We start from the raw sequence: 115,343 nt of genomic DNA, 5'->3' as shown, positions 1-115,343 counted from the left end.
AAAATTGGTCAAAAATTAATGAAATTTACTATTGAATATGCTAAACGTCAAGCTTGGGAAACGCTTATAATTTATAGTAGTAGAAAATTAGAAAATGCTCTTCACATTTATAAAAAGTTTGGTTTTACTGAAATCCCTATAGAAGAAAATAATCCCTATGCACGAGGAGATATAAAAATGAAGCTTCAGTTATCTTAAATCTTTGTAAAACAGCCTGTATTTGATATTGTCTTGCGTAATTTTATATTCAATAAAAACCATTCAGAATGAAAAAAATAATTTTTACCGCTGCTACTGTGCTTTCATTATTTGCCTGCAAAAATGAAAAAACAGAGGCGAAACCAGGAACAATGATTCCGGCTGAAGACGGAGTTGTAAACATGAACGAGGATAAAACAGATTCAAAAGATAAAGAAACTATTCATATCGAACCTATTTCTCATGCAACTGCAGTAGTCAATTGGGATAAGGCTGTATTTTATACTGATCCTGTTGGAGGAGCAGAAGCTTTTGAAAATGTAGATAATCCAGATTTTATTTTGGTGACTGATATTCATGGCGATCACATGAATGCGGCTACTTTAGAAGGATTAGAATTAGGCGACAAAAAGATCATAGTTCCGCAAGCAGTAAAAGATGAATTACCAACTTCTTTACAACAAAATCTGATGGTAATGAATAACGGAGATTCGATGGAAATCGATGGTTTTACAATCGAGGCCATTCCCATGTATAATTTACCAGAGGCTGATGATGCCATGCATGTTAAAGGTCGTGGTAATGGATATATCATTGAAAAAAATGGAAAGCGTTTATATATTTCTGGAGATACTGAAGATATTCCGGAAATGAGAAATCTCAAGAATATTGATGCTGCGTTAGTTTGCATGAACCTTCCTTACACTATGCCGGTAGATCAGGCTGCAGATGGTGTTTTAGCATTTGCTCCTAAAAAGGTTTATCCTTATCACTACCGCGGAAAAGATGGGTTGGCAGATGTAGAAAAATTTAAATCTCTAGTGGAAGAAAAGAATAATGATATTGAGGTAATTCTTTTGGACTGGTATCCTGAAATGTAAACTTGTTCTTATTCAAAAAATAAAGGCTGTGAGTTGATGTGCTCACAGCCTTTGTTATTTTCTACGTTTATTGATTGATATTTAGAAACTACGGGAATTAAGATTTAGCTTTAAGGGTAACTGGTAATTTAAATTCTTCTACATCTGGATCTACGGCACAATTAATCTTTTTGTAATTCAATTTTTGTTTAATAAAACGCTTTACTTCGTCATTATCTGCTTCAACAGAAAGCACAACAATTTCATTGTCTTTATTGATAGCCAAAAGTACATTTGCTCTAACATCTTTCTTTAAGTCCAGCTCATGATTCTTCAGTAAAGAAGATATTTCTAGGCTCATCATTCTGGGATCTGGCTCAAAAGCCGTTTCTAAATTGTTTGCACTTGTAGTGAACGTGCTGCAAATTGCGATTGCTACTACGAGCAATAAGGATTGTAATCTTTTCATGATTAAAATTTTTAAAAGGTTAATACACTCTAAAGACGACAGTTAGCAATCGAATGTTACACAACTAATAATTTTTTAAGTTCTTTTTAACTATTACAGAAGTGAAAAACTTTGACAAACAAATATTTTAAGGTCTAGCCAACAGAACATTTTTTATAATACATATAAATTTTAGGCAAGGTTTATTATTAATAAACCCCCAAGATTAATCTTTCTAAAGTAAATTTCTCCGGGGCAAGCCCACGGAGCATTTTAGCTGAACGCGTTTTCAAACTTTAAAAATTTACTAACGAGACAAGTCTCGGGGTATTTACCCTCCTAGAATAAAAAAGCCCGCAAAATGCGAGCTTTATTTATATAAATATGACTGATATTTAAGCAAGAACTTCCTGTACTTTATCAGCTGCTTCTTTAAATTGTACTGCACTAGAAACCGCTAATCCACTTTCGTCGATTAATTTCTTAGCAACATCTGCATTTGTACCTTGTAATCTAACAATAATTGGTACTTTAATGGCATCTCCCATATTTTTATAGGCATCCACGATACCTTGCGCCACACGATCACAACGTACAATACCTCCAAAAATATTTACAAGAATAGCTTCTACTTTATCATCTTTCAGGATTAATCTAAAAGCTTCTTCAACACGCTTAGCATCTGCAGTTCCTCCTACATCTAAGAAGTTTGCAGGTTCACCACCGGCTTGCTTAATAAGATCCATAGTTGCCATTGCAAGACCGGCTCCATTTACCATACAGCCAACATTACCATCTAAATCTACGTAGTTAAGACCTACTTCTTTAGCTTCAACCTCTGTTGGATTCTCCTCACGTTTATCACGCATCTCTGCATAATCTTTATGACGGAAAAGTGCATTATCATCTAAAGTAACTTTAGCATCTACTGCCAAAATTTTATCATCACTTGTCTTTAAAACAGGATTGATTTCAAATAAGGAAGAATCAGATTTATCAAAAGCAGTATAAAGCGACATTACGAATTTTGTCATTTCTTTAAACCCGGTTCCACTAAGTCCAAGATTAAAAGCTATTCTTCTGGCCTGAAACGGCATTAATCCAGTTGCAGGATCGATTTCTTCAGTAAAAATTAAATGCGGAGTTTCTTCAGCAACGGTTTCGATATCTACTCCACCTTCAGTAGAATACATAATCATATTACGACCTGTAGAACGATTAAGCAATACAGACATATAATATTCTTCTGGCTCGTTATCTCCTGGATAGTAAACGTCTTCTGCGATATATACCTGATGAACTTTTTTACCTTCAGAAGAAGTTTGCGGAGTTACAAGATTCATCCCGATAATTTCTCCTGCAATTTGCTCAACTTCCTTAAGGTTTTTAGCTAGTTTAACACCGCCACCTTTACCACGGCCACCTGCATGAACCTGTGCTTTAATCACATGCCATCCGGTACCGGTTTGTTCAGTTAATTCTTTTGCGGCTTTTACAGCTTCTTCTGCACTGTGAGCTACAATACCTCTTTGGGTACGTACGCCGAAACTGCTTAGTATTTCTTTTCCTTGATATTCGTGTATGTTCATAATCAGGTATTTCTTCAGTTTTAATTATGGTAAACAAAAGTAACAAATGTAAAAGTATTAGACCAATAAATTTGCCTTAAACATTTTGTATTAATCTACTAATTCTGCTTAAATATAAGGCGATTTCAACATATTACAGCTCAGACTATAAGGTTATCGTAATTAATCCAAGTGTTTTTCTATTTTCTGAGTATTCTCAACTATTTTTGCGCTTTTAAGAAAAGCTAAAATTAATCATTTGAGTTAAACCGTACTCAAATTATACAAAAGGATTTATGAATAAAGCGCTAATCGCATTAGCAATAGGAGGATTTGGCATCGGTATGACCGAATTTGTTATAATGGGTATTTTACCCGATGTAGCTTCAGCATTAGATATTACCATTCCGCAGGCAGGGCATTTTATTTCAGCTTACGCGTTAGGAGTTGTTGTAGGTGCACCGCTACTAACAGGGATTGGCGGTAAATGGCCCGCTCATAAAACTTTATTATTCCTAATGCTATGGTTTACCGTTTTTAATACATTATCTGCGTTTGCGAATAGTTATACGCTCTTGCTAATTTCAAGATTTCTATCTGGCTTACCACATGGTGCTTTTTTTGGTATTGGAGCGGTGGTTGCAAGCAAACTTGCCAAACCCGGTAAAGAAGCGCGAGCTATTGCTACAATGTTTACAGGGCTAACTTTAGCTAATGTAATAGGTGTGCCTCTTGGAACTTATTTTGGACATAATTTTAATTGGAATATTGCTTTCTTTCTAGTTGGAATAGTGGGGATCTGCGCAATTTTAGGCATAAAATTTTGGATGCCAGAATTACCTAAAAGCTCTCCCGAAGGAATAGTAAAAGATTTTAAAGTGCTAAAAAGACTTGAGCTCTGGATGGTTATTTTGCTAACAACTATTGGTACTGGCGGATTCTTTGCATGGTACAGTTATATCGCTCCATTAATTACAGATGTTGCAGGCCATCACGAAAGTGTGGTGAGTTACGCGATGATTTTAGCAGGTTTAGGAATGGTTACAGGAAATTTTATAGGAGCAAAATTGGCTGAAAGCTTCTCTCCTATTTATGCGGTATTAATTGCACTCATATTAATGGTTATTGCACTCGTATCTAATACCTATCTAGCCTATGATAAAATTGGAGTATTAGTGATGACCTTTTTAATTGGGACCATTGCATTTTGCCTTTCTACACCTGTACAAATGGCGGTGATCAATTCCGCAAAAGGATCTGAAATGCTGGGATCTTCATTAAATCAAAGTGCATTTAATATGGGGAATGCCTCTGGTGCCTATCTAGCCGGGTTGCCAATTGCTGCTGGATATGCTTATACCTCGGCAGATTTTGTGGGCGCAGGAATGGCTAGTGCTGGTATTATTCTCACTTTTGTTGTTATTTATCTGCGGAAGAAAAATAAAAATAAAGCACCTAACCCTATTGAAGCTTAAATTTACAGAAATAACAGATTGTTCAAATTCGTTATTTTTTTGATATTCTTTTGGGTGGAAATGAAATAGGCCAGTATTTTGGTCTCATTAAATTTAGAAAATAAAAATGACAAATCAAGATCTTCTTGCAATTGCAGATGAATATGGAAGTCCCGTTTATGTTTATGATGCTGAAAAAATTGAAGCACAATACAAGCGACTAACCAATGCATTTAGCAGTGTTAAAAACCTTAGAATCCATTATGCTGTAAAAGCGCTTTCAAATATATCTATTCTTAAGTTTTTAAATAAATTAGGAAGTGGTTTAGACACCGTAAGCATTCAGGAAGTTCGTCTTGGCTTAAAAGCCGGTGTAGATCCTTCTAAAATTATCTATACTCCAAATGGCGTATCATTAGAAGAAATTGAAGAAGTTGCAAAACTTGGTGTACAGATAAATATCGATAATCTGTCGATTTTAGAACAATTTGGCACCCGACATCCTAAAACTCCCGTTTGTATAAGGATTAACCCACATGTTATGGCTGGGGGAAATTCGAAAATATCTGTAGGTCATATCGATTCGAAATTTGGTATTTCAATTCATCAAATGCCTTTATTAAAAAGAATTGTAGAAAACACAGGAATGACCATTAACGGAATTCACATGCATACCGGTAGTGATATTCTGGATATTCAGGTATTTATTCAGGCTTCAGAAATATTATTTGATGCCGCCAGAAATTTTGATAATCTTGAGTTTATTGATTTTGGCAGTGGTTTTAAAGTACCTTATAAATCTGGCGACATAGAAACTGATATTGAAGAATTAGGTGCAGAATTATCTAAAAGGTTTAAGTCTTTTTGTAAAGAATACGGCAAAGATCTAACACTAGCTTTTGAGCCGGGAAAATATCTTGTTAGCGAATCTGGAAAATTCTTGGCCAAAGTAAATGTTATAAAACAAACCACATCTACAGTTTTTGCAGGAATCGACACTGGTTTTAATCACTTAATAAGACCTATGTTCTACGGCTCGCATCACGAAATTTCTAATATATCTAATCCTGATGGAAAACAACGATTTTATTCGGTTGTAGGATATATTTGTGAAACCGACACCTTTGCTTCTAACCGCAGAATTTCTGAAATTACAGAAGGCGACTTATTGGCGTTTAGCAATTCTGGAGCTTACTGCTACTCTATGTCCAGTAATTTTAACTCTAGATTTCGTCCCGCTGAAGTATTATGGTACAATAAAGAAGCACATCTTATTAGGGAAAGAGAAACTTTTGATGATCTTCTAAAACATCAAATTGAACTTGACTTTTCTAAAGAAGTCAAAGCATAAAAAATTACCGTAGCTCATTTTTCATATTAAAAGGAGTAAGAATTATCCTAAATCTGTTTAACCTGATTTAAGATAATTCTTACTCCTTTTTTTATTTTCTTAAAAAATTTTGAAATAGAAAAATCATAAAATAAGGCAATCAATTCAATAGCATAAAACCAGCTATAATAGCGCATTTCGCTAAAATTAAAGAGTAACTATCTAGCCATCAGAAGAATGATTAATTAACAATGAAATAGAAATAAATTAACATAAAGTTAATTTTAATGTTTTTTTTTATTATATTCGTAAGACCAAACATTTTAACACCCTATTATGAATTTTATTGATCAAGAACTTCAATTTTTTATACTGCAATCATTAGGATTGTTAGCTATAATGTTCCCTGCATTTTGTATTCTTAGTATTGTAAGAAATTCTAACGCTTTTAAGAAGAAAGGCAAATTGATGTGGACTTTAGTGGTAATTTTAATTCCTATTATTGGATCATTCCTGTATTTATCTATCGGAAGAGAAAAGGTTTTAAATACTGAAATTCAGTCTAACATTCAATAGCACCCTATAACGTTTGAAATTAGAAAAGCCCTCATTATATTTGAGAGCTTTTTTTATTTATAAATTTATTTATAAACAGTATTTTCCTGTTCTGCAACCCTTATAAATGTTGTTCTTTTAGTAAGTTCTTTTAACCTACTCGCACCAACGTAAGTACAGGTACTTCTAAGTCCTCCAAGAATATCTTGCAGTGTATTTTCAACTGCTCCTCTATAAGGCACTTCTACTGTTTTGCCCTCACTCGCACGATACTCTGCTACGCCTCCCGCATGTTTTTCCATCGCAGTGTTAGAACTCATTCCGTAGAAACGTTTATATTTTTCACCTTGTAATTCGATAATATCACCACCACTTTCATCATGGCCAGCTAGCATACCTCCCAGCATCACAAAATCGGCACCTGCACCAAACGCTTTTGCAATATCTCCAGGAATAGCGCAACCACCATCACTTATTATTTGCCCGCCTAATCCATGAGCTGCATCGGCACATTCAATAATTGCGGACAATTGTGGGTAGCCAACTCCGGTTTTCACTCTTGTGGTACAAACCGATCCTGGTCCTATCCCTACTTTTACAATATCTGCTCCGGCTATCAGCAACTCTTCTACCATTTCACCTGTCACAACATTTCCGGCGATAATTACTTTTTCAGGAAAATTCTCTCTGGTTTTTTCCAAAAATTCTACAAAATGTTCAGAATAACCATTTGCAACATCTATGCAGATAAATTTTAGATCTTTAGAGAGTGATAAAATTTCCTTTAATTTCTTAGAATCTTCTTTCCCTGTTCCTGTACTTACCGCTATATAATTCTTAAGTTCTGGTGAGGTTTCTTCAAGAAAAGTTTTCCATTCTTCAATAGTATAATGCTTATGGATTGCCGTAAACAATTTCTTCTCAGCTAACTTTTTTGCCATTTCAAATGTTCCTACGGTATCCATATTAGCTGCCATAATTGGTGTACCGGTCCAGGTAATTTTTGCATGTAAAAAAGTATACGTTCGCTCTAGGCTTACCTGTGATCTACTTTTTAGGGTAGAACGTTTTGGACGTATCATCACATCCTTAAACCCAAGTTTTAAATCCTGCTCAATTCTCATTCAACTTTCAATTTAGTTACCCTCAAAAATATAAGTTAGTTTGATATAAATTCAGTATGATTAATTAAATTTCACCAAAATCTTAAAAATGTTTTAGGCCCAACAACTAACGAAAATTATTCGAATTTAATCTACACCAGATAAACAGGCACAAAGCAAAACCAAAAATTCTAATTCTTTTTCCTGAAAACTAAAAGACTAACTTTATTATAAAATTATTGAACCTTGAAGAAAATAGAGATTATTGAAAAGAAAGTACTATCGAATGAATGGGCCATTTTAAACGAATATGTTTATAGCTTTGAGCGTAAAGACGGAACTCGCCAGATTCATAACCGCGAAGTTTATGACAAAGGAGACGGCTCTGCAATTATTCTTTATAATCTAGAAACCAAAAAAATAATCCTTACACGCCAATTTAGAATACCTACTTATGTTAATGGGAATGAAGATGGTTACCTAATTGAAGCCTGTGCAGGACTTTTAGACGGACTTACACCAGAGGAATGTATTGTAAAAGAAACTGAAGAAGAAACCGGTTATAGAATAAAAACACCAAAACGATTATTTCACTCTTATATGGTTGCGGGTGCAGTAACCGAAATAATATACTTTTTCGTCGCTCCTTATGATGAATCTATGAAAATAGGAAAAGGAGGCGGATTAGCTTCTGAAGGAGAAGAAATAGAAATTATAGAAATTGATTTTGAAGAAGCCTACGAAATGATCGCTACGGGTAAAATCGTTGATGCTAAAACCATCATTCTTTTACAACACATGAAGATAAATAAGATCATGTAAAACAAAAAAACACTAGAACGAGCATAGCATTATTTTTGAAAAAAGTTTGTACTATATTAACATAATCTATTAGAATACAAGCAAATAATACTTTTATATTGCAATAAATTCGAAAATCGCCCCAACCGAAATTTGCTATTGACACTCGTTGGCCATGGCTTAACCATCTAAAAAAGGTTCTATGCCAAATATGAAAAAACAGCGAATATTAGGAACATTTTGCCTAATATTTGCTTTATTAATTTTTGAAATTGATAGAAAAGATGACCTCGTGTTGTTATCCGGAATCTTGCTAGGCCTTGGCGTGGGCCTCTTCTTTATACCTCTTCTTAAAAAAACAGAATAAATTCTTATTTAGATACAAGTTTTATTATTTTTCCTGTTACATTCTTAGTTCCATTTAAACTGAATTAAATAAGATGAACAATAGAGTATATTGTGATGAAGAAGAATTTATCAATGTAGATTTTCAAAACAAAAGCTTTCAAAAAGGGGAATATGAGTTTTGTGTTTTTAAAAATTGCAATTTTAATGCTGTAAATTTAGCTGCAGTTAGCTTTTCTGAATGTGAATTTTTAGACTGTGATTTTAGTAATGCGAATATAAAAAACACACAGTTCAATCAGGTGCAATTTGAGTCTTGCAAATTAATAGGACTAAACTTCGATAGCTGCAATCCTTTTTTGCTATCCTTTTCCTTTTCACATTCAATAATAGACTTCTCTTCTTTTTACAATCTTAAACTTAAAAATACAAATTTTGAAAGTTGCTCCTTAAAGGAGGTAGATTTTAGCAATGCCGATTTCACTGCTTCCTATTTTAACAACTGCGATTTACAGGGGGCTATTTTTGAAGATACTAACCTGCAGCGATGCGATTTCAAGTCGGCTAAAAATTTCAAAATACATCCTACTCAAAACCAAATTGCAAAAGCAATATTTGCTTCAGATAATTTAATAGGATTATTACAAAGCTTCAATATTAAAATTGAATAATATGATTCACGGTACACATAACGCAATCGAAGATCCCAGGAATGCGCACATAAAAATTATGATTAACGATGAGTTGTATAATCGTAAAGACGCCAAAATATCTGTCTTTGACAGTGGTTACCTGGTTGGTGACGGCATATGGGAAGCTTTTAGGTTATACAAAGGACATTTGGCGTTTTCTAATATGCACTTAAATAGACTGTGGAGCGCGGCCGCTAGTGTAGGTATGAATTTTCCTTTCAGCAAAAAAGAATTGCTAGAGAAAGTTTGGAAAGTTCTAGAAGCAAATAATATGAGTAATAACGTCCATGTACGCGTTATGATAACTCGCGGAATAAAAAAAACACCTTCGCAAGACCCAAGATTAACTATTAGCGGTCCTAATGTTGTTATTATTGCTGAACATAAAAAAGCAAGTAAAGAAAGTAAAGAAAAAGGTATTACGCTATTTACAAGCACTATTAGAAGAGGAAGCCCAGATTATCTGGATCCTCGCTTAAATTGTCACTCTAAATTACATGAAGTGCAAGCCTTAGTACAAGCTATAGAAGCTGGGGCAGATGAAGCGCTAATGTTAGATATAAACGGTTTTGTAAGTACCTGTAATGCCACCAACTTTTTTATAGTAAGGAATAACGAAGTTTGGACATCTACTGGAGAATATTGTATGAATGGTATTACCAGGCAAAATGTTATACGAGTATGCGAAAAACACCAAATAATATGTAAGCAAAAAAACTTTTCTTTATTTGATGTTTACAGTGCAGATGAAGCTTTTGTTACAGGCACCTTTGGCGGTTTAACTCCTGTAACTAAAATCGATGGAAGAATAATAGGAAAGGGCAACTATGGCGATTTTACTAAAAAGCTTAGTGGTTTCTACGAGCAATTAATCGAAGAAGAATGTTCCTAATTAGATAAAGATGAGCGATCAAAAAATTAAAAGAATTTGCTTGTGGTCTTGTCCCCGTAATATTTCTACGGCCACCATGTATTCTTTCGCACAACGTAAAGACACCAAAGTTTTTGATGAACCACTTTATGGGTATTATTTAAAACAAACTAATGCTGCAAGTTATCATCCAGGGGCTAAGGAAATAATAAATAGTATGGAATCTAACGGAAATGCGGTAATAGATATGATGCTTAAAAATAGAGAGAAACCTGTACTATTTTTCAAGAATATGACGCACCATTTATTAGATCTAGATACTTCATTTTTAAAAGAAGTGACTAATGTCTTACTTACACGAGACCCCAAGGATATGATTCCGTCCTTCAATCAGGTAATCAAAAATCCTACGATGCAAGATGTTGGCTATGCAGCGCATACCAAAATCTTAAAAAAATTGGATAATTTAAATGCTAAAACAATTGTACTAGATTCTACACAAACTCTAAAAAATCCAGAAATTAAGCTCAAAAAATTATGTGATTTTATTGGCATTCCTTTCGATAAAAATATGCTGAGCTGGAAGGCAGGAGCAATTCCAGAAGATGGAATTTGGGCAAAGTATTGGTATTCTAATGTGCACAAATCTACCGGTTTCCAAAAATATGTACCAAAAAAGAAAAATATTCCTGAACAATTACTGCCATTATTAGAGGAATGTATTCCGCATTACGAAATATTAAAAAAGCGATCTATTTAAAAAATCCAGAATTCGCTATATTTGAAGCACTCTCAAACTCAAAACAATGCAGGAACGCTTAGCTATTATCAATATTTTTAGATTTAATAAAAAAGAGATTTACGACTATGATAAAAAAATTAAAACGCTAAATAGGTGGTCTTACTTTATCATTTTTTACTGCGTTCTCGCCTGGTCTTTAATCTTATCGACCATCGTATTGGATCTTAGTGGAAATAACTCTTTTTTAGCGTGGAACGAAGCTGGAGTTTTGGTAATGATGGCTATCGTGGCGCTAATATTTTGTTCTAAAATTCTTAGCCAAATTAAATTAATAAAACACGAGAAATTTATACAAAATACTTCAACAATTAATGCTGCTTATAACGATGAATTTGAAAATTTGGTAAAAAAAGCAAATCTTAGATTTTATCCAGAACTTCCGCTGGCTATTTTAAGTTTGATAATACTTATTTCCGCAGTAATAATTACCGTTTTTGATGATAAGCAATACAGTATATTAATTTGGAACTACGCTAAAATTGCTATCATATTATTCTTCGCCATCGAAGTATTTTCTATTCTGAAGCTACAAAAAGAACTGAAAATAAATATTCAGAAAACTGAAAATAAGTAATTTAACCTACATCTCTAATAATTAAATATTTTGAAAATATGACAACGATGTTAGTCGTATTTTAAGGATTGGCATCAAAATTGAAATATTTCCATTTGTATGCGATTAATAAATCGTAACAGAGAAAAAGTGATCCTATTATATATAAAATAGACCTTAACATTAACTAATCATAGTTGTTAAGATATTCTAAAAGTGTAGATTCTTAATCAAAATTATTTTGAATGCCAATCTAATAATAATAGGTTTACAAGATATTAATTTAAGAAAAAGAGAAAATTTTATGTTGAAGTCAAAAAAGATTGCAGGTTTACTTTTTGCATTTGCCCTTATGGCTGGTACCGCTGCCGTAGCACAAACACCTGCTATGCAGCAACAACAAGAGGTAGATGTAGATGTAAGTGATGCTGAACTTTCTAAGTTTGCCAAAGCATATCAAGGTTTGAGAATGATGAACCAACAGGTAAATCAAAAAATGATGAAAACTGTTCAGGATGGTGGTATGGAAGTACAACGATTCAATGAAATTCATCAAGCAAGTCAGGATCCAAACAAGGAAGTTGAAGCTAGTGAGGAAGAACTAGAACAACATGCAGCTATCTTATCTGAAATAGAAGGCATGCAAGGCGAATTTCAGAAGAAAATGGAAACCACGATAAAAGATCAGGGATTAACTGTAGAACGTTACCAGAAATTGGCAATGGCACTACAATCAGATCAAGAATTACAATCTCGTTTGCAAAAAATGATGCAACAAGGTTAATTAAAGCTTTAGATTTTAAAATATTAGAGCAGCAATTTTTTATTGCTGCTTTTTTTATGTGTTAATCGGGCTAATTAAAGTATTTTTAAATCCATTTTAACAGCAGGCACTTTAAACAAAACCTGACATTGCTTAAATTGAACAAAAAAAATTTGAAATCACGAATCAAGATCACCACGCTACTATTATTGCTAAGCTGTATCTTCTCTAACATTTGTGAAGCCCAACACATGAAACAAAAAGATAGTTTAAAATTTACCAATAAAATTGTACCCGACACTATTTGGAGAGAAGCTTACGTAGCCTTGTCCCATTATCCAGAACTAAAAGATACCCCTATAACGCTTAAGTTCAAAAAAAACATTAAAAAATCATTTATGCAGGCGCAACCCAGCTTTTGGGGCATCTTTAAAAATCGCAAAAAAAGATCATACTACATTTTTATAAATGAAAAAATAGAGATTGAAGACGAAGTGTTTACAGTAACCTCTGCACCATCTGAAGTTATTGTAGGCTGGATTGGGCATGAACTAGGCCATATAATGGACTATAGAAATCGTAGTGGTATAAATTTACTATGGTTTGGAATAAGATATCTCACTTCTAAAAATTATATCCGGGAAGCTGAAAGAGCTGCAGATACCTACGCTGTAAACCATGGATTAGGAGAAAATATTATCGCTACAAAAGATTTTATTTTGAATCAATCCAATCTTTCAGAAAAATATAAAAGCAGAATAAAAAAGCTCTACCTTTCTCAAGAAGAAATAGTAGAGCTTGTTGAAGAGCTTGATGAAATCAAAGAGGAAAAACTAAATGAAAAAGACTAAGTTTAGCTTTTTTCCTTTAGCTGTTTTTGAACAAATTTTTCAAATTCTGCAAATTTCTCTTCGTTCATTACTTTTTCCATTTTCACCTGGCCACCTTTCTTTTTGTTCGCCCCACTCCACTCTGGGAAAATCTCTGGCGGCACTTTAGTTACTTTTACACCTTTTAAAGCTTTGCTTCTAGCTACGCCATAGTTTTTGTTGGCATTTTTAAGACTTTCATCCAAGGCTTCTGCTAATTGTTCGTTAGAATTATCAGCGGTGGTTCCTAAATACCATGAGTGATAAAATTCACCATCTTCAAATCTTTTTGCAGCAATAGTGAATTCAGGAATCTTAATATCAAATTTTTCTTCTAGCTCCTGCACGGCATCATTCATCTTATTTACAGATAATTGCGAGCCTACAACATTTAGGAAAAACTTAGTTCTACCTGTTATTCTTATTTCAAAGTTTTCTTTATCGGTAAATTTAATAGTATCTCCAATGATATATCGCCACGCCCCTGCAACAGTACTTATTAAAAGTACATATTCTTTTTCTTCTTCAACATCTGCTAAAGGTATTGTTGGAGCATCTTCAGTTAAAGAACCATCCTGGTTTATGTATTCTGGCTCAAATGGAACAAATTCAAAGTATATTCCATTATCCAAAATAAGCTTCATACTTTTAGAATCTGGATTACTCTGTAATGCCAAAAATCCTTCCGAAGCTAAATAAGTGTCTATTACTTTTATAGGTTTCCCCATTAACGCCATAAAACTCTTTTGGTAAGGCTCAAAAGCTACACCACCACTAGCGTAAACCTGTAAGTTTGGCCAAATTTCATGGATATTGTCTACGTTATGATATTCTATAACTTTTTTCAACATCAATTCCATCCAGGAAGGTATGCCGCTTAAAGCTCCAATATCCCAATTCTTAGCATTTTCAGCAATACGCTCTACACGCTCGTCCCAGTCTTCAATCTTAGAAATCTCTTCTCCCGGTTTATAATAACTACGGAACCAAAACGGAATGTTACTCGCACTTATCCCACTTATTTCTCCTTCTTCATGATCGCCCTCATGTTGAAGATCTGTAGAACTTCCCAGCATCATAATACCTTTCTCAAAAAATTCGGGCTCAAGGTCAAAATTGGCTAAAGCTCCTACTTGCTTGATCCCAGCATTTCTAATACTTTCTACCATCTCATCTGTAACCGGAATTCTTTTACTTGATTTTCCGGTAGTTCCAGAACTTAGTGCAAAATAATGTGGTTTACCTGGCCAGGTAATATCTTCAGCACCCTCGTGTATTTGCGACCACCAACGATCGTTAAGTGTTTTATAATCAAAATAAGGCACCTTTTCTGCAAATGCCTTTTCTATATCTTCTGCTTCTAGGATTTGAGAAAAGCCGTAAAATTTTCCGAAAGAAGTATTCTTGGCTTTTTCAAGTAAATTTGTAAGTACTTCTTTTTGTGCCTTAAAAGCATCTGGTTCAGAAACTATAGTTCCTCTTAAGTCAATTAAACTTTTAATTATTGATCCTCTTATAGCCATTTTATGGTCGATTTAATTTTATTTTGAAGATAATTAAATCTAAACAGCTCTTATATTTATTGGCTTTGATTTATAAAATTTTTAACGAGTACAGTGTTTTACAAAAACAGCCTTTTGAAGAAAGTATAATAAAGGCAGATAAAATTATAGTATTTATATTATGTTAAAAGCTTTTTTTACTTATTTTGCAATTAATATATGATATATAGCCCTGAAAATTAAATATTAATATATTTTATTTTAACTACACATGGATTCTAAAATTCAACAAAATTCTTCCAGATACCCTATAATATCTTACGATGAAGCTTCAGACAAAGTGAAAGCCATCTATGATGATACTAAGAAAACACTACAGTTACCTTTTGTTCTAAACTGGTTTAAATGCCAGGGAGCAAACGCTATCCTTCTTGAAGGAAACTGGAACAAATTGAAAAACACTTTAATGAAGGGAGATGTTCCTAACGTCTTAAAGCAACTTATTATCTATAATGTTTCAAAATCCAGAGGTTGTAACTATTGTTCGCATGCTCACGGTATTTTTGCTGATAGTATGAGTTCAATGATCTCTGAGGAAGAAGGTTTTAAAGCTACAGAAAATATTAATTCTCCTTCTATGCCCGCCAGCTATAGAAAAGCAGTGACCATTGTCACCAAAGCAGCACTTAAGCATAGTGAAATTTCAGACGACGATTTTGCTGAACTAGAAGGTGTAGGATTTTCAAATGCTGAAATACAGGAGTTAATGGCACAAGCAGATCTTGTAAACATGTTAAATACCATTGCCGATGTTTCTGGAATTAAAATAGATAATGAATTATTAGAAACTCCAGAATAAAGTTCTCACCTAATTTTTAATGGCCTCCATTCAAAACAATGCATCGCAATTATATAGAATTACCTACGAGGCCTATTCTAAATTTGCAAATGCAATTAATAGATGCAGTACTTTAGAGGAAGTAGGAAAAATAGCAGAAAAGCATTTAAAATATATACTAAATTTTCATCTTTTTAGGATAACTATTGAACAGCAAAATGAGCTTCTAGAATATTCCTTATGTAAAAATGAAATTTTGGTTAATAATAAAAGCTTAGCCGATCTTCATTCTCTAGATAAAGAATTACTAAGAACAGGTATACCTGTTAGAACAACAAATATTCCAGAGGATTTTATCGATCAAAGATTAGACGTGGCTACTTTAAAAAATCCGTTACTGTGGTCGTGGTTATTCGATAAAGGAGATCATAGAATTCTAATATCTTTAATTGGTGATGATAACAGACCATTCGCTACTAGAGATATCGAAATCTTAAAATTAGCTGCAGACAGTTTTGATGCTAAATTTAAGGAGATTACCCTGAAAAAAGAATTGGCAAAAAAAAATAGTATTCTTGAAGAAGCTTTACATACTATTAAAGTCCAAAACAATGAAATAAACGAAATTAACAAGAATCAAAAAGAAATAATTAAAAAAAGGACAAATGAAATTACCCTAAAAAATAAAAAATTACTGAAAATTTCTGTCCTTAATGCACACAACGTAAAAGAGCCACTATCAAGAATCCAGGGAATCATTGAATTATTTGATATCATGGACGACGAAAGCTGTAGAAAAGAATTATTGCCCATGCTGAAGATTTCTGCAGAGGAAATGGATAAGGTTGTAAAAAAGGTAATAGAAATGGCCTCGAAAGAATTAATACAATTAAATGCTAATAAAAAATGACCCCAATCATTTTAGTTGATGATCAACCTATTGCAAATTTCATCACAAAAAAATTACTCGAGAACGCTGGATATATCGATAATATCAAAGATTTTACCGATGGCACCATCGCATTAGAAGAGGTGAAACGCCATAACAATTCTATTATTCTTCTAGACCTTAATATGCCGAAGATGTCTGGATGGGAATTTATGGATGCTATGCAAAACTTAGGCTTAAATAATAAAATTATAATTCTATCTTCCAGCACAAGTGAAATCGACATAGCCAAAGCTAAAGAATATTCATTTGTAATGGATTATGTTGTTAAACCGCTTAGCAAATCAAAATTTCTTAAAATCGCTCCATTTTTGAAGATGGATTAAAAATTTCTAATATTAATATTTACCGCAAAGTTAATGTCTTAGCTTTGCGGTTTTTTTATATGAATAATAATCAAGAAGAATTACTAAAACTGGCGTATACAAAAATGCCTTTCGGAAAATATAAGGATTGGTACTTATCAGATATTCCAGAGCCTTACTACGTCTGGTTTAACAAAAAAGGGTTTCCCGCCGGGAAATTTGGAAATCAATTAAAACAAGTTCACGAACTTAAAGTGAACGGTATGGAGATATTACTGAAAGAAATACGTAAAAGATATCCCAAACCTCAATAAATTAATTTTTAAAATTCGCTCAATTCCCATAAAACATCAAATTTAAAAAGCCTTAAAGAATCCTTAAATATTAGGCTTTAATTTTAGCCGCTTTTTCTATTCTTCTTCGTAATTTAGCGCCCTGAATAATTGGAACGCTTCAAACACTCTCAAAAAAATGACCGAAACCAAGTATATATTTGTTACCGGTGGCGTTTCCTCTTCTTTAGGAAAAGGGATAATCGCAGCATCTTTAGCAAAATTATTACAAGCTCGTGGCTTTAGAACCACTATTCAGAAACTAGATCCATATATTAATGTGGATCCTGGTACTCTTAATCCTTACGAACATGGCGAATGCTATGTAACCGAAGACGGGGCAGAAACAGATCTTGACCTTGGTCACTATGAGCGCTTTTTAAACGTAAATACCTCACAGGCAAATAATGTAACTACCGGTAGAATTTACCAAAGCGTTATTGAAAAAGAACGCCGCGGGGAATTCTTGGGAAAAACTGTACAGGTAGTACCCCACATCACCAACGAAATTAAAGATCGTATTCAGATTCTAGGAAAGAAAAAAGAATATGATATCGTAATTACTGAAATTGGTGGGACTGTAGGTGATATTGAGTCTTTACCTTACATTGAAGCTGTTCGCCAATTAAAATGGGAATTAGGAGACGAGAATGCCCTAATAATTCATTTAACTTTGGTTCCGTTTTTATCTGCAGCGGGAGAGCTTAAAACAAAGCCTACCCAACATAGTGTAAAAACTTTAATGGAAAGCGGACTAAAAGCTGATATTCTTGTTTGTAGAACAGAGCACGAACTTTCAGACGATATTCGTAGAAAATTAGCTATTTTCTGTAATGTTAGGCAAGAAGCTGTAATACAGTCTATCGATGCTCCTACCATTTACGATGTACCAAATTTAATGCTGAAGGAAGGTTTAGATACTGTTACACTGAAGAAATTAGATCTACCAGACGAAACTACACCCAATCTAGAACAATGGAATAAATTCTTGGATCGTCATAAAAATCCAAGAGCTGAAGTTCGAATTGGTCTTATTGGAAAATATGTAGAACTTCAGGATTCATATAAATCAATTTTAGAAGCTTTTATTCATGCCGGAGCCGAGAATGAAGTGAAAGTAAATATTGAAAGTATTCATTCTGAATTTATTAATGAGAATACAATAAAAAATAAAATTTCTCACTTAGATGGAATTTTAGTTGCTCCTGGATTTGGTGAACGTGGTATCGAAGGAAAGATTGATGCGGTGCAGTTTGCACGAGAAAATGGATTACCATTTTTAGGGATTTGTTTAGGAATGCAAATGGCAGTAATTGAATTTGCTCGTAATGTCTTAAAGCTTAAGGGAGCGAATTCTACCGAGATGGACGATACAACAAAACATCCGGTTATAGACATTATGGAAGAACAAAAGAATATTACCCATATGGGTGGGACTATGCGACTTGGTGCATGGGATTGCCATTTGAGTGATAAATCTATTATTCACGATGTTTACGGAACTGCAGATATAAAAGAAAGACATAGACATCGTTACGAATACAATAACAAATACAAAGAACAATTAGATAAAGCAGGTTTGCGTAGTACGGGGATTAATCCAGACACAGGACTTGTTGAAGTAGTTGAACTTCAGGATCATCCATGGTTTGTTGGCGTACAGTATCACCCAGAATATAAAAGTACTGTAGCAAGCCCGCATCCTTTATTTGTGGCTTTTGTAAAAGCAGCGCACGAATATTCAAAAAATAAAGCATAATGCCACTTTGACACCTGTATAATTATTGGTCGCTTTTTTGACTAATATCAACTTTACCGTGATTAAAATAATTAGGTAGAAAATACAAAATAAGTTATTTCAGAAAAGTCCGCAACGAAGCAAAGCTTCATTTAAGGACTTAAAGATTTTTAGGAAAATTTTAGAATGGAAGAAAAGAAGATTGATATCCAATCGATTATTGGATTTATTTTAATTGGAGGAATTTTAATCTGGATGCTATATACTAATAGTATGGAGCAGCCACAGGAAGAAACAACTGCTCCCGCTACTACAGAGCAGGTTACAAACTCTCCAAACAGCAATCAGCAACTAGCAAACGAAAACAATAACAATGCAGCTGTCAGCGATTCTGCTGCATTGGCGCAAGCACAAAACAGGCTTGGTGCTTTTGGATATTCTGCTACTTTAGCTTCAGCAAAAGAAAACACTACCGTTATAGAAAACGATGTTTTAAGACTGGAAGTTTCTAACAAAGGTGGATATATTAAAGAGGCTGTTTTAAAAAATTATAAAACTTACGACTCTATACCAGTTTATCTGGTAAAAGATGGTAATGCTAATTTCAATCTTAATTTCAATACCACAGATGGGCGTACTTTAGATACAGAAAATCTGTATTTTGAGCCTAGCATATCCAAGAACGGCGATAGCGAAATTCTGTCCATGAAATTAAAAGTTTCAGAAGATAAATTTCTGGAATACAGATATGCGCTAAAACCCGGCGATTACATGATGGATTTCAGCATTCGTTCTCAAGGTTTAGCAAGCGTTTTAAATGGATCGCAACCCATCAATCTTGATTGGGATTTACAAGCGTATCGCCACTCTAAAAGTATTTCTTACGAAAATAAATACACCGTATTGGCGTACGAATACGAGGATGACAAATACGATGATCTAGGTCATGGCGATGATGAAGAGACAGATGAGAATATTTCTTACATCGCTTACAAACAACACTTTTTTAGTTCTATTTTACTAACCGACACTCCTTTTAAAAACGCTAAATTCCATTCTAGAAATTTAGTTGAGGATGAAGAAGTAGATACATTGTACACAAAGGCTTTTGCAGCCAGTGCACCTTTGGAACTTCAAGGCGGTGAGTTGAACTATAATATGAACTGGTATTATGGTCCAACAGATTATAAAATTCTAAAAGAATACAACCGTAACCTAGATGAAATTGTTCCTTTAGGATGGGGAATTTTTGGATGGATTAACAAGTATATTTTTATTCCATTCTTCGCTTTCTTAAGTAGTTTCTTACCTAGTTATGGTATTGCTATTATTGTGATGACCATTGTGGTTAGAATTGTACTTTCTCCGGTAACTTATAAATCTTACTTATCTCAGGCCAAAATGAAGGTTTTACGACCAGAGATTAACGAGATTAACGAAAAGTATAAGGATAATGCGATGAAGAAGCAGCAGGAAACCATGAAGCTGTATAGCAAAGCAGGCGCCAGCCCTATGAGTGGTTGTTTACCGGCTTTAATGCAAATTCCTGTTTTCTATGCATTATTTCAGTTTTTTCCAAGTGCATTCCAATTAAGACAAAAGAGTTTCCTTTGGGCAGACGATTTATCAAGCTACGATGTTATTGCAGAACTACCTTTCCATATTCCATTTTATGGAGAACACGTTAGTTTATTCCCAATCTTAGCTTCTGTAGCCATTTTTATCTATATGCAAATGACTACAGGACAAAGCATGCAGGCCAATCAACAGCCGGGAATGCCAAACATGAAGTTCTTAATGTATCTATCGCCATTAATGATGTTATTTTTCTTTAATAACTACGCCAGTGGTCTATCTTTATACTACTTCACCTCTAACCTAATTACTATTGGGATTATGTTAGTGATCAAAAATGTGATTGTAGACGAAGATAAAATACATGCTAAAATTCAGGCAAATAAAGCAAAACCTAAAAAGCAAAATAGGTTTACCAGAAAAATGCAGGAAATGATGGAACAGGCTGAAGAACAGCAAAAGAAAAACAAGAAGTAATATTTTCTGATATAAAATAAAAAAGCCATTCTTTTAAGAATGGCTTTTTTATTTCCTGAAATTGAACTTTCTTATTCAATTATTATTTGATCAACTACCTGAACTACCCCATTTACAGCCTGAATATTTGGCGTAGTTATATTAACAACTACTTCATTATCTAATATAATTTTCGGGCCGTTATCTTCGTAAAATTTCAATTGTCTACCACTATTTGCGGTCACATTCAAGGTGTCAACAATTGCTTCGGTTCGTATGTTTTCTGCTGAAATAATATGATTTTCAATTATCCTCTCTAAAGTATTCTGCGGAATATCACTAATACTCGAATAATCATTAGCTTCTAAAAAGTTTTGAATAGCTTCCTCTGAAGCCTGCAAAATTGTATAAACTTCTTCTTCAGATCTCAAATCTTCTAAATAATTTCCCGAAGAATTAGCTGAAAGCAAACTATAAAAACTAAGCGCTGATTCCTGCTGACTTACCAACAAAAAATCACCAATATTAGGTAAAGATAAAAATGTTCTTATAGGATTTAAATATCCATTATCAAGTTTAATATTAGCTTGGGCGATTACAACTTCTGCCTCATTATTTATATAAAAACTATCATCTGCTGTAGAAGTATACATACTTAGTAAGCGATCTGATGCATTCCCTATGGCCAAACTTCTAATATAGCCGTCAGGAAACTCATCCAACGTTATAGCACCTGGTTGAACATGATAACGTAAATAATTTTCTAATTCATCTAGGGGTACATCATTAATATTGGTAAAATCATTATCAGATAAAAAGCTATTAAAAGCTGCGTTAGTAGGCGCAAAAATGGTGAACTGCTGTGTCGTGTTTAAAAGGGAATCTAATCCGGTACGATTTAGACCGGCTGCCAACACCGAATAATTTGAATTATTCAAAAGAAAATTGCTAATTGTGTTTTCAGGTATATTTACATCTCCAGGATCATCTGAAGTACCACATGAAAAAAATGATGAACACAAAACAAAAAATAGTACGATCTTTGATAATTTCAGCATAGATTTCATCGATTTTTATATTTGATGGAGACTAAAATAAGTAGAGAATAATTAATATTTGTGTAATATCTGTTAATTTGAAAACCCCAATTTATGAACGTATCACTTAACTTAAAAAAGATAAATATTTCTAAGCTCGCCATAGTGACGATACTTTTATTTTTTTTCCAAGGTCTAATTGCTCAGGAAGGCCCTAATCAAAAAGATGCCCAAGGCAAAAGAGATGGCTTATGGAAAGTAAATTTTCCAAAAACCAACCAAACAAAGTTTGAAGGAGTCTTTAATCATGGCAAAGAAACAGGAAAATTTAAGTTCTACAAACAAGGTTATGATCAACACCCAAGCGCTATTATGGATTTTGAAACCGGTAGTGATTCGGTTGCTGTAAAATACTACACTCAGAAGGGCGAAGTAATTAGCGAAGGAATGATGTTAAATAAAAAACGCGCCGGGAAATGGACTATTTACCATCATGAAAGCGATCAAATAATGATGACTGAATTCTACAAAGATGGAAAATTGGATGGTCCTCAAACCACTTATTTTAAAAATGGAAAAATTGGTGAAAAAACAAATTATAAAAATGATATTAAGAACGGAAAGAGCCAGATTTACGCAGATAACGGCCAGCTCTTACAAGATTTGAACTATAAAAATGGAGAATTAGACGGCCACCAAACCTATTATAATCCGGCAGGCGAATGGGTTGCCGAAGGTGATTATGATAATGGCAGAAGAATTGAAGATCAAAATTGATTAAAATAAGCTAATTTATATTTGATTTTAGATATTAAAATACGACAAATACAAAGGTGGCTTTCGTCACCTTTTTTTATTTCGTAATTTTGTACACTTTATTTCGACTTTATAATCGATCAATCCAAAAAGGCTTGGTCTATCAAGTTTAATTTCTATGAAAAAAGTTGTAGTAGGACTCTCGGGTGGTGTAGACAGTAGTGTTTCAGCATATCTTTTAAAAGAACAAGGATACGAGGTTATTGGATTATTCATGAAGAACTGGCATGATGATTCGGTTACCATTTCAGACGAATGTCCTTGGTTAGAAGATAGCAATGATGCAATGATCGTTGCTGAAAAATTGGGTATCCCGTTCCAGACGGTAGATCTAAGCGAGCAATACAAAGAGCGCATTGTAGATTACATGTTTAATGAATACGAACGTGGTAGAACACCTAATCCAGATGTACTGTGCAATCGCGAGATTAAGTTTGATGTTTTTATGAAGATCGCTTTGTCTTTAGGCGCAGATTATGTGGCTACTGGTCATTATTGCCGAAAAGCAGCGTTTGAAACTAATGGAGAAACTACCTATCAATTATTATCTGGGAAAGATAATAATAAAGACCAGTCTTATTTTCTTTGTCAATTAACTCAGGAGCAACTTTCTAAAACCTTGTTCCCTATTGGTGAACTTCAAAAATCTGAAGTTCGAAGAATCGCTGCAGAACAAGAATTAGTTACGGCAGATAAAAAAGACTCACAAGGTCTTTGTTTTATAGGAAAAGTTCGTCTTCCAGATTTTCTTCAGCAGAAATTAAAGGCTAAAGAAGGTAATATTATAGAAATTAAATCGGATATCGCAACCTATAAAAATGATATTCCTGAATTTGAATCTAAAATTGAAGAATTAAAATTTCTGGCTCAAAAACACCAATATCAACCCAATGATGGGAAAGTAGTTGGTAAACATCAGGGCGCGCATTATTTCACCAAAGGACAACGTAAAGGTTTGGCCGTTGGCGGAACACCAGAGCCGCTTTTCGTAATAGATACCGATGTTGAAGAAAATGTAATCTATACGGGGCAGGGAAAAAATCATCCAGGAATTTATAGAAAAGCACTTTTTATCAACGCAGATGAAGTGCATTGGGTTCGTGAAGATTTACGACTAAAAACAGATGAAACCAAAAAAATAAAAGCGAGGATTCGATACCGACAGCCTTTACAGGATGCGACGCTACATCAAACTGAGCATGGAATGTATGTAGTTTTCGAAGAGCCGCAAGCTTCTATTACTGAAGGTCAATTTGTCGCCTGGTATAAAGGTGAAGAATTATTAGGATCTGGAGTAATTTCTTAAATTTCAGCAAATAACCTGCAATGTCTACAAATAGGATCACTCAGCTTTTCAAAGTAAAATATCCACTTATCCAGGCCGGAATGGTTTGGGCAAGTGGCTGGAAACTGGCTAGTGCTGTGAGCAACGCTGGCGGATTGGGAATTATTGGTGCAGGTTCTATGTATCCTGAAGTTCTTAAAGAACATATCCTAAAATATAAGAAAGCTACAAATAAACCTTTTGCCGTTAATGTGCCACTTCTCTACCCCAATGCTGAAGAGATTATGCGCATTATAGTTGAAGAAAAAGTTCCTGTAGTTTTTACTTCTGCTGGAAATCCTAAAACCTGGACAAAACATTTACAGGAAAATGGAATTGTTGTAGTGCATGTCGTGAGTAGCGTAAAATTTGCATTGAAATCTCAAGAAGCTGGAGTAGATGCTATTGTTGCTGAAGGTTTTGAAGCTGGTGGCCATAACGGAAGAGATGAAACTACCACTTTCACGCTCATCCCGATGGTAAAAGAAAAAATTGAGATTCCGCTTATCGCAGCAGGTGGAATCGCAACTGGTCGCGGGATGTTGGCAGCAATGGTTTTAGGCGCCGATGCAGTACAGATTGGGAGTAGGTTTGTAGCTTCAGAAGAAGCTTCTTCTCATATCAATTTCAAAGAAATGGTTGTTGAAGCGCAGGAAGGCGATACCAAATTAACCTTAAAAGAGCTTGCACCGGTAAGATTATTAAAAAATAAATTTTTTCAGGATATAGAAACTCTTTATGCTGAACACGCTTCTAAAGAAGATTTAAAACAACTATTGGGTCGTGCCAGAGCAAAGAAAGGAATGTTTGAAGGTGATTTAGAAGAAGGTGAACTTGAAATTGGTCAAATTTCAGGATTAATAAATAACATTAAACCGGCTGCCGAGATTGTAAACGAAATTATTGAAGAATTTGAAATGGTCAAAAACGATATGTCTAAAATCAATTTGAAATAACCTTATCCCTATCTTTTATCGGATATAAAAATTCTTTATATCCAATTTGGCCATTTTCAGTAATAACTTCTATAATTACTAAAACTTCTTTCACATCATCGGGATTGTAAAATGAGATTTCTGCGGAAGTTTCGCCTGTATGTTTTACTTGCGGATTCCAATAAATCACGGTTCTAAGATCTGGTTCCTCACTTTCTAGTCGATCTTTATTTTGGTAATTAGGTTGATAAAACGTTTTTGATGTTGCAAAACCATTAACCGATGTTCTTAAAATACCTTTAGGCTTTTGTGCTCCAAAAATTCCTCTTTTACCATGTGTATATATTGCAATGACATCACCCTGAGGTGGAATTTCTAAGGGATTGGCGTATGGATAAGCTTCGGTATATAATCTTGAAAAGTTATTAGCAAATCGGATAATTTCAACGCTTTTAACTTCACTTGGCGGAATATTGGGAATCAATGGATAATTGAGGTTATTCACCACTATCCCATCGATCATCATAATGGTGACACCAGCGCCACCCATAACTTTTGCTCGCAAAGCTGCGCCAGGTTCCTGGAGATCACGCTGAATTTGTATATCTTCTGGAAAATTAAACAATAGAACACTGTAAAGCCCATAGGACCAATCTTTTTCTTTTTCCTGAATATCACTTCCTTTTATCACAACATCTGGTTTCCCGGCGAGATCTGCCGTTTTCTGTCGTTCTTCAGTCATATCATAAGCTTCCAAAACAACTTCATCCAATTCGGTTACTCCTTCAGCGATCTCATAACTATTTATTTTTTGCATGTTTTGGCGTTCATGCTTTATAATTTCAGCATAGACACTGTCTGGCTTTTCGATTTTTAAATGTTCCTGAAAAGAAATTACGGGGGAGGTATTTGGAATGAGCTCAACATCAAAATTCCTCTTGCTACCGTTCTTTTTACTCTGAATCACAACTTCATTAGAATTATCCTGCAAATTGTCAATATTGAAATAAAAATGACCAAGACTGTCCGTTTTACTAGTTTGAAGGATAGGAGTATCACCAAAAGACATTAGCGACATTTCCACATTTTCTTTCGGCTTCTGGAACAAAGCACTTTTTACTCTACCCTCTATAGTTAAAATAGGTTCAGCATTAAAATCGAATGAAACAGCAGTTGTGTCGTATTTATAATTTCGCCATCCCTGAGTAAGTAATAGAACATCAATATCTCGAAACCTGTAAGCATCGTCCCTATTAAAATAAAATCCAGGATCTTCAATCTCGCCTCGAAGTTCAGAAGTAAGATAAAAATAAGGCAAAATCGAATTCCGTTTCTTATAATTATTTCCTAAATGATCATTGGCTATAGATAAAACCGATAATTCTGCTTCCACGGGATTTCCGTTGTTATCTTTTACTGCGATACTAAGATTGGTCTTCTCTCGTGCCCGATATTCTTTTTGATCGCTCATTACTTCTATTGAAATCGCATCCTTAGATAAATCATTAAAAAATAAGCGTTCTGCCACTGGATTTTGATTTGCATCCAAAAGTGCAAAACAGTTTATCCCTGAAGGAAATTTGTTTGAGGATACAAAGGTTTTAAATTGGCCATTGGTAACCTTACCTTTAATGTAAAACATATTTAAACCTCTAAAACTGCATCTAATTTTTAGGGAATCTGTAGTTTGTGTAGTAGTCACAATAAAACCTATACGATTTCCCGTTTTTCGCACTGAAAGTGTAGCGCCCTTCTCAACTGCCTTAGGAACTTTATAAATTGCCACCTTACCTTCAGTATTAGTAATTTTGGCTATATAATCTTTATTTTTTTGAGGTTGAAAAATAATCATTCCCATTCCCAAATCATTCGTTTTAAAGGATGTTATACTGTCTAAATCTTCATCTAGTATAATTCCTTCAGTATAGCGGCCATCGCCTTTAAAATCTAAAGCCTTTATTCCTAAGACATTTTTGTGATCGGTTAACATTTTTCCACTTTCCGGTAGAAATTGTAAATCTATTTTCTCTTTTTCCAGACTTACCGTTCTGTTGGCTTTAAATCCATTTTCAGTGAATAGCTCGATACTTACAAATGATGGATCATCAAGAAGTTCATAATCTAAAACAAAACGATCATTGTTCTTCTTCAGTTGTATTGAATCTGTCTTCTTGCCGTCAAAATTTAAACCTACAAAAATTTTTCGGCCCTGTAAACTATCTAATTTTTCAGGTTCAATTATAGCTTTTAGAAAATCACCTTCCTTTTTCTTGACAATTTCAACATTAGTAATAATCTCTTCATTTTTCGAAGATTTTGGATGAACATTTATATATTCTGAATACATAAAATCTTGCCCAAAATTGCGATTCCATTGGGTATATGCTCGAATTTGATAGAGTCCTTCTGAAATTTGACGTGGGAGCTCAAAATAATTATGTCCTGAACCATGTACAATTTTCAAAAATTTCTGACTTATAATTTGATGCTCCGGACCTATTAAATCTACATACAAAACCCCAGAACGTTCTGATGGTTTATGATCAATATTATTAAGCACCAAAGCTTTAAACCAAATAGTAGTTTCTTTTAAATAATGATCACGATCGGTTTGTAAATAGACCTTTTCAGCATACACTGCATCCGAAACTATTCTGTCTTGTTGAGCAATTAAGGGTAGGTTGAACAAGGCTAGACAGATACCTAAAATGAAGTACTGTTTTAATTGCATAGCAATGGTAAAGTCTAAATATACAAATTAGAATATAAAGACTAGTATTTCAGCAATTTAAAAACATCAATAAAAAAACTTCGATAATAATTTTGACTTTTTTTGCCAAATTACTATCGAAGTTTTTAGCGTAAATCCCCTAACTGATCAGGGATATGCGAAAATTAATATTGTGAACCGGCACCGGCCAGTATCGCCATTCCGCCAAGAAAAACAAAAAAGATAATGGCTAAAACGATAAATATGGCATATAACAATAGCATTCCTTTAGCCCAGTTGCTGCGGGTATGATTTAAATCACCGCCAAATGCCCAAACTAGCAACATAACAACACCAATAAGGGGAAGACCCGCTACGAAAACATAAAGCGCCCATTTTTTTGGTGAAATATAATTAGCTTGTTCTGGTTGATTGTAGACTTCCATTAACTTTGGTTTTGGTTATAAATTGAGAGAAGCAAGCTATGAAATAGTAGCCCGATTCTAATGCAAATTTTATGGTTTTATTTTAATCTGTGAAACCTAAAAAAGAGCAGCAAAATTATGCGTAAATAAATTGAATATCTTTTTCAATATCAGGATGTAAACTGTAAAACACGGGACAGGTCTTAGCCGCATTCTGTAAAATTTTTCTATCCTTTTGGTCTAAATTTTCAGCTAAAGTGAGTTTAACTTCTATTTTCGAAATACGCCTAGGTTCACTAGCCATAGTCTTGGTAACTTCCGCAGTGGCTCCTTTAATAGAAATTTGCATTGCTTCGGCCTTTATTCCCATAATGGTGAGCATGCAAGTCGCTAATGCAGTAGCTACGGCATCTGTTGGTGAAAAAGATTCGCCCAGGCCATGATTATCTACCGGAGCATCTGTAATTATTTTAGTATGGCTTTGCAGATGTTCTGCTTCAGTCCTTAAATTCCCTAAGTATGTTACTTTTGCTGTCATCGGCTATTTGTAAAGTTAAGTCTGGATTTATCTGAAGAATATAAACGGCTTTATTTCTAAATCCACCACCTGGTTGTGGTTCGTATAAAAATTTATTTTCGTTGTATTCCGTAAACACTTTAAAATCTTTGAAAGACGAATAAATATCATTAGATGCCGCTAATCTTAATAAAACATCCATTGTTAAATCATAACCTCTTACCGCATATTGATTAGGCGTTACCCCAAACTCATCTTTGTATTTCTCTAGAAATTCTATCGATAGCTCTGGATCATATTCTTTATCTAAAGAGGGATAATGAAAATATAACTTGCCTAAATCTGTATTAGAAATACTTTCGTTATCATAGCTATCACTTTTGTTTGTCGTAAATAAGGTGATATTAAGTTCATCTCTTAAAAGTCGGTTTAAAGCTGAAACTGTACTGCTAATAACACCAACGCTACTTGACTCTAAAATCACCCAGTTTTGTGCAGTTTGTGGCAACACTTTTTTAAGTTCAGCTTCAGAAACATAGCCGTTACTGGCGTTTATTATTCTTGCTGAAGGAAATATTTGATTAAGCCTATTTCTAGTTTGATACGCATTGGCATCTGCAACGATGACGATATTTTTATCTTGTCCAAATTTTCGAAGATAATCGATCATCGTATTTTCCATTGTTTCTTTAGTAGGTCGGGCAATAAATAAATTATTCCCTCCCTGCATCTCTTTATCAGAAAGTGGAGTAAATACAGGAATATTTTCTCTTTTTAAGCGCTGAGCTGCAGCCTCGGTAGTTGCTTGTAAAAATGGGCCAATAACAGCATCTACATTGCTAAAATCATTGGTATTTATTGTATTGGCAACCTCAGAAGCACTTCTTTTAGTATCGTACACTTTCACGTTAGTACTTATTCCCAACTCCTTGGCATCTTCGATAGCCATTTTTGCACCACTATAAAAATCTAGGCTTATCCTTAAAACACGATCATCTAAAATCGCATCTTTATAACTATTAGTGGAATCCCGTCGAATTTTATCCAAACTATACGGAAGCATAAACACCAAATTCTTAGGACTGAAGTTAGACAGGGAATCCTTTAAATTTATTTTTTTTCCCTGTAATTCTTCTGCTTCACTGGTTAAAGTTGGCTCTACCCAATTATCTGGATCTTGTTCTTCTGGATTAGGTACTTTTAAAACCATTCCCCACTCTAAACCTTCTTTTTCTATGATTGGATTTAAAGCTAAAATAGAATCTTGAGTGACATGGAAGCGTTGTGCAAGACCAAATAATGTTTCCTGCGGCTTCACTTCATAAAACTCAAATTTTTTATCTAACAATACGACCGGCTCTGGAGAAACATTAGTTCCTACCTTCAACATAATCCCAGGTTGTAAAACATCTACCGTAGGATTTAGAGCTTCTAATTCTTTAACTGTAAGACCGTATTTTCTGGCAATGCCATATTTGGTTTCCTTTGGTAAAACTACATGCTCTCTTATCTCATTTTCGTCAAATTTTTGCCTTATTTCTTCTTTTGAAGAATTACCAGGTTTGGCTACAACGCGATCAATTTTTCTAAAAACTGGAATCCGGATAGTTTCGCCCTTCTGTAATTCTTTTGAATACAGTTGCTTATTATATCGTTTTATAGCTTCAACTTCAACATTGTATTGCTGGGATAGGCTATAAAGCGTTTCTTTCTTTTTTACTTCATGCTGCTTAAATTCAACCGGCTCTAAGCTAGACCTACCAACTTTAGCTGGCATTCCTTTATCTCTTTCTGCGATAGGAATTACCAGCTTAGAAGATACTTCGATACCATTTTTTGCATCAGGATTATATTTGTAAATATCTTCTTCAGAAATATCATAATCCTTGGAAATACTGTAAACAGTTTCTCCTTTTTTTACTGTATGATATTTAAACTCCTGCGAAAAAGCAGAAATACTTATCATACAGAAAAAACAAATAAAAAAAAGGTATCTCATTTTGTTGAATTTTTGGCTTTATAGGTTCAATACAAATTCTATTCCCATTCAATCGTAGCTGGTGGCTTAGAACTGATATCGTACACTACCCTATTAACGCCTTTTACTCTATTTATTATTGTATTAGAAGTCTTTTGTAAAAATTCGTAAGGTAAATTTACCCAATCGGCCGTCATACCATCGGTAGATTCTACCGCTCTTAAAGCAACCACTTGCTCGTAAGTACGCTCATCGCCCATTACACCTACAGATTGTACCGGTAAAAGAATTGCTCCTGCTTGCCAAACTTTATCGTAAAGATCCCAATCTCTAAGTCCCTGGATAAAAACGTGGTCTACTTCCTGCAATATTCTTACTTTCTCTGCAGTAATATCACCTAAAATTCTAATCGCTAAGCCTGGTCCAGGGAATGGATGGCGTCCTAAAAGCGTTTTATCTATACCTAGCTCGGCTCCTACTCTTCGTACTTCATCTTTAAAAAGCATTCTTAATGGCTCTACCACTTTCAACTTCATAAAATCTGGCAACCCACCTACGTTGTGATGCGATTTAATGGTTACTGAAGGACCATTAACCGAGATCGATTCAATTACATCTGGATAAATAGTTCCCTGTGCTAAATAAGTGACATCCTTTATTTCATGAGCCTCATCATCAAAAACTTCAATAAAAGTGTTTCCTATCGCTTTTCTTTTTAATTCAGGATCGCTTATTCCGGCTAAAGCATCAAGAAAACGTGCAGAAGAATCTACTCCTTTTACATTTAATCCCATGTCCTTATACTGGTGAAGCACATCTTCGAATTCATTTTTTCTAAGCAAACCGTTGTTCACAAAAATACAGTAAAGGTTTTTACCTATCGCTTTATGTAAAAGCATTGCTGCTACCGTAGAATCTACACCTCCACTAAGGCCTAAAACAACTTTGTCCTCACCAATCTTTTCTTTTAGCTCTCCTACAGTTAGATCTACAAATGCACCTGGCGTCCAGCTTTGTTCAACACCTGCGATGTGCACCAAAAAGTTTTCTAATAATTGTTTACCATCGGTAGAGTGATAAACTTCAGGATGAAACTGGATTGCAAAAGTTTCTTCACCCTCAATACGATAGGCCGCGTTCAAAACATCGGTTGTACTTGCAAGCCTTATACTATTTTCAGGTAATTCTTTTATAGTATCACTATGGCTCATCCAAACCTGAGAGTTTTCCTTGATGTTATCAAAAAGTGGCTCGGCGTCTTTAATTACAGAAAGATTTGCTCTACCATATTCTCTGGTTTCAGAAGGTTCTACTTTACCGCCGTGAAAATGGGCTAAATACTGAGCACCATAGCAAACAGCAAGCATCGGTAATTTACCTCTAATTTGAGACAAATCGGGATGCGGAGCATCTTCTGCTCTTACTGAAAACGGACTTCCTGAAAGGACAACCGCTTTAAAGCCTGAAAGGTCTTGTGGAACTTTATGAAATGGATGAATCTCGCAGTAAATATTTAATTCTCTTACACGCCTTGCTATCAATTGCGTGTACTGCGAACCGAAGTCTAAGATGAGTACGTTATTTTGCATGCGCAAAATTAAGAATTTGAGCTAAAAATAAAATACAATCTACAATTATTTTACTTTTAGTTTTTGGACGATCCATGAATACCTTATTGGTCTCGATTATTGAGTAAAATAAGCCTAAGTTTAATTAATGTTTATTAGATTAAAAAATTGCTAATTTAGAACAACCGAAGTGCATCCCTTTTGGTTTTTCAGATATTTTCGCTTTTATTTGTTTTAACTAAATTTTAACTTAACCTAAATCTCCCCAAATGACTAATCAAAAAGAAAAAGAGTTGATGGACTCTCTGCACCCTTCCCGATCGATTTTAGAATTGGTGTATTACATTATGACGGTAATATGTGTTGTAGGCATTGCAATTATTATTTGCCAATTATCGTGATAATCCTAAAGATTAAAGCTTAATTTTATCGCATAAAACCTACGTGCTATGAAATATTTAAGTGCTATTATCTTTTCTATTGCTATTGTTATTGCTGCCTGGTTTTTAGGCGATGCTTATGTGAGCAGAGCTAATCCAGATGGCAGCATATCTGTTACCGGTGCTGGTAGTGAGAATTTCACTTCAGATCTTATTGTTTGGGAAGGAGAGTTTAGCCAGATGAGCGAAAATCTTGAAACGGCTTATAATCAACTGAACAGAGATAAAAGTACCGTTCGAAATTATTTAATAGAAAAAGGAATTAAAGAAGAAAATATTGTTTTCAACTCGGTTCAAACTAATGAACAGCGAGAACAACAATACCAAAATGGGAATTATATAGGCAGTATTTTTAAAGGTTATCAACTTACGCAAAGTGTAAAAATCGAGTCTAATAATGTCGAATTAATCGAAGATGTTTCCAGAGAAATTACTGAATTATTGAATAAAGGTGTTCAGTTTAATTCTACTCCACCTAGGTATTACTACACTAAAATAGCCGATTTAAAGATTGAAATGATTTCTAAAGCTACTGAAGATGCTAGATTAAGAGCCGAGCGAATAGCATCAAATTCAGGAGAAACCCTAGGCGATCTAAAAAGTGCAGATATGGGTGTCTTCCAAATTACAGGGCAAAATAGTGGTGAAGATTACAGCTGGAGTGGTGCTTATAATACCGCCGACAAAAAGAAAACTGCCAGTATTACAATGAGGCTGGAATACGAGATTGACTAATTAGCAATAGTTAGAACTAGTATTGAGTAGTTCGATTTATTTCAAATTCTGAATTCAAATTCAGAATATATAAACTTCAATATTAGATTTAAGATTATTGAGTTTGTTTAAAATATTAAGCTTAATTCTTCAATTGAGCTCTCAAATAAAAAAAGCTGAAAGCTCAATCATGAGCTTTCAGCTTTTTACTTTATAAATTTTCAATCTATAAATTACTTCATCGATTCTAATATCTTATCGATATCGTCTTTCGTAGTATCTGGATTGATAAAGCAAAAACGAGCTATCGTTTCTTTTTTCCATTTTGTTGGGGTAACTAAGGCAAAACCAGAATTGTGATTCTTATACGTCCAATCTCGATACTGGTCTGGTGACCAACCTTTTCTTCTAAATAACACCACAGATAAACTAGATGGTCTTACAAGCTCAACATGATCGATAGCTTCTATCTTTTTAGCAGCTATTTGAGCAAGTTCAATTCCTCTTTCTACTGCTTGTCTATATTTATCGGTTCCGTGCATTGCCAAAGAAAACCATAAAGGCATCCCCCGCACACGGCGCGTTAACTGGATTTGATAATCTGCAGGATTAAATCCTTGCGCTCCTTCATCTTTAAAGATCTCTAAATAAGCTCCTTTTTGAGAATGGGCATTTTTAGCATGCTCTAAATTTTTATAGATTACTGCTCCACAATCATAAGGTGAGAATAACCACTTATGGGGATCGATCGTAATACTATCTGCCTTTTCAATTCCGTTAAATAAATGCCTAACCGAATTTGCTGCAAGTGCACCACCACCATAAGCACAATCTACATGAAACCAAACATTTTCCTGCTCGCAAACATTTGCAATAGAGTCCAGTTCATCTATAATTCCGGCGTTGGTCGTTCCGCCTGTAGCTACTACCGCAAATAAGCGTTTTCTATCTTTCTCTTCTAGCTCGTCGATCGCTCTTCGGAGTTCTGCTCCGGTAAGTTTATCATCATGATTATCGATCATTACTACATCGGCATCAATAACTTTTGCCATGGCTTGTACAGAGCTATGGGCACCATCTGAGGTAAGAAGTAAACCACGAACACTTACGTTATCTGACGATCTTCTTCTCCACTCTTCTCTAGCAGCAACCATCGCAGATAAATTTGCTGCGGTTCCTCCACTGGTAAATACACCAAATGCAGTTTCAGGAAGTCCCGTTAAAGAAACCATCCACTTCATGGCTTGATTTTCACAGAATATTCCTCCTGCTCCTTCCATCCAGTACGCTCCGTGGATACTAGAAGCCGATGTTACCAAATCAAACATAATTGCTGCTCTGGTTGGTGCGGCAGGCACAAACGCTAAATGTCTAGGATGATCGATAGGCACGCAGGCCTTTACCAACACATCTTTAAACATTTTAAAAGCATTTTCTCCGCCAATACCTTCTGGCGTGATGGTTTCTCCAACCATCTCAAACAATTCAGATTCTTTCTTTGGAGATCCAAGTTCCGGTGTAATATTCGAGATACGATCTATGGTATATTTCATGACATCCAGCGTCATTTCTACCAAGTTCATATCTATGGTATGCATTTTATTTTGTTCCAAAAGTGATAATTTTAAAATGTTGTTCTAATGGGTTTAGTTCAGCAAAAAGCTTCTCTAGAAGTTCCTGCCCATAGGTGGAATAAACTTCAGAAAAATTGGTTTGCCGTTCCTGTAAATTTCGATTAGGAAATAATTGATTTTGTAAATCTGCAATTCTACTTACCTCATCTTTCAACTTCCGCTTTTGTGCTTTCAATAAGCGTTTTTCAAGATGATCTAAGCCTTTTAATTGTTTTACTTCCTGAGCTTTTACCGCTCCAAGAAAAGATTTATCTGTTTTTTCAGCTAAATCATACATCTCCTGAAACTGATTCACTAAGTGTTCTTTTTGTTTACTAAAATCGATATCAATATTCGATATTTTTCGAACCTTTCGATTAATAAGTTCGTGTTGCTGAAGAAAAAGTTCTTTGTTCGAAATAGCTAGCTTCTCTCGCTTTTCTCTTTGCTTTTCGGTTTGGATTAATGCCGAATTTCGTAATAAAAGCATTGGGAAAGGCACATTTTCGGCTTCAAAATAATCTTTCAACTCCAACCAGTATGCTAATTCTCCGCCACCGCCGATGTAGCATAAATTGGGCAAAATCACTTCCTGAAAAAGCGGGCGCACCATCACATTCGGGCTAAAATGTTGTGGATATTCCTCCAACTCAGCTAAGATTTCATCCTTAGTCCATTCAATCTGCTTTTCATGAACGTAAAATTTATCATCCCGTTTTATAATACGTTCTCGATAGCCATTATTCAGATAAAATAAATTGATCTCGCGTGGATTTACCTGAACATTATAGCCAAGATTCGATAAATCCTCAACTTTATTTTTCGTGTTTTCAAAAGAACGTTGCTCTAACAATTCATTTTTAGCATAAGGAACAAACAACTTTTTTAACTCCCGTTGTTGCGCTCCCATAATTACAAGACCATATTCCTTAAATAACTCGTTGGCAAGATAACGTGTCGCTTCCGTTAAATTTGTATGTTCTAAGTATGCTTTTTTAAATAATGATTTTAGATATTCGGCATCTTGCCCACCTCCTATTTCTGCGGAAAAAAGTTCGAAAACTTCATCGAGACCTTCAGTAGATAAATACCCAACGGCATCAATCCCAGCTCCTTTTTCTTCTGAATTCCACTGAAATTTCTTTCCGTTTAAATTGAAGTAATTAATTTCAGCAAAATCATGATCTTCTGTCGCCATCCAGTAAATCGGCACAAAATCATATTCTGGATGCTCCTTTTTAAGGATTTTCGTAAGATTGATTACAGAAATGATCTTATATAAAAAGTAAAGCGGACCTGTAAAAAGATTTAATTGATGCCCGGTAGTAATTGTAAACGTAGTATCCTTAGAAAGCGCTTCGATATTGGCCAAAGTAGATTCTGAAATTTCGAAACCATCGTATTGCTTTTTCAGGCTTTCTACTAAAACCTTCCTGTTTTCAGCAGAAAAAGCTTGTTGCTTTTCTTTAATCTGAGCTTCAAAATTTCCAATTTCTGGAAAGCGATTATAAAAAGAAGCTAACTCTTCCTTTTGATCCAGATAATCCAAAATAAGCTTGGAGAAATAATTGGTTTCGGAATACGAAATACAATCGGTAGGCATAGACTTTTTTTGAGAATGCAAAGATACCGAATGTATAACTTTTTTGCACTAATTTTTAGTTAATTCGCCCATCTAGGCTATCTTTACTACCCTAACGTTAACCCCTCACTTATTTTATGAAGAATAAATTACTACTTTTTGCCTTTTTAATGTTTAGTTTTCTAAGCCTTACAGCACAGGTAAAATCGCCCTCAGAATTTTTAGAATACGAACTAGGTAGTCAATTTTCCAGACATGCAGATGTTGTAAATTATTTTGAACACATTGCAGAAAACTCTCCTTTGGTAACTTACCATACCTATGGAAAAACGAATGAAAGAAGACCACTTACTTACGCAGTAATTTCTTCGGAAGAAAACTTATCAAACATTGAAGACATCAGGAAAAACCACTTAAAACAAACCGGAATCTTAGACGGTGACCCCACTACCGATAAGGCGATCGTTTGGTTAAGTTATAATGTGCACGGTAACGAAGCTTCCAGTACAGAAGCGGCCATGAAAACACTTTATAATTTAATTACTGAAAAGCAAGATTGGCTAAAAAACACCATCGTTATTATCGATCCTTGTGTAAATCCAGACGGCCGTGACCGTTACGCCAACTGGTACAACCAGGTAAGGCAAACGCCTTTTAGTACTTCGCAAGATGCTGCCGAACATTACGAACCATGGCCAGGCGGAAGACCAAACCATTATTTGTACGATCTTAACCGTGATTGGGTTTGGGCTACACAAGTAGAAACCAGAAGTCGATTAAAAATTTATAATCAGTGGATGCCGCATATTCATGTAGATTTTCATGAACAAGGAATAAATAACCCTTATTATTTTGCTCCCGCAGCCGAGCCTTTTCATGATATTATCACTCCGTTTCAAAGAGATTTCCAAACAAGAATCGGTAAAAACAATGCAAAATATTTTGATGAAGAAGGTTGGCTATTTTTCACCAAAGAAAGTTTCGATTTGCTTTATCCCAGCTATGGTGACACCTATCCTACTTACATGGGTGCAATTGGGATGACTTATGAGCAAGCAGGCCACGGCCGCGGAGGATTAGGTATTGAAACCGATCAAGAACATACGCTAACTTTAAAAGATCGTATCGATCATCATTTTACTACGGGAATTTCAACCATAGAAATGGCTTCTAAAAACGCAGAAGAACTGGCAAGTGAATTCAGCAACTACTTTAAAAACACCGACAGAAAATATGAAACTTTTGCACTCAACGGAAATAAAGATAAAATCGATGCGCTAAAAGAATTGTTAGATCGTCACAAAATCAAATATTCTACAGCAAATTCAGGAGAAAAAATTTCTGGGTATAGTTTTACAAAAAATGAAAATGGAAGTTTAACTACTACCGATCAAACTTTACTGGTAAGCACTCAGCAACCAAAAGGCCATATGGTGGAGGTTCTGTTTGAACCAAAAACCAAACTTAACGACTCGGTTACTTACGATATTACGGCATGGAGTTTACCTTATGCTTACGGACTTGATGCAGTGGCGAGTTCTAAATCTTATTCAGGAAAAGGTGAAGCTGAAAAATCGAAAGTTAAAAATACTATTAATGCTGAAGGTGCTGGCTATATCGCAAACTGGAAAAGTATAAAAGATGCTGAATTTTTAGCGGCTTTATTAAAACAAGAGGTAAAAGTTAGATTTAGTGAACTTCCTTTTTCTTCAGAAGGGAAAAAATTTAATGCCGGGACTTTAGTGATTACCAAAAGTGATAATAAAAACTTAGAAAATTTCAATGACATTGTGGTTGAAACGGCTAATGAATTTGAAAGAGAATTGACTGTTGCGAACACAAGTTTTGTAAGTAGCGGACCCGATTTTGGATCACCAGACATGAAGCTTATCGGAAATCCTAATATCGCGGTTTTACGTGGCGAAGGAACTTCTTCATTAAACTATGGCGAAATCTGGTATTTCTTTGAACAGGAACTACATTTCCCGATTACCGCTTTAGGTACCGATTATTTAAACCGAATCGATCTTAGCTCTTATGATATCCTAATTGTTCCTGAAGGTTACTACGGAAGTACCTTAGGTGAGACAGCGCTTAAGAAAATTAAAGATTTTGTTAGTGCTGGTGGCAAAATGATTACAATAGGTAGAGCTGTAGGTAATTTTGCTGGCAAAGATGGTTTCAGCATTAAAGAAAATCGTGTTGAAGAAAATAAAGAAGATACCAATACTCCGAATCTTACACCTTACAGCATGAGACAGAGAGAAAGCATTAAAAATAATAGCCCGGGAAGTATTGTAAAAACCACAGTTGATAACACACATCCACTGGCTTTTGGATATGATAAAACATATTTCAGTTTAAAGTTAAGCAGCAGTAATTACGGACTTCTAAGCAATGGTTATAATGTTGCTTATATGCAGGAACCTCAAGTTGTTTCTGGATTTGTGGGAAGCGAAGCCTATAAAACACTAGAAAATTCTGTTGTTTTTGCTGAAGAAAATATGGGGCGCGGTAGCGTAATCTATATGGTAGATAATCCATTATTCAGATCATTCTGGCAAAACGGCAAGCTCTTTTTCGCGAATGCCTTGTTTATGGTGAAGTAAAATTTTAGAAGCTAGATTTTAGATATTAGAGCTTAGATTCTGGATAAGAATGCTGAATGCTGAATGCTGAATGCTGAATGCTGAATGCTGAATGCTGAAATTTAAATTGTAAAAAATGACATTAAAAAAAATAGTTTCCTTTTTGTGCTTTTTGGCGGTTTGTACGCTAAATGCGCAGGAAGATCGAAAATTCTATACTTCTACAAATATTCTAGAAATTTATAAAAACACAGAAGAAACTTTGACTCATCAACAAAATCAGCTTAATAAAGGGTGGGGTTTTGAATTGAATTCTCTTCATGGGATTTTTATTTTGAAAAAATTTATTTTGTCTGCAGGAATTGGAATAAATTTTAATGTTGATGAAGAATACAAATCAATTCCAGCTATATTAGAAGTTAGGTTCAACCTTTATGATTATGGACTTGACAGTCCTTTTGTTCTATTGAATACAGGGAAAAATATAAAAATCGGTAGCTTTTTACCGGGTCAGACCGCCAAATTAGGTGTAGGCTATAATTTCGAGAGTGATTATAATTTTCAATACACAATCGAAATTTTTAAAAAATCTAAAACCTATTATACCAGTGAAGTGCAAGATGTTAACTATAATTATCCTGCCGACGGCTATGGACTTTCTGTGGGAATAACGTTTTAATTTGCTAATTCAAAAGAAATATGCACCAAACTGGTAGAAAGCAATTCTTAAATTAGTTTTTAGCTGAATCTCTAAGTTGACATTAATCGATTCATTTAGAACATCTTATGATTCGAAAAGCAAATTAAAATTAAATAAAGAGTTTAAACTTTTTACCGTAAACTGTTAACCGTTCAATGAAAACTCAAACAATGACAATTAAAAAAATAGGTACTTTTTTGTGCTTTTTGGTTGTTTTTACGATAAACGCACAAAAAGATAGTTCTCTAAAAGTAAACTTTGAGAGTTTTACCTTATCAAACGGACTTCAAGTTATACTGCATACCGATCATTCAGATCCTGTGGTGGCGGTTGCGCTTACCGCACATGTAGGTTCAGCTAGAGAAAAACAAAATCGTACCGGTTTTGCACACTTATTCGAACATTTATTATTCCTGGAATCAGAGAATCTTGGAAAAGGCGGACTCGATAAAATGAGTGCAAAAATTGGCGGTTCTGGCGCCAATGGCTCTACCAGCCGCGATCGTACTAATTTCTTCCAGACTGTTCCTAAAGATGCTCTTGAAAAAATGATTTGGGCAGAAGCCGATAAACTCGGATTCTTTATCAACACTGTAACCGAACCTGTTTTAGCCAAAGAAAAACAAGTGGTAAAAAACGAAAAACGCCAGAGCTACGATAATCGCCCTTACGGACATTTAATGTATGTGATTGATAAAAATCTATATCCTAAAGATCATCCGTACAATTGGCAGGTTATCGGGAGTCTGGAAGACTTACAAAATGCGACGCTTCAGGATGTAAAAGATTTCTATAACAAATGGTATGTCCCGAATAATGTAATCTTAACGATTGCCGGAGATTTTGATAAAGACCAAGCCAAACAATGGGTTCATAAATATTTCGATGAAATACCTTCAGGAGAGGAAATCAAAAGACAACAAAAGCAATTAGTAGAGCTTAAAGAAACCAAAAAACTGTATTACGAGGATAATTTTGCACGCCTACCAGAACTTACTATGGCATGGCCTAGCGTTTATTCGTATCACGAAGACTCCTATGCGCTTTCCATTCTTTCAGAATATTTAAGTAGCGGAAAAAATGCGCCTTTGTATAAAAAATTAGTTGAAGAAAAAGAGCTCACCGGTTCAGTAAGAATGTACAATTACACTTCAGAACTTGCAGGCGAAATTTTACTTCAGGTAAGAGCTTATAACGGAAAAGATTTGGATAGTATTGCCACTGCTATACAAGAAACTTTTACTGAATTTGCCCAAAATGGAATTTCAGACAAAGATCTTAAACGAATAAAAGCGGGACAAGAAACCAGCTTCTATAATAGTGTTAGTAGCGTTTTAGGAAAAGGCTTTCAGTTAGCCCAATATCAGATTTTCGCTAACGATCCTAACTTTATCAATAAAGAAATGGATAAGCTTTTAGCGGTAAGTAAAGAGGATGTAATGCGAGTGTTCAACAAATACATTAAAGATCAACATTATATAGCTACTAGTTTTGTTCCTAAAGGTGAAACCACTTTAGCTTTAGAGAATTCTGAACTTGCTGAAATTGAAGAAGAAAAAATTGTTGAAAATGCGGAAGAAGATTTCGATGCTTCGCAGCAAGCGTCTTACGAAAAAACGCCTTCTAGTTTTGACAGGTCAGTTGAACCTCCCTACGGAGCGACACCTGAACTTTCTACTCCCAAAGTTTGGAAAGACTTTATGCCCTCTGGTATGCAAGTTTACGGAATCACTAATAATGAAATTCCTTTAGTGAAATTTGAATTTCAAATGGATGGCGGACTTCTATTAGAAAATCGAAATAAAACCGGAGTTTCCAATTTACTGGCAGAAGTTTTAGGCAAAGGAACTGCAACAAAAACGCCGCAAGAATTAGAAGAAGCTATTGCACTGCTAGGTGCTAATATTCGAATAAATTCAGGAAAAACTCAAATTAGCGTTTCTGGAACAACTTTAGCCAAAAACTTTGAAGAAACGATTGCTCTTGTTGAAGAAATTCTACTAGAACCCAGATGGGACGAAGAAGAGTTTAAACTGGCAAAACAACAGGTGCTTAGCGAACTGGAAGAAGAAAAAGCAAATCCAAATGCTATTGCAGATCTGGAGTTTCAAAAATTGATCTACGGCAAAAGAAATATACTTTCTAAGAATACTTTAGGCACAAAAGCTTCAGTAGAAGAAATTAGTCTTCAGGATTTAAAAGAATACTATAAAGAGAATTTAACGCCACAGAGAACCAAATTTTTAGTGGTTGGAGCACTCGATAAAAATCTCGCAACCGATGCTCTAAAATCGCTTTCTGCGAATTGGCCTGCGAAAAATGTTCAGCTTCCTAAAAATGCAGAACCTCAACTTCCGCAGCAATCAAAGGTCTATTTTTACGATGTTCCGGGTGCAAAACAGTCAGTTTTTAGATTTGGAGCTCCGGCAATGTCTGCTAAAAGTGAGGATTTTTATCCTGCTGAAGTTATGAACTATCGATTGGGTGGTGGCAGTTTTGCTTCACAACTTACACAGCAATTACGAGAAGGCAAAGGCTATACTTACGGAATTAGATCTGGATTTTTTGGTGATGAATATGTAGGTCCTTTTATGATTTCAACCGGAGTTAGAACGAATATTACAGATGATGCAGCAAAGCTTGTTCAACAGATATTAGAGGATTATCCAGAAGACTTTAATCAGCATGACCTTGATGTTACTAAAAGTTATATGATTAAAAGTAACATGCGGAAATTTGAAACTTTGGATGCTAAACTAAATATGCTTAGTGAAATAAGTAATTTTAACCGAGAATACGATTATATTAAACAAAGAGAACAATTAGTAAATAACTTAGGTATTCTTGAAGTGCAAGATTTGGCTAAGAAATACATTAATCCAAAACGGATGTATTATTTAATTGTTGGTGATGCTGAAACTCAACTTGAAAAATTAACAAACTTAGGTTTTGGCGAACCAATCCTTATCAATACTGAAGAAAAATAAAATCAATAAAACTGAAAAAATAAAGCCCGAATTATTCAAATTCGGGCTTTTTTTATCTAAAATCGATAGGAAATAATTCCTTTAAAAAAGAACGGTGTCCCCGGTGTAAAATGAATTTCTTCTACCGGTTGGGTTTCAGAAGCTAAACGCGTAGTTGTTGCAAATTGAGTTTCATTCCAATCGGTATCAAAAATATTCTGTATCGAAAGTCCAAAATCAAAATGATTCCAACGATAGCCTGCATTAAAATCGAAAACTGTATAACCTTCAGCAGTAATAGAATTGTCTTCATTGGCTGGACGGGAATTCATATGTCTTGCATGTAAACCACCGTAAACTCCTGAAGGATGGATAATGTTTATTCCTGAAGTTAAAGTAAAATCTGGCGCTAGCGGAATATAATCTTCCCCGTCTGGTTCGTCTTTGGATCTTGCTAATGTTCCATTAACATCAAGATCATAATTCAACCAATCAAATGGCTGATAGCGCAAACTAAAATCGAATCCTTTACGCACTGTTTTTCCGCTTGGTTCTACAACGGCTTCATCTCCAACGTACACAAATTCCTGCTCTAGATATAAATACCAAAGCGCAGTATTAAGAATTAATTTTGGAACAGGTTTCCATATAAATCCAAGATCACTACCGTAAGCTGCGGGTAAGATTTCGTTTCCTTCACGCTGAACCACAACTCGAGTATCGTTAGAATGGAAACTTTTCCCTGACTTTAAGTAAAGCTGAACATTGTCTTTAAGGTTATATAGAATATTCAGTTTTGGACTTAAAGCGGTTTTATTTTCAGCTGTATTTGTGTATTGCTGAATAAGTCCGTCTTCATAAACAAACTTGAAGTAATCTAATCGTAAACCTGGGTTTAATGTCCAATTTCCGAAGTGAAAATTGGCATTGGCAAAAACCGAATAATTTGTCTCGTTAATATCTCCGAAACTCAAAGAATCCAGGACTTCTGCCCTATTTACAGTATGTGATAATTCGTTATTTCGACTTTGATCGTTTCTAAGGGATATTCCGGCTTCAAAATCTCCATTAAAATTATCGTTATAAAATTTATGATGATAGGTATTCGTTACTCCATAAATCTCCCGCGTTTCTTTTTGTTTAATCTGATCTCCGTTTTCAGGATCATTCAGAAAAAAGGTGAAATTAGAAAATAAAAGAAAGTCATATTTTGAATAAAATAAAGTAGTAGAAAAGCCAGACTGATCGTCAATCTGATATTCGTTATTTAAGATGATATTTGTTCGGCTGGTTTCTCCACCTTCTGTATCATCAATAGCACCAAACCTGGAAATTAAACCCGATTCCACTGCGCGCTGCGGAATTTGCCCGGAAGCATCCCATTCACTCGTAAAATAAGAAACGATCGCTTTAAAACGATTTTTAGCTGAAAGTTGGCCAACATACTTCCCCATTAAATTAATTCGGCTAAATAACTGCGGACTATCAAACGGGCCATCTGTTCCCAAATATTCTGAAGCGATATAGGCCGATTCTTTTTCAGAATCTAAAACTTTAAACATTCCTACTAAACGTTGGGTATTAAATTGCCCAACTTCAGCCTTTATTACATTGTCGTCTAAACGATCTTTAGTTTCAAAAGAGACAAAACCTGCGGTAGAAAAATTTCCTTTATTAGCAGCATATGGGCCTTTGCCAAAGTTAACACCATTTACCGTTTCTGGAATCAAAAAGTGAAGATCTGAATATCCTTGTCCGTGCGCATGAGAAACCAGATTTACAGGCATACCGTCTACACTTACATTAATATCGGTACCGTGATCGATATCAAATCCACGAAGAAAAATCTGTTCTGCTTTTCCCCCACCTGCATGCTGACCAATAAATAATCCCGGTACGTAGCGTAATAGATCCTGAGATGAATTTACTGGATTTACGCGGGTATTTATTTCAGAAAAGACACTTAAAGCATTGATTTTTGGAGCAATAACTATTTCGTCTATAAGATTCATCTTTGTTTGGAGCTTTATCGTATACGCTTCCGATCCATCTGCCTGTAAATATTGAGTAGCAAAACCAATATGATGAATTTTAATACTATCATTTTTTTTAGCTGAAATACTAAAGTTTCCCTGAGCATCGCTATGCGTGTGGTGGCCGCTTTTAAGATTTAGGATATAAGCTTCGGTAACAGCATTATTTTTGTCGTCAATAATTTTTCCTGAAATGGTATTTTGACTAAAAGCCACAAAAGAACATAAAAAAAACGCCACTAGGAGCGTGTAGAGTTTTAACATAAGAAGTAGATTTTCCCGCAAAAATAGGATATTCAGGTAATTCTTAAGCCTCACAGTTATAAAAAATAGCAGAATAATTATAGCGCTATTTTTTCAAATGAATTATTGAATTTCATTCAATATCAAGAAGATTAGAAATATGATTGTTTAAGGATCATAATTACTATGATAAAAAACAAAAGCTCTAAATATCAATTCAGAGCTTTTTTGATTTTGGATGAAAAGTGCCTTAGTTTTCTAATACTTCTAAAATCTTATTGAAAATCTCGTTATTCTCATACACTCCTCTAAAAGTATCAGCGTACGGGCCATAGGCAAATACAGGAACCATTGTTGCCGTATGATCGTGCGTGGTAAAATCTCCTTCAATTTCATGATTTTCGATATTTCCTTGCGGAATGCTAAAACCTGAAGTTTCGTGATCTGCAGTAACAATTATTAAAGTTCCAGGGTTTTTATCTGCAAACTGAATCGCTTTTGAAATTGCTTTATCAAAATCGATCCCCTCTGTTACAATTCCGTTTGTTTCATTGAAATGACCAAATTTATCAATCTGAGCAGCTTCAACCATCATAAAAAATGGCTTTTCAGAATTTAAAAAAGTTAATGCATTTTCTACGGTTTTCGGTAATAGATTTTTTCTACCATCTAGTACAGAAGGTACACCGCCTTCCGCCATAAAATATCCTAATCGATCTGATTTGTTATCTGCAATATCTTCAAGATTAGCTGCTATTTCAAACGTATTTTGGTTAGAAAAATACTTAGCGCTTCCACCGGCAAAAAATGTTAATTTACTTTTCAATAAATCCTGGGCAATTTCAGCATTCATTCCGCGATCTTTCTGATGTGCATAAAACGCAGATGGCGTTGCGCCGGTAATCTCATCTGTAGTTATAACGGCTGTATTAAATCCTTTATCATTTAAAACCTCCGTTAAATTTGGAATTTTATTTCCCGCGGTATTTACTCCAATAGCACGGTTATTGGTTTTTTCTCCGGTTGCCAGTGCTGTTCCGGCAGCGGCAGAATCGGTTGTGAAATCGTCTGCTGAAGAAGTTTTTATAAAACCTATATTTTTTAATTGGGTAAGTGTAAGTTCCCCATTATTCGCTAAAACTGAAGATGAAATCTGAGAAAGTCCGTTTCCATCTCCTATTAATAAAATTACATTTTTTACTGGCTCATGGGCACCGTCATATTTAAAAGTAGGCTTGTACACTTCAGATAATAATTGATTTTTATAAACACGATCTTTCAGTGTAAATAAATACGAAGCACATTTAAATGGCTCATCGGTATTAATATAATTAACACCTAATTTTTCAAAAGCTTTCCAAGCCGATTTCGAATCGGGTGTGCCCCAAAATCGGAAAGGTTTATTAAAACTATGCGCTTTTTCAATAACAGCAGTTACTTTTTGTAAATCTTCATGAGTAAATCTGCCTTTACCATTCCAAACTGCATATTTTTTATAATCTACACTAATCATAGCCACTCGATCCCATTGTGCTGCCGTAAGTGGTTCTAGTTTTTGATAATCAAAAGCAATAAAATCGGGGTAATTTTTATAGTCTGATGGAAGCGGTTCATTCCCAGAAATTACAATCGAAATTTGTTGATTTTCGATGATCTCAGGATATTTTTTTATGGTTTCAACGATCTTTTTTAAAGTTGATGTCGCTTCTGTTTTAACATCAATCATTAACTGAATTGGCTGATCTTTGATAGTAGAAAGATGCAATCCTTCGCTGATAGGTTTTAAATAAAGACTTTCTAAAGTTCTGTTTTTATTTATTTCATTTTCATAATGAGCCACAAGAAGTTTGCCGTTTTTCAGAAAAACATCGGCTTCTATAGATACGGCTCCAGCAGCATATGCTGTCCAAAAAGGTATTTTTTGCTCATAATCGTTGTGAGAATGAATTTTAAAACTTTGCTGTGCCTGTAGTACTGTTACACAACAGAAAAAAAGAACTACTGAATTAAATAATTTTCGCATAAAATAAAGAAAAAGAAAGGTGCTAAGTAGGGATAGCACCTCTCTATTAAACAAACTAAACTCAAACTAACACTTTACCAACCAATATTTTGAGGAATACCTGAACCTTCGATTACCGTTGTAGGCAATGGCCAAACATTCATATAAGAAGGATCGTAATTTCTTGATGACCAAACCTCTTGAATAGTATATTCTGAATCCGGATTAGTTCTGTCACTATGAACCCGACCATGTAACGGATTGCTGTACACTTCTTCTGCATCTCCCCATCGCACTAAATCGAAATGACGGTTTGCAAATTCTCCTGCCAATTCTACGCGGCGTTCGTGTTTTAAATCTTCTAAAGTGGCTCCAGATATAGCATCTAAGCCCGCACGATCTCTAACTTTATTAAGCGGCTCATCACCATCTAAGCCTTGCATAATTAAAGCTTCAGATTTCATTAAAAGTACCTCAGCATATCGCATTAAAGGCACGTTATAAACTGTAGTTGGATCGTCTCCATTACTATTAATATCAGTTCCTATAGGAGATTCATTTTTGAACTCATACATGTATTTATTGAATTGAAAACCAGATAAAGAATTTTCAGAATAATACTTTCGGGTTTCTCCAAAATACTCAAATTCGTCTCCGTATTTTAAAATAGTCACTTCTCTACGGGCATCACCTTCTTCATAAGCTTCATATAATTCTTCTGTTGGCTGGTAATACCCCCAACCATTATACTTACTCCATCCTTTATTCTCTAGCATTACACCGGGTAGAATACTTCCTGCATTTACTCCAGAATTTACTGACCAAATGTATTCGCTTGTCCAGTTATTTAAATGACTATGTAATAATCGATAATCTTCAGAAGGATTATCGGTATCAATTAAGGCTCTTCCTGATCCTGAGTTTATTACTTTATCGGCATAGGTAACAACATCTGCATATTTACTTTCATCGTATTGCGCCCAGTATAAATAGGTTTTTGCGATATAGGCATTTGCAGCATCTTTATGTGGCCGCCCATAATCTGCACCAGACATTTCTGTAAAAAGAGGTAATAATTGTGCAGCAGCATCAAGATCGTTTACAATTTGTTCGTAATTCTCTCTTACACTTGAAGGACGTTCATAGCTTCCTGCTGGAGCTTCCATATTATCTACAGTAATAATTGGTATCCCTCCATTTTCGCCGTCATCTCCATAACTATGTGCTAACCAGAAGTAGAAAAAACCACGCATAAAATATGCTTCTCCCATAGCCTGATTTTTTACATCCTCGCTGACATCCATTTCTGGAATATTTTTTAAAATATCGTTGGCTCTACGGATTACTTTAAAAGCTCTAGGATACATATTAGCCGTGTAGCCTTCGTCCCCGGTACAAACAAAGTTTTTCACATTATCTGCATCTGCTTTAATACGACCGGTAATCATGTCGTCAGAAGCATTAATGTACCAAAAGAATCCTCGCCCAAACATTTCTGAAGTTCTCATTTCTTCATACATCCCGTTTACAGCTAATTGTACATCATCTGCTGTTTTCCAGAAATTACCGTAAGAAACGCTTCCTTTGGAGTTTAGATCGGTAAAATCTTCAGAACACGAAGTAAATACCAATGCCGTTATAGCAGTAATCGCTATCGTTCTAAGTTTTATATATTTTATCATGATTTTCTTTTTTGTTTGTACATTAAAATGATAAGGATAAACCAACTACATACTTGGAAGACAATGGATACCTACCTACATCCAAACCATTGTTTCCTACTTCAGGATCCATCCCTTCATAATCAGTAATGGTAAATACATTATCGGCTGAAGCATAAATACGTAATGAAGAACCTTCAAAAATACTTTCCATCGTGTGTCGAGGTAACGTATAACCTAATGTGATGTTTTTTAAACGTAAATAAGAAGCATTTTCTAAATACCAAGTAGAGTTAGTACCGAAGTTTGAATTATCATCACTTGTAGCTAATCTTGGAATATCTGTTCTTGTATTTTCTGGTGTCCATGCATTTAACACACGATTATCAAGATTGTAACCTTGTAAAGAAGCGTTATACGTAGAATACTTATAAGCATTAAAAGCTTTAGCTCCTGAAACTCCCTGGAATAATGCATTTAAATCCCAGTTTTGGTAATTCAAATTTAATCCAAAACTATAGGTGAAATCTGGCAGATAGCTACCTACAAATTTACGGTCTCCACTATCTATTTTGCCATCACCGTTAGTATCTTCAAATCTAAAATCTCCGGGTTTTGCATTAGGCTGTATTAAGTCGCCATTACTGTTAGTATATGCATTAATTTCATCCTGAGATTGAAATATTCCGGTTTGCGGTACCAAAAAGTAAGAATATAAATTCTCTCCTACGGCAGATCTAAAAGGTCTTAAAACCCCTCGTACATCATCATTATGTTGAATAAAATCGATACCTGCTTCATTATAACCGTTTAAGTTGATTAACTCGTTATCAATTTGACTTATATTACCGAAGATGTTATAACTAAAATCATTAATCTTTTCTTTATAAGAAACCGATAGCTCCCATCCGGTATTTTTCACTTCACCACCATTTACATCGGGGGCTTCAAAACCTTGATGTGCATCAGCTAAACCAGGGATAATCATTCCTTTTGTTTTCTTTGAAAAATAATCTGCGGTAATGCTTAGCTTATTTTTAAATAGACTTGCATCCAAACCTATATCAAAAGATTCTGAAGTTTCCCATTTCAAATTTGAATTTGATTGACGGCCTAAATACAAACCATTTGCATCATAAGCACCTTGCTCGCCCATAACGGCTAAGCTAGTTTGCATGGGAACATCAAAAGAGTAGTAACCTACGGTATTGATATTTCCTATCTGCCCCCAAGAAGCTCTTAATTTTAAGTCGCTAAGATTGTTGATGTCTTCTATTGCCGGTAAATTTGATAAGCGCACTGCTCCTGAAACCGATGGGAAATAATCAGATTTATTATCTGAAGCCAATCTAGAGGTTTCATCCCTACGAATACTCGCAGACAGATAATAAGTACGATCGTAATTATACATGGCTCTACCAATGGCAGAAGTTAATACATCTTCGTAAACATCAGTTTGTGCAGGTTGTAAAGAAGTAGCATTTCCCATATAATGATTAAACTCACCTTCGTTTGCAAAACCTCTTCCTTCCTGATAATAGTATTCATAGTCGGTATGCTGAGAAGAGTATATAGCGGTAAGATCTAAATTATGCTTACCGAACGATTTTTTATAGTTCAATTGATTATCCCAAATCCATCGATTTTCATCAGAATAACTCTGGTATAAATAATTTTGAGCATCAGACCTTCCAATTTCTGGAACTCTAGGCTGAAAGCGCTTACTTTTAGTATCGGTTAAAGCATAAGAGTAATTGGTTTTAAAAGTTAAGCCCTCAAGAATTTCATAGTTTAAATAAACATTCGCATTTAGATAATTTACGGGATTGCTAATCGTAGGACGTTCTAATAATGCTACCGGATTGTAAACATCACCATAAGCTCCTCCAAAATCTGATAGACTTTGCGGCACTACACCTTGGTAAGTTCCATCTTCGTTATATACGGAAGCTGCTGCCGGCATATAAATAGCATTGATGATTGCCCCTGAATATCCGTTAGAAGTATTGGTTCCAACCGCTTCAGATTTTGAGAAATATACATTTTCACCAATAGTGATTTTATCATTAAAATCGTAATCAGATTTCACCCTAAAAGAATAACGATCTTTGCTAGTACCTACTAACACACCATCTACCTTGTTATATCCAAAAGAGGTTAAATAGCTTCCTTTTTCAGAAGCTCCACTAATATTAGCATTCAGATTATATATGGCAGCATCTCTAAAAATTTCGTCCATCCAATCGGTACGAGTTACCGCACCCCATGGATTCTGATCTGGATTATGAGCAGATACTCTGGAAGCTCCTGCATTATCTGCAGCGGTGTTATACACAAAATTGTTTTCCTCTGCATTTAGCGGAGTGGGTAAATTATTTGCTGATTGGAAACCTGCATAAGCATCAAGATTTACACGCATTTTCCCAACTTTACCTTTTTTAGTTTGAATAACTATTACTCCTGAAGCTGCCTGTGCACCATAAATAGCAGCAGAAGCGGCATCTTTCAAAACACTTACAGATTCAATATCATTAGGATTAATTGGAGGGCCGTAATAAGGTACACCATCGACAACAGTTAATGGAGATTGTCCGTTTAATGTTCCTAAACCACGAATGGTGATATTAGAAGAAGAGGAAGGATCCCCTCCATCCTGAGCAACTGTTACACCAGGTAAATTTCCTTGTAAGAAATCTGAGAAATTTGAAACCGGGCGGCTTTCTAAACTTTCCATATTTCCTACTGAAGCAACTGCTGAAGTAAGGTCTCGTTTCTCTGAAGAACCATAACCAATAAGTACAATTTCATCTAAAGCATCAACAGATTCTTCTAAAACAATCTCTAAAGACTCATTTCCGCTGTAATTCGTGGTTTGGGATTTAAAGCCTATATAACTAGAGGTGATAGTTCCATTTTCTTCATTAACTTCCAGGATAAAGTTACCATCAAAATCGGTAACAGTTCCGTTACCACTATTATTATTCGCCACAATTGTAACCCCAGGAAGTGGCATCCCGTCCGATTTTGAGACTACCGTTCCCTTTAGCGTGTACTGCGCCATGGCGCCCGACACGCAAAAAATGCTAAAAAGCACAAACAAATAGTAATTTTTCATGTTCTTTAAAAAGTTTAAGATTTTGGGCGAATGTAGGTTCAGAGAAAAATTCAATACTGCACTTTTGTTCCAAAAAAGTGTAATATTGATGCGAAATTGGTGTTATTTGGGCTTAAAATTCGCAGTTTAGTTACAGTAATACTGGCGTAACATTGGGCTAATCTAGCAGTAATCTTAGATTGTTTTTTGGAACTGTTTTTTATAGCGCTTCGGACTTTCACCGTAATGTTTTTTAAACATTCTACTGAAGTATTTGGGATCGTTAAAGCCGCATTCAAAACCTATTTCGCTAATATTTAGATTTCCGGTAAGTAATAAATGCTCTGCTTTTTGTAATCGCAGGTTTATAATAACATCAGATGGAGATTGATTCAAAATTTCTTTAAAAACCCTATATACTTTAGTTCTGGATATTTCTAAACGTTTAAAAAGTCGATCTACATTAAATTGAGGGTTATCCAGTTCTTCTTCAATAATCTGTAATGCTTTTTTTACCGTTTTTTCATGTGGATTTAAAACCACATCATCACGATCCAGTTTCTCGTTTATTCGATCTATTTTGGTAGAATACGCTTGCTTTTGCGTATTGGTAATCATTGCAATCTTTTTATTCAACAAATCCGCACTTATCGGTAAATTTGCAATAGCGTTTATTCCGTTTTCAATTGCCCGTTCTTCTGTTGCCAGATTAATTGTTTCTGAAATATATAAACTTGGTATACGCTGCAATGAAGCTTGTTGTAATACTTGTTCAAAATCACTCGAAAAAGCGGCATTATAAATAATAACAGCCTCTACATGAAATTGATGTACTGCAGATGTTAACCCGTGTAAATCATGTTCAAAAAGTAAATCGCTCTGGGTTATTTTTAAAAGCTGATTTAAAAATGTACTATCCTCCTGCTCGCAATACACCAGTATATAACTTTTATCTTCATCTTGTGCTTGCTGTAAGTGTTTATACTGAAGAATTCCAGAAGCTTCCGATTGATTTTTAACTGAAGCGACAGGAATTTGAATAGTAATCTCCAAATTTTCATAATACGTAACTTCAATCTTACCACAGAGTTCTTTCAGCAGTAATTGAAATGCTTTGTAATACGGACTAAAATTCGTGATATTTTGCCACTCTTTTTGAAGAAGCCCACTCGAGGCCTTTAATTCAATACATACATTATCTGAATGTAAACTTGTTTTAAAATCACATTTTTCATTATTTCCAGAATATTTAAAAATTTCCAGAATAAGGTATCTTAGTAATAATTTAAAACGCAATACATCTAAGCTGACTAAATTTTCCTCGGAAAATTTAAAAAATTGACAATTTGTTTCCGTATTATATTGATTATCGCCTATTTGCTGATAAATTTTGGTGATAAGAGCTTCAAAATCAATCTGTACAGTAACGCTTTCTCCCAATTCTGATATCTGATCGAGATAATCCCATTCTGAAATTTCCTCGATAAGCTTGGTTACTTCTTTTTCGACATTTTCCGTACCATTTTTTTCAGTATTTAAAAGTGCTGCTATTTTATTCAATTTCGATTTGAAGTCTGATAAAAAGAACGTCTGGAATTTTTCAACCTCAAAATCTTTATTTTTTACATCTCGATGTAAGTTTAGAAGTTTTTCTTTTTGCTTGGCAATTTCAATATTCTTTTGCTCTAAATTTTTATTTGCATCCTGTAGTTCTTTTTTCTGAGCTGCTATAACCGCAGTGCGCTCTTCAATATTTTTCTCTAACTGGTATCTTATTTTTTTTGCGAGTCTATTTCTCCTCACAAAAAAAACAATTCCTATTAAAACAAGTAATGCCAAGCAAAGTGCATAAAACCAAAATGTTTGATAAAAAGGTTTTTTGATATGAAGCTGAAAATATTGTGTTGCCTGATCTTTATTTGTATTACTCGAAATTTTAAAACTGTAATCTCCCGGCGCTAAATCTCTGTAAATAACTTCTGAATTTTTAAAAGATTTCCAATCGCTATCTGAACCTTCTAACTTGTACCAAATTTTTTTAGGCAAACCAGTATAGCTTATTGGGGTAATCGAAATCGAAATTGAATTTTCCTGATATTCTTTTGTAAATTCTGAAGAATAATTTTCCTTACCATCTACCTTCAAAAAGAACTTTGTTGGTTTCTTGGTATAATGATACGCATCTGGCTGAAAAAAACTGAGTCCGTTAATTCCTCCAAAAAACAAGGTTCCTTTCGCATCCTGAAAAGAAGCCCCTTCAGAAAATTCTTGTGCCTGCCAGCCTTGTTCTTTTGGTAACTGCGTAATAGCATAATTTTTTTTATCAATAAACGCTATACCCTTGGTTGTACTTATCCAAACCTCATTTTCATTTGGCAACAAACTATACACCATATGGCTTGGCAATCCGTCGGCTTCGGTTAGGTTTTTAATAATTCCCTGCGATTTCTTATAAATGCTAATTCCGCCTAAACTTGCTATCCACAATTCATCGCTAAAAGAATCCTGGTATAAACTGTATACGCTATTTCCCAGAAGACCATTTTCTGTATCAATAGTTTTTAAAATTCCTTTTGCTGTTGAAAATAATACGACACCATTATGGGCTGTAGCTAAAACCAAGGTATCTTCAATTTTAATTAATTCTCGAACATGAAACGATGCTAATTCCTCTTGATGATCAAATGCTTCAAAACGATCTAATTTTCTATTATATTTTGCAACTCCTCCCCAACACGCAATCCACAAATCATTAGCATCTTCAAAGAAAGAATAGTTTCTGTTGGCGGGAAAGTTTTCAAAATCTTCAGCAGTGATAAGTGAATATTTTTTGTCTTCAATCTTAATAATCCCGGCATAAGTTCCTACCCAGATAATTCCTTCAGAATCTGTAAATAAACTCCGAATTCTATTCCAATCTGGATTCATTAAAGATTCTTCAATCGAAAAAGGGATATAGCAGTTTGTTTTTTTACTGAAATAATACAATCCATGGTTATAATAACCCAACCAAACTGCTCCGGATTGATCTTTTGTAATTCCCCGAATAGTTTCGTTGGGTAAATGCGGAAAGCTTTTTGGATGCGGAGTAACTGTGGTAATTTGCTGAGCTTCCTGATATGTCATACTTACCCCGCCATCTTTATGAGCAAGCCAAATATTACCAAAATCATCTTCATATAGCTTTTCAATTTCGTTACTCGTAAAACTATAAGGCGAATAAGGATCGTATGTGTATTGTATTATCTCTTGGTTGTTGAGATTTTGGGGAGTATTAGCAATAAAAAACAAACCGTTTTTACGTGAAGCATACCAGATATTTCCTTCTCTATCTTTTAATACATCGTTTATTATAACATCAGGAAACTGATCTTTTAAAAGTTTCTGAAGAGGACCGTAGTTTTCTTCTCTTAATATCTCGGCTGCTGAAATTTCCTGAAAATGATCGTTCTTATAAGAGAAGTAACTATTAGAAGTTTTTACGGCTATTTCTCCAGATTTGGTTAACCGAAAAGTTTCTGGTTCCCAACTTAATTTAAAATTTTTAAAAACACCATCTCCTTTATAATACGATATGGTATTATTATCATTTAATATCCAAATACGGCCATTTCTATCTTTTTTAAAGGCACGAATTTCGTTTCCGGCAATACTTGTAGAATCTTGGTGTTGATGTTTAAATACCTGAATCAGATTTCCGTCGTAAACATTTAAACCATCCCAGGTCGCTATCCACAACCTGCCATCTTGATCACTAATAATATCGTTTACTGAATTGTTTGATAAACCTTCATCTGTAGTTAAGGTTTTAAACTTCATTTGCTGCGAAAACACGCTAGTGCAGAAAAACGCAAATATTAAAGCAACTATTGTAGGGAAATTATGCTTCATCATAACGCGCGAAACTAGATATTAATGCAGATTTCCTTATTACCTCTTTATTAAGCATTGATTGCAAACATTAAGAAATAGCTAAAATTATAGATTTTAGCTATTTCTTTTTTTCTTAAAGATTAAAGCTCCGACGCTCACCAAATAAAAAAGAAAGGCGCTAACCTCTAAAGATTAACGCCTTTTCTTAAAAGGAGATGCTGTTTAATCCTCGTATTCCTTCTCTTTCTTTTCGTAATAATCTTTAAGGGTATAAAATGCTTTCTTTTTATTGCCTTTATCATCAATTAAACCTTTACGATTCCATCCTTCCTGAAATTTAAGATTGTTTCTTTTTGGCGATCTAAAATCTACAAGTATCCAGGGTGATAGGCCCATAAAATTATCTGGCATCTGCTCCATCATCTTTAGAGTTTCTTGGTAATACCATTCCTGAAATTCTTCGCTCCATCTGGTTTCCTTATCTGCAGAAAAACCTGCTTTGGCTCCTGCCCCTGTTTCACTAAAGAAAAGCGGTTTATCATAAGCAGTTTTCCATTTTGATTGCACTTTAGCATGAGGTAAATCACCATACCATCCCAGATATTCGTTCACAGAAACTAAATCGGTATATTCCCCTAATGGATCGTCTATAAAATTAGTGCCTCGATTATAATGCACTTCTAGCGCTGCAGAAATTAAGCGAGTTTTATCCATTTCTTTAGCATGCATTACCAGATCTTTCATAAAATCTGTCCTGGTTTCACTTACAGGGGTTTCATTACCCACCGACCAGATTATTATGGACGCTTTATTTTGATCTCTAATAATCATTTCTTCAAGTTGCTTCTTAGCTTTTTCTAAAACTTCATCATTTTTAAAATCAATTGTCCAGTACACCGGTATTTCACTCCACACTAAAATTCCTAAAGAATCTGCAGCTCTCGTCATATATTCGTTATGTGGGTAATGCGCTAATCGAACCATATTCGCATTTAAGTCTTTAACCCAACCAAATAATTTACTGGCATCATCTTTACTGTTTGCTCTGCGAACTTCAGGAGCAAATTCTTCATGCAAACTTATGCCGCGCATAAAAATCTCTTTTCCGTTAAGCAATACATCTTTACCGGAAACTTCTATTTTTCTAAAACCAATTTTATCTATGATCGTGTGTTCTCCCAAAGTCAGTTTCACATTATAGAGTTTAGGATTTTCCGGAGACCATAATTCTATTTTTTTGGCATCAAAATTAAAAGTTGCTTCAGAACCAACAATATCGACTTTTTTCTTTAGGCCGATTTCAGGAATTTCTATGGTGACTTTTTCTTCGGAAGCAGTATTCAGTTTAATATATCCTGAAACATTGAATTTTTTATTTTTAATTGATTTTTCAATATCCTGCGACTGATCTAAATGCAAAGCATATTGCTGAATAAAATTCTGTGGTGTTATAATTAATTTTACATCCCGTGTAATTCCGCCATAATTCCACCAATCGGTATTTAAGGTAGGAACTTCATCGGCATAACGCTTATTATCCACCTTAACAACTAGAAAATTCCCTGATTTTTGAAGCATTTCTTGGGGAATTTCAAAATTGAAAGGCGTAAAGCCGCCTTTGTGCATTCCTAATTTCTTTCCGTTTAAATATACATGAGCTTCGTAGTTAACTGCACCAAAATATAGAAAAACACGTTCCTCTTTATCCAATTCTGGTTTATCAAATTCTCGTTGGTACCAAACCGATCCTTCGTAATATTTAAAAATATCATCCTGAGAATTCCAATCTCCCGGCACTTCTAGCGTATAATCGTCGCTATATTCATGTTCTTTTCTATCTGTTTTTTTATGAGGGTTGGGGTTATTCCAATAGGCTTCGGGATCTTTTTCACCTTTTTCTTTATACCTGTAGTTGTAAAAACCGGTCTCGTAAGGATCAATAAGGTAATGCCATGTTCCGTTTAAGGAAACCTGCTCTCGATTTTGCGTATTTATAATCAGATTCTCTTGTGCAAATCCAGACAGAGAAACGAACAATAATATAACTGCTATAAGAAATCTTCTAAAAATCATCAGCGTAGTATTAAAATGGTAGTTTATAATTATAACCTGAACTCTATGGTTATCTTAATAAATGTAAATAATACGCTTTATAAATAAAAGAAAATCAATAACTTTTATCGTAATAATTATTTATATCATAAAAAAAACCGCTGAAATTTACTTCAGCGGTTTTTGTATTTTCATTGCTTTCTCAATTAGGCAAGAAATTTGTCTAAGGCTTCGCTTATTGTGTGATCGCCTTTACTCATTTCGATAATTTTACCTTTTGATTTTGGATTTTGTAATACGGCCAAAACAGTTTCTGCTACTGCCTGGCGTGGAATTTCAGAATTGACTTCATCGGGATTTTCAGACATTATTATTTTGCCAGCTGCATCTTCGTCGGTTAAAAGAACAGGACGTAAAATTGTATAATCTAATTTGCTTCGTTTCAACTCTAGATCGGCATAATACTTAGCGGTATAGTATGGTTGCATTCCGTCAACTTGATCCCAATACGAACGATCATCTGTATGAGACGCACTAACCATAATAAAGCGTTTTACACCATGCTTTTCAGCCTGATTAATAGACTTAATTGCGCCATCCAAATCAATTGTAATGGTTTTATCGTCTCCTGTATTCCCTCCAGAACCTGCACTAAATACTACAGCATCATAATTTTTAATCACGTCTCCTATAGCTTCAGGTGTATTTTCTAAACTTTCTACTACTGTGGCCACTCCCATTTCTTCAAAAAGTGGCTTTTGCTCTTCTTTCCTAATAAATGCAGTAGGTTCAAAATCTTTAGAAGCACTCATTGCTTTAGAAATTCGTTGACCAACTTTTCCGTGAGCTCCAATAATTAAAACTTTCATATCAATTTTTCTTTTTTGTTTATTTTCAATGTAATTTTTCTTGAAGGATTTTTGACTTAAAATTCTATTAAAACTAAGTTTAGCTAAATTTATAGATTGATTTTAGCATGCAACTAAATTTCTATAGGCAATAAAACAAAAGATGAAGATGTAATCCAGTAAATATTATTTTACACGCTAGCGCTTATGATTATTTTTTATATATTCTACTGATTATGAATAGAATATTTTCAAGAAGCTTAATAACTTGATAAATATTGCATTGGTAGGAGCTTCAGTTATGCTACTACTTATCGTATCCATTTTTGGAGAACGCCTGGGTATTTTTGAAGCGATTTTTAGCAAATCTATTCACCTCTTACAATTATTATTTCTTTCAAGGTTTTTGGTTTATAAAAGATCGGTGAGTTGGAATAAGGCAGGAATGAATATTAGGCTGAATTGGTTCTAAGAAATATGTCTCTCATTTTCAAAAATTTTATCATTAGAGTTCAATAATGACACGCTGGAGATTCTAAAAACAAATGACAAAACCTATCAAATTGATTTAGTAAACATTCAGCCAAAAGACCAGAAAAACTAATAGAAATTTTTAAGCAATACATACCGAACCATAAATTAAAAATTGCTTATATCTAAAACACCTTTTACAATTTAGAAGTTGAAATTGTTTTTAAATTATTATTAGGTCTTGAAAAATAGTTTATTATAAATTCCTAGCTATCTCAAAAAAGTTCTTCTCACTCATCTTCAAACTAAAAAATCTTCATATATTTATATCGTAAACGATTTAATCTTAAAAGATTTAAAAAATGAAAACTTCAATATTTCAAAATATCATGCGGGTGGTTCTTGGTGTGATGATGACATTTGCGGGTATTGGACACCTTACCTTTCAACGAGGGGAATTCCAGGCGCAGGTACCACGATGGTTACCAAGCTCACCAGCATTTATGGATTTTGTAGTCATTGCTTCTGGTGTCGTGGAAATTTCGCTAGGCTTATGTCTTATCTTTTGGGTTAGTAAAAAAGTTAAGATTGGATTATTTTTAGCGATTTTTTATATTCTAATTTTCCCGGGAAACATTTCGCAGTATACCAATGGAATCGATGCTTTTGGTTTAGATACCGATCAAAAACGATTAATTCGATTATTCTTTCAGCCAGTATTAATTTTATGGGCGCTATGGTCTACAGGTGCTCTAAAATATTTGTTGAAAAAGAAAAAATAAGAAGAGACACTTTAAAATGCTAATCAATTTTGTGAGATTCAGCTAAAAAGGTATTTTCACAAAAACACCTTAATTTTGAAAAAGATTTTAGCAATTCTGATTGTGATTTCTTCTATACTTACTTCTTGTAAGGAAGAAAAAAAATATACTGATTATAATGAAAATGATTTTTATGAAGTACAGGGCATAGTCACCCATGCTCCGCTTACAGATGATCCTTTTGACCTTCCTGTTGCCAAAGATTTGCATTTCGAATATTTTATTCATCGCGAGAAACCGCTCAAAGGAATCGAAGAAAATTTTGAAATACTGGAAGATGTAAAAGGATTTCCAGTGGTGATATTAGTTCACAAAAACGATGAAACGATTAATTTTTATGATCGAATAGGTCTTTCAGAAAATTTAAGCATTGATGAAAAGAAAATTCTTGAAGAGCATTTTCAAGAACAAAAGGATATTGAAAAAGAAAAAATTAACAAAAGAAACTAAATGCTTCGAGTCTGAAATAACAAAAAAGCCACCCGATAAGGTGGCTTTTTAATTTTATTTCGATTTGTAATTAAGCTTCACAGCTTGAACAATTCACGATGTTCGATACAAATTCTTTAGATACACTTTGACTTCTTTGATAATATAAAGTTTTTACTCCTAACTTCCAGGCCTCGATCATTAACTGGTTTACATCTCTTACTGGAACTCCTGCGGGAATATTTAGATTTAAACTCTGTGCTTGATCGATAAATTTTTGTCTTACCGATGCCTGCTGGATAATCTCTAACTGACTAATCTCTTTAAAGGTTTTAAAGATATCTTTTTCTTCCTGAGTTAACGTTTCCAGGTGTTGAACACTACCATGATTCAACATAATACTTCTCCAGGTATCTTCGTTATCCAAACCTTTTTCTTCCAACAATTGCTTCAGGTATTTATTTTTACGCATAAAGTTACCTTTTGCAAGTCCAGCCTTATAATAGTTACTGCTAAAAGGTTCAATCCCTGGTGAAGTTTGCCCTAGGATTGCAGAAGACGATGTTGTTGGTGCAATAGCCATCAATGTCGTATTTCTTAAACCATAACCTTTAAGCATTTCTGGTTCCCCATAAATTGTTGCTAATTCTTTACTCGCTTTTGTTGCTTTTGCACTTATATCTTCAAAAATTTGATGCGTTAAGCCTTTTGCGCGCATTCCTTCAAAAGGAATTCTGTTTTTCTGTAAGTACGAATGCCATCCCATCGCTCCTAATCCAAGCGCACGGTGATTTTTCGCGAATCTGTTCGCTGATGCTAAATAATGATTTCCTTCAGTTTTGGCGATAAATTCCTGTAAAACGCCGTCTAAGAAATAAATCGCTAACTTAACCGCTTCAGTATCTTTCCATTCATCATATAATTCAAGATTCATAGAAGACAAACAACAGATAAAAGATTCATCTTCGGTAGAAGGTAAAGCAATTTCAGAACAAAGATTACTAGAATGGATCGTTCTGTTTTTATCTTTATAAACCTGTGGCTTAAATCGGTTAATATTGTCTTTAAATAAAATATACGGTAGACCTTTTTGTTGGCGACTTTCTAAAACTTTAGCCCAGATTTCACGTTTATCGGTGTCACCTTCAATCATTTCCTGCATCCAGTAATCTGGCACACAAACGCCGTAAAATAAATTCTGAATAGGATTTCCTATATTCTTAATTTCAAGAAACTCCTTAATATCTGGGTGATCGATATCCAAGTATGCAGCAAATGCACCGCGACGCACACCTCCCTGAGAAATCGTATCCATAGCGGTATCAAAAAGCTTCATAAAACTTGTTGCCCCACTACTCTTTCCATTATCAGTAACTGCACTTCCACGGCCACGCAATTCGCCAAAATAACCAGAAGTACCTCCTCCAATTTTGGTTTGCATAATCACCTCACCAAGCTTATGGGTAATCCCTTCTATATTATCTGGAACGTAAACATTAAAACATGAAATTGGTAATCCGCGCTCGGTTCCCATATTAGCCCAAATTGGTGAACTTAAACTCATCCAACCACGCTCGATCATTTCAATAAAAGCTTCAGCCAGTTCAGGCTTATATAATCTTTTGGCCGATGCATTGGCGATACGTTCTATAGCGGATTTTACCGTTTCTCCTTTTAATAAATAACCTCGATTTAAAATTTGCTGACTTTCATCATTTAGCCACCAAAGTCTTTTGTTCTTCGGCTCGTCGGCAATTAAAGGCTGAGTTTCTACGTTCGTTGTCATGGGAGTTTCAGGAATTTAATTTGTGATCTTTATTTTAAAACAGGTCTGATGCAGTAATACTTTTATCGTGCTTTGTATAATCTACAGGGCGTCTAGCAAAGAAATCGTCTAAACTATTGGCAAAAACTTCTTCTTCAAACCAAAGCATTGGCTGATATTCAGCAGAAGAGATATTGTATAATTTTGGAAGTCCGATACTTTTTAAGCTATCATCTAAACGGAATTTCATAAAATCCATTAGATTCTTTTTATCGATATTTTCTAATTCTCCGTTTTCGAAAATCCAATCTAAAATCTCGCCCTCAACTTCAATAGAAGTTTTAACGATATTATTTAATTTCTGAATCATTTCTTCGTTGAAGTAATCTGGATATTCTTCACGAATTTGATTAATGATATAAATCCCTGCGTTGGCATGAATTTGCTCGTCTACTGAAGTCCATGCGATAATATTACTCACATTTTTCATAACGCCTTTAAAGCGGTTGAAAGAAAGTACGATGGCAAACTGACTAAACAGAGATACATTTTCGATTAAAATTGAAAATAAAATTAATGAAGACACATATTCTCTAGGATCTTCTGCATTTGTATGTTCTAATGCTTCAGATAAATATTCAATTCGTTTTTTGATAGCAGGAACTTCTACAACTTTTGCAAACTCATTATTGTATCCCAAAACTTCCAAAAGTCTTGAATACGCCTGCGAATGTCTAAATTCACATTCAGCAAAAGTACTTCCTAATCCATTAAATTCTGGTTTTGGTAAATGCTTATATAGATCTCCCCAAAAGGATTTTACAGCAACTTCTATTTGCGCGATCGCCAACAAACTCTTCTTAACTACATCTTTCTCTCCTTCATTAAGATACGTGTGAAAATCCTGAATATCGCCAGTAAAATCGACTTCAGAATGTACCCAAAACGACTGATTAATAGCATCTGTAAAATCTAAAACTCCAGGATACTCGAAAGGCTTATAATTTAGCCGCTTATCAAAAATACTCATACTGCTGTTGTGTTAATAATGAAACAAAAAACAAATGCACAAACATCAATGGCTGGATTTAATTACAAATTCTATGAAATTTGCGAATACTGGTACCCTTAACCACTACTTTTATGCGAAAACAAAGATTATTACAACGAAGAAAGTGTTCTGGCTTATTAGCAATGCTAATTTGCAATACGTAAAGCTCATGGACTTCACATGATTCCCTTTAAAAAATTCAATAAAATTTCGTTCAATAATCTTAGATCAAAATTACAATCTAAGAAGGCATATTTTTGAAAAAATCTATTATACTTATTCACAATTTTGTGAACAATTCTGAAACTACTGATTTATAAAGTTTTACATTTTATTTTATAAAACATTGAAAAAGAACATTTTAATTTACAAGCCCGTCTCAATTGTTTACAAAAAATGTAAACTTTTAAAATTAAAACACTGAAAACTAAAACACTGTAGTAGTTATAAAAAAAGGAGAGAATAATGCAGATATACGCGCAAAGATAACAAAAGGAATGTATTAGTTAATCCCCTTTTTAGAAATAAAATTCAATAATTATAATTCTATTTTAATATGGGCAATTCTTTTGCTTCACTATTTAAATCTAGTTCTAAAATTTTTGCAATAGTTGGTGCAAACTGCGAAGTGAAATATTGCTCTTTACTTTTTAATTCTCCACGTGCTTTAATTTTAGATCCAAAAGCAATAATCCAGGTCTGATTAGCTCCAATAATTTCCTCACCGTGCCCTCGCCAAGTATCATTTTTACCGGTTCCGGTACCGCGACCATGATCTGTTGTGATCAAAATACTTGTTTTGTCTTTATAGTAAGGATCGATATCTACATATTCCCATATTTCTTGGATCATTTTATCTGTCCGGTTAGCAGATTTTAAATAATCGTCATAACGGCCATCATGCGCAAAATCGTCGGTTTCGCCATAAGCGATATACAAGAGTTTGGGTTTGTCGTGACGTAATGCTTCCATCGCATAATTATGGGTAAAAACATCAAATCGTACACCGCCCCAGCGTTTTGGTGTCTCCTGCTGAATTTTATCTAAAAACAAAGCTTTTTCTGAGGGATGCTTGGATAAAGAAGATCGATATCCTGCATTTACAGGAATACCACTGCGTTTTTCATTCAGGATAAACGGGAAAACATCCCAACTTCCAAATGCCATAACTTTTTGCTTAAAACGCCTGCTGTTATTGGCTATTTCTAAAATGGTTTTATTAGGATTATAATTTTTTTTGTTGCTATTGATACGCGCATCATCAGCTTTCCCGGTTAATATTTCATTATAACCAGGATACGAAAAAACCATAGTATTAGTTAAGTTTACTTTGTTATTTTCCCAACGGTTACCAAGAATTACACCTTTTTCTTCAACATGGCTCCAGAAAAAGGGAAATAGTAATTTTCTTCTCTCCTGAGCCGTTTCAGCCCAAAAAAGATTATTCAAACCACCAATATGGTCTACAAATGCTTCATTATTTATAAATAGAGAATCAGCACCACCAAATAGCTCCTGCCAGCGCAAACCATCCAACGTGATAATGATAACCTTATCTTCCTGTTGCCCTCGGCAAAACTGCGTAAATAATATTAAGGCTAAGAATATAATTTTTAAACTTGTTTTCATAATTCATTTTGAGTGTAAAATTAATATGATAAAATGCTTTATATAATATCGTAGTTAAGAAAACTATAATTTTTAAGATTAGATTATTTACTATAATTGCAAGCTTAAGGATATAAGATTATTAAAGAACTAAAAATTTTAATGTCATTTTAATCTCGATCCAAAGTTTTTTTAATAGTTGCATTTTATATTCGCGTTTTATTTTAAAGATCGGTTGCAGTCGAATTTGATTGGACACAACTTTTGATTAATTTTAAAATCTGATACAAGCATAAATCCTTAGATAAAAAACACACCTAAATATATGGCCAAAAGTTCAATTTCTCCCTGGAAGAAATTATTTCATCTTCTTCAATTGGAAAGGCGTGATATTCTAAATGTTTTGTACTACGCCATATTTGCCGGGCTTATAGGACTTACTGTACCCTTGGGAATTCAAGCGATTATCAATTTAATCCAAGGAGCCCAGGTTTCAACCTCATGGATTTTACTTACTGGCTTGGTGACTACCGGTGTTGCTTTTGTAGGGGTTTTGCAGGTTCTTCAATTAGATTTGGTTGAAATTATACAAGAGAAAGTCTTTGCTAGAATTTCTTTCGAGTTTATTTATAGATTTCCTAAAATGCGGGTTAGAGAATTAGAGAACTACTATCCCCCAGAACTTGCCAATCGCTTTTTTGATGTCTTGACCCTGCAAAAAGGACTTCAGAAATTACTATTAGAATTTCCCGCTGCGGTTATTCAAATTATATTCGGTCTTTTACTGCTATCCTTTTACCATCCTTTTTTTATTGGTTTTAGTTTACTGCTACTTGTATTAATTTTTGTGATTTTTAAATTCACTCTCACAAAAGCTTTGAAAAGTAGTATTATGGAATCCAAAAAGAAATATCACGTAGCTTTTTGGATACAACAGGTAGCCGGTAATTTTAGAGTTTTTAAAACTTTTCCAGACGAATACGAGCAAAATAAAAACGATAAACTCGTTACCAAATATTTAGACGAAAGACAAAATCACTTTAATACCGTAAAAAATCAGTTTAAACTAATGGTGGGTTTTAAGGTAATTGTAACCTTGGGATTACTACTAATTGGCGGGTTATTGGTCTTAAATCAACAAATGAATATTGGACAATTTGTAGCCGCAGAAATTATAATTGTGATGGTCATCAATTCAGTTGAAAAAATTGGGTTTAGCTTAGAAACCATCTACGATATGGTAACTGCTGTAGAAAAATTGGACGAAGTAATTTCTAAAAAATTAGATCGTAAAACAGGAATTAACGGAAACGATGTAAAGCTTTTTCCTATTAAGATTGAAGGTCTTCATATAGAAAAAACTGTGGTTCCAGATCTTGTAATCAATAGAGGCGACAAGATTAATCTTGTAGGATCTGAAGTGGTTATAAATGATTTCTTTCATTACCTCTCTGGAATGAAGAAAACCGATGAAGGCCGAATTTATCTTGACAAACAAGAAATAGCAAATATCAATATAGATAAATATCGAGATAAAATTGGATTACTATTTAATACTGATAGTATTTTTGAAGGAACCATCTGGGAAAACCTTACCTTAAGCAATCCTAATATGAGTTCAGATCGTGTTTATGATATGTTAGAAGATTTTAAAATTATCGATCACATTAATAAGCTTCCCGAATCTTTAAACACCTACATTTTTTCAGGAAGTAGTAAAATAGGCGCTAAAACAGCCAAAAAAATATGCTTAATTCGTGAATTACTCAAACAACCAGAAATCTTGATGATCGAGAAAGGATTTATACTTTCCAATAGTGATTTGCAAGCTTTAATGAAGTGCGCAAATAGAGAAAATACGAGTATATTTCTTGCAGACGACAAAGAGCAAATTGAAGATTTCGAACCGCTTTATTTAAAAAGAAAATAAAATTAATATAAATGATCAATCTTTCTAATACAAAATTAGGCGGAAAAGTAAAGTTCGAAGACTTTAATGCTTTTTCGCTGATCGTGAAAAGAAGTCACCATAAGCTTCTTTCCAGGATTTTGTTAGGAACTTTTGTGTTTTTACTCATACTACTATTTTTCCCCTGGACGCAAACCATAAGTAGTAAAGGTTACGTAACTACATTGAAGCCCGATCAAAGACCCCAAACGCTGCAATCACCTATTCCGGGCCAGATACAAAAATGGTATGTTCAGGAAGGTGATTTTGTTAAAAAAGGAGATACAATTCTTCATATTACAGAAGTAAAAAATGAATATTTCGACCCTCTTTTAGTTGAAAGAACCGGTAATCAATTAACCTCCAAAAGTGGATCTTTAGAATCTTATGGTCAAAAAATTGAAGCGCTACAAAGGCAAATGCAGGCTATTCAGCGCGAAAGAGAATTAAAACTAGAACAAACCAGAAATAAGAGAAAGCAGGCAGATCTTAAAATAAATAGTGACAGTATTTCTTTAGAAGCAGCCAAAGTAAACCTAAGCATTGCCGAAAGACAATACAAACGTACGGCTGAATTATACGAAGAGGGCTTAAAGTCTAGGTTAGATCTAGAAACAAAGCAATCCAAATTTCAAGAATCTCAGGCTAAAGTTATCGATCTCGAAAACAAATTGCTAAGTAGCAAAAATCAGCTATTAAATGCTATAATGGAAGTTAATCGTATTGAAGCCAATTATATCGATAAAATTAATAAAATTGAAGGTGAAATTTCTACGGCTAACTCATCCAGATTCGACGCTGAAGCACAAGTCTCAAAATTAGAAAATTCGCTTTCAAATTATCAAATAAGAAAAAATTTATTGTACATACGTGCACCTCAGGATGGCTATATAAACCGGGCACTAAAACAAGGTATTGGAGAGACTTTTAAAGAAGGTGAAAAGCTGGTTACTATTATGCCTTCAAATATAGATATCGCGGTAGAAACTTATGTAGAGCCTATAGATTTGCCATTGCTTAATATCGGCGATCATGTAAGAGTACAATTTGATGGTTGGCCTGCAATCGTTTTTAGCGGTTGGCCAAACGCATCTTTTGGTACTTATGGTGCAAAAGTAGTAGCTATAGAAAATTTTATAAGCGATAATGGTAAATATCGAATTCTGCTAACTCCAGATCTTAAAGAAAGGGATAAACATAAATGGCCAGAAGCTTTACGTGTAGGTTCTGGTGCAAGAACCTTAGCTTTATTAGAAGATGTGCCAATATGGTATGAGCTGTGGCGAAAATTAAATGGATTTCCTCCTAATTATTATACCAGCGCAGAAAAACAAACAGACGGAAAGAAAAGTGATTCCAAAGATTCTAAAAAGTAATATGCGAAAGTTAATTTGTCTATTTTGCTTTGCAGTTTTCGGTATTTTTTCTGCGGAAGCCCAAGAATCGGAAATCTTTACGCTTGAAGAGTTTCTGGCTATGGTAAAGCGCTATCATCCTATTGTGGCTCAAGCTAATCTAGATTTATCTGCCGCAGAGGCAAAATTATTGAAATCTCGCGGTGCTTTTGATCCTAAACTTGAAGGAGGCGTAAAAGAGAAAAATTTTAAAGGAACTGAATATTATTCTTTATGGAAAGGAACTTTTAAAATTCCAACCTGGTATGGTATCGATCTAAAAGCTGGATACGAACAGAATGAAGGTTATTACCTAAATCCAGAAAATACCACGCCAGATGATGGTCTTTGGAGTGCCGGTGTAAATATTAGGCTAGCACAGGGTTTGCTTTACAACGAAAGAATGAATAATCTTAAACTCGCTAAAATCTTTCAGCAACAATCACAGGTAGAAAGGAATATCCAGATAAACCAGGTACTTGCAGATGCGACAAAAGCTTACGCAGATTGGGTTTATTACTACCAAAATACTTCAGTCTATGAGGAATTTTTAGAGAATGCACTTATAAGATTTGAAGGTATTGCAACCTCTAGCAGACTGGGTGAAACTCCTGCGATCGATACGGTAGAAACGATGATAACCGTTAGGAAAAGAAGGTTGGATAAAAAGCAGGCCGAGCTTAAATTGCAAAAAGCAAAATTAGCTTTGAGTAACTATCTTTGGATAGAAGACATACCAATCGAATTAGACGATCGATTGAGACCTCTACCAGAGAGCTTAAATTTTTCGGAAGCCTTGGGCATTGAAAGTTTATTAGGAAATGCTACAGAAGTTGAAGACCATCCAAAAATACAATCGCTCGAGTTCGATTTAGAAGCCTACGATCTTGATATTAGGTTGCGAAGAAATCAACTTTTGCCTAAAATAGATGTGGAATATAATTTTCTTTCCGAAGAAATAGATAATCCAGATTATATCAATGTAAATAATTATAAAGCTGGTGTAAAAGTAAGTTTCCCTTTATTCCTACGGAAAGAACGTGGCAATCTTAAACTAGCTAAAGTAAAGAGAGAGCAGGCAGAATTTAAAATAGCTGAAAGTCAATGGAAACTAAGTAACAAAATAAGAGCTACTGAGCGGGAAATTTTTAGTTTACAGGAACAGGCCGTAATTGCTTCAGAAATTGTGACCGAAAGTCAGATCATGGTAGCAGCAGAAAAACGACTCTTTGAAATGGGCGAAAGTTCAATTTTCTATATCAATACAAGAGAAAATAAATTGATCGATGCTATTTTAAAAAGAAATAAAATAGACAATGAATTAAATCTAGCTATTGCCAAATTATTCGAAACACTTAGGATCGATTATGGGGATTATTAATTTAGATCTATATAATTTTCTTCTGCATCATCTTACTAAAAATCAAATACAAAACTCCGCAGCAAAGCCAAGCCGGGAGAGTAACGAATGATAAGAATATGTCGAATTGGACTGAAATAAAATAGAATACACCAAAGCTAATTACCCAAGCCCAAAATACCGCCTGATTAAATTTAGTGCCTGATTTTTCAGCGTAGAAAGATTGTATACCGAACTTTTTTCCGAAGAAATATTCAAAGACAATAATGGCTCCGATTGGAGCTAGTATGAATCCGTAAAGCGCTACAAAACCTAATAGTTTCATTGCAAAGGCAGGGAATAATCCTGCAATAGTAGCCACGGTTCCGGCTATAATCGTCACCCACGCCGTAGATACTTTAGGGATGATGGCCTGAAATGCCAATCCTGCCCGGTAGATGGTAGGATTTGCTGTGGTCCATCCTGCTAAAACGACTGCAATAATTCCAAAAACTCCAATTGCATTATAGGCTAATGGACCCGGCGCAACAGATGGTGCTTCACCACTTGCCAATATAGCTTGAGCTTCCGGAGATTTTAAATATACCGCATACAATAATGCTGCAGCGATCCAAGCAATATAATGACCAATATATATACCGGCAGCGGTGGTCCATCCTGCACTTGGTTTTTTCGCAAAACGGAAAACCGATAAGTCTGACATCCCAATATGCATTGCTGCGTTGGCAAACCAAGACCACAAGAATACGTGCCAAAAAGTATATTTAATCTGCCCGGGGAAAGGTTCGCTTCCTTCGCCCCAAATATTCCAAAAATCAGAGAAACTATGCACATCTAAATTCACTAAAGAAACAATTCCGCAGATCACAAAAGCAGCTACGATAATCGGACTCATCCAATTGGCAGCTTTTGCTACGGTATTATAACCTTTGGCCGCGATCACAGAAATTACCGCTCCGATTGCCAATACGATAATTACCCAAGTAGCACTGTTGGGCATTGTATCGGTGAGTTTTGGCATCTCCATATCGAATGGAACACCAACTGCCGTAGCAGAAACCGTAATCATCGCTCCAGCCAAGAAGCAGAATAGAATTCCATTAGCCAAATTGTAAACGGTAACAAGTCGTTTTCCGCAGATTTTTTCTAAATGGTGATAAAGCGTATATCGAAACTTTGTACCAATTTCAGCCGTTAGAAAACGCCAGCTCAAAACCGCCATTAAATTTCCTAGCAATAATCCAATAATCAAGTCGAAAGCACTAACGCCGGTAGTCAAAAAAAGTGGCCCGATCACAAACTCGGTTCCTGCCGCGTGCTCTCCGGCATACATTCCTAAAAAACTTTTCCAGCTTTTTAATTTGGATTCTGGTACGCGTTCACGCTCGAATTCTCCCGAAATTTCTTGGGTTAATATTTCTTCTTCTATGTGTGCCTGACTCATTTATTTTTAAGCTTTTAGCCCTCAGCTTATAGCTGTTAGCTTTTATTTATAATATTTTAATTCTATATTTCAATCGATTTAGTAGAAATTTATAAGTTTTAGAAATAATTTATTCTGAATTCTAACCCCTTCTCGATACAATTTTATTTCTGCTACCGCTACAATAAAATCACTCAAAGTGACAAACAATTTCAATAAGATTGCGTGCTTAATAAGAAAACTATTGACTTTCTCAACTGGATGAGATCCTGAAACAAGTTCAGGATGACGCTTTTCCTTTTCCTTATTTCTTTATTCTAATCTCTAACCTCTCAAGTCTAATTTCTATATTCTATTTTCTAAACTCTAAAATCTCACCTCTCACCTCTAATCATTCCTTCACTAAATACTTCGGTAAATCGGTTACTTTTTCGCAACAAACTTGTTCTAAAACTTGTTGCAACTGCATTTTCAGCATAGCGATGGTATGGTCGCCACCTTCTTCACCCAAAGCGCCCACGCCATACATAAACGATCGGCCTAAAAAGCTAAAATCGGCTCCGCTACTCATCACGCGAGCAATATCCGGACCTGAGCGTATACCGCTATCCATCATCACCGTAATTCGATCTTTATACTTTTCAGCAATATGAGATAAGGGTTTGATGGTCGATTCGCCTGCATCTAATTGGCGACCGCCGTGGTTAGAAACAATGATTCCGTCGAAACCTAAACGAATGGCTTCTTCAGCATCTTCATCAGAAACGACACCTTTTAATACCAATTTACCTTTCCACAGATCGCGGAGTGGTTTAATTTTTTCTTCATTCAATCTTCCGGAAAAAGTAGCATTCATCCAAGCGCCAAGCTGTTTAATGCTCATTCCTTTTTCCATATATTTTTTCATTGTTGCGAAATTTGGAGCGCCGTGTTTTAGCGTTTGCATTGCCCAGACGGGTTTTCCCAATACTTGCAATACATTTCTAAAATTCATTTGTGGTGGCATTGCGAGTCCGTTTCGAATCTCTTTTGGACGATACCCAAAAGTGGGCACATCACATAAAATGACCAGAACCGGAACTTCAGCAGCTTCAGCACGTTTTAAAATATCATCACGCAACCAATCTTCGGTAGGATGGTATAACTGAAACCACGCACGACCTTCAGTAAGTTCACTCGCGCGTTCAATGCTGGTAGAAGTTACCGTACTCAAACAAAACGGAATATTATGTTTTAAAGATGCTTTCGCTAAAATTTCAGGCGCATTTGGCCACATTAAACCTTGCAAACCAATGGGAGAAATCCCGAAAGGCGCATCGTATGTTATACCAAACAATTCAGTTTCTAACCTCGATTTACTGTAATTTTTAAGGTATCTGGGTTTTAACTGAATTTCACGAATTTCATCTGTATTTCTTCGAATATTAATATTTTCATTACAGCCTCCGTCTAGATATTCAAACGCAAAACGCGGCATACGCTTTTGGGCACGCTCACGAAGCGATTCGATCGACGGATATTCGGTGTTAAATGGAAAGGCCATAGGGGTATTTTTTATAGCTTTGAGCTGTTGGCATTTGGCCATTAGCGTTTATTATATTTTCTATTTTTCATTATTCTTCTATACTTAGTTGATGAGATCCCGGATCAAGTCCGGGATGACGGCTGTCTTGTTTCATTTTTACAGGATTTTCAAGCTGATTTTTATTTCAAATTTGATCATTCCTCCTTTTTTTCTTTGCCAAAAAAAGTAGCAAAAAAGTCTAGTCTTATTTTTATTTCCTTGAATTGTTAGCAAAATAGCTCATCCTGCGCAAGGGAAACCGTTTCACTAATCCCTTGCTCCAGATCCAACGCTGCGCCATTTTCCTACAATTGCTACAGAATTAAAAAGTAGGACGTTGTTTTCTTTTTTATTTCATATTTTTTTAATCGTCATTCTATGCCTGACACGGAATCTCATCCTATTTTATCATTTCATTTCTTCTTGTTCCCTGCATCTTGTCTCTTTATTTCCTGACTCAAAACTTAAGATTCCCTAGTCTAAAATCTAATTTCTAACCTCTAGACTCTAATCGCTACCTCGTTAACAGCAGCGGAACTAATTTTTTCATTCGGTAGTTTTCTTTTAAAAATTTAGCATCTACTTTTTTGTTGGATATTACCATCGCTGCTCCTAAGGCCGAGCCTAATGGTGAATGCGTAGATAATACTTTAAATTCATTAAAATGATGGGCCATCAATTTCATAAATACATCATTATCGGTAAAACCACCATCGATATAGATTTTATAGATGGCTGAATTTCCGATAGCATTTTTAATGGTATGAATTTGCAATTCCATCAACTCAATCATTAATTGATGATAGGCTTCTTCAAAGGTCGCAAAAGGTTTTAAATCTGTTTGATGCAATTCCTTGCGTTTCAGTGAAATTCCTTCAAATTTGAAATAAATAGAAGGATTTTCAATCAGCCGTAAATACAAATCCGAGTCAAATTCCACATCCCGATGGTATCCATATTCTTTTCCGTAGTATTCGCCTAGTTTTTCTACCTGAATGCGGTATTCATTTCCCATAAAAAAACGAGATGCTTTTACACGTTTTCCGTCGACACGCAGATAATTCAGGCAATTGTTTTTAATCGCTAATTCATCTAAACTTTCTTGATTAAATGGATTTAATGAAATACTCCAAGTTCCGGTAGAAAGTAATAAAAATGGCTTCTTTTTACTTAAAATATACGGCAATAAGGCCGAAGAACTATCGTGAATCCCGACCCCAATTTTTATCTTTTTCCCTTTATAAGAAGTATTAATACTACTCGCGGTTGGAACTATGGGACCAAATAACTGATCGAAACCTTCAGCATAAACCCATTCGTGATAATCCTCTTTATCATAATTCCACAAATTAGTGTGGCAACCTATCGAGGTATATTCGCTTACCGGAATTCCGGTAAATAAAAACGATAAATATTGAGGCAAATGAAGCGAGTATTTAATTTTGCTAAATATCTCAGGATATTTTTTCTTCAACCAAAATAATTGCAATCCGGAGTTGAGCATTCCCGACTGTGGTGAAGCTGTCTCTTTGGCGATTTTTAATTCACCGCCATATTTTGCATAAAATTCATCGGTAATTTCCTTCTCAATCGGTTTCGTGTAGTTATATAAAGGCGTTAAGACATTGCCGTGATGATCTAAATGCACCAAACTTGCCCCATAAGTCGAAAAATTGATCGATTTCACTTCATATTTCTCACTCTCCAAAATCGAATGAAAGGTATCTTTAATCCACTGCTTTAGTATTGTGATATCCTCGGTAGGATAACCATCTTCATCTACCGTAAGTGGCAAACGCGTATAATCTCGAAAAACCTCCTGATAATTTTTATCGAACAAGAAAAATTTCTTGTTGGTTTTTCCAATATCAAAAACAGCCGTTACTTTTTGTTTATTCATCTCGATAATCGAGAATTTCAAACTTCTTTTCATTTCATTGCTGAAACGATTTGAAGTCAAATTGTTAGTATGTAATCCCTAGGACTTTCCCAGAGAAAATTTTTATTTTTTGGCGCGACCTTGCAGGTCGGGCTTTACGCTACAATTCCGTTTGCTTCCTACGGTCGCAATCCGGGATTTTCGCTGCAATCCCTCGCGCAGTTATTTAGATATTAGATTGCTTTGCTTTTAGAATTTAGATGTTAGACTTTTTTTCCTTTCGTCATTCCGTGCTTGACACGGAATCTCATCACGTTCTTAGCTGGATGAGATCCTGAAACAAGTTCAAGATGACGCTTGTCTTGTTTCTTGCTTCCAGAATCTTATTTCTAATTTCTATTTTCTGAAATCTCATTTCTCATTATTTCTCGATACAATTTTATTTCCGCTATCATAAAATCACTCGAAGGGACAATTAGCTTTCATTTTCAAATCAGCACATTTTCAAACTTCAAATCTCTCTAGTCTATTCTCTATATTCTAATTTCTATTCTCTCACATCTCACTTCTCAAATCTAAATTCTACAATCCCGTTGCTACCGTTTTCAGTCCGCGAGCTTCAATAAGCGTATTACGAACATCAAAAGCGCGATACGCTTCAATCGGATTTACAGCTGCGCCGCTTTTAGCTCTTGCCGCTTTTACAATTGGCCGAACATCGGTTCTATAAGCATCTTGCAAAATTTCCTGACATTTAGTGACATCATTATTTTGCTGCGCTTCTTTCAATGCTTTCTGATCGACTAATAAAGCTTGCGCGTAGGCGATTAAAATAGCCTCCAGCGATTGCAATAAATCTTCTAACGGATCTTTAATATTATGGCTGGCGTCAATCATCCAAGCCGGATATGGATTTTGCGGATTGTTTTCCATTCCGTAAACCAATTCATTAAAAATCAAAAATAGGGCATAAGGCTTAATGGAACCTACCGTCAGATCATCGTCACCATATTTACTGTCGTTAAAATGAAAACCGCCTAATTTTCCTTTATACATTAATGTCGCCACAATTTGTTCAATATTGGTATTTGGTAAATGATGCCCTAAATCAACTAACGTGAAAGCGCGATCGCCGCAAGCGTTGGCGAGCATAAATGAAGTTCCCCAATCCTGAATGGTTGTGCTGTAAAAATTTGGCTCGTAAGGTTTGTATTCAATAAAAAGCTTCCAGTCTTCCGGCATAGAAGCGTAGATTTCTTGTAAGCTTTTATCGGTATTTTGTAAGGCATTTTGAAAATTCAGCTGACCCGGAAAACTTGCACCATCAGCCAACCAAACCGTTAAACTTTTAGAGCCTAATTGCTGTCCAATTTTAATCACTTCTTTATTATGTTCTACCGCATATTCACGAGAAGCTTCATTGATGCTGTTTAAGGAACCGAATTTATAACTTTCTTTTGCATCGGGTTGATCTTGAAAGGTATTCGAATTCATCGCATCAAAAATAATATCGTGACTTTTAGCGATATCTTTTATTGCATTCACATCTTCAGGAATATCCCACGGAATATGCAAAGAAACCGCTCCTGCAGTTTTTGTTAAAGCGTGAAGAATACCAATATCGTCTAACTTTTGCTCTAAAGAAGACGGTTCTCCGCCATAAGAAAAACGACCAAATCGCGTTCCACCGGCACCTAAGGCCCAACTTGGAATCGCCACCTGGAAATCGGCTAATTTTTGTATTATTTTAGCTATCGAAATTCCTTTTTTAGTAAACTTATTTTCTAAGAAATCGATTTCGTTTTCAAACGAATCGTGTTGCTTTTTATTGAATTCTGATAGTTGATCAGTGTTTATTTTCATCCTTTTAAAAATTTTTAGCGTCATCCCGGACTTGATCCGGGATCTCATCAAATATTTTTGACTCCCGATGAGACCCTGAATCAAGTTCAGGGTGACGCATTTGTTTTATTTTAAGATTTTAGAGCGCTTCGCTTCTAGAACTTAGAGTTTAGAATTATCCAATTTAATTCTCCCTACTTTTTTTCATTGCCAAAAAAAGTAGCAAAAAAGTCTAGCCTTATTTTTATTTCCTTGAATTGTTATAAAAATAACTTATCCTGCGCAAGGGAAACCGTTTCACTAATCCCTTGCTCCACATCCAACGCTACGCTATTTTTATACAATTACTACGGAATTAAAAAGTAGGACAATATTCTCCATTTAAGTCTAAACTTTTTTCTATCGTCATTCCGTGCTTGACACGGAATCTCATCACCTTTTTAGCTAGATGGGATCCTGAAATAAATTCAGGATGACACAAAAATCTTGTTTATTACTTCTCTTGTCTATTCTCTAAGTTCTAAAATCTAAACTCTAACATCTAATTACTCACTTCTAAAGTTATCTCACAAACGCATTCGCCATACCACCATCAACATTAATGGTGTTTCCTGTACTTTTTTCTAAAATGCCTACACAGGCAAATACGCCGTTGGCGATATCTTCTGGCAATATAATTTCATTTAGTAAATTTCTTTTGGCATAATGTGCAGGCAGGTCTTCCACTTTAATTCCGTAAGCTTTTGCTCGACCTTCAGCCCAATCGCCTTCCCAAATTTTACTTCCTACAATTACTCCGTCCGGATTTACAGTATTCACACGAATATGATCGCCACCTAATTCCGCAGCTAATAAACGTGTCATATGTTGTTGTGCTGCTTTTGCCGTTCCGTAACCCACATTGTTGGGGCCAGAAACGAGTCCGTTTTTACTGGCAATATTTACAATATCACCGCCCAGACCTTGTTTCCGCATAATTTCAACGCCTTTTTGCGCCATTAAAAATTGCCCTTTCACTAATACATTCTGTAAAAGTTCCCAATCTTGCAAGGACGTATCTGGCAATGATTTGGAGATCGCTAATCCCGCTGAATGTACCACAATATCGATACCTCCAAAAGCCAAATTCGCTTCTTTGTAAGCTTTTTCTATGGAATCTTCTTTGGTGACATCACAAAGGGCAATGGCTACTTCATCACGTTTATAGGTTGCCAGAGCTTCCTCTAAATTCTCCTGACTAATATCGGTGAGCACGACATTGGCGCCTTCAGCTACTAATTTATCGGCAATCGCTTTACCAATTCCGCCGGCAGCTCCGGTGACGATGGCAACTTTACGCGAAAGTGGTTTTTCCGCAGGCATTCGTTGTAATTTCGCTTCTTCTAACAACCAATATTCGATATCAAAAGCCTCTTGTCTTGGTAACGACGTATATTCAGTAATTGCTTCCGCACCACGCATTACGTTGATCGCATTCACGTAGAATTCACTAGCAACACGCGTGGTTTGCTTATTCTTCGCAAAGCTGAACATCCCCACCCCCGGATAAATAATAATCACCGGATTAGGATCGCGCATCGCCGGACTATTGGCGTGTTTATGATTTTCGTAATATTGGTGATATTCTTCTCGATATTTTTCAAAAGAAGGCTCTAATTTTTTCAGTGTCGCTTCCGTATCACTTACATCATCTGATGGATCTAAAGTCAATATTAACGGCTGAATTTTAGTCCGCAAAAAATGATCGGGACACGAAGTTCCCATTGGTGCTAATCGGTCTAAATCATTACTATTAATGAATTGCAACACCGTATCACTATCGGTAAAATGACCGATCATTTGATTTTCTGAAGAGGCTAAACCACGTAATAATGGCATTAACTCGGCAGCCTTCTCTTTACGCTCTTCCGCAGGTAACGATTCTATTTTTTGTCCGCCGAAAACTTTTCCGTTTTCTTTGATTTTATTCTCGATATATTCTGAAGCCATTTCAATAACTTCTAAACTATTTACGTAGCACTCGTAAGAAGTATCTCCCCAGGTAAACAAACCGTGGCTACCCAAAACAATACCACGAATTCCCGGATTTTCTTCCAAGCATTTTTCTAACTGAAGTCCTAAATCGAAACCAGGACGTTGCCAAGGCACCCAACCCATGGTATCGCCCCAAATTTCTTTGGTAACCTGTTCGCTATCTTTTGCAGCCGCAACCGCGATGAGTGCATCTGGATGCAAATGGTCGATATGTTTAAAAGGTAATAATCCGTGAAGCGGTGTATCGATGGAAGGCGCTTTGCTATCTAAATCATAAATACAATGATTAAAAAGACCAACCATTCGGTCTTCATCTTCTAAACCGCCGTAAACATTTTTCAGGTTTCTAAGACGTTCGGTATACAAACCTGCAATTCCTTTGCGGGTAAGCGTACCTATATCACCACCGGAACCTTTTACCCACATCACTTCTACATCTTCATTGGTAAGCGGATCTTTTTCGATGGTTTTACAACTGGTGTTTCCGCCACCGTAATTCGTGATTCGAAGATCGGCGCCTAATATATTGGATCGGTATAAAAATAAAGCCACCTGATCGTTACCCAATTCGGCAGCTTTGGCTTCATCCCAGAGATAGTCTACGTACTGAAAAGTTTTTTGCATGATTTAATCATTATGTGTTTATCTCAAATTTATGTTAATAAACATCCAAGCCTATCCTGTAGTTCCCTGCTATCTTAAGCACTAAAGATTTAAATAAATAATCTAAAATTATTTACATTTACATCAACAACCCTAACCAAAATTATATGTCAACGAAAACGATTGATGTTAAAATAAAAGAAAATTCCCGAATACCAAAATATAAGCAGATAGTTGATTCAATTATTAATGATATTTCTAGAGGAAATTTAAAGGTTGATCAAAAAATCCCTTCTATAAATGAGCTAAGTGAAAGTTGTTATCTATCGAGAGATACCGTTGAAAAGGCTTATAGACTGTTAAAAAAACAGCAAGTTATAATATCAGTAAAAGGAAAGGGATACTACATCGCTAAAAATGATTTGATTTCTAAGGTAAACGTATTTTTTTTGATTAATAAACCAAGCTCTTACAAGATGCGTATTTATAATTCTTTTGTAAATGCTTTAGGAGTTAACGGCCATGTTAATCTTTATATTTACCATTGTGAGGAGTCTTTATTTGTAAAAGCAATAGAAAAAAATATAAATGCATTTGATTATTATGTAATAATGCCACATTTTAAAGATAATAACCTAAATCATGCAAGTTACACTCCAGAAGTTATAACTACATTAGAAAATATTCCTAAGGACAAATTGATACTGCTAGATAATGGAAAACCAAACATAAAAGGAATTTATGGTAGTGTTTATCAAGATTTTAGAAGTGATATTTATGAAGCCCTAAAAGAAGGCTTACAAAAACTTAAAAAATATGATAAATTAATATTGGTTTACCCACAAAAATCAGTTTTCCCCTATCCAAAAAGAATAATGCATGGATTTAGACAGTTTTGCATCGAAAATAATTTTGATTTTGAAATTCTCGATGAGATCTATGATGATATGGAACTACAAAAACTAGATGTTTATATTACTATTGAAGAAAGTGATTTAGTGAATCTAGTAAAACAAATTCGAGAAAAAAATTTAAAACTAGGAAACGATATTGGTGTTATATCTTATAATGACACTCCTTTAAAAGAATTACTGGGTATAACTGTAATTAGCACAGACTTTAAAGCCATGGGCGAATCTGCTGCTTATATGGTACTTAAAAATAAAAAAGAAAAAGTCAAAAATGTATTCAAATATATCGAGCGCAATTCGGTCTAGCTAGTTTTAATTACCATTCTACCATAAAAGCATACTACTAAAAAACAAATTAACGGAAGTATAAAAGAGAAATTGACTTCCGGCACACCCAATATTAGGACATCTGAATAACCGGTTCCTCCAATGTCCAAAATTAATCCTTGGAGAGCTGGCATCAAGGCGCCTCCCACTATCGCCATGACCAAAAATGCAGCTCCAAATTTAGCATCTTGATCCAGACCTTCCAATGCTACACCATATATTGTTGGAAACATTATTGACATAAATAATGATATTCCTACTAGAGAATATAAGCCTATAATTCCATTTGAATAAATAGTAATAATAGTACATAATGAAGCGCCTATGGCAAAACACATTAATAATTTGCCAGAATCCACAAACTTCATCATCGCCGTTCCAATCCAGCGACCTAAAAGAAAGAGTACAAGCGCAGCAATACCATAATTGACAGCTAAGGTATTACTTATGCCTATAGATTCTGCGTATTGGTACAAATATGTCCAAACCATTATCTGTGCTCCTACATAGAACATTTGTGCTATTACTCCCCACGTAAATTTTCCATTCCTAAATAACCTTCTAATAGATTGTTGAATATTCGACTTAGCTTCCTGATTTTTATTTTGTGGCATTTTAGTAAAGAGAATTATTAGAAAAAATGCAATGACTATTAGTCCCAACATTACATAAGGATCTCGAATTACTGCCAAATCTTCTGTGCGTATATTGTTTCTTTCTGCCACCCCAAGTGTTTCATAAAGTAAGTCTCCATTTTCTGTAATATCATCACTTTTTAAAGCCGCCAGAATATAATTTTGAGCCACAATCAAACCCGCTAATGCTCCCATTGGATTAAAAGATTGCGCAAGATTCAAACGTCTTGTAGCAGTTTTGGGATCGCCCATTGCTAGGATATATGGATTGGCTGTTGTTTCTAAGAACGCTAATCCAAATGTCAAAATATATAAGGCAGCCAAGAAAAAGTAAAACTCCTCATATGCCGCAGCCGGATAAAATAATAAAGCTCCCACCGCATAGAGCGCCAAACCGAGCAAAACTCCTTTCTTATAAGAGTAGCGATTGACAAAAATCGCTGCAGGTAAAGCCATAGTGAAATAGCCCCCATAAAATGCCAATTGCACTAAAGAGGCTCTAAAATTGTCGAGTTCTAGCACTTTTTTAAATGCGGAAACCATGGGATTAGTTATATCGTTTGCGAAACCCCATAATGCAAACAATGAAGTAACCAATATAAATGGAAGTAATACTTTTTTAGAAACAACAGGTGCCTGATTCATAATAATTATTTTAATAATGCACGATCTAGATGAACATATCCTCCATCTACGTAAATAAACTGACCGGTTGTATGACTGGATTTTTCTGAAATAATGAACATAGCCATATCAGCAATTTCCTGTGGTGTAGTCATTCGGTTTCCAAAAGGTATTTTTTCTTCGATAGATTTTCTTTTCTGAGTTCCATCCTTAAGAGTATCTAACCAGTTCTGATATGCTGGGGTCATGCTTTCTGCTATAATTAATGCATTACACCTAATTTGGTACTGAATTAAATCTACGGCCCATTCTCTGGTAAGAGCTAATACGCCTCCTTTAGAAGCCGCGTACCCAGAAGTCCCTCCCTGCCCAGTTACAGCCACTTTGGAACCTATATTAAGGATGTTACCTTTATTTTTCTTTAATAACGGCAAGGCATATTTTACAGTGGCGTAATAACTTAAAAGATTTAAATGTATTGAATTCATAAACTCCTCTATACTGGATTCCAGAGAAGCACCATCATTCACACCTACATTATTAATAATCACGTCGATTCCTGAAAATTCTTCAGTAACCTTCTCTAATGAAGATTTAATTTCTTCTGGTTTAGACAAGTCAGTTTGAAAAAATCTTGCTTTAGGTATTGATTGCTGCAATTTCTTTTCATATTCCATTCCGCGCATATTCCTGTCCAAAATTATTGGAATAGCTCCCTCTTTTGCTAAGGTAAAAATTAAAGTATGTCCTATACTTCCTTCTATACCAGCTCCACCAGTTACCAATACTATTTTATTTTTTAGTTTTAATTCCATAATTATAGATTATAAAATTTCACAGCATTTTCTCCCCAAAAAGCTGCTTTCCCATTTTCACCTAATCTTGAAACTGCTCTTTCAGCAATATTCATTACCTCAAGATATTCACCTGCTACTAGACAAACTGGCCAATCTGATCCAAACATTAAACGTTTGGCTCCAAAAACGTTTAAAATAACTTCTATATACGGTTCTAACTGTTCATAGGACCAGCCAACATAGTCTGCTTCAGTGATCATTCCGGAAAGTTTGCAATAAACATTCTCGAAATTTGCTATTTCCTTTATCATAGTCATCCACCCATAAATATAACCATCTTCGATATAGGGTTTGCCAATATGATCGATCACAAATTTTTGATTCGGAAATTTTCGAACAAATTCTAAAACAGCTCCTAATTGATGCGGAAATACTAATATTTCATAAATAAATCCATATTTTTCCAGCTTTGCTATCCCGTTGCAGAATTCCTTCCGAAGTAAAAAATTAGGATCCGCCTCAGCTTGTACTACATGGCGAAAACCTTTGATTTTTTGAAAAGCTGCATAATATGCAAGTCTATCCTCGATGTTATTTGCACGGAAATTAACCCAACCTATAATTCCTTTAATAAAATCATTCTCTTCAGAAAGCTGTAATAGAAAATCATTTTCTGTTTCGGTTTGATCTGCTTGCACAGCAATACAGCCTTCCACTCCATTCTCTTTGAGGATTGGTTCTAAATCTTCAGGTAAAAAATCTTTCCGGATGCGTTTCATTTTATCATCAATCCATCCGTGCGTTTGTGCATTATATTTCCAAAAATGCTGATGTGTATCAATTATCATAAATTACTTATATTCATCGAGATCAAAAATTTTATCCATTAACACCCATTTTTCACCATTTTTCGAAAAATCAGGTATTTGCTGGAAAGTTTTCATCAAATCTTCCCACTCCTGGACTTTAATATTTTCTGCATCCATTTGTTCCTTTTTTTTCATACTAAAACAATCTTCGGCATCGATAATCATAAATAAGCGAGTATGAATTAAAAAAATCTGCATATTCAGAATTCCAGGATTTTTAATGCTTTCAATTACATCCGGCCACACATTGTTTTTCTCATGATGAATTTTGTATTTCTTGATCAATTCCTTATTATCTTTTAGATCACATGTGAGACAATATCTTTTCATTTTATACTTATTTAAACTCCACCATCGCTTTAATAACACCGGCTTCAGGATCTAACCAAGAGTTAAAATTCTCGATCATTTCAGTATATTTCACCTGATGGGTCACAAAAGATTTAGTTGGAAACTTGTTTAAATGATTAATTACGAACTGAAAATCTTCCAGCGTTGCATTACGACTGCACAATATTGTAGTTTCCTTAGCATGAATTTTTGGATGCTCGTAGGTTAATTCTCCTTTTGATAGACCAACTAATACAAATCGACCTCCATGAGACATATAATCTACTCCCGATTCTAAAGCTCTTTTGTTTCCTGTTGCGTCGAAAACAGCGCTTGCAAGGTCCCCTTTTGTTATTTCAGCAATTTTTTCTACAGGGTTTTCCATTACATTAAAAGCATGCTGAACACCAATATCTTTTTTCGTATATTCGAGTCGGTCATTATTTACATCTAGCGCAATCACTTCCGCACCAACAATTTGAGCCAATTTCATAAGCCCAATTCCTATAGGCCCGCATCCAATCACTACAATGACTTCTCTGGGTTTAACCGCTGCTCTTCGAATAGCATGTGCTCCAATAGCCAGTGGTTCGACGATAGCCATCTCATTAAAATCGAGACCGTTTGCTGGAATTAATAGATCATTCCTAACTGAAATAATTTCCTGCATCCCTCCATCAGTATGTACACCGAGCACCTGAATGTTTGCACAACAATTAGTTTTACCATTCCTGCAGGCAATGCATTTTCCGCAGCTTACATAAGGCATAATAATTACACGGTCTCCTTCTTTCAAATCCTGCTCATTCTCATCAATTTCTAGTATTTCTGCAGCTAATTCATGCCCCAAAATTCTAGGATATTTGAAAAATGCCTGATTACCCGCATAGGCATGTAAATCGGTACCACAAATTCCCACTCGATGAATTTTTAATAAAGCTTCTCCTTCTTTTTTCTTCGGTGCTTCCTTTTCTTTTAGCTGAAAATTATTTGGCTCCTCGCAAACTATATATTTCATTTACAATCTTTTTATTCCTTTATCTGGATGTTAATACTAGTTGAATTTAATCCCTCTGATCGCGCAGTTAATTTGACTAATTCCTTTTTTCCGTTAGACTGTATGATTACCAAACATTTCCCATTAAAAGCTTTCCGTTGACTAGCTTTAAAAGATTCTAAACTGGCTTGATATCCATTGTCTACTCCAACTATTTTGCCTCCTCCGGAAACTTCAAATTTCACAAGGTTATTTGCTTTGGGTGCAAGAACTCCTGCTTTATCCAAAATATTTACCGTAACAAAAACAAGATCGTTCTTATCTGATTTCATTTCGTTTTTATCTGGTTTTAATTCTATTTGTGCAGGTTCCTTTGCTGTTTCAATTGTCTTCTCTAAAACTACCTCACCGTCTTTTCTAGAAATTGCTTTTAAGGTTCCAGGCTCATATTGCACGCTCCATGCGACATGCAAGTCATCCCCCTTCTTTGATTTAATACCAAGTGATCTTCCATTTAGAAAGAGTTCTACTTCATCAGCATTATTATAATAAGCCCAAACATCTATAGTTTCGCCTTTTTTCCAATTCCAATGCGGAAAAATATGCAGGACATCTTTATATGTCCATTCGCTTTGATACATGTAGTAAACATCTTTGGGAAATCCGGCCAAATCTATAATTCCGAAATATGAGCTCCTTGCCGGATAAGGATAAGGAATGGGTTCGCCGAGATAATCAAAGCCAGTCCACACAAACATTCCCGCCATATGATCCAGTTTTTTAACAGTTTTCCAGGTTTCTTCATGCGTTGAACCCCAATAGGCTGAAACCTGATCGTAAGCAGAAACGGTATAATCATCGTTGCCATCAAAATCTTCACCATGTGCGGGTGGCCAGTTTCGACGTTCATCCGAAGGCATGTCATAGCTACCGCGGCTCATTAAACCGGAAACACTTTCTGAAGAAATAAATTTTTGATCGGGAAACCGATTTGGTAAATCTTCATAAGCTTCATGTTTATAATTAAACCCTAGTAAATCAAGCGCTCCAGATTGCCAGACAAAGTTTTTCTCGGGAATATTCTCTGTTAATGCAGAAGTAACGGGCCTTTTGGTATCAACTGACTTTACTATAGCTACTAATTCCTTAGTCATATTTACCCCGGTACTATCAAATTGCTCTCGTATTTCATTACCAATACTCCACATCATCACGGAAGGATGATTTCTATCACGATACAGCATTGCTTTTAAATCTTTTTCATACCATTTATCCCAAATAGTTTGATAGTCTTCTTTTATTTTTCCTTTTTTCCATACATCAAAAGCTTCATCTTGAACTATGAACCCCATTTTATCTGTAAGCTCGAGCATCTCTGGTGAAGGCGGATTATGCGCCATTCGAATAGCATTCGTTCCCATTTCCTTAAGAAGTTTCAGTTTTCTTTCCAGTGCATGAATATTTAAAGCGGCACCAAGCGCGCCATTATCATGATGTAGACAAACTCCTTTAATCTTCGTATGCTTACCATTCAAGAAAAATCCTTTTTCAGCATCGAAATGAAATTCTCGAATTCCTAAAGGAGTTTTTACATTGTCCAATAACTTTCCATTCTGATATATAGAAGTTTCTATACTATACAAATATGGACTTTCTGGACTCCATAATTTTGGACTTGATATAGTAAAGTTCTGCCCAATATTTATCGAATCTGTAGCTGAAAGTTGAAGGTATTCCTTCAGCGATGCCACTTTTTTTCCAGACTGATCTACAACAACATTTTTTAGCTGTATTTTTTTTAGAGAATCCAGACTATTTTTAATGGTTACCTTAAAACTAACTCTAGCAGAATCTTTAGAAACAAATGGTGTAGCCACAGATGTTCCCCAATGATCAATATGAACACTGGATTTTGCCACTAAATGCACATTTCTATAAATTCCAGAACCAGTATACCAACGAGAATTTGGTTGTGCAGAATTATCTACTTTTACGGCGATTACATTAGATTCGCCAAATTTCAAATATGGTGTAAGTTCGTATTGAAACGATATGTATCCAAAAGGGCGTTTTCCTAGATATTTTCCATTAATCCAAATTTCACTGTTTCTGTAAACTCCATCAAAAGAGATAAAAACATTTCGATTATTCCAGCTTTCTGGAACCTCAAAAGTTTTCCGATACCAACCTATGCCTGCCGGTAGCGCTCCACCTTCAGGTTTTGTGGGGTGATCTTCGTTAAATTCTCCTTCTATGCTCCAATCATGGGGCACATCCAGCCTTCTCCAATCTGAAAGATCTATAGAATCTTTTTTCGCTTCTGGATGATCCCCTAACTGAAAACTCCAATTTTTATTAAAGTTCTGAACAATTCGTCCTTTCTCTTCAATCGTTTCTTTGTTTTCTTCACAGGCTGAAAAAAAGCAAAGGAGTATAAAACAAAAAATTGCTTCTTTAAATTGAATATTTTTAAAATACTGTTTCATTTTTATTTTTGAATAATCTCAATTATTGAAATTCAAACGACTCTAACCACAAACCTTTCAAACTCTTTGCAGAAATTCTAATCGTATAGGTTCCTGCATTTATGTATCCTCCGGTCGTGGTGTTCAAGATTTTCCATTTTTCGTCACGTATTGGAAATGTGATCTGGTCGTTTCTAACTATGGCACCATTAGGAGCAATAATTTCAAACTTTACATCAATAGGCTTATTGCTTACGTTCATGTACCGGAAGCGCATCAAATGAATTCCAGCTAGGCCGGTACTTACTTTCCATTCAATACTCGCCGGACTTTTATTTCCAAAATCTACATAATCACTATCTTTAAAATTTTTAATGCTGTCTCCTGAAAATAATGCGTTTTCGGCTTCAAATTTAACTGAAGGACGAGATTCCTCCCCTTCACCCATTTTGTAGACTGGAACCGCAACTATTGAAAAATCAGAAATATCTTCTTTCCCAAAATTGAAAGTTTGATTTTTAGAAATAGTATCTAAATAAATATGAAAATTCTGTCCATCTGAGTTTTTTGCTTTGCCTTCAATCTTCGTGAAACTTTGCATCCAGCTTGGTTTATCTAAGGTATCAGTATCGCTTAATACATAAACACTTGAAGTTTCATTAAGTTCGAAAGATCCTGAACGATTTGAGTTTTCAGAAGAAAAACTAATCCATTCGGCTCCAAAAACCTGATATGGCAATTCTGTCCACTCCGTATCTGAGTCGGTGTATTGTTTCTGGCCAATATCTAACCACGATTTTTTTTCAAAGTCTTTCGAAGAAATATGCTGAATATTGCCAGCTGATGGTTTTGCCGGAGTCTGTTTTTTTCCTTTAATCGCAATTGCTGAAATTACCGCCTGCCCTGAAGAAACGTTAGGAAAAGAAATAACCAGCTCTCCATTTTTAACAGTAGTCGATACTGTCTTTTTAAGAGCCGAATCATGACCCGTTTCTTTCCAGATATCCAGATTTCTTATAACAGTATTTCCATTTATAGCCACATCAAAACTACGCCAGTTGGTACAATCTAGTCCACCACCTGTACCATACCAAGGCTCTATAAAATATAATTCAACCTCATAATCACCATTTTCAATAGGAAATTCATATTTCAATTTATCCATGCCAAATCTGAAGGTTTGAAAAAGCTCCCAATTTTTTGAATTCTTAATAGGATCCCAGGTTCTACGCTGACTAGCATAAAAAGCAGGCAAATCTTCAAACTCATCCGTCCAGGATTTTGATCCCCAGGTAGTAGTATTTGTTCTATGAACATCAGCCATCCATGTATTTCCGAAGGTATCGGTAAATTTTGGACCGCCTGCATTTACGCAATAGATATAATTTGCTTCGAAAGGTTTCAATAGTTCTTCTTCAGCATATAATCGATCAAAATTTGGAGATTTAGGTAAGTTATTTAGAATAATTACATCGGTAGCAACTTCTTCTCCGTTTAAAAAACCTATGGCTTTTAGTACATTGTACTGAATATCGACATCATCCCATTGAAAATGCTTTCCTATACCCGGGTTTCCCTTTTTACCAAAAGACTCCCCAGATACATCATTAAATAATTCCACCTCATCACAATTAGAATACACTACGATTTTATCTTTTGTGCCAGCTTTCAACCAACGATTTGTCCAAGAATGAGATACAATATAAACCATAGGTTCGGTTTCTTTTGGAGCATAATTGCCTCGATACATATAATAGGCATCTGTTGGCTCGCTCCATACTGTGAATAGTCCTTTATAATTTACAGGTCCTACTCTATCAATATCTCTATAAGCTTCTCCATTTTGAATTCTTCCGGTATTTTCATGAGAAGCAAATAACCAACTGTATTGGCCAATTACGCTATCACGAACTTGTTCAGCTTCGTGCATCTTTATTTCCATTAACTGAGAAAAGCGATTTTCACTGTATTTTCCATCTTGATCAAATGATCCTTCCGTATGCAAATCTGTAGTTCTCCACGCTCCATATTCGCCATTTAAAAGATCTTTTTTCAACTCGTTAGCATAATTAAAAGGATCGCCTCCATAGGTTCCAGACCAATTCTGAATCACATTCCAGTCTGTTCCTTCGCCTCCGTTACAGGTAGTAACTAATCGTTGTTGGGAAGAGGTTGGATCCATTTCCCTAATTATTGCAGTACATTCTTCTGCAAAGTTCTTTGGAATCGTACTCTCATTCTGAAGTCCCCACATAATAACCGATGGACTATTTCTACGTTCTTTAATCCAATCTCGTAATAATTGCTTGAAATTTTCTTTGAATTCCGGTGTGTCATACCAGATATGAGCAGAAAACTGACTCCAAAATAAAATTCCTTGTTGATCCCAATGTTTTTGATATCGAAGATTGTGAGGCTGATGGGCTTCTCGAAAAGCATTAAATCCTCCCGAGATCATTTGGCTAATCCTAGCCCCTATCATTTCCTCAGTAAAAGAATGACTACGCCCCATATTATGTTCGTACTCGCAAGTACCATTAATAAAATATGGTTTCCCGTTAAGATGAAAACGCATATCCCCATCATTGCGGTTTTGAGGGTAACTAATCCATCGTATTCCGTAGGGAGTTTCTAGCCGGTCTATAACCTGTTTATCCTGCTTAACTATCGTTACTAAATTATAGAGATAAGGATTTTCCGGAGACCATAGATTTGGGTTTTGTATCACCGGCAACTGCTGCTTAAACGTTTTCGTACCTTGCTTATTTAAGGAAACAAGTTTTGTAGCTTTGGCGACAATTTTTCCTTTATGATCTTGAAGTTGATTTTCTATTTCAATACTCTCATTACTCTTTTCTCCATAATTTTTAAGTTCAGTTTCTACATATAGTTGAGCACTTTCTTTAGAAATATTCTTATCATTCCAAATATGAACTCCAAAAGGTTCAATTTTAATATCATTAGTAACAATTAATGAAACCGGTCGAAAGATTCCTAAAGGTTGCGATCCTTCAGAAAAGCCCCACTCACCAGAACAGCCTCCGCAAACCCAAGGAAGATCTGCTATAAAAGGTGGATGCTCAGCTTTTACAGTTATGTTATTTATATTTTCAAAAGTAACAGCATCAGTAATATCTAGAGTGAAAGTAGTTCTACCTCCTTTATGACTACCTACTTTGATCCCATTTACCCAAACGGTAGCATAAGACCCCACTCCTTCAAAAAATAAAAAATGTCTTTTTTTAAAGTTTTTAGCTTCTACTTTAAATTGCTTACGATACCAGGCATTACCATGTAAGTTTCCATGCTTCATCCTACGATAACCGTAATATTGATCCCAATTATGAGGCACGGCTACAGTTTGCCAAAATGTATCGTCGTAATCATGATTTAGAATATCAGTAGTATCAATAAGCAGTTCAGAATCTTCTTTAATCGTTTTCCAATCTTCATTTAAAGAAATGAGTTGTCTTGGATCGTTAGATGATTTTTGCTGATTTAATTCCACCGTATTCACTCCGTTTTTATCTCTTGTTTTACACGACAAAAACAGCATCGGAATAAATAATGTGATTAATAATTTTTTAATCATAATGTTATTAATGTTCAGCAATTTGAAATACAATTATTTTGGGGCTTTTTTCTGAAAAACTTCTTTCAGATATTTTACGTTAGCTCCGTAATTCGCTTTTACATCGCGTACCATAGATGTATCCCGAGAGCGCTCTACGAGCAACCAACCCTTCCAGTACATATTATCTAATGTCTTCTTAATCTTCGGAAGGTCAATATCTTTATTATTCTCAAGCCATACACCATCTGTAGTAGAGGCATGAATTTGCGCAATATTATCCCTGCCAAGTGTTTTTAGTTCTTTAGAAATGTCCCAGCCATTTTCTACTGATTTTGAAAAGTTGAAGGAAATTTTGATGTTTTTGTTACCGATTTCTTCTAGCAATTCTTTCTCTTCTGAAGCGCTCAAAGAAGTCTCAATTGCGATCACTCCATCAATTTCGTTTACTTGCTCTGCTGCCCAACGTAATCGCTCTACAATTTCAGGTCTTAGTTCAGGATATTTATTTAAATCGTTAGTAACACCCAGTGGTAAATAAGCTACCGAAACACCCATATTCTTCATTGTCTCTATACAGTCTCCTACCATCTGCTTTACCGTAGGACGCTCGGCAAAAGATTGTGCATAGAAACCAGACATAGCGATTGAAGAAATTTCAACTCCTGTAGAATCTGATTTATTCAAGAACTTTTCCCGCTCTTTAGGATCATTCAGTTTACTCTCAAAAGTATCGCGGTTGCCCAAACTCCCCATATCGAGTTCAATACCGTCTGCACTAATTTCTTTAGCCAATTCAAAAGCACTCAACTTTTGCCGTTTCAAAATCATCCAATCGCATACTCCTACCTTATAACGTTCATCAACCGGCCCCGGCCATTCTCCATTTTCAATCGGGAAAGTCACCAGTTTTTTAGGATCGATCTTCACATATTTTATCCGCTGTCTTCTCCAAGTATAAACTGCATGAAGCATTCCGTCAGACCCCTGTATGATTGCCGGGTACGAGTACTGGCTAATTTTTGAATCCTCTAAAACCAATGCAGCATCCCAATTTATTCCATCTTTTGAAATTGCTAAATTTAGCGGAGAACGTTTCCCTTTATAATTATCTCCGTCTGGAAGAACATGATTATATATTAAAGCATGTTTTCCATTTTTCATAGTTACAGCATCTGTTCCTGAATTATTATTAGGAATAGAAAGCAAATCTACCTCAGACCAAGTTTTGCCATTATCTTCAGACCAAGTGGTAAACAAAGCTCTATTTTTGGTTCGTCCTATTGCTTGTAGTTTACCGTTTTCATGAACCAAAATACTCGGTTGTATTGCTTGAATATCTTTTTTACCGTTAGGGATTGTATCGGTTGTATTCCATGTTTTACCAAAGTCTGGTGTAGATTCCATTTTTAGATTCCAACCATTACCCTCTACACTGGAAGGAAGAATTAGTTTGTTATCATCTACCAAAACAGGCTTATTTTTGATAGGTCCCAAATAGCCTTCCGGAAGCTTTTCAGCTTCAGACCAAGTTTTTCCTCCGTCTGAAGATCGCTTCAGCATTCCCCACCAGGTTGATGGATGTGGCCCAACTTTATAAAAAAGCAATAAATCACCATCAGGTATTTGATATAAAACAGGATTCCAGCTAGGATAACGTAATGTGTCGTTAATAACTCCATTGGCAACCTCAACTCCTTCCGTCCAACCATTATCAGTACGTTTACTTAGCCAAATACCAACATCTGGATTGCGTTCATGAGTTCCTCCAAACCATGCCGCAATTAAATCACCGGCAGAGGTTTCCACTATTGTTGCTGCATGGGCAGATGGATAAGGCGCTGTTTTATAAATGTACTCTTCAGAAACAATTCCTTCTTTCCAGGTTTTTTCTTGTAGGGCTATTTTTTCATTCTTAGATTTTTCCTCTTTCTTTTCCTGATTTTGGCAGGATATTGAAAAAATCAATAACAATAAGCTCACAAATAACTGATAGGTTTTCATATTTTTTAAAATGAATTTCATTTAGTTAGTTTTGATCGTGTAATCGCCCGATAGAAGTTCAAACAGTACCTGACCTTCTTTTATCGAAACATTTTCAGCAATACTTTCAGGTCCCTGACCATTAATTTTCACTTTAGAAATTTTAGATCCTGGCACCTTAACTTTTGCCGAAGTATTCGGTGGAATTGTAATTTTCCAATTCAACTTCGTACCATTTTTTTTCCAGTGACTTTTGATTAATCCATAACTGGAATCGTAAGAAGCATCGACGTAATCCAAACCGGCATCAAAATGTGGTTCCATTAATATCTTTTTAAAACCCTGGGTTTTGGGATCAGATTTTATTCCGGCCATATCTTCATAATACCAAATCATAAGGTCACCAAGCAACATCACGTGATTCTGAGAATTCATTTCTGGATCAGCAGTATTACCGTTCCATAGTTCCCAAATAGTTGTTGCTCCGTTTTCGGCCATATATCCCCAACTCGGGTAGGTTTTATTACTTGCCAGCGTATACGCCAAATCAGAGCGACCGAAGTTGGTAAGCGTTCGCATTAAAAACTGAGTACCCACTACACCCGTGCTGATATGACTGTTTTTATTTACTTCAATCTCATGCGTCATATTTTCAAAAACCTGCTGCTCATACTCCTTGGGAACCATCCCAAATGCTAGTGGAAGCACGTTGGCGGTCACTGTATTATTTGCATAAATCAATTTTGATTTATCCAGGTATTTTTCATTAAAGGCTTTTTTTAATCTTTCTGAAAGATCCTGGTAATAGACAATATCTTGTTTATCAGTATCGATAAGTCCTGCAAATTTTTCCATTAAATTCAGCAGATAATAATAAAAAGCACTAGAGAGCACATCGCCATCGGTTAGCAGTTCTGGATCTTGTGCGCGGATAATTTCCAGCGATTCTGGAGGAACACACCAATCACCATATTTATCTTTAGTCATTAGGTCATCTTTCAGGTAATTAGCCTCCATATACTTTATCCATTTTTTCATATAGGGATAATGCTTTTCGATTCCGGAAAGATCACCATACTGCTTATATAGCATATCGGCAACAGTAATATACGTTCCTTGCCAGGTTACGCCATCACCGTAATATCTCCAAAATGCCGGAGCCACATCGGGAATACCACCATCTAAGGTTTGTGAATACTTAATATCGTCTAACCATTTTGAATACAATGTTTGATTATCAAAAATGAAACTTTCTCCATATGCGCCGGTAGTACGGTCACCTAACCAAGGTTGGCGCTCATTTCGTTGCGGACAATCAATTGGCATACCTTTATAATTTCCGCGAATTCCCCAATAGGCATTTTTGTAAACTTGGTTCATTACTGGATTAGAAGATTCAAAAACACCCACCGTTTCCATATCATCATATACGACCTTACCTATGAAATCCTCCATTTTGGGCTTGGACTTTAATCCGGTGATTTTCACAAAACGAAAACCATGATAAACAAATTTTGGCTCCCATGTTTCGGTTCTTCCACCTTTTAAAATATAGCGATCGGTTACTCTTGCATCCCTTAGATTTGCCGTATATAAAGATCCATCTTCTTTAAGAGATTCAGCAAACTTCAATTTTATGGTATCACCACGTTCACCATTTACTTTTATCTGTAACCAGCCTACCATGTTTTGTCCCATATCGAGTATGTAGCTGTCATCTTTCTGTTTTACAGAAATCGGCATCACGGTATCTTTTACCTTCATATTGGGAGTCATCTGACCTTCGTAAAATCCACCTGGCTCCTGAACCCACATCAAATTCATCCAATCTGAATCATCAAAATCAAGCGTATTCCATTTCGGTATTTCCATACGAGCATCATAGGTTTCCCCATCGTATTCATTATTAGCACGAATAGGCCCATTTGCGGTAAACTTACAGCTTTCGTCGGTTTTAATAGTGTCTGAAGTACCATCCGTATATTCTACGACTAGCTGCAAAGCCATTTTCGGAAATCCGAAATTCTTAATTTTATAAGGCTTATATTCTTGGCGCATTGCAAAATATCGACCATTACCTAGAATTGTTCCTATAACGTTTTTTCCTGAAGCAAGCTCTTTAGTTACATCAAATACATTGTACTTCACATTTTTAGTATAATCAGTAGGAACCGGAGCCAATACCTGATCTCCTATCTGATTGCCATTAATATAAAGTTCATAAAGCCCCATTCCCATTAGATAAATCTTTGCTGTTTTAATCGGCTTTTCTAATTCAAAGTTCTTTCTGATGTATCTTGCCGACAATCTTGAAAACTGACCAATACTATCTCCCGGGAAAAGTTGATTATAACCTATCCAGCGTGTAGATTTCCATTCAGCATAAGTAAGGATACCCATACTCCAAAAGTTTGTTTCGCTCCAGTTAGTTTCCCCTTTATTCGTCCAAATTTTGACCTTCCAAAATGCTTCGTCTTTACTATCAAGTTCTTCGCCGCCGTAGGTAACGTTAATAGAACTATCACTTTTAACTTTACCACTATCCCATAAATCTGCTTCATTATTCTCCAGTTTTTCCTTACTGGAAGCCACCATAATATGATAAGCTTCCTGAATTATCTGAGGTTTATCGGTTTCAATTTTCCAGCTTAAACGAGGTTTGACCACATCTATCCCTAAAGGATTTTCTAGCATTTCACATTCCAGTTCCTTCAATGTTATTCCGCTTTGTGCATTAACGAATCCTGAACTTAAAACAAGTGCGAATACTATTAAAATAGATTTTATTTTCTCTTTCATTTTATTCTGAAATTATTCGTTTTAAGCTTTTAGCAGATGCGATCTCGTTACCATTCCTAAAAATTTTAAAGCCTTTTCCTTTGTTGTAATGTTCGCCGGTTTTATCCCACAGAATTGTCAAAATATCTCCATGATAGAGTACATTATCCAGACAGAAATAATCCCACTGATCTTCTGGAATAAGTGGATTTACTTCAATTTTTTCATCTGCTCGAGGGCGTAAACCTACAAGTCCGGTAATTACCAGATCATTAAACGTAGAATGATTATAATAACGGCTTCTTTCCCGATCGCCCATTAACCAGTAACCCGTAGATTCGTCAAGATATTCACCAATGTAAGGCCGGCCACGATAGTATTGAGATTCCACATATAAATTCATTAACTCGTAATAGTCATTTTTTTCAATGATATCCTGGTTATAATTGTTCATGAAATTGGCCATTGCAGTCATTGTTTGTGAAGTGGCGAAAGGCCAAACGGCTCCATCCCATTCACAAGTGCCAGTGCCGTGAGTTCTAAATCTTGGACTTCTTTGTTCCGCAGTAGTTAAGCCAAAAGGTGCTAAAAATCCTTCTTCATCTTTAACCTGTTTCCAAGCTTCATTATATTTTGAATCTTCATTGGGAAGGTTAAAATACCAAGGAATAAAACCAATAGCTTCCCGCACATTTGCACAGGTATCATTTTCAGTAAATGTCTCAAAAAATTGATCCTTAGAATTCCATAATTTCTCTTGGACTAACTTTTTTAAAGTGTCCGCTTTCTTTTCAAATTTTTGAGAAAGCTCTTGATCACCATTCATTTTAGCCATTTTAGCGAGTGCCATTGCGTTACCGTACATATAGCTATTAATAGTTGGTCGAGCATTCTTAACATGGCGCCCTCCGCTCAAAGATTCTTCCATTCCATCTTTCACATCATGCTGCCAAAAAAGGCCGTCTTCCCTCATTCGATCTTCTTCCCAAGCTTCATATTCCCCTACCAGATCTGGATACATATCCATTAAATATTTCTCATTCCAGTCTACCAAGTATTTATCGTAAAGACTCGCAGCGGTCCAACTACTAAATGTTCGCAGTTTTTCCATGTTTCCCCCCTCATTTCCGCGGAACCAAACATGCACATCCTGATCAATATAATCCCGGTTATGCAGCCATTTGAATTCGTGAATATGATGGCTCAATGCACAGCTTATTAAATTCCATTTATCAGCATAAGAGCGTTCTACAAGAAATTCGGTTATGGCGTATCCTTCAGGAGTTTTCTTTATATGCTTTCTAGCCGTCCACCAGCGGTAATAGTACATTTCTTCAAAGCTCTTTTGTGAAGTTTCAAATAGCGGTATATTTTTCTTCATCCAATTCCAAGAACTGTCATTAGGTATGGCTTGAACAATATTCTCGTCCTCCATAGTATTAAATTTATCAACGTATTGCTTGAAATTTTCTACCTTTAAAACAAAGGATTTTGAAGACTTTATTCCCTGATTATCCTCTTTAGTTTGAGAATCACAGGAAAAATTCATTATAAAAATGGTTAATAGAAAATATAATTTTAGATGATTCATAAAATGTTATTTTGCTGAAAAAGTATAGGTTTTACCTTTTTCAGTTTTAATATCGTATTCATAATATTTTGGCAAATCAGGCTGCGTTGTTTTCGATTTATCTTTAATAATTGGTTCCTGAATAGGATTAATTCTGAAAAATGGGTTTACATTTTCTCCTTTTGCCAACTTTAGATTTTTCAAGTCTAATTTTGAAGCAGTACGCAGCCGAAGATTCCCTCCCAGGTTTGATTTTATTATTATCGTTTTAACTTTATTATTTTTCCATTCCAGATTTTCAATCGTAAATCCACCTCTTGCTCGAATTCCTTTTATAGCTCCTTCCTTCCACACATCTGGTAATGCTGGTAATAGATGTATCGCGCCTTCATGACTTTGTATTAACATTTCGGCAATTCCTGCGGTAACGCCAAAATTACCATCTATTTGAAAGGGTGGGTGTGCATCTAACATATTAGAATAACTTCCTCCTCCATCACTCCCTATCAGGCTTAACTGATCATTTAAAAGTTTATAGGCGTGATTACCATCAAGTAAACGAGCCCATAAATTCACTTTCCAACCCATAGACCAACCGGTAGATTTATCTCCGCGATGTTCTAGAACTACTTTAGTGGATTCAAATAATTCCGGATTTCTGAATGACGAAATCTGGTTACTTGGGAATAGTCCATATAAATGAGAAATATGACGATGGTCGTCTTCCGGATCGTCCCAGTCTTCCAACCATTCCTGTAATTGGCCATATCGCCCTATTTGCATAGGCACAAGTTTTTCTTTCGCCGTTTTCAACTTCTGAATAAAATCAGTATCAGTTTTTAGAATTTCAGCAGCTTCGGCAGTATGAGTAAACAGATCAAACACTAATTGCTGATCCATTGTAGCTCCGGCAGTAATCGAAGCATTACCTTGGCCACCTCCGTGAGAATTCTCAGGAGAATTAGAGGGAACTACTACTAAATAGTTATCTTTGGGATGATAAATCATAAAATCAAGAAAGAATTCTGCCGAACCTTTCATTATCGGATAAATCTCTCTCAGATATTCTTTATCACCAGAATAATTATAGCGTTCCCATAAATCTTGCATTAACCAGGCACCACCGCTTGGCCACATGCCGGAATGCGAATTATCGATTGGCCCGGTAATTCTCCAGATATCGGTGTTATGATGCAGTACCCATCCATTTGCACCGTACATGATCCTAGCAGTTTCTTTTCCGGTTTCACTTACATCCTTTGCTAGTTGAATAAAAGGCTCATGCATTTCGGGCAAATTGGTAAGCTCTGCAGGCCAGTAATTCATTTCTGCATTAATATTCATAGTATATTTACTTTCCCATGGCGGGAAAAGCATATCATTCCAGATTCCCTGAAGGTTTGCTGGCTGGCCGCCCGGCTGCGAACTGGAAATAAGCAGATATCTTCCAAACTGAAAATACAATTCTACCAATTGCGGATCATCCTGATCTGAAAAATGTTTTATACGAAGGTTAGTTGGTTGATGCATCGCATCGGTACTCCCTAATTTTAAGGAAACCCGATTAAAAAATTTCTTATAATAGTCGATATGATCCTTTTTTATCGTCTCAAAATCTCTTCGTTTTGCGGATTTTAGTAGACTTTTTGTTTTATCCCGAGCATCTTCAGAAAGATCTTTATAATTCTTAAAATTCGTAGCAATAGAAATATAGATTGTCGCAGCGTTAGCATCTTTAATAGAAATATTTCCATTTTCAGAAATAGACGTACCACCTTTAGTTGTTACAGCTACACGTCCTTCAAAATCCACACCACCGCGCAAGCCTTCATGATTACTTGATGTTCCATCGAGCATAATAACACCGTCTCTACTTACCGGATCAGTTTTATCGTACGGGCTATTCATTAAAATATTGGCGGTGATCATTCCCGGTTGATCTGCGGATAGCTTTATTACAACCACATCATCTTTGAAAGTAGATAGCATTTCTCGCTTGTAAGTCACTCCATTAACTTTATAAGAGATTGAAGCTACTGCATTCTGAATATCAAGATCTCGATAATAGTCGGTGTAAATGCTATGACCTGGAAATGAAATATAAACATTACCAAATGTTTGATAAGGCATTCCATTATTGGTTTGCGATCGAATATCGGTGGTTGCCAAATCTTGTGCTTCTTTGTATTTTCCTTCAAAAATTAGTTTACGAACCTCTGGTAGTGCTTTTAAAGCTTTTTTGTGAGCAATACTATTTGGCTGCCCGGCCCAGATCGTTTCTTCGTTTAGTTGTAAACGTTCTACAGATGGGTCACCAAAAATCATTGCTCCTAAACGTCCATTTCCTATTGGTAATGCTTCGTTCCAATTTTCGGCCGGTTTATCATACCATAACTTCAGGTCATTTTCTGACTGTCCAAACAACGAATCAGAAAATAATAGCATTAAAATAATACCAATATGGCTTAAAAGTTTAATCATGCTTGTCTTTATCATAGGTTAAACCAAAAAGTGCATATAATTCATTAATATTATGAATGCTGTTTTTTGGAAGATTTCCTCCATTTGTGCCAAAAGCTTTCATTTGGTTTTCTGTTTCTATCTGAATATTTTCAGAAATTTTGCCGTCTTCAATAATATTTGACAAATCCAACTCTAATTTTTCAGCCATAAATGCATACATCGCTTTACGTTTTGATGCTTTATAATTATGCCCCTCATCTGGAAAATGAACATTATTTACATTTTCTTCAGCATTATAAAACGAGTACACTTTTTTTATATATGGATATTCCAATTCTGGCACATGCTGTGTCCAATCTCCACCATCAGAAATTACTAGTTGCGGTCTTGGAGCAGCCATGGCAGAAATTTCAGCATTATTGGTTCCGTTCCCGCATAAATGTATTGGCTGACCACTTTCACAGGGGCATCCCCCTGAAAAATAAGAAGAAACCATTACCACCGGTACCGAAACCTTAATTCGATCATCAATTGCTGTTAAAAAAAGACTATGCGAACCACCTCCTGAACCACCGGTAATGCCTACTCTATTACTGTCTATCTTCGGAAGTGCCAGTAGATGATCTAGTAATTTCTTGCCATTTAAAACTTGCATGGTTTGGGCAATACTTGTTTTATGATACTTTGATTCAAATTGTAAACTCGATTCCCCCCAAGCAAATAGATCGTAGCTAACTACTATCGCTCCCATTTTAGCCAAATTGGCACATCTTATCTGTTCGCTTTCTCGATAGCGACCGTTACTAAAATGACCGTTGGGAGATAGAATTACTGCTGCTTTATTCTTAACTTTTTGAGGTTTGTAAATAGAGCCGTTTGTGTAAACTCCGGGAACCACTTCCAGCGCAATGTTCTCGACACTATAACCTTGGTATTTTCGTTTCTTGGTTAAGATAATATTCGGATTTTCTAATTGTGGGGCATTATCTAGTTTCAACGCATCGATAATACAGGATTGCAAAATTGATTTTCTTTCTTCCCATTCTGGTTTATTGGAATATAACGTATTTAAATAATGAAGCCTTTCTTTCCCAACATCTGGAGTCCGTCGTGGATAATCAAATTTCCGAATATTATAAACCGAATCTGACTCCTTCCAATACATCAAATCGAATGGCGCAAGAATTGCGGTAAGAGAGACTTCCAAATTATTCTGTTCGATGCGCCAATCAGCATAATCTAGCGTTTTGTTATCTAAAAGATTTCGATCATCGTTTATTTTAATGTTATATATTTCTTCAATCACCTCAATCGTTTTCGAAATAGGCTTATTAAAGTTATTATCAGAATTCTGAGACCATGAATAAAAACCACTAAAAAGTACAGGCAAAAGAATAATACTCTTCCAGCTATAAATATTTACGATATGACTTTTTATGTAGTCCATTAATTTTTAATTACGATTTTGTAATTTCCCGAACCTAGTTTGAATTCGATTCTGTTATTTCTAAGTGTATAGTTTTCTAATTTTCTATCATTCACCATAACTTCAGATTTTTTAGAGGATGGTAACTTTAAAGTTGCCGAAGTGTTAGAAGGAATACTATAGTTAAAGACATTTTTCTTAGCTTGTTTGCTCCATTCAGAAACGATTTCGCCATATATTGATTGGTAGGTTGCTTTTACAAATTTCATATCTCCCACCAATTGAGGCTCTAAATAAAAATGCTTGAATCCTGGATGTTCAGGATCAGGAACAATTCCTGCTAGACTTTTATAAAACCATTCCTCGATTTGGCCCATCATAAAATGGTTTAAAGAATTTCCGTTTCTTGGATCCCATTGCTCAGTAAGTGTGGTTAATCCGAATTTAATCTGAAAACCATAACCTGGAGTCTCATAATGATTTTGCAATTTAAACATGGTTTCATTTTCACCATTTTCAGCCAGTGTTTGATATAAATAGCGATTACCCACATCGCCCGTAGTAAGCCGATAATCATTTGCCTTGATTGTATCCATAAGGCTTTTCAATACTTTTTCTTTATTTTCGGGTTGAACGATGTCCATATAAATGGGCACCGCATTGCTAAACTGACTTCCTGTTGCATAGCTGCCATTGTCTGAATTATAAAATTTGGAATTAAATGCAGTTCTAATATCTTCCGTGAGTTTAGAATATTTTTGAGCATCAGCCGAATTACCTAGCATTTTAGCTGCTTTGGCTAAAAATTTCGAACCATAAAAATAATGACTAGTCGCCGATACTGCTATGGGAGTGTTCTTTGCATATCCGGCGGCGTGTTCACCGAAATCATACCAGTCACCAAGTCCGTGATCTACAATATGATTTTTTGCTGTAGAAGACAGATAATCTACATACTTCTTCATTACCGGATAATATTTTTTAATCAACGAAGGATCTCCATAATATTCATAATACATCCAGGGCAAAATTACTCCGGCTATACCCCATTCTGGAGAATCAGTAAAATCTCCTCCAAAAACGATATATTCAGGAGCTATATTTGGTATAAGACCATTCTCCCGTTGCGCATCTGCAATATCCTGTATCACCTTAGGGATAAATCCTTCTATATGGTAGTTGAAAAATAAACCCGGACCGTTTAGATGAGTTTCTTCCAACCATCCTAATTTTTCACGATGCGGACAATCAGTAAAAACACTATGAAAATTACTTTTTATAGCTGCATCTATAAGTTGATGAGTTTGATTAAAAATTTCATTGGAACTTTGAAAAGTTCCTGCAGGTTTTGAAGAATTAGTCAAAAATAATGACTGCACCTTTAAAATTGTAGGTGCATTCTGGATTTCTTCTTTAATATAATTTGCTCCCTCTATCTGAATATATTGATAACCGTAATAACTGAAATTAGGTTGCCAAACTTCTATTCCTTCTCCCTTAAAAGTATATTCGTAATAATAAGGTTTCCCAGAGCCTCCCTGAGAAATTGTTCCATCCTCTTTTAGCTTTTCACCTACCCATATTTTTATTTTTTGACCTTTACGCCCACGAGCTTTAATTTTAGGAAATCCAGACAGATTCTGTCCCATATCAAGCACATATATAGTATCTTCAAGCTTTACAGATTCTGCAACATCAAAGGTCTTATCTACGTTTACCGGTGGTGCTAGTTGTGCCACTAATTTTCCTTTTGGGCTTTGCTGTATAACTACTTCCCGCCAGTTTTCATCTTTAAATTCAGGTTTATCCCATCCATTTTGTTCCATTCTGGCATCATAATCTTCTCCTCCAAAAATTGTATTAAAAGTAATAGGACTTTTAGCATATTTCCAGGTTTTATCTGATACAATACTTTCAACAGATCCATCTTCATACGTAAGATCTAATTGAAGAAATAATGTCGGTGGGCCAAAACTCACAAAGAATTTTGAATATCGTTCACCAATAACATTGTACATTCCATTACCTAAAAGCACACCTATCGCATTTGCTCCTTCCTTTATTTGCTTAGTAACATCGTATATATTGTAATAAACTGTTTTATCATAATCTGTCCAAAGCGGCGCAAATTCGCTATTTCCAATAGCTGCTCCATTAATATTTAGTTTATAATGCCCCAACCCGGAAATATAAATTTTTGCTGATCGAAGCTCCTTGTCGATTTCAAAATCTTTGCGAAGCATGATACTTCGAGAAGCAAGAGGATTTGCGGCAGAAATTATAGAGTCCCTCTTTGATTTCTTAAAAGTAGGTACATGCATTTTTCGGCCTTTAGGAAGATGACTATTTTCTCTGGTGATTGCACCAATCCACTCAGCTTTTAAATTGTCCAAAGATGGAGCGGTATAAAATTGATTCCACTCACTTTTCGAAGACCCAGAATTATTAGTCCATACTTCAACTCTCCAATAATAATCTTTTGCATTACTAAATTTAGGCCCAGAATATTGAATATGCTGACTTTCTTCAGAATGTATTTTTCCACTATTCCATAGAAGATCCTCTGAATCTTTCTTTTCTGACAGTTGAATTCTATAAGCCGTTTGTTTTACATCGAAACCTGAAGATTTTAATTGCCATCCAAAGTTCACGTTTTCAGGATGGATCCCAATTGGCTCAGATTGCATGGATATTTTAGGATTGATCTCTTCAATATTTTCGGCAGAAAGTCCAAAATTGTTTTCAACCCGGCTTCCACAGCCAATTAGGAAAGCTAGAAGGATATATTCAATATAGAAAAATCTTATTCTCATCTATTTCGAGAAATCTTTTGTTTGTAATCCATTAATATAAAACACTGCTTCCGGAATTTGCTTTCCAGTATTGTCTAAATCTGTATAATTATCGGCTGGAGTATCTGGTGTTGGAAAATGTCGTTGTTCACCTGTTCGAAACATAATCCTCTCAAAAGAATGGACAGGTGCATAAAATACATTTTGAGTACTATGCTCGTCATTTACGGTAATTTTGTACCATCGCTTGGACGATTCTAATTTTACTTCAATTTTATAATTCGTACCGGGCTCATAGTCTAAAATATGCCTAAAACGCGCACCGGATTTAGAAATTAATTTGCCGTTTTCGTTAAATATAAATCTCACGGCGGGCAAACCTTTATCATTTTGAAATTCGATTTGCAACATCCCATGATCATTTTGTTCTGGCCTAACCGTAAAATTAGCCAGCAAATTGCTCGTTTTAGGAATAATCCTTTCAACCCTAGCATAATCGAAAGCATCTTTATCTTTTATGGCCAGCCATTTTTTTCCATCCAAAAGTTCGATACCTACAGATGCCCACTGGAGATCATAATAATTCCACATATCCAGTTCCTTTCCATCCGGTAACTCATTAAAAGTTTCATCTACATGATCTTTTACGCTGGCTATTACTGGCACAGGGACTTCAGCTACCCAAATATCCTCTTTATTAACACTATATGTTACCCAAAGATTACCCTCTGGCGGTGTCCCATTCCCTTCTAAAATTCCACGTACATATTGAGGGCCGTAAGATTTATAATTACCTCCATATCGCATAGGACTTATTTCTCCATGAACTAAAAAGAGATTATCAAAGTTAAGCCCATCTTTACTGGTTGAAATCGCTAAAGGCCATCGAAATTCAGAAGGATTATAAACAGTTGCATATTTACCATCTGAAGTTTTTTGTCCCCATATTTTTGCATTACTATTTACAAAACCGGGAGCACGCATAGGGTGATACTCCCAACTTCCCCCCCCATCAAGACTCATTGATGTTAAGGCATGTTTCCACCAGCCCACAATTTTATTTTTGTCTAGATGATAATAACTAAAGGCTTTAAATTGATCTTGCAATGGTATTAGCGGATCATCACGATCCTGTTCTTCCACCCATTGCTGCATCATCAAGGGTTTCGAGAGCAACTCTTCACATGCTTTCCGAAAATCTTTATCACGACTTTTATTATAAAATGGAAATTCGGAAAGTGATTTATCCCATGTTTTATTATACCTTATAAAATAGATTTTTCCGAAACTACCATCTTTCTTAATTTCTCGAACTACACGGCCTATACCACGCCCATCGTTAGGACTGTCTTTTTCATTTAGTGAAATTCCATAATAAGCTAGTGTCAAAAACTTTCCGTTAGAAGCTTTATAAAACCCCATTCTTTGATGCATTACCGCAGTAATATTATTAGCCTCCCCTTCAACTCCTTTTTTAGTCCACCCATCAGGAAGCTTATACTCGGGGAAAATAATTTCAGGTTTACTCCATTTTTTTCCATTTTTCGAGGTTATAAGCAAAGTTGTGCTTGGCGGTACATGTTCACTTACAGAATCATTAAGGTATTGTACAAAAAAGGTATCATTCCAATAGGCGATATTTGGAGCATGGTTATAAGTCCAACCCAAATTATCTGCCGTTTCAGGATGCTCTCTGGAGGCTCTCATAATTTGAGTTGCATGCGTTCCTACGGCTGGTTTTAACTGACCATGATGATAATCGATATTAGATAATGTAGTACCCACATATTTTGCGGTATCTATTTTTTGACCATAGCTTATAACAGCAGATAATCCAAAAACAAAAGATGCTAATACTCTTTTAAATTGCACTAAATTTAATTGCATGTAAAATAGATTAATAAATCTTAATTTTTCATTCCATGCTTTTGGCGATAAGTCCGTTTAAAACCTTTCTTGAAATACGAGTAATTGTTCCATGTTTATGCCCCTCAGGTAATTCAATTTTATCACTTATATTTCTGAATTCTTTAAAATTTTCAGTTTCAACAGCACCAAAGCTTTTCTCACCATAATTATCGTAATATATAATGTATTTCGCATCCTGTTGTATCACGGTAGGGCCTTCTGTTAGAAAGTTTGTGAATGATTTAGAGATATTTTGATATGGCCCTAGAGGATTACTTCCAAAGGCAACTTTTAGATTTCTATTTGGTCGCGTATTATCCTTTAAAACAAGCACATAATCATCTTTTCCTCTATAAACAATAACACAATCAATCATACTAAACCCAGCATCCATGAACAATTTTGTATCGGTAAATTCTTCAAAATTCACAGTGGTGGTATAATACATTCTGTGATTATTTTTTTCTTCCTCATCTCCTTTTTCAAATCTGAAAGGAATAGTAGATGCCCATAAAATAATAAATCTCTGATTTTTTTTATCATAAAAAAGTTCAGGCGCCCAAACATTTACTACCTCTTTTTCATGTTTCATTACCGGAATTATTTTAGGTTTACTCCAGTTAATGAAATCTGTAGTGCTGGCGTAACCAAAACCATTACCACCACGCCAATCGGTTGTCCAAACCATATGATATAGGCTATCTCTCCCTTTTGTCACGGAAGGATCTCTCATTATTTTACTTTTTCCAACAGTAGGTTTAAGAAAAGGCCCTCCTAAATTTTCCCACTTATAACCATCTTCACTATAGGCTAAATAAAGACCTTCATCTGCAGGTTCGCGGAAGCTGGTAAACAGAAATACTGAATCCGATTTCTTTTTTTGAGTTTCTTCAGATTCAGACGTATTGTTCGTGATTGAAACTTCATTTTTTTCAGTTTTATTTTTACAAGAAAAAACGAAGATTAAGCTTACTATTAGAAATATTCTTTTCATTAGTTCTTATTTGTAATAATCACATTATTTGATATTTCTTTACCCATTTCTGATATTTTATTCGCTTTAGGCAATATATTACCACTCAAGTAGACATTTTTTGTTTTTTCTCCTGATACCGATAGAAAAAGGTCGAAAGGCATAAACATTGCCGTGTTTCTAACAACAATATTTTTTATATTTTCAATTTTAATTACAGGTGTATTTTTTAGTGGATTTTCAGATTCAATATTATCCAAGACAATATTTTCAGAATTTAAAAATTCAAAAGAGGGGCCCATTTTGGTAGTTACAGAGACATCATGAAATTCTACATTTTTAGTTACAGAAATATAAAAACCTTCTTCAGATTGAAAATCAATATCTGAAAAAGAAATATTCTCTACTGGCATTTCTTCAATCCCAGCTATCCAGCCCGCTTTTTTAATATTATTACCGGTAATTCCTGAAAAATGAATGTTTCTAAATGTTGGCGTTCTTTCGGTGACTGGCTCAATAGTTTTATTATGATCGTAAAACATATTCATCATAATCGCTTCTTTTTGAATGTTATTCATAACAATATTGGAAACTCGAATATCCTCGACTACCCCACCACGTCCACGTGCTGTTTTAAGTCTTATTCCTCGATCGGTTCCGTCGAAAACGCAATTCGAAATTGTAATTTTTTTGATTCCTCCACTCATTTCACTGCCAATTACTACACCACCGTGACCACTGAGCATTGTACAATTTGTAATGGTTACATTTTCTGTTGGAGTTGCCCACTTTCTACCGTCGGCATCACGACCAGATTTAATAGTTATACAGTCATCTCCTACACTTATATGGCTATCTGAAATATGTACATTTTTACAGGACGTAGGATTAATTCCGTCTGTATTTGGTGATTCCGGATTATTTATGGTTACGCCTGTAATTCTAATATTATTACAAAATGCCGGATTGACGGTCCAAAAAGGACTGTTTTGAATAGTTACTCCTTCAATTAAAATATTGTTAGAACGATAAGCCTGAAACAAAGGTGGCCTGAAGAATTCCCAGCTCATTGTTCTCTGATAGTAATCGGAAGTTTTAAGTCCCTTATTCTGCTCCACCCACATTTTCTGAAATTTGGTTCTAGGCGGTTTTTCTTCCGCAGTTTCAATTCTATATAATTCTAACCACCATTTTCTACCTTGTCCATCGATAGTTCCTCTGCCAATTATAGCAATATTTTCTACTTCATATGCATAAATTAAAGGAGAGAAATTTTTCATTACCGTACCCTCCCACCTCATCTCTACAAAAGGTAAATAATCATTAAAATCATCAGAAAAACGTAACATGGCGCCTGCATCAAGATGCAATGTAATATTACTTTTTAAACGAATTGCTCCGGTTAGATAATCGCCGGCTGGAAAGTAAACTGTTCCACCACCATTTTCAGAAGCTTCATCAATAGCAGACTGTATTACTTCAGTAATAACAGAATCTTTTAAATTTTTTCTTTTTTCGGCAATATTAATCCAGTCGACTTGAGCAAAAGTTATGTATGGTAAAAACAGTAATATTAGTAGTTGAATTTTTCGATACATTATGCTTTATTTTCTAGTATTAATACCCAATCGTTTCCTTCTTCTTTATTTCCTTCAGGCTTAAATGAAAAAACTTCGCTTTCCGAATTTGAAGGTTTTTCTATAGCCGTTTTTTTACCATTTTTAGGATTAAACCAAAAGGCATTAAAATTTTTAAATCCAAGGTTTGCGGAATCGATTTCTATTTTTCTACCGTTATAGGTATAAACCATAGAAAAGCCTTCTCCGCTAGTTGCGGGTAAATAATCATAACGTTTTCCATTATTAGCTACCAAAATAGAATCTGGTTTTCTACTGAAAAATGGATAATTGAGCATCAACTTTTTAATATACTTCATTTGTTTTGCTCCTGGCTCATCAAGAGCTTCTTTCCATAACATTTTATTGCCATAAGCTCCAGTTTTATCCTGCTCGCTATGCATCTGCATTACCGCACTATGACCGTAAGTAAATCCTGCCGCTCCTTCGAAAACCGACCAATATGCATAACGTCTAATTTCGTGAGCTTTCCAAAATGGTAATAGCGTATCATGAAGACCGTATGGAATTCCTTCATAAGAGGGTTCTCCATCCAAAGTAGGTCTAACAGGTTTTAAATTATAATCATTTTTTACATATCTCCAGTTATCCTCGCCATAAGCTCTTTCGGTATCATCTTGATCGTAAGTACGATGCCCCGATTGAAACATATTAAAATCAAGCCAGCTTGCTTCCTGAAACCAATCTGATGAGTCGTGTCTGCCTCTTGGATGGAAAGTAATTAATTTATTAGGATTGTATTCATCCAAACTTTCTCCAAGAGCATTCCAGACATTTGTATATTCGTTACCAAAAGTATCCCCTCCGTTTAACCAAATTACATTCTTATAATCTTTATATCTTTCAGCAAGAAATTTACCATATTGCCTAGACTGTTCTTCCGTTACATTTTTAATATTGCCGCCCCAAACCGGAACTAATGCCATATAAATTTCATTTTCTTCTGCAGTTTTAACAGCATAATCTATATGATCCCAAAAATCGTATTGCAAAGAGTCTGAAAATTGAGATCCTTCCTTAATTACAGGTTCTGTTACATTTCCATTTACCAAAGCACTATCTCCATAAATATTGGATGCTTCCAGAGTATGCAATACCATAGCTTGAATTACATTGAATTCTTTAGATTTTCTGTCTTCTATATATTCCTTTATTTCCTTACGATCCAGTTTATTAAACATCAGCCAACCAGTATCTCCTAACCAGAAAAAAGGATCTCCATTTTCCTTTTGAAAATAATGCTTATTATCGGAAATAATTAATCTACCGAATTTAGTTTCATCTTTCGCTTCTAATGATTTAGTCTCAGACCGCTTCTCATTTTTACATGCTGAAATTGCAATCAGACTAAAGAAAATGATAAAAAAATTGTATAATATCGGTTTTCTCATAATTTAAATCTTTGTAATAAAAAATATATGATTATTATTTTCTGGAACAATTTCCACCTTTGTACCTGCTTTTAAAACTTCTGTTTTTTGGGTTTGTCCTGTCTCACTGTTGACATTGTACACTTGAAACATGCCTTTAGATTTTGAAAGATCTATAGAAAACGTGTCTATTTTATTTAAATAAAACAAGTACGCCTGTCCACTATTTTGAAGGGTCCAAATGCTACTATTGAAATCTTCATCTTTCTCAAATTTCATTTTAGGGATTTCCACATAAAATGATTCAAGATCTATCTTTGGAATACTGGGTAACGAAGCTTTTGCCATAAGCTGCGCCCACCCGAAACGAGGCGCTCCATTGGTATTATATATTACTGCTTTTTCAGGAAATTTTTCTCGATACTCTCTAATTGCTCTATACACTGATCTATTCGATTCTTTTCCCGTATTCATTTTCCTAGCATGTTGACGAGGTGCAAGATTTTTACCTCCTTCCGGAGCGTAAGTTTCGCCATTTTCTCGATAATACCAGTATTTGATATCAATTACATCAACAACTTCCGCTCTTGTCTTATCATTTAGGATTGCATCTTGTACATCTTTGGTAGCACTTAATCCTATGTAGGCAACATTATCGTTTTGTTTTTCCCATGATTTGGTTACATCCAGCCAAAATTCCATAAAATGAAGTGGTCCTGTATATTCGGCACTCGTAAACTGGATGGTACTACTCTCATTCTTAAAATTCTCTAGAGAATGTTCGATATATTTTTTATGTAAATTTCTTCGATTCTCATTTTTTACATCATAAAATTGTCGAGCCATAAAAATTCGCTTGTCACCTGCATAAGGTGGTGGCTCTGGAAAACCTGTTTCATTGATATTATTGGCAGCTCTCCACGGAGAACTGGACCAGTGCGCACCTGCTTCCAGAATGTTGTGTTGAAAATATTGCTGATGAAATAACATCTGTCCTTCCTTTTCAGCGAGTTGCGCATAACTTTTTAGACGAGACCAATACCATGTATTGTATTTTGTAAGATCATATTTACTAAGATGATCCCAGGCAGTACCTTTCCCGCTGCGGGCAAAAGGCTGTTCATAAAATGGTGGCCATGTATCGGTATCATATCTTCTTACTCGCTGATGATCGTCCATACGACGATCGTACCACAAACCATAATTATGATCTAAAGCTGTAATATTATTCTCTTTCAACCAAGAAACGGTCTCCTCTAAATTATCGGTTAAACCAATTCCTCTTCGCCCAGGCACAAATCTAGTAATATGTGGAGACGATTTTCGAATATCATCATCTCGCAAACTTCCTCTCCACCACATAACCGACATATGTTTTCCTGCAAGGAGTTTTTCATTAGAGGTGATCATCCCATTTTTCAAAGTAATTTTTTTATTACTTTTTTTAATAGTTTTTGTTTTAGGTAATTTTAGGTCTTGAAAATTCTTAGCACTTTCATTATTAAAATTAATTGGTTTTCGATCATCAACATTTGAAATCCATTCTTTCAAATTCCTTAGTTCATTTTCAGCTTCCCGAGTAAGCTGCTCAGCAGCTTGTAAAGTTGGACTTGATGATGGCTCTGTGCCGATCTCAAGAATATCCGGTTCAATTTCAGATGTACTTAATCTTTTATCTAATTGAGCATAAAATAAACTTCTTGGGGTTATATGGCTGTTCACTTCTTTCCAATGACCGTTTCCTGAATATTGTCCCCATACTCCAAATGCCCAGTTTTGTGCAGTTGGCGGACTTGGAACTTTCATCATAGATGCCGAACTTTCCCAAATAACTGAGTTTGCAGCAGTCCATCCAGAGCCTCTGGCTGATTGTCCCTGGTTTGCAAAGCTAAGCGCATCTCCATCAATATTTACAATGTCGAATAGAATACCAGTGGCCAAACTTCCTATAGCTCCACTAAAACTATACGGTAAATATGCTTCACATTGCACAAATACATTAGGACCGGTAGCGCCGTAACCGCCAACTGCAAAATCATGATAGCCATATTCGGAATAACATCGCTGGAATAGCGTTAATTGGCCTTCAGTATAAAAAGTTTGCCTTCTAAAAGCAGCAATTTCAGATACTGGGTTTTCTGAAATACAATCTTCAACAGTAATTTGTTTTGTAGTTTTAAGTAAATGCACTGCACCGCCTGCTAAATTTTTAAAATTAACTCGTCTAACCCATACATTTTTTGCGTTACCTATTGAAATACCAAGCCATCGATGTTGTTCGTCTTTTAGGTTGTCCTGATTAAACTCAGATTTAATAGATAGATTCTCTAATCCAACTTGTTCAATTCTACCAGGCCATTTATATTTTAATATAGATACATCATCGTTTTTTGGATCTAAGCTCATAGTGATTGGTGCACTTAATTGAAATTTACCCGATGATACATCAAGAATTTCTCGATCCCAGGTGATCTTCCAATCTTCGGGCTTCCATCCAATCCAACCGGTCTCTGCTCCAAAATCATTCATTTGAAGCGTATCTACAAATTGTTGATTCAAATTAAATTGAATAAATATTTCATCATTTTTATTCAATTCATCACCAACATTCATGTGATTTGCTCCTAATGGAATAAAATCGGAAGAAAGTTTTATAGTATCTGTTATTTCAAAATCGTCTTTTCCCAACACTCTAACGATCGCTTCTCTTTTTACACCGGTTCCTAGCAAAACAGTCCCATCTTCAGAGTTACCTGAACCTCTTAAAACTACTCCTGATTTTTTTAAATAAAGTGTACCATTTACTTGGTACAAACCTTTCTCCAAAAACACAGCTCCGCGGAATCCGTCTTTATCAGGTTTTAAATCTGAAACATAATCGATTGCCATTTGAATGGCATTGGTGGCATCACCGATGGGTGGAGAAACTACTATTTTTGCTGAAACATTGGGTAAATTTTTAGCTGACCTTTTATAACCGGCATAAGAAAAATCCGGAATTTTATTTCCTTTCTCATCTCCAAGATAGATGATTGAACCATTTTCATCTCTTCCGATATCAGGAAAATCCTGTTGTGCATATATATGGTTGCCTATAAAACAAATAGAAATAGTTATTAATCGTTGAATTAGTTTCATTTACGTGTATCAATTATCTCTGTAACAAAGGTTCTGTAAGTGTATTCTTGTTATTATCCATACTATGCCAATCCACATTTTTTTTAGGATCTATACCATTTATATATTTTTCTATATTCGTATATCCATCTCCATTCATATCTTCAATAGCATCTGAAGAATTTTGTGGATTCAAACCATATTTCTTTTCCCAAACATCCGGAATTCCATCGTTATCAGAATCTTTATAAGGTTTACCGGAATATGTTGGATATCCGCCTACTTGATCCGGACTCGTGATTATTCCTTTTTTGTAGGAATCGGCAGGCAATCGCCTATTTATATATTCTGAACCAATATTATTTTCCAAGCCTTCTTTATATTTAATCTTTCCTGTTTTAACTTGTTTTATAACTCTTTCGTCTACGGCATCTCTTTTTGGTAAAGTAGCTCCAACATTTTTTAAAACAAACTGATAGGCCTCTTTGGCAGATAAAATATCAATGTTTTGCATTGAAAACATTTTTTCCTGCCTAATATATTCTAAATGATCTTTTTTTTCTGAATTGTTTTCTTCTTCTATTTGAACTCCACCATTCCAATTATTATCAGAAACTTCCGAATTACCTTCTACAAAATTTCCGGCAACATATGCTCTCCCATAAGTTTTAGGATCTAAATAACCCGATTCAGGTTTTAGAATCCTGTAGCTAATTGGTTTATCTTTTGGGGTTATAGGGCCCGGTTTAAAATAATTATTAATAATATTAAATCGAGAACGATAATCCCCACCATCAATTGATCGATTCCACCAATTAAAGATTACATTGTTTACAAAATTAAAGCTACCATACATTCCTACTGAAGGGTTTCTAGATATATTATTAGCCCACAAATTTCGAATAAACGTACTGTTTAAGCCGCCGATTGTACTTCCGAAAGCATGATTATAAGTATCTAAACCTTCGGCTGAGATTGTATTTTGAATAGTAATGTTACTGGATGGTAACTTCTTTCGATCAGAATTTTTATTAGGTTTGAACATATTTCGATACATCGACATATTCTCATCTAACCCCCAGCTTACCGAACAATGATCTATTATAATATTTCCCATAGGATCACCTCCTAACGCATCATCTCTTCTGGTTACATCGGTAGCCCCTCTCCTAAAACGCATATGCCTTATAATAACGTCGTGCGTATCTATCCCAAAAGTTTCTCCTGCTATGCAAATACCATCTCCTGGTGCTGTTTGACCTGCTATTGTCACATAAGGTGCCCTAATACTAATTGGTCTCTCTAGCTGAATAATTCCAGATACATTAAAAATAATAACCCGTGCTCCTCCTGCTTCACAGGCTTCTCTTAATGTGCCAGCCCCACTATCTTTTAAACTTGTAACTACAAAAACTTTTCCTCCTCTACCGCCAGGAGTAAAAGCTCCACCACCCTTTGCTCCAGGAAATGCTGGAATATCTGCTTTTATAAAATCAGCTGGATGCGATCCCCACGGTATATAAGGTCTTCCATTTTTTGCCTGTTTTTTTATGATTGGGTAAACCTCACTATCCCATTTTTCTTGCAAGCGTTTCTCCTCATTTTGCATTCTTATATCAGTTTTATTTTGCAATGCTTCCGGAATTTCTGGATATTGAGCAAAGCAAAATACTGATTTTAATACAGTTGCTATAAATAAAGTATAATAACTATTTCGTTTTGAGAACATTTTACATAGAATTTAATAATATGCATTATACCCAATAAACCTAAGTTTTGCATCCTGTACTTTCTTGGAATATTAAAATGCCTAATCTGAATTAGATTAGGCATTTTAATGGGCTTCATGATACGAAATTTATGCAAAATTAATAGTAGTAAATATTATAATACTAACTTTTTGTATCCACATTATTACCCAGGTTTCTGTAATCAATTTTTTCTGTTGGATTGGTTCCGTTCAAATATTCTTCAATGTTAGTATAACCATCACCATCAGTGTCTTCTTTGGCATCGTTAGGGTTCTGAGGGTCTAAACCAAATTTAATTTCCCATTCATCTGGCATTCCATCCTTATCAGTATCCTTAAGAACTTTATTCTTATCAAAAGTAAGCTTTGGATATCCTCCAACCTCTTCAACATCATCAATTATTCCTGTTTCTGTCGGCGTTTGCCCAGTACGTACCATTTCTACAACTCTCTGATCTACTGCATCCCGTTTAGGTAAAGTTGCTCCAACCTTCTCTAGCACTCCATTAAATGCAGCATCAGCCGATTCATGTGGAGCAACTGGCCATCCTACAAACGGTGTATTAACCCTGGCTAGAGTTTTAAGTTCTTGTAAATTCTCCATATTTGCACTTTGTCCTCGCATACCTTCCCAGTTATTGTTCGTGACCTTAGGATTATCATACATAATATTTCCTGCCACATACCACTTACCAGGACGATCTGGAGATTCCTTATACCAATCTCCTTCTGCCCAAGCACTTCCAGGTGAATACATGTGTCTTTCTTCAATACGAGCAAAAATTGATCGAATATTATCCTCTGTAGCCGGCCCCGGTTTAAAATAATTATTAATTAAATTTATTGTTGAAGTTTCATCACCGCCATCTATGGAGCGATGTCCCCAATTGAAAACTACATTGTATCTAAAATCGAAAGATCCAGACATTCCAATTGATGGATTTCTTGCTGTATTACTAGCAAAAAGGTTATGATGAAAAGTAGACGGATTACCTCCCCAGGTTCCGCCAAATGCGTGTCCTTTTGCATTTAATGCTTCACTGGAAATAGTCCACTGAATAGTAATATGCTTGGAAGGATCTTTAATTTGAGTTTTCCCATCATAGGATGGCCGCATATGTCTATATAAAGAAATATTTTCATCCATACCCCAACTTGTAGAACAGTGGTCTATGATAATATGATGACTCGGATTTCCTCCAATATTATCGTCACCCTGTCCTCCAGAAGCT

Annotated in this window: 78 protein-coding genes (2 of these 78 running past the window's edge); 31 read left to right on the top strand and 47 right to left on the bottom strand. The window is 35.2% G+C overall.

Features of this window, described 5'->3' with window-relative positions; all coding sequences use genetic code 11:
• Both PBT89_RS05775 and PBT89_RS05770 read left to right on the top strand, forming a co-directional pair.
• On the top strand, positions 1-198 hold the 3' portion of the coding sequence (locus tag PBT89_RS05775; RefSeq protein ID WP_270063807.1) for a GNAT family N-acetyltransferase. Its footprint begins 261 nt before the window's first position; only the last 198 of its 459 coding nucleotides appear in the window; its start codon lies beyond the left edge, outside the window; its stop codon occupies positions 196-198.
• A gap of 68 nt (positions 199-266) precedes the next feature.
• Positions 267-1,079, top strand: a complete 813-nt coding sequence (locus tag PBT89_RS05770; RefSeq protein WP_270063806.1) for an MBL fold metallo-hydrolase — start codon at positions 267-269, stop codon at positions 1,077-1,079.
• Positions 1,080-1,176: 97 nt separating this feature from the next.
• Here PBT89_RS05770 and PBT89_RS05765 read toward each other — a convergent pair whose 3' ends face one another.
• Positions 1,177-1,527, bottom strand: a complete 351-nt coding sequence (locus PBT89_RS05765) for a hypothetical protein (RefSeq protein ID WP_270063805.1) — start codon at positions 1,525-1,527, stop codon at positions 1,177-1,179.
• 374 nt (positions 1,528-1,901) lie between these two features.
• On the bottom strand, positions 1,902-3,095 hold the full coding sequence (gene sucC, locus PBT89_RS05760; protein WP_270063804.1) for an ADP-forming succinate--CoA ligase subunit beta: 1,194 nt from the start codon (positions 3,093-3,095) through the stop codon (positions 1,902-1,904).
• A 275-nt stretch (positions 3,096-3,370) separates the two neighbouring features.
• Here sucC and PBT89_RS05755 point away from each other — a divergent pair, with 275 nt between their 5' ends.
• The 3 genes from PBT89_RS05755 to PBT89_RS05745 all read left to right on the top strand — a co-directional run bounded on the left by PBT89_RS05755 (position 3,371) and on the right by PBT89_RS05745 (position 6,434).
• Entirely contained in the window at positions 3,371-4,549 is a 1,179-nt protein-coding gene (locus PBT89_RS05755) for an MFS transporter (RefSeq protein ID WP_270063803.1), read from the top strand.
• Between the two features lie 106 nt (positions 4,550-4,655).
• A complete protein-coding gene (lysA, locus tag PBT89_RS05750; protein WP_270063802.1) occupies positions 4,656-5,879 on the top strand; it encodes a diaminopimelate decarboxylase in 1,224 nt (407 codons plus the stop codon).
• A 315-nt stretch (positions 5,880-6,194) separates the two neighbouring features.
• Complete coding sequence (locus PBT89_RS05745) at positions 6,195-6,434, top strand: PLD nuclease N-terminal domain-containing protein (protein ID WP_270063801.1); 240 nt, start codon at positions 6,195-6,197, stop codon at positions 6,432-6,434.
• Between the two features lie 65 nt (positions 6,435-6,499).
• Here PBT89_RS05745 and PBT89_RS05740 read toward each other — a convergent pair whose 3' ends face one another.
• Entirely contained in the window at positions 6,500-7,537 is a 1,038-nt protein-coding gene (locus PBT89_RS05740; RefSeq protein WP_270063800.1) for a GMP reductase, read from the bottom strand.
• 225 nt (positions 7,538-7,762) lie between these two features.
• Here PBT89_RS05740 and PBT89_RS05735 point away from each other — a divergent pair, with 225 nt between their 5' ends.
• The 7 genes from PBT89_RS05735 to PBT89_RS05705 all read left to right on the top strand — a co-directional run bounded on the left by PBT89_RS05735 (position 7,763) and on the right by PBT89_RS05705 (position 13,194).
• Positions 7,763-8,338 (top strand): NUDIX domain-containing protein, encoded by a 576-nt coding sequence (locus PBT89_RS05735; protein ID WP_270058674.1) that lies wholly within the window; start codon positions 7,763-7,765, stop codon positions 8,336-8,338.
• Between the two features lie 419 nt (positions 8,339-8,757).
• Positions 8,758-9,333 (top strand): pentapeptide repeat-containing protein, encoded by a 576-nt coding sequence (locus tag PBT89_RS05730; protein WP_270063799.1) that lies wholly within the window; start codon positions 8,758-8,760, stop codon positions 9,331-9,333.
• A 1-nt stretch (position 9,334) separates the two neighbouring features.
• On the top strand, positions 9,335-10,246 hold the full coding sequence (locus PBT89_RS05725; RefSeq protein WP_270063798.1) for an aminotransferase class IV: 912 nt from the start codon (positions 9,335-9,337) through the stop codon (positions 10,244-10,246).
• A gap of 10 nt (positions 10,247-10,256) precedes the next feature.
• On the top strand, positions 10,257-10,985 hold the full coding sequence (locus PBT89_RS05720; protein WP_270063797.1) for a sulfotransferase family protein: 729 nt from the start codon (positions 10,257-10,259) through the stop codon (positions 10,983-10,985).
• A 46-nt stretch (positions 10,986-11,031) separates the two neighbouring features.
• Positions 11,032-11,601 carry a hypothetical protein gene (locus PBT89_RS05715; RefSeq protein ID WP_270063796.1) on the top strand — a complete coding sequence of 190 codons (570 nt, stop codon included), beginning with the start codon at positions 11,032-11,034 and terminating at the stop codon, positions 11,599-11,601.
• 283 nt (positions 11,602-11,884) lie between these two features.
• Entirely contained in the window at positions 11,885-12,364 is a 480-nt protein-coding gene (locus PBT89_RS05710; RefSeq protein WP_270063795.1) for a DUF4168 domain-containing protein, read from the top strand.
• A gap of 230 nt (positions 12,365-12,594) precedes the next feature.
• A complete protein-coding gene (locus tag PBT89_RS05705; protein ID WP_270058680.1) occupies positions 12,595-13,194 on the top strand; it encodes a hypothetical protein in 600 nt (199 codons plus the stop codon).
• A 2-nt stretch (positions 13,195-13,196) separates the two neighbouring features.
• Here PBT89_RS05705 and PBT89_RS05700 read toward each other — a convergent pair whose 3' ends face one another.
• A complete protein-coding gene (locus PBT89_RS05700; RefSeq protein ID WP_270063794.1) occupies positions 13,197-14,735 on the bottom strand; it encodes a GH3 family domain-containing protein in 1,539 nt (512 codons plus the stop codon).
• Between the two features lie 250 nt (positions 14,736-14,985).
• Between PBT89_RS05700 and PBT89_RS05695 the strand changes: the two genes are divergently transcribed.
• The 6 genes from PBT89_RS05695 to yidC all read left to right on the top strand — a co-directional run bounded on the left by PBT89_RS05695 (position 14,986) and on the right by yidC (position 20,928).
• Positions 14,986-15,573, top strand: a complete 588-nt coding sequence (locus tag PBT89_RS05695) for a carboxymuconolactone decarboxylase family protein (RefSeq protein ID WP_270063793.1) — start codon at positions 14,986-14,988, stop codon at positions 15,571-15,573.
• Positions 15,574-15,592: 19 nt separating this feature from the next.
• Positions 15,593-16,462 (top strand): histidine kinase, encoded by an 870-nt coding sequence (locus PBT89_RS05690; protein WP_270063792.1) that lies wholly within the window; start codon positions 15,593-15,595, stop codon positions 16,460-16,462.
• Positions 16,459-16,827 carry a response regulator gene (locus PBT89_RS05685; RefSeq protein WP_270063791.1) on the top strand — a complete coding sequence of 123 codons (369 nt, stop codon included), beginning with the start codon at positions 16,459-16,461 and terminating at the stop codon, positions 16,825-16,827. Before PBT89_RS05690 ends, PBT89_RS05685 begins: the two co-directional genes overlap by 4 nt.
• A 59-nt stretch (positions 16,828-16,886) precedes the next feature.
• On the top strand, positions 16,887-17,120 hold the full coding sequence (locus PBT89_RS05680; RefSeq protein ID WP_270063790.1) for a DUF3820 family protein: 234 nt from the start codon (positions 16,887-16,889) through the stop codon (positions 17,118-17,120).
• Between the two features lie 157 nt (positions 17,121-17,277).
• On the top strand, positions 17,278-18,897 hold the full coding sequence (locus PBT89_RS05675) for a CTP synthase (protein WP_270063789.1): 1,620 nt from the start codon (positions 17,278-17,280) through the stop codon (positions 18,895-18,897).
• 165 nt (positions 18,898-19,062) lie between these two features.
• Positions 19,063-20,928: a membrane protein insertase YidC gene (yidC, locus tag PBT89_RS05670; protein WP_270063788.1), complete on the top strand. Its 1,866-nt coding sequence runs from the start codon at positions 19,063-19,065 to the stop codon at positions 20,926-20,928.
• A gap of 71 nt (positions 20,929-20,999) precedes the next feature.
• Here the strand turns inward: yidC and PBT89_RS05665 are convergent, their stop codons facing one another.
• Positions 21,000-21,965, bottom strand: a complete 966-nt coding sequence (locus PBT89_RS05665; RefSeq protein ID WP_270063787.1) for a fasciclin domain-containing protein — start codon at positions 21,963-21,965, stop codon at positions 21,000-21,002.
• 93 nt (positions 21,966-22,058) lie between these two features.
• Here PBT89_RS05665 and PBT89_RS05660 point away from each other — a divergent pair, with 93 nt between their 5' ends.
• The 3 genes from PBT89_RS05660 (at position 22,059) to PBT89_RS05650 (ending at position 25,040) form a co-directional block, all read left to right on the top strand.
• Positions 22,059-22,721: a toxin-antitoxin system YwqK family antitoxin gene (locus PBT89_RS05660; RefSeq protein WP_270063786.1), complete on the top strand. Its 663-nt coding sequence runs from the start codon at positions 22,059-22,061 to the stop codon at positions 22,719-22,721.
• 157 nt (positions 22,722-22,878) lie between these two features.
• Positions 22,879-24,066 carry a tRNA 2-thiouridine(34) synthase MnmA gene (gene mnmA / locus PBT89_RS05655; RefSeq protein ID WP_270063785.1) on the top strand — a complete coding sequence of 396 codons (1,188 nt, stop codon included), beginning with the start codon at positions 22,879-22,881 and terminating at the stop codon, positions 24,064-24,066.
• Between the two features lie 20 nt (positions 24,067-24,086).
• Positions 24,087-25,040, top strand: a complete 954-nt coding sequence (locus PBT89_RS05650) for an NAD(P)H-dependent flavin oxidoreductase (protein ID WP_270063784.1) — start codon at positions 24,087-24,089, stop codon at positions 25,038-25,040.
• On the opposite strand, the gene PBT89_RS05645 is transcribed toward PBT89_RS05650, so the two are convergent.
• From PBT89_RS05645 to guaA, 5 genes are all read right to left on the bottom strand, one after another.
• Complete coding sequence (locus PBT89_RS05645) at positions 25,027-27,750, bottom strand: hypothetical protein (RefSeq protein ID WP_270063783.1); 2,724 nt, start codon at positions 27,748-27,750, stop codon at positions 25,027-25,029. The genes PBT89_RS05650 and PBT89_RS05645 overlap by 14 nt on opposite strands.
• 164 nt (positions 27,751-27,914) lie before the next feature.
• Entirely contained in the window at positions 27,915-28,175 is a 261-nt protein-coding gene (locus PBT89_RS05640; protein ID WP_270063782.1) for a hypothetical protein, read from the bottom strand.
• Positions 28,176-28,290: 115 nt separating this feature from the next.
• Positions 28,291-28,692, bottom strand: a complete 402-nt coding sequence (locus tag PBT89_RS05635) for an OsmC family protein (protein ID WP_270063781.1) — start codon at positions 28,690-28,692, stop codon at positions 28,291-28,293.
• Positions 28,652-30,670, bottom strand: coding sequence for a PBP1 and LysM peptidoglycan-binding domain-containing protein (locus PBT89_RS05630; protein WP_270063780.1), 2,019 nt, complete (start codon positions 30,668-30,670; stop codon positions 28,652-28,654). The genes PBT89_RS05635 and PBT89_RS05630 overlap by 41 nt, the downstream gene beginning before the upstream one ends.
• A 38-nt stretch (positions 30,671-30,708) precedes the next feature.
• Entirely contained in the window at positions 30,709-32,238 is a 1,530-nt protein-coding gene (guaA, locus tag PBT89_RS05625; protein ID WP_270063779.1) for a glutamine-hydrolyzing GMP synthase, read from the bottom strand.
• A 428-nt stretch (positions 32,239-32,666) separates the two neighbouring features.
• Here guaA and PBT89_RS05620 point away from each other — a divergent pair, with 428 nt between their 5' ends.
• A complete protein-coding gene (locus PBT89_RS05620; RefSeq protein WP_270063778.1) occupies positions 32,667-33,392 on the top strand; it encodes an SIMPL domain-containing protein in 726 nt (241 codons plus the stop codon).
• A gap of 212 nt (positions 33,393-33,604) precedes the next feature.
• On the opposite strand, the gene PBT89_RS05615 is transcribed toward PBT89_RS05620, so the two are convergent.
• Both PBT89_RS05615 and bshC read right to left on the bottom strand, forming a co-directional pair.
• Positions 33,605-34,969, bottom strand: a complete 1,365-nt coding sequence (locus tag PBT89_RS05615; RefSeq protein ID WP_270064250.1) for a pyridoxal phosphate-dependent decarboxylase family protein — start codon at positions 34,967-34,969, stop codon at positions 33,605-33,607.
• A gap of 1 nt (position 34,970) precedes the next feature.
• Entirely contained in the window at positions 34,971-36,587 is a 1,617-nt protein-coding gene (gene bshC, locus PBT89_RS05610; protein WP_270063777.1) for a bacillithiol biosynthesis cysteine-adding enzyme BshC, read from the bottom strand.
• A 116-nt stretch (positions 36,588-36,703) separates the two neighbouring features.
• On the opposite strand from bshC, the gene PBT89_RS05605 reads away from it, so the two are divergent.
• From PBT89_RS05605 to PBT89_RS05595, 3 genes are all read left to right on the top strand, one after another.
• The gene (locus PBT89_RS05605; protein WP_270063776.1) at positions 36,704-39,175 is read left to right on the top strand and encodes a M14 family metallopeptidase; all 2,472 of its coding nucleotides are present in this window, start codon (positions 36,704-36,706) and stop codon (positions 39,173-39,175) included.
• Positions 39,176-39,290: 115 nt separating this feature from the next.
• Positions 39,291-39,833 carry a hypothetical protein gene (locus PBT89_RS05600; RefSeq protein WP_270063775.1) on the top strand — a complete coding sequence of 181 codons (543 nt, stop codon included), beginning with the start codon at positions 39,291-39,293 and terminating at the stop codon, positions 39,831-39,833.
• Positions 39,834-40,024: 191 nt separating this feature from the next.
• Complete coding sequence (locus PBT89_RS05595) at positions 40,025-42,841, top strand: M16 family metallopeptidase (RefSeq protein ID WP_270063774.1); 2,817 nt, start codon at positions 40,025-40,027, stop codon at positions 42,839-42,841.
• Positions 42,842-42,897: 56 nt separating this feature from the next.
• On the opposite strand, the gene PBT89_RS05590 is transcribed toward PBT89_RS05595, so the two are convergent.
• From PBT89_RS05590 to PBT89_RS05560, 7 genes are all read right to left on the bottom strand, one after another.
• On the bottom strand, positions 42,898-45,117 hold the full coding sequence (locus PBT89_RS05590) for a TonB-dependent receptor (protein ID WP_270063773.1): 2,220 nt from the start codon (positions 45,115-45,117) through the stop codon (positions 42,898-42,900).
• A 229-nt stretch (positions 45,118-45,346) separates the two neighbouring features.
• Positions 45,347-47,119 (bottom strand): alkaline phosphatase, encoded by a 1,773-nt coding sequence (locus PBT89_RS05585; RefSeq protein WP_270063772.1) that lies wholly within the window; start codon positions 47,117-47,119, stop codon positions 45,347-45,349.
• Between the two features lie 74 nt (positions 47,120-47,193).
• The gene (locus PBT89_RS05580; protein ID WP_270063771.1) at positions 47,194-48,780 is read right to left on the bottom strand and encodes a RagB/SusD family nutrient uptake outer membrane protein; all 1,587 of its coding nucleotides are present in this window, start codon (positions 48,778-48,780) and stop codon (positions 47,194-47,196) included.
• 22 nt (positions 48,781-48,802) lie between these two features.
• Entirely contained in the window at positions 48,803-51,874 is a 3,072-nt protein-coding gene (locus PBT89_RS05575; RefSeq protein ID WP_270063770.1) for a SusC/RagA family TonB-linked outer membrane protein, read from the bottom strand.
• Positions 51,875-52,048: 174 nt separating this feature from the next.
• Positions 52,049-55,672: a two-component regulator propeller domain-containing protein gene (locus PBT89_RS05570; protein ID WP_270063769.1), complete on the bottom strand. Its 3,624-nt coding sequence runs from the start codon at positions 55,670-55,672 to the stop codon at positions 52,049-52,051.
• Between the two features lie 276 nt (positions 55,673-55,948).
• Positions 55,949-57,799: a glycoside hydrolase family 2 protein gene (locus PBT89_RS05565; RefSeq protein WP_270063768.1), complete on the bottom strand. Its 1,851-nt coding sequence runs from the start codon at positions 57,797-57,799 to the stop codon at positions 55,949-55,951.
• Positions 57,800-57,984: 185 nt separating this feature from the next.
• Positions 57,985-58,647: an SDR family oxidoreductase gene (locus PBT89_RS05560; protein ID WP_270063767.1), complete on the bottom strand. Its 663-nt coding sequence runs from the start codon at positions 58,645-58,647 to the stop codon at positions 57,985-57,987.
• A gap of 812 nt (positions 58,648-59,459) precedes the next feature.
• Here PBT89_RS05560 and PBT89_RS05555 point away from each other — a divergent pair.
• Positions 59,460-59,879: a DoxX family protein gene (locus tag PBT89_RS05555; RefSeq protein WP_270063766.1), complete on the top strand. Its 420-nt coding sequence runs from the start codon at positions 59,460-59,462 to the stop codon at positions 59,877-59,879.
• A 75-nt stretch (positions 59,880-59,954) separates the two neighbouring features.
• Positions 59,955-60,368, top strand: a complete 414-nt coding sequence (locus tag PBT89_RS05550; protein ID WP_270063765.1) for a hypothetical protein — start codon at positions 59,955-59,957, stop codon at positions 60,366-60,368.
• A gap of 70 nt (positions 60,369-60,438) precedes the next feature.
• Here PBT89_RS05550 and PBT89_RS05545 read toward each other — a convergent pair whose 3' ends face one another.
• The 3 genes from PBT89_RS05545 to PBT89_RS05535 form a co-directional block, all read right to left on the bottom strand.
• Positions 60,439-62,133, bottom strand: a complete 1,695-nt coding sequence (locus PBT89_RS05545) for a ribonucleoside-diphosphate reductase subunit alpha (protein WP_270063764.1) — start codon at positions 62,131-62,133, stop codon at positions 60,439-60,441.
• Between the two features lie 34 nt (positions 62,134-62,167).
• Complete coding sequence (locus PBT89_RS05540) at positions 62,168-63,142, bottom strand: ribonucleotide-diphosphate reductase subunit beta (RefSeq protein ID WP_270063763.1); 975 nt, start codon at positions 63,140-63,142, stop codon at positions 62,168-62,170.
• 567 nt (positions 63,143-63,709) lie between these two features.
• Positions 63,710-64,792 (bottom strand): alkaline phosphatase family protein, encoded by a 1,083-nt coding sequence (locus tag PBT89_RS05535; RefSeq protein ID WP_270063762.1) that lies wholly within the window; start codon positions 64,790-64,792, stop codon positions 63,710-63,712.
• A 304-nt stretch (positions 64,793-65,096) separates the two neighbouring features.
• Between PBT89_RS05535 and PBT89_RS05530 the strand changes: the two genes are divergently transcribed.
• The 3 genes from PBT89_RS05530 to PBT89_RS05520 are packed head-to-tail and all read left to right on the top strand — an operon-like array spanning position 65,097 to position 69,494.
• A complete protein-coding gene (locus PBT89_RS05530; protein WP_270063761.1) occupies positions 65,097-66,701 on the top strand; it encodes an ATP-binding cassette domain-containing protein in 1,605 nt (534 codons plus the stop codon).
• An 11-nt stretch (positions 66,702-66,712) separates the two neighbouring features.
• Positions 66,713-68,095, top strand: a complete 1,383-nt coding sequence (locus PBT89_RS05525) for an HlyD family secretion protein (protein WP_270063760.1) — start codon at positions 66,713-66,715, stop codon at positions 68,093-68,095.
• Position 68,096: 1 nt separating this feature from the next.
• Positions 68,097-69,494 carry a TolC family protein gene (locus PBT89_RS05520; protein WP_270063759.1) on the top strand — a complete coding sequence of 466 codons (1,398 nt, stop codon included), beginning with the start codon at positions 68,097-68,099 and terminating at the stop codon, positions 69,492-69,494.
• Positions 69,495-69,501: 7 nt separating this feature from the next.
• On the opposite strand, the gene PBT89_RS05515 is transcribed toward PBT89_RS05520, so the two are convergent.
• From PBT89_RS05515 to PBT89_RS05495, 5 genes are all read right to left on the bottom strand, one after another.
• Positions 69,502-70,917 carry a purine-cytosine permease family protein gene (locus PBT89_RS05515; protein WP_270063758.1) on the bottom strand — a complete coding sequence of 472 codons (1,416 nt, stop codon included), beginning with the start codon at positions 70,915-70,917 and terminating at the stop codon, positions 69,502-69,504.
• A gap of 370 nt (positions 70,918-71,287) precedes the next feature.
• Positions 71,288-72,439: an alpha-hydroxy acid oxidase gene (locus PBT89_RS05510; RefSeq protein WP_270063757.1), complete on the bottom strand. Its 1,152-nt coding sequence runs from the start codon at positions 72,437-72,439 to the stop codon at positions 71,288-71,290.
• A gap of 535 nt (positions 72,440-72,974) precedes the next feature.
• Positions 72,975-74,393, bottom strand: a complete 1,419-nt coding sequence (locus PBT89_RS05505; RefSeq protein WP_270063756.1) for an FGGY-family carbohydrate kinase — start codon at positions 74,391-74,393, stop codon at positions 72,975-72,977.
• Between the two features lie 528 nt (positions 74,394-74,921).
• Complete coding sequence (locus PBT89_RS05500; protein ID WP_270063755.1) at positions 74,922-76,202, bottom strand: TIM barrel protein; 1,281 nt, start codon at positions 76,200-76,202, stop codon at positions 74,922-74,924.
• Positions 76,203-76,742: 540 nt separating this feature from the next.
• Positions 76,743-78,839 carry a bifunctional aldolase/short-chain dehydrogenase gene (locus tag PBT89_RS05495; RefSeq protein WP_270063754.1) on the bottom strand — a complete coding sequence of 699 codons (2,097 nt, stop codon included), beginning with the start codon at positions 78,837-78,839 and terminating at the stop codon, positions 76,743-76,745.
• Between the two features lie 146 nt (positions 78,840-78,985).
• Here PBT89_RS05495 and PBT89_RS05490 point away from each other — a divergent pair, with 146 nt between their 5' ends.
• Positions 78,986-80,035, top strand: coding sequence for a GntR family transcriptional regulator (locus tag PBT89_RS05490; protein WP_270063753.1), 1,050 nt, complete (start codon positions 78,986-78,988; stop codon positions 80,033-80,035).
• On the opposite strand, the gene fucP is transcribed toward PBT89_RS05490, so the two are convergent.
• The 20 genes from fucP to PBT89_RS05390 all read right to left on the bottom strand — a co-directional run.
• Complete coding sequence (fucP, locus tag PBT89_RS05485; RefSeq protein WP_270063752.1) at positions 80,032-81,336, bottom strand: L-fucose:H+ symporter permease; 1,305 nt, start codon at positions 81,334-81,336, stop codon at positions 80,032-80,034. The two genes, PBT89_RS05490 and fucP, sit on opposite strands and share 4 nt — an antisense overlap.
• 5 nt (positions 81,337-81,341) lie before the next feature.
• The gene (locus PBT89_RS05480) at positions 81,342-82,130 is read right to left on the bottom strand and encodes an SDR family oxidoreductase (RefSeq protein ID WP_270063751.1); all 789 of its coding nucleotides are present in this window, start codon (positions 82,128-82,130) and stop codon (positions 81,342-81,344) included.
• A 2-nt stretch (positions 82,131-82,132) separates the two neighbouring features.
• Positions 82,133-82,960, bottom strand: coding sequence for an amidohydrolase family protein (locus PBT89_RS05475; RefSeq protein WP_270063750.1), 828 nt, complete (start codon positions 82,958-82,960; stop codon positions 82,133-82,135).
• Positions 82,961-82,963: 3 nt separating this feature from the next.
• Positions 82,964-83,311 carry an L-rhamnose mutarotase gene (locus PBT89_RS05470; RefSeq protein WP_270063749.1) on the bottom strand — a complete coding sequence of 116 codons (348 nt, stop codon included), beginning with the start codon at positions 83,309-83,311 and terminating at the stop codon, positions 82,964-82,966.
• Between the two features lie 7 nt (positions 83,312-83,318).
• Positions 83,319-84,329, bottom strand: coding sequence for a zinc-binding alcohol dehydrogenase family protein (locus PBT89_RS05465; protein ID WP_270063748.1), 1,011 nt, complete (start codon positions 84,327-84,329; stop codon positions 83,319-83,321).
• Between the two features lie 11 nt (positions 84,330-84,340).
• Complete coding sequence (galB, locus tag PBT89_RS05460) at positions 84,341-86,794, bottom strand: beta-galactosidase GalB (protein ID WP_270063747.1); 2,454 nt, start codon at positions 86,792-86,794, stop codon at positions 84,341-84,343.
• A gap of 22 nt (positions 86,795-86,816) precedes the next feature.
• Positions 86,817-90,365, bottom strand: coding sequence for a malectin domain-containing carbohydrate-binding protein (locus tag PBT89_RS05455; RefSeq protein ID WP_270063746.1), 3,549 nt, complete (start codon positions 90,363-90,365; stop codon positions 86,817-86,819).
• 33 nt (positions 90,366-90,398) lie between these two features.
• Positions 90,399-92,369, bottom strand: coding sequence for an exo-alpha-sialidase (locus PBT89_RS05450; protein ID WP_270063745.1), 1,971 nt, complete (start codon positions 92,367-92,369; stop codon positions 90,399-90,401).
• The gene (locus PBT89_RS05445; protein WP_270063744.1) at positions 92,370-95,126 is read right to left on the bottom strand and encodes an alpha-L-rhamnosidase; all 2,757 of its coding nucleotides are present in this window, start codon (positions 95,124-95,126) and stop codon (positions 92,370-92,372) included.
• A gap of 1 nt (position 95,127) precedes the next feature.
• Positions 95,128-96,696: an MGH1-like glycoside hydrolase domain-containing protein gene (locus tag PBT89_RS05440; RefSeq protein WP_270063743.1), complete on the bottom strand. Its 1,569-nt coding sequence runs from the start codon at positions 96,694-96,696 to the stop codon at positions 95,128-95,130.
• A gap of 6 nt (positions 96,697-96,702) precedes the next feature.
• The gene (locus PBT89_RS05435) at positions 96,703-99,156 is read right to left on the bottom strand and encodes a glycoside hydrolase family 95 protein (protein WP_270063742.1); all 2,454 of its coding nucleotides are present in this window, start codon (positions 99,154-99,156) and stop codon (positions 96,703-96,705) included.
• Complete coding sequence (locus tag PBT89_RS05430; protein ID WP_270063741.1) at positions 99,149-100,585, bottom strand: alpha/beta hydrolase family protein; 1,437 nt, start codon at positions 100,583-100,585, stop codon at positions 99,149-99,151. Before PBT89_RS05430 ends, PBT89_RS05435 begins: the two co-directional genes overlap by 8 nt.
• On the bottom strand, positions 100,585-103,377 hold the full coding sequence (locus tag PBT89_RS05425; protein WP_270063740.1) for an alpha-L-rhamnosidase: 2,793 nt from the start codon (positions 103,375-103,377) through the stop codon (positions 100,585-100,587). The genes PBT89_RS05430 and PBT89_RS05425 overlap by 1 nt, the downstream gene beginning before the upstream one ends.
• A complete protein-coding gene (locus tag PBT89_RS05420; RefSeq protein WP_270063739.1) occupies positions 103,378-105,243 on the bottom strand; it encodes a six-hairpin glycosidase in 1,866 nt (621 codons plus the stop codon).
• 28 nt (positions 105,244-105,271) lie between these two features.
• Positions 105,272-106,258, bottom strand: a complete 987-nt coding sequence (locus PBT89_RS05415) for a glycoside hydrolase family 43 protein (protein WP_270063738.1) — start codon at positions 106,256-106,258, stop codon at positions 105,272-105,274.
• Positions 106,258-107,835, bottom strand: coding sequence for a glycoside hydrolase family 28 protein (locus tag PBT89_RS05410; RefSeq protein ID WP_270063737.1), 1,578 nt, complete (start codon positions 107,833-107,835; stop codon positions 106,258-106,260). The genes PBT89_RS05415 and PBT89_RS05410 overlap by 1 nt, the downstream gene beginning before the upstream one ends.
• Positions 107,835-109,265, bottom strand: a complete 1,431-nt coding sequence (locus PBT89_RS05405; RefSeq protein ID WP_270063736.1) for a glycoside hydrolase family 140 protein — start codon at positions 109,263-109,265, stop codon at positions 107,835-107,837. The genes PBT89_RS05410 and PBT89_RS05405 overlap by 1 nt, the downstream gene beginning before the upstream one ends.
• A gap of 3 nt (positions 109,266-109,268) precedes the next feature.
• Complete coding sequence (locus tag PBT89_RS05400) at positions 109,269-112,382, bottom strand: DUF6298 domain-containing protein (RefSeq protein WP_270063735.1); 3,114 nt, start codon at positions 112,380-112,382, stop codon at positions 109,269-109,271.
• 13 nt (positions 112,383-112,395) lie between these two features.
• Positions 112,396-114,090, bottom strand: coding sequence for a polysaccharide lyase (locus tag PBT89_RS05395; protein WP_270063734.1), 1,695 nt, complete (start codon positions 114,088-114,090; stop codon positions 112,396-112,398).
• 163 nt (positions 114,091-114,253) lie between these two features.
• On the bottom strand, positions 114,254-115,343 hold the 3' portion of the coding sequence (locus tag PBT89_RS05390) for a DUF3826 domain-containing protein (RefSeq protein WP_270063733.1). It continues 1,019 nt past the right edge of the window; only the last 1,090 of its 2,109 coding nucleotides appear in the window; its start codon lies off the right edge, out of view; the stop codon is at positions 114,254-114,256.

Source organism: Zunongwangia sp. HRR-M8 (assembly GCF_027594405.1).
Taxonomy (GTDB): Bacteria; Bacteroidota; Bacteroidia; order Flavobacteriales; family Flavobacteriaceae; genus Zunongwangia.
Note: the sequence above shows the minus strand (reverse complement) of the source record. Positions and strands in the feature narration are given on the sequence as shown.

Bases quoted from the DNA above. Each gene is read 5' to 3' on its own strand.
- PBT89_RS05700 (WP_270063794.1), bottom strand. From the start codon at position 14,735: ATGGCTATAAGAGGATCAATAATTAAAAGTTTAATTGACTTAAGAGGA.
- PBT89_RS05425 (WP_270063740.1), bottom strand. From the start codon at position 103,377: ATGAGAATAAGATTTTTCTATATTGAATATATCCTTCTAGCTTTCCTA.
- PBT89_RS05730 (WP_270063799.1), top strand. From the start codon at position 8,758: ATGAACAATAGAGTATATTGTGATGAAGAAGAATTTATCAATGTAGAT.
- PBT89_RS05445 (WP_270063744.1), bottom strand. From the start codon at position 95,126: ATGAAAGAGAAAATAAAATCTATTTTAATAGTATTCGCACTTGTTTTA.
- PBT89_RS05430 (WP_270063741.1), bottom strand. From the start codon at position 100,585: ATGGACTACATAAAAAGTCATATCGTAAATATTTATAGCTGGAAGAGT.
- PBT89_RS05470 (WP_270063749.1), bottom strand. From the start codon at position 83,311: ATGAAAAGATATTGTCTCACATGTGATCTAAAAGATAATAAGGAATTG.
- galB (WP_270063747.1), bottom strand. From the start codon at position 86,794: ATGAAACAGTATTTTAAAAATATTCAATTTAAAGAAGCAATTTTTTGT.
- PBT89_RS05590 (WP_270063773.1), bottom strand. From the start codon at position 45,117: ATGTTAAAACTCTACACGCTCCTAGTGGCGTTTTTTTTATGTTCTTTT.
- mnmA (WP_270063785.1), top strand. From the start codon at position 22,879: ATGAAAAAAGTTGTAGTAGGACTCTCGGGTGGTGTAGACAGTAGTGTT.
- PBT89_RS05490 (WP_270063753.1), top strand. From the start codon at position 78,986: ATGTCAACGAAAACGATTGATGTTAAAATAAAAGAAAATTCCCGAATA.
- PBT89_RS05685 (WP_270063791.1), top strand. From the start codon at position 16,459: ATGACCCCAATCATTTTAGTTGATGATCAACCTATTGCAAATTTCATC.
- PBT89_RS05645 (WP_270063783.1), bottom strand. From the start codon at position 27,750: ATGCAATTAAAACAGTACTTCATTTTAGGTATCTGTCTAGCCTTGTTC.
- PBT89_RS05475 (WP_270063750.1), bottom strand. From the start codon at position 82,960: ATGATAATTGATACACATCAGCATTTTTGGAAATATAATGCACAAACG.
- PBT89_RS05770 (WP_270063806.1), top strand. From the start codon at position 267: ATGAAAAAAATAATTTTTACCGCTGCTACTGTGCTTTCATTATTTGCC.
- PBT89_RS05530 (WP_270063761.1), top strand. From the start codon at position 65,097: ATGGCCAAAAGTTCAATTTCTCCCTGGAAGAAATTATTTCATCTTCTT.
- PBT89_RS05555 (WP_270063766.1), top strand. From the start codon at position 59,460: ATGAAAACTTCAATATTTCAAAATATCATGCGGGTGGTTCTTGGTGTG.
- yidC (WP_270063788.1), top strand. From the start codon at position 19,063: ATGGAAGAAAAGAAGATTGATATCCAATCGATTATTGGATTTATTTTA.
- PBT89_RS05465 (WP_270063748.1), bottom strand. From the start codon at position 84,329: ATGAAATATATAGTTTGCGAGGAGCCAAATAATTTTCAGCTAAAAGAA.
- PBT89_RS05715 (WP_270063796.1), top strand. From the start codon at position 11,032: ATGCAGGAACGCTTAGCTATTATCAATATTTTTAGATTTAATAAAAAA.
- PBT89_RS05705 (WP_270058680.1), top strand. From the start codon at position 12,595: ATGAAACAAAAAGATAGTTTAAAATTTACCAATAAAATTGTACCCGAC.
- PBT89_RS05580 (WP_270063771.1), bottom strand. From the start codon at position 48,780: ATGATAAAATATATAAAACTTAGAACGATAGCGATTACTGCTATAACG.
- PBT89_RS05740 (WP_270063800.1), bottom strand. From the start codon at position 7,537: ATGAGAATTGAGCAGGATTTAAAACTTGGGTTTAAGGATGTGATGATA.
- PBT89_RS05395 (WP_270063734.1), bottom strand. From the start codon at position 114,090: ATGTTCTCAAAACGAAATAGTTATTATACTTTATTTATAGCAACTGTA.
- PBT89_RS05635 (WP_270063781.1), bottom strand. From the start codon at position 28,692: ATGACAGCAAAAGTAACATACTTAGGGAATTTAAGGACTGAAGCAGAA.
- PBT89_RS05710 (WP_270063795.1), top strand. From the start codon at position 11,885: ATGTTGAAGTCAAAAAAGATTGCAGGTTTACTTTTTGCATTTGCCCTT.
- lysA (WP_270063802.1), top strand. From the start codon at position 4,656: ATGACAAATCAAGATCTTCTTGCAATTGCAGATGAATATGGAAGTCCC.
- PBT89_RS05765 (WP_270063805.1), bottom strand. From the start codon at position 1,527: ATGAAAAGATTACAATCCTTATTGCTCGTAGTAGCAATCGCAATTTGC.
- PBT89_RS05520 (WP_270063759.1), top strand. From the start codon at position 68,097: ATGCGAAAGTTAATTTGTCTATTTTGCTTTGCAGTTTTCGGTATTTTT.
- sucC (WP_270063804.1), bottom strand. From the start codon at position 3,095: ATGAACATACACGAATATCAAGGAAAAGAAATACTAAGCAGTTTCGGC.
- PBT89_RS05505 (WP_270063756.1), bottom strand. From the start codon at position 74,393: ATGAAAAGAAGTTTGAAATTCTCGATTATCGAGATGAATAAACAAAAA.
- PBT89_RS05755 (WP_270063803.1), top strand. From the start codon at position 3,371: ATGAATAAAGCGCTAATCGCATTAGCAATAGGAGGATTTGGCATCGGT.
- PBT89_RS05675 (WP_270063789.1), top strand. From the start codon at position 17,278: ATGACCGAAACCAAGTATATATTTGTTACCGGTGGCGTTTCCTCTTCT.
- PBT89_RS05680 (WP_270063790.1), top strand. From the start codon at position 16,887: ATGAATAATAATCAAGAAGAATTACTAAAACTGGCGTATACAAAAATG.
- PBT89_RS05630 (WP_270063780.1), bottom strand. From the start codon at position 30,670: ATGAGATACCTTTTTTTTATTTGTTTTTTCTGTATGATAAGTATTTCT.
- PBT89_RS05650 (WP_270063784.1), top strand. From the start codon at position 24,087: ATGTCTACAAATAGGATCACTCAGCTTTTCAAAGTAAAATATCCACTT.
- PBT89_RS05695 (WP_270063793.1), top strand. From the start codon at position 14,986: ATGGATTCTAAAATTCAACAAAATTCTTCCAGATACCCTATAATATCT.
- PBT89_RS05440 (WP_270063743.1), bottom strand. From the start codon at position 96,696: ATGAATCATCTAAAATTATATTTTCTATTAACCATTTTTATAATGAAT.
- PBT89_RS05570 (WP_270063769.1), bottom strand. From the start codon at position 55,672: ATGAAGTTTAAAACCTTAACTACAGATGAAGGTTTATCAAACAATTCA.
- PBT89_RS05745 (WP_270063801.1), top strand. From the start codon at position 6,195: ATGAATTTTATTGATCAAGAACTTCAATTTTTTATACTGCAATCATTA.
- PBT89_RS05535 (WP_270063762.1), bottom strand. From the start codon at position 64,792: ATGAAAACAAGTTTAAAAATTATATTCTTAGCCTTAATATTATTTACG.
- PBT89_RS05595 (WP_270063774.1), top strand. From the start codon at position 40,025: ATGACAATTAAAAAAATAGGTACTTTTTTGTGCTTTTTGGTTGTTTTT.
- PBT89_RS05435 (WP_270063742.1), bottom strand. From the start codon at position 99,156: ATGATTAAACTTTTAAGCCATATTGGTATTATTTTAATGCTATTATTT.
- PBT89_RS05510 (WP_270063757.1), bottom strand. From the start codon at position 72,439: ATGGCCTTTCCATTTAACACCGAATATCCGTCGATCGAATCGCTTCGT.
- PBT89_RS05565 (WP_270063768.1), bottom strand. From the start codon at position 57,799: ATGATTTTTAGAAGATTTCTTATAGCAGTTATATTATTGTTCGTTTCT.
- PBT89_RS05605 (WP_270063776.1), top strand. From the start codon at position 36,704: ATGAAGAATAAATTACTACTTTTTGCCTTTTTAATGTTTAGTTTTCTA.
- PBT89_RS05495 (WP_270063754.1), bottom strand. From the start codon at position 78,839: ATGCAAAAAACTTTTCAGTACGTAGACTATCTCTGGGATGAAGCCAAA.
- PBT89_RS05455 (WP_270063746.1), bottom strand. From the start codon at position 90,365: ATGATTAAAAAATTATTAATCACATTATTTATTCCGATGCTGTTTTTG.
- PBT89_RS05545 (WP_270063764.1), bottom strand. From the start codon at position 62,133: ATGACAACGAACGTAGAAACTCAGCCTTTAATTGCCGACGAGCCGAAG.
- PBT89_RS05450 (WP_270063745.1), bottom strand. From the start codon at position 92,369: ATGAAATTCATTTTAAAAAATATGAAAACCTATCAGTTATTTGTGAGC.
- bshC (WP_270063777.1), bottom strand. From the start codon at position 36,587: ATGCCTACCGATTGTATTTCGTATTCCGAAACCAATTATTTCTCCAAG.
- guaA (WP_270063779.1), bottom strand. From the start codon at position 32,238: ATGCAAAATAACGTACTCATCTTAGACTTCGGTTCGCAGTACACGCAA.
- PBT89_RS05420 (WP_270063739.1), bottom strand. From the start codon at position 105,243: ATGCAATTAAATTTAGTGCAATTTAAAAGAGTATTAGCATCTTTTGTT.
- PBT89_RS05615 (WP_270064250.1), bottom strand. From the start codon at position 34,969: ATGCATACCATAGATATGAACTTGGTAGAAATGACGCTGGATGTCATG.
- PBT89_RS05720 (WP_270063797.1), top strand. From the start codon at position 10,257: ATGAGCGATCAAAAAATTAAAAGAATTTGCTTGTGGTCTTGTCCCCGT.
- PBT89_RS05665 (WP_270063787.1), bottom strand. From the start codon at position 21,965: ATGCTGAAATTATCAAAGATCGTACTATTTTTTGTTTTGTGTTCATCA.
- PBT89_RS05540 (WP_270063763.1), bottom strand. From the start codon at position 63,142: ATGAGTATTTTTGATAAGCGGCTAAATTATAAGCCTTTCGAGTATCCT.
- PBT89_RS05560 (WP_270063767.1), bottom strand. From the start codon at position 58,647: ATGAAAGTTTTAATTATTGGAGCTCACGGAAAAGTTGGTCAACGAATT.
- PBT89_RS05640 (WP_270063782.1), bottom strand. From the start codon at position 28,175: ATGGAAGTCTACAATCAACCAGAACAAGCTAATTATATTTCACCAAAA.
- PBT89_RS05415 (WP_270063738.1), bottom strand. From the start codon at position 106,258: ATGAAAAGAATATTTCTAATAGTAAGCTTAATCTTCGTTTTTTCTTGT.
- PBT89_RS05725 (WP_270063798.1), top strand. From the start codon at position 9,335: ATGATTCACGGTACACATAACGCAATCGAAGATCCCAGGAATGCGCAC.
- PBT89_RS05525 (WP_270063760.1), top strand. From the start codon at position 66,713: ATGATCAATCTTTCTAATACAAAATTAGGCGGAAAAGTAAAGTTCGAA.
- PBT89_RS05480 (WP_270063751.1), bottom strand. From the start codon at position 82,130: ATGGAATTAAAACTAAAAAATAAAATAGTATTGGTAACTGGTGGAGCT.
- PBT89_RS05600 (WP_270063775.1), top strand. From the start codon at position 39,291: ATGACATTAAAAAAAATAGTTTCCTTTTTGTGCTTTTTGGCGGTTTGT.
- PBT89_RS05515 (WP_270063758.1), bottom strand. From the start codon at position 70,917: ATGAGTCAGGCACACATAGAAGAAGAAATATTAACCCAAGAAATTTCG.
- fucP (WP_270063752.1), bottom strand. From the start codon at position 81,336: ATGAATCAGGCACCTGTTGTTTCTAAAAAAGTATTACTTCCATTTATA.
- PBT89_RS05690 (WP_270063792.1), top strand. From the start codon at position 15,593: ATGGCCTCCATTCAAAACAATGCATCGCAATTATATAGAATTACCTAC.
- PBT89_RS05405 (WP_270063736.1), bottom strand. From the start codon at position 109,265: ATGAGAAAACCGATATTATACAATTTTTTTATCATTTTCTTTAGTCTG.
- PBT89_RS05585 (WP_270063772.1), bottom strand. From the start codon at position 47,119: ATGCGAAAATTATTTAATTCAGTAGTTCTTTTTTTCTGTTGTGTAACA.
- PBT89_RS05500 (WP_270063755.1), bottom strand. From the start codon at position 76,202: ATGAAAATAAACACTGATCAACTATCAGAATTCAATAAAAAGCAACAC.
- PBT89_RS05660 (WP_270063786.1), top strand. From the start codon at position 22,059: ATGAACGTATCACTTAACTTAAAAAAGATAAATATTTCTAAGCTCGCC.
- PBT89_RS05575 (WP_270063770.1), bottom strand. From the start codon at position 51,874: ATGAAAAATTACTATTTGTTTGTGCTTTTTAGCATTTTTTGCGTGTCG.
- PBT89_RS05400 (WP_270063735.1), bottom strand. From the start codon at position 112,382: ATGAAACTAATTCAACGATTAATAACTATTTCTATTTGTTTTATAGGC.
- PBT89_RS05410 (WP_270063737.1), bottom strand. From the start codon at position 107,835: ATGTATCGAAAAATTCAACTACTAATATTACTGTTTTTACCATACATA.
- PBT89_RS05620 (WP_270063778.1), top strand. From the start codon at position 32,667: ATGAAATATTTAAGTGCTATTATCTTTTCTATTGCTATTGTTATTGCT.